The following is a 115,343-nucleotide window of genomic DNA, read 5'->3' as shown; positions in this document are numbered from 1 at the left end:
ACGGAGTTAAGTATCCAATCCCTCAATCACTTCATATCGCTCTTCCTGACTTCTCAGCAGGTGCCATGGAAAACTGGGGTCTCGTCACCTACCGTGAAGTTTACTTGGTTGTGGATGAGAACTCAACCTTTGCCAGCCGCCAACAAGTTGCCCTTGTTATTGCCCACGAGCTTGCTCACCAATGGTTTGGAAACCTCGTGACTATGAAATGGTGGGATGACCTTTGGCTCAATGAAAGCTTTGCTAACATGATGGAATATGTCTGTGTGGATGCCATCGAGCCAAGTTGGAATATCTTTGAAGACTTCCAAACAGGTGGTGTTCCAGCTGCGCTTAAACGCGATGCGACGGATGGTGTTCAGTCTGTCCATGTCGAAGTCAAACATCCAGATGAAATTAATACGCTCTTTGATGGCGCTATTGTCTACGCCAAAGGAAGCCGTCTCATGCACATGCTTCGCCGTTGGCTAGGTGATGCTGATTTTGCTAAAGGTTTGCATGCCTACTTTGAAAAACACCAGTACAGCAACACCATCGGTCGTGACCTTTGGAATGCTCTTGGTCAAGCATCAGGCCGTGATGTCGCAGCCTTCATGGATTCTTGGTTGGAACAGCCTGGCTATCCAGTTCTCACTGTCAAAGTTGAAAATGATGTCTTGAAGATTTCGCAAAAACAATTCTTTATCGGTGAGCACGAAGACAAGAACCGCCTCTGGGTAGTGCCACTCAACAGCAACTGGAAAGGTCTACCAGATACACTCGAAACTGAAAGTATCGAAATACCTGGCTACGCAGCTCTTCTTGCTGAAAATAAAGGAGCCCTTCGTCTCAATACTGAAAATACGGCCCACTACATTACCGACTATCAAGGAGACTTGCTAGAAGCTGTTCTTGCTGAGCTAGAGACACTTGATAATACAAGCAAACTACAAATTGTCCAAGAACGTCGTCTGCTTGCTGAAGCGGGTCACATTTCTTATGCAGACTTGCTCCCAGTCCTTGATAAACTTGCTAAGGAAGAGTCTTACCTTGTGGTTTCAGCTGTTTCTCAAGTGATTTCTGCCCTTGAGCGCTTTATCGATGAAGGAACAGATGCTGAAACAGCCTTCAAAGCACTGGTTGCTAAATTGGCTCGTCACAACTATGACCGTCTTGGCTTTGAAGCAAAAGACGGGGAGTCAGATGAGGATGAATTGGTTCGTCAGTTGACCATTTCCATGATGATTCGCTCCAATGATGCAGAAGCTAGTCAAGTTGCTAGCCAAATCTTTGCAACTCACAAGGAGAATCTTGCAGGCCTTCCAGCAGCAATTCGTGCTCAGGTGCTCATCAATGAAATGAAACACCATGAGACCAAGGATTTGGTCGCAACTTATCTGGACCTCTACACTCATGCGACGGATGCGGTCTTCAAACGCCAGTTGGCAGGAGCTCTTGCTTACAGTACAGATGCGGACAATATCCAAACCTTGATTGGCTCATGGAAAGATAAATTTGTGGTCAAACCACAGGACCTTTCTTCTTGGTATCTTCAATTCCTCGGACACAAGGCTACTCAAGAAACTGTTTGGATTTGGGCGCGTGAAAACTGGGATTGGATCAAGGCAGCCCTTGGTGGTGATATGAGCTTTGACAGCTTTGTCATCTTCCCATCGCACATTTTTAAAACAGATCAACGCTTAGCAGAGTACAAGGAATTCTTTGAGCCACAACTCTCTGACCTCGCTCTTAGCCGAAACATCCGTATGGGGATCAAGGATATTGCAGCGCGTGTTGACTTGATTAAGCGTGAAAAAGCGGCAGTAGAAGCTGTTGTAGCCCAATATGCTAAAGCTTAATTCGTTCGAAATGTAAATAAAAAAACTCAACTTTCTATCTGAAAACAAGATAGAGTTGAGTTTTTTTTAAGGCAATTTTGGTATAATAATCATAACAAGGAGGAGTTTCTGATGATAAAAATCTTATTAGTAGAAGATGACCTAGGTCTGTCAAACTCAGTATTTGACTTTTTAGATGATTTTGCAGATGTCATGCAGGTCTTTGATGGAGAAGAAGGTCTCTACGAAGCTGAAAGTGGCGTTTATGACTTGATTCTGCTTGACCTCATGTTGCCTGAAAAAAATGGTTTCCAAGTTTTGAAAGAATTACGTGAAAAAGGAATTACAACCCCTGTCCTTATCATGACTGCTAAGGAAAGTTTGGATGACAAGGGACATGGATTTGAGTTGGGAGCGGATGACTATCTAACAAAACCTTTCTATCTAGAAGAACTCAAAATGCGGATTCAAGCCCTGCTCAAACGTTCAGGCAAGTTTAACGAAAATACCTTGACCTATGGGGATGTTGTCGTCAACCTTTCAACGAATGAAGTAAAAGTGGAAGATACTCCTGTGGAACTGCTCGGGAAAGAGTTTGAGTTATTGGTTTACTTCCTTCAAAATCAAAATGTTATTCTTCCCAAGACACAAATTTTTGACCGTCTATGGGGATTTGATAGCGATACGACTATTTCCGTTGTAGAAGTATATGTCTCAAAAGTTCGTAAGAAATTGAAGGGGACAGCCTTTGCTGAAAACCTTCAAACCTTGCGTAGTGTCGGGTATATTTTAAAAGATGTTCAATAAACTAAGAAAAACATGGTATGCGGATGATTTCAGCTATTTCATTCGAAACTTTGGAGTGTTCACCCTGATCTTCTCTGCCATGACCTTGATTATCCTCCAGGTCATGCACTCGAGTCTCTACACTTCTGTAGATGAAAAACTCCAAGCCCTTAGTAGTAGTCCCCAAGCGGTTATCCAGTTAGCCCTGAATCGGGCAACTGAGGAAGTCAAAGATATTCAACCAGCAACAGCGGATGCCAGCAAGGCTGAAATCAAACCCAATGTCAGCTCCAATACGGAAGTCTTGCTCTTTGACAAGGATTTTAACCAACTCTTACTGGGCAATCGTTTTTTAGGCTTGGACAAGATCAAGCTGGACAAAAAAGAGTTGAATCACATTCGGCAAATCCAAGTTGTCAATAGCTACGGTCAGGAAGAAACCTACCGAATGATCTTGATGGAAACAAATTCGTCCACTGTTTCAAGCAATGTCAAATATGCGGCGGTTTTAATCAATACCAGCCAGCTCGAGCAAATCAGCCAAAACCACGAGCATTTAATTGTTGTAGTCATGGCTAGTTTCTGGCTCCTGTCTTTAATTGCCAGTGTTTACTTGGCACGTGTCAGTGTCAAACCCTTGCTGGAAAGTATGCAAAAGCAGAAGTCCTTTGTTGAAAATGCCAGTCATGAACTGAGAACGCCTTTGGCCGTTTTACAAAATCGTTTAGAAAATCTTTTTCGAAAACCAGAGGCAACGATTATGGAATCCAGCGAAAGCATCGCTTCGAGTCTTGAAGAAGTTCGCAACATGCGCTTCCTTACAACTAATCTTCTCAACCTTGCACGTCGAGATGATGGAATCAAGCCAGAAATAGCAGAAGTATCACCACAGTTCTTTAAGACGACCTTTGCTAACTATGAGTTGATTGCTTCTGAAAATGATCGTGTTTTTGAGTATGAAAATCGGATTTATCGCCCATTCATGACCGATCAGTTGCTCCTAAAACAGCTCATGACTATCTTATTTGATAATGCCATCAAGTATACCGAAGAAGATGGGAAAATTGAGTTTGTGGTTTATGCTACAGATCGCCACCTCTATCTAACAGTAACGGATAATGGAATTGGAATCTCAGCTCCTGACAAGAAGAAAATCTTTGACCGATTTTACCGTGTAGACAAGGCGAGAACTCGTCAGAAAGGCGGTTTCGGTCTGGGCCTATCTTTGGCCAAGCAGATTGTAGATGCCTTACGAGGAACGATTAGCGTCAAAGATAACAAGCCTAGAGGAACAATTTTTGAAGTTAAAATCGCAATTCAATCTCCTTCAAAACGTAAGAATAAATAAAAAAAAAGCAGTTTTAAAAACTGTCTTTTTTGATAACTAGAAAAAAGGTTGGTAGTAGTACCAACCTTTATTTTGAAAATTTTCTTTTAATCATCTTTCGTTGAAGTTGTAAAAGTGCGAAGCTTGTTGCCATAGCAGCGATAAAGGACAAAGCTGTGTTCAATTTTAAGGCTAAAAAGATAAAACTAAAAAGTGCCATAAAAATACAGAAACAAGCGATATTTACAAAAAATAAAATCTCTTTTAGGTTAGGGCCGACTGGGGCCTCAGGTGTATAATCTTGATAAAGCGGAGTTTGTTTCGATTCGGGAATTTGTTCAAACTCATAAGCTTCTAGTTTTCTTGCGGGCATGATTCTCTCCTTAACAGTACCTAACTATTTTATCATTTTTTATGCAGAGAATTGTTACAGAATGGTTACAAAACTACTAAAGTCTCTTATCATCTTCTAAGTCACTCTTCTTGACACCCACTAGAGAAAGTGATAGCATGGATGTTACACTTAAAACAGATGACCTGACCTTCTCTATTATAAATATACTGAGAAAGGAAAGGATAACTTATATAAATTGATAGCAAGCTGAGGCTTTCTCCTAAGATGATTTGTTAAGTTGCTACCTTGATTCATTTTAAAAGAATAGGTAGGAGTTGTTTTGAATGGATGGAAGGACAGAGATTCTGTCTATTGGATTGGGTGGCCTTCTTGCTACCTCTGGGAAAGTTAAAGGAGATAAGCATGTATCTTGCTATCAAAGAAATATTACGAAACAAACTTCGATATAGTTTGATTCTAACTACCATTTTTCTTATCGCTTTTATGGTCTTTTTTATGACCAGTCTAGCTCTTGGTCTTGTGCGAAACAATCGGGCAGCTATTGATAATTGGCAAGCGACGGGTGTGGTTTTATCTGACTACGCAAATGATAATTTGACGGCATCTTTTATTCCTGAAAAGGACTACAAGGATAAGAATTCTGAAGAGGCTGCTCCATTGGGCTATATGTTCGCTGTAACCAATCTAGTCGATGGTAGTGAAAAGATCAACGTTTCCATCTTTGCTCAAGACTGGGACTCTTTTATCTCTCCTAGTTTAACGGAGGGTCGTTACCCAGAAGGGGATGATGAGGTTGTCGTGGATCAGTCTTTTGAGAACTATGGGATGAATCTAGGTGATGCCATTCAGCTCAATGGAAGCGAGGCAAGTTACAAGATTGTAGGCCTGACTCAAGGAAATAAGTTTTTCACCGAGCCTGTTGTCTTTACGAGTCTGACAACTTATTGGACCTTACAAGGAACCTTGAAGGCCAATCGTTCCATCTCTGCCTTGGTATTGAAAAATGACATAGAAGTGACTGGCGACGGACTGAAACAGATTTCCATTCCAAAAATGATATCGAAAATTCCTGGTTACACTCCTCAGGTTAATGTATTTTCAGGAATGATTCTTGCTATGATTGTTATCACAGGCTTGATTGTGGGTATTTTTGTTTATATCATTACCATCCAAAAACTAGGACTTTATGGAATAATGCGAGCTCAGGGAATACAAATCAAAACCATTGTATGGTCTCTGTTCTGTCAAATCTTCCTTTTGTCTGGTATGGGAATTGCTTTAGCCTTGCTGGCTATTGGTGGAGTGATTTTAGTCTTACCAGCTACCTTCTTTTTCTACCCAAGTTGGATAGCCTACACTATCCTAAGTTTGGTAATTTGCTTGATGGCCCTTCTAGGTGGTGTCATTTCACTTCCACGCTTGCTAAAGGTGGACCCGATTACTGCGATTGCAGAGTGATAAGGAGAATAGTATGACAGCATTGATTGAAATGACTCAAGTGACAAAAACGTATGGGGAAGGAAAGATGAAAGTCGTTGCCCTGCATGAGACGAATTTTCAGCTAAATGCGGGAGAATTCGTAGCTATCGTTGGGCCTTCAGGTTCTGGAAAGACAACCTTTCTAACGACTCTAGGACAACTTCAGGAAGCATCGAGTGGAAAGATTCTAGTAAAGGGGAAGGAAACAGGTAGTTTGACGGAGAAGGAGAAAACAGACCTCCGTTTTAGAGAGTTTGGCTTTATTCTTCAGGCTTCGAACTTAATTCCTTTTCTAACGGTCAAGGAACAGCTGGATTTGATTGACAGACTAGATAAGGGGAAAAATAGTAAAAGTGACCGAAAAGAGCTCTTTAAGTTGTTGGATTTGGAAAAAGTACAAGATCATTATCCCAAGGCTCTATCGGGTGGCGAACGTCAACGTGCTGCGATAGCTAGAGCGCTCTATAACAATCCAAGCATTGTGCTTGCAGATGAGCCGACAGCCAGTCTAGACACCGAGCGTGCTTACCAAGTCACGGAGATGTTGGCTGCCATTGCCCATGAACAAGGAAGAGGAGTTGTCATGATTACACATGATACACGCCTTCTTGATAAGGTTGACCGTATTTATGTCATGAATGATGGCCACCTAGTTGAAGAAACACATGCATAATAAAGAGAGTGGACGGTGCTGGTTACTGTTCACTTTTTGATTGCAAAGTTTAAAAAAAGACTTTGACTTTTTATAAAACTCCTAGTATTCATAGCTGATTTTTGAGAAATGTGGTATAATTTTTCTTATGGAAAAGATTATTATTACAGCAACTGCTGAAAGTATTGAACAAGTTGAACAGTTACTCGAAGCTGGCGTAGACCGTATCTACGCCGGTGAGAAAGATTTTGGTCTTCGTCTGCCAACAACCTTTAGTCATGACCAATTGCGTGAGATTGCTAAGTTGGTTCATGAAGCAGGCAAGGAACTGATTGTCGCGGTTAACGCCCTCATGCACCAAGATATGATGGACCGTATCAAGCCCTTCCTAGACTTCTTGGAAGAAATCAAGACAGACTATATTACAGTAGGAGATGCAGGTGTCTTTTACGTGGTAAACCGTGATGGCTATTCCTTCAAGACTATTTACGATGCTTCAACTATGGTGACAAGCAGTCGTCAGATTAACTTCTGGGGTCAAAAGGCAGGAGCTTCTGAGGCGGTTTTGGCGCGTGAAATTCCATCTGCTGAACTCTTTAAGATGCCAGAGATTTTGGAAATTCCTGCTGAAGTATTGGTTTATGGGGCTAGTGTCATTCACCATTCTAAGCGTCCGCTCTTGCAAAACTACTATAATTTTACGCATATCGATGATGAAAAGACGCGTAAGCGTGACCTCTTCTTGGCAGAACCAAGTGACCCAGAGAGCCATTATTCTATCTTTGAAGATAATCATGGTACTCATATTTTTGCCAACAATGACCTTGATTTGATGACCAAATTGACAGAATTGGTGGAGCATGGTTTTACCCATTGGAAGCTAGAAGGACTCTACACACCAGGTCAAAACTTTGTTGAGATTGCTAAACTCTTTATCCAAGCGCGTAGCTTGATTCAAGAGGGGAATTTCAGCCATGACCAAGCCTTCTTGTTAGATGAGGAAGTGCGCAAGTTACACCCTAAAAACCGTTTCCTCGATACAGGATTCTATGATTACGATCCTGATATGGTTAAATAGGACACGAAAACCCGAAATAAAAATGTTCGGGTTTTTCAAGTGTATTCATGAAATAAAAACGGATACATGTTATAATAAAAGTAGCTCTTTAATGGAGGTGTTTAAGTGGAGAATCTGAAAAAGATGGCAGGTATCAAGGCTGCTGAGTTTGTCAAGGATGGCATGGTAGTCGGACTTGGAACTGGATCAACTGCCTACTATTTCGTAGAAGAAATCGGTCGTCGGATTAAGGAAGAAGGTTTGCAGATTACTGCTGTGACGACTTCCAGTGTTACTAGTAAACAGGCCGAAGGTCTTAACATCCCGCTCAAGTCGATTGATCAAGTGGACTTTGTCGATGTGACAGTCGATGGAGCGGATGAAGTAGATAGCCAGTTTAATGGGATCAAAGGTGGTGGTGGTGCCCTTCTCATGGAGAAGGTTGTAGCGACACCATCAAAAGAATACATTTGGGTGGTTGATGAAAGCAAACTAGTAGAGAAACTAGGTGCTTTTAAATTGCCAGTAGAAGTGGTTCAGTATGGATCAGAACAGGTCTTTCGTCGGTTTGAGCGAGCTGGCTACAAGCCAAGTTTCCGTGAAAAAGACGGCCAACGTTTTGTGACCGATATGCAGAACTTTATCATTGATCTAGCCTTGGATGTCATTGAAGATCCAATTGCCTTCGGGCAAGAGTTGGACCATGTCGTTGGTGTCGTAGAGCACGGTTTATTCAACCAAATGGTGGATAAGGTCATCGTAGCGGGACGAGATGGGGTTCAGATTTTAACTTCAACAAAAGGGAAATAAAAGGAGACACACTATGTCAAAATTTAATCGTATTCACTTGGTAGTACTGGATTCTGTAGGAATCGGTGCTGCACCAGATGCCAATAACTTTGTCAATGCAGGAGTTCCAGATGGAGCTTCTGACACACTGGGACACATTTCAAAAACAGTTGGTTTGAATGTGCCAAACATGGCTAAAATCGGTCTAGGAAATATTCCTCGTGAAACACCGTTGAAGACCGTTCCAGCAGAAAGCAACCCAACAGGATATGCAACAAAATTGGAAGAAGTATCTCTTGGTAAGGATACCATGACTGGACACTGGGAAATTATGGGCCTTAACATTACAGAACCTTTCGATACTTTCTGGAACGGATTCCCAGAAGAAATCTTGACAAAAATCGAAGAATTTTCCGGACGCAAGGTCATTCGTGAAGCCAACAAACCATACTCAGGAACAGCTGTTATCGATGATTTTGGACCACGTCAGATGGAAACTGGGGAGTTGATTATCTATACTTCAGCTGACCCTGTTTTGCAGATTGCTGCCCACGAAGATATCATTCCTTTGGATGAACTGTATCGTATTTGTGAATACGCTCGTTCGATTACCCTTGAGCGTCCTGCTCTTCTAGGTCGTATCATTGCCCGTCCATATGTAGGTGAGCCTGGTAACTTCACTCGTACAGCAAACCGTCGTGACTTGGCTGTATCCCCATTTTCACCAACTGTTTTGGATAAATTGAACGAAGCTGGCATCGATACTTATGCTGTTGGTAAAATCAACGATATCTTTAACGGCGCTGGTATCAATCATGACATGGGCCACAACAAGTCAAACAGCCACGGAATTGATACATTATTGAAGACCATGGGACTTGCTGAGTTTGAAAAAGGATTCTCCTTCACAAACTTAGTTGACTTTGATGCTCTTTACGGCCACCGCCGCAATGCTCATGGTTACCGTGATTGCTTGCATGAGTTTGATGAACGCTTGCCTGAAATTATCGCAGCCATGAGAGAGGACGACCTTCTCTTGATTACTGCGGACCATGGAAATGACCCAACCTATGCAGGAACAGACCACACTCGTGAATATATTCCACTTTTGGCTTACAGTCCTTCCTTTAAAGGAAATGGTGTCATTCCAGTTGGACATTTTGCAGATATCTCAGCGACTGTTGCCGATAACTTTGGTGTTGAAACTGCCATGATTGGGGAAAGTTTCTTAGATAAATTGGTATAAGATGACGCGACACGCTTTACTGGTAAGGGGCATTAATGTTGGAGGGAAAAATAAGGTTGTCATGGCGGAGCTTCGTCAAGAACTGACAGAGTTGGGACTGGAAAAGGTTGAAACCTACATCAACAGTGGCAATATTTTCTTTACTTCGACAGTTCCCAAAACCCAATTGGTTGAAAAGTTAGAGACTTTCTTTGAAGTCCATTATCCATTTATTCAGAGCTTTTCTTTATTGAGTCAGGAAGATTATGAAGAAGAGCTGAAGAATCTGCCAGAATGGTGGACCAAAGATTTGGCACGAAAGGATGTCCTCTTTTACACGGAGGGCTTGGATGTGGCTCAAGTCATTGAGAAAGTTGAAAGTTTAGAACTGAAAGATGAAGTGGTTCAGTTTGGAAGACTTGGGATTTTCTGGGGGAAATTCTCTGAAGAATCTTACTATGCAACTGCCTATCATAAGTACTTGCTCAAGATGCCTTTCTACCGCCAAATCACCATTCGTAATGCTAAAACTTTTAACAAAATCGGTCAAATGTTAAAAAATAATAAAGGAGACACACAATGATATTTTTAGATAAAATCAATGAAACAGCTGCCTTCCTGAAAGACAAGGGAATCCAAGCACCTGAGTTCGGTCTAATCCTTGGATCAGGTCTGGGAGAACTTGCAGAAGAAATCGAAAATCCTGTTGTAGTAGACTATGCAGACATTCCAAACTGGGGCCGTTCGACAGTAGTCGGTCACGCTGGGAAATTGGTATATGGAGAACTTGCAGGTCGCAAGGTCTTGGCTCTTCAAGGTCGTTTCCATTTCTACGAAGGCAATCCTCTTGAAGTCGTGACTTTCCCAGTTCGTGTGATGAAAGTTCTCGGATGTGAAGGTGTCATTGTGACCAATGCAGCTGGTGGTATTGGCTATGGTCCTGGTACTTTGATGGCTATCTCAGACCATATCAACATGACGGGGCAGAATCCATTGATGGGTGAAAACTTGGATGATTTTGGTCCACGTTTCCCAGATATGTCTAAAGCCTACACTCCAGAATATCGTGCTACTGCCCATGAAGTGGCTAAGAAACTTGGTATCAAGCTTGATGAAGGTGTCTATATTGGTGTAACAGGTCCGACTTATGAAACACCTGCAGAGATTCGTGCCTATAAGACACTTGGAGCAGATGCAGTCGGTATGTCTACTGTTCCTGAAGTTATTGTGGCAGCTCACTCAGGCTTGAAAGTTCTCGGTATTTCATGTATTACTAACCATGCTGCTGGTTTCCAAGAAGAACTTAACCATGAAGAAGTTGTAGAAGTGACAGAGCGTGTCAAAGGTAACTTCAAAGGCTTGCTTAAAGCGATTCTTGCAGAATTGTAATCATGTTAATAGAATTGAGGAAAATTTTTCTAAAAATCCCTTATAATTTTAGATTATTCATAGCAGTAATTCTGCAAGGAATAGTTTCGGGTTTATCTGGTATATTTCTCCATTATCTTTTAGAGATGGTGGAGGAGCTAGCTTTTGGTCAGTCAGAGCACCATAGTCGATTTTTGACAGATGGAGTTTCCTCCTCACGGATAGGACTAAGTTTAATAATCGTGGGTCTTAGCTCGTCCTTAGTCTGGTACTTCTTGCAAAAAGGGTCGAAGATTTATTCCATCAAAGCTCAGATGAAGGATGAGACTTCACAATACAAGCTTCATTTTTTAAGACAGCTATTTCATTCAATTTGGCAGATTATTGCAGTTGGAGGGGGAGCGCCTATTGGCAAAGAAGCTGCGCCACGAGAGATTGGAACTCTATTTGCAGGGCCAATTGGAAAAATATGTATACTGTCTATGAAGGATCGCATCTTTCTCCTTGCTTGTGGTGCTGGTGCTGGTTTAGCGGCTGTCTATCAGGTTCCATTAACAAGTGTTTTCTTCGTTTTTGAGACTCTAGGAATTACTTTATCTATCAAGCGATTTGTCTTAGTCGGTTTGACTACCTATGTGTCAACCTATACAGCAGGATTGGTTATTTCAGATCATGCTCTCTACCATATTCCAGCTATTGCATGGTCATTAAAGGAAGTGTGGATTGTCCCTTTATTACTTCTCTTCTTAACCCCCCTAGCTTGGCTTTTTGGTTGTTTAAGTAAAGAAGTGTCTTCAAACAGGATAAAAGATAAACGAATACTTCTCACATTGCCCTCAGCTTTTCTTTTTCTTGTTGGTCTAGCAAGGTACTTTCCGCATCTACTTGGAAATGGACGCATGATGGCTCAGGAAATTTTAAATGGTAGCAGTGGTCAAACAGTGCTTCTCATGTTTTTCCTAAAAGCAGTGGTCGTTCTTATTATCCTTTGGGCAGGGGCCTATGGTGGTACTCTTACGCCATCTTTTGCCTTGGGGATGGCTGGAGCTGCCCTCTTGGGCATGATTCTAGGTTTGGACAGTCAGCCAACCGTTTTACTTTTGGGATCTGTTTGCTTTTTATCTGTGACCTTGAGGGCGCCCTGGTCTGCAACTGGATTGGTAATAGGTTTCACTGGGTTAGGTTTAGATTCTCTTCCGTATCTTTTAGTAACTGCTTTCCTAGCTTATGGTTTTGCAAAAGTGTTAGATCGCTTTCCTTGGGCTAGCATACTGTGTAAGATGTCAAAGAATAAAGTAATTAGGTAGGAAATACCCGTTTCTTCTAATCAAGGATTTATCTTAAAAGATTAAAAACTATTGTCAGTTTATCAATAACTGTTTTAAATAAAAATGTAGTAGGCTTATCGGAGTTATGATTGAATACGATTTTGCCTAGCTATGAAATATAAAAATAAAAAAGAAAGGTAGAGTGAAGTGTTCTGATTTGAACACGAGCGGAAAACTTTTCTAAAAACATTGAAAGGTAGGGTAGTTTGGTTTTGAATTGAACCCGTGCTATTCTCCTATTTGTCATCAAAATTAAGAAAGAAAGGAATTGAACCCACCCTAAAAGCAGTGGGAAAAAGATAGTTGGTCTAGCGAGCATCGCTCACTGCGCCCAACTCCTATTTTCCCTTTGCTTTTTGACGGGTTTGGTATCTTTCTAAATATCAAATATAAATTAAAGAAAGGTTGGGCTCCCGTATTTGCTGAACTGAATACGGGCGGAGAACTGTGTAAAAAAGATAAACTGTCTAGCATCTGCGATGCGTCGTCAGTTTCCTATTTTTACTTTGTTCTCTGTCGCCCTTTATATCTTAACTATGTCTATCCATATTGCTGCTAAGCAGGGTGAAATTGCTGATAAAATTCTTCTTCCGGGGGATCCTCTTCGTGCGAAGTTTATTGCGGAGAACTTCCTTGAAGATGCTGTTTGTTTTAATGAAGTGCGTAACATGTTTGGCTACACTGGTACTTACAAGGGTCACCGTGTATCTGTCATGGGAACTGGGATGGGGATGCCATCCATTTCGATTTATGCGCGTGAGTTGATTGTGGACTACGGTGTGAAGAAATTGATCCGTGTGGGAACTGCTGGTTCTTTGAATGAAGATGTCCACGTACGTGAATTGGTCTTGGCGCAAGCAGCTGCAACCAACTCAAACATCATTCGCAATGACTGGCCACAGTATGATTTCCCACAAATCGCTAGCTTTGATTTGCTAGACAAGGCCTACCATATCGCCAAAAAACTTGGTATGACGACGCACGTTGGGAACGTTTTGTCTTCCGATGTCTTTTACTCAAACTACTTTGAGAAGAACATAGAGCTTGGTAAATGGGGAGTCAAGGCTGTGGAAATGGAAGCAGCAGCGCTTTACTATCTTGCTGCCCAACACCACGTTGATGCACTTGCTATCATGACCATTTCTGATAGTTTGGTCAATCCAGATGAAGACACCACTGCAGAAGAACGCCAAAACACCTTCACCGATATGATGAAGGTTGGTTTGGAAACCTTGATTGCAGAGTAAATTTTTAATAGAAAATCCTGATTTCAAGTGGAATCAGAATTTTTTCATAGATGCGATTTTTTCTGGATCTGGTGTAACGCGGAGGGTCTTTTGTCCTGTGTAGGTTACAAAACCGGGTTTGCCACCAGTTGGTTTGTTGAGTTTTTTGATTTCTATCATGTCTACTTGAACTAGATTAGACAGGCGCCCTTTGGAGAAGTAGGCAGCTAGCTCCGCTGCATCTGTCTTGACTTCGTCAGAAGGATTGAGATTTCCTGAGATGACGACATGACTTCCAGGAATGTCCTTGGCATGGAACCAAAGTTCCTCCTTTCGGGCCATTTTAAAGGTCAATTCCTCATTTTGCAGGTTGTTTCGTCCAACATAGATAATGGTCTTGCCATCGCTCGCCAGATACTGTTCTGGTTTTTTGCGTTTCTGGATTTTCTCGCGTTGGCGTCTTCTAATGAAGCCTGTTTGGATCAATTCTTCACGGATTTCAGCGATTTCCTCCAGCCCTGCTTGGTGGAGAACAGTCTCCACACTTTCCAGATAGAGAATGGTTGCCTTGGTTTCTTCAATCAACTCAGTCAAGTATTTGACAGCTTCTTTTAGCTTCTGGTAACGTTTAAAATAGCGTTGGGCATTCTGGCTGGGAGTTAGTGCCTTATCAAGCGCAATCGTGATAGGTTGATTGGTGTAGTAGTTGTCTAGGATAACCTGATCTTGGTCATTAGGCACTTGGTGGAGGAAGGTTGTCAACAATTCTCCTTTTTGGCGAAATTCCTCAGCGTTGTCTGTCGCTAGTAACTCTTTTTCTTGTTTTTTTAGCTTATGTCGATTTTTCTGAAGTTCATTTTCAACACGGCGAATGAGCTCACTGGCTTGCTGTTTGACGCGATCGCGCTCTGCCTTATCTTTGTAATAGGTATCCAGAAGATCAGAGAGACTGGCAAAAGGCTCTCCCACCTGATTTGCAAAAGGAACTGGGCTGAAAGAAGTCTCCGTTAGGAAAGGCTTGGTTTCTTGCCCGAAGAAGTTTCGGAAAGTAGACAGTTTATCACTGACAAGAATGTTTTCCAATTCATTTGCCGTATCACGTCCTAGACCTTGAAAGAGACTTTGAAGATTTTTTGCTGTTAGTTCCTGTGTTTGCAGGATTTCAAAGAGCTTTTCATCCTTGACGGTAAATGGATTGAGAGACTCGGTACTTGGCGGAGCGATATAGGTCGAACCTGGAAGTAAGGTACGGTAGCTATTTTGTGAAAAGCCGACGTGTTTGATGACTTCGAGGATTTTATGGCTACTTTTATCGACAAGGAGAATATTGCTGTGTTTGCCCATGATCTCGATAATCAAGGTAGCTTGGATATGATCTCCAATTTCGTTTTTATTGGAAACCGTGATTTCCACAATACGGTCATTTTCCACTTGCTCAATCGACTCAATCAGGGCACCCTGCAAATACTTCCTCAAAACCATGATAAAGGTAGAAGGTTGGGCTGGATTTTCAAAGGTCGTTTGGGTTAGCTGAATGCGTCCAAAAACGGGATGAGCAGAGAGGAGCAGGCGATGGCTTTGGCGATTGCTGCGGATTTGCAAGACCAATTCTTGTTCAAAAGGTTGATTGATTTTCTGGATGCGACCATTGACTAACTCTCTTCGCAATTCCTCAATCATGTGGTGTAAAAAAAATCCGTCAAATGACATCGTTCTCTCCTTGTGATTGTATTCCATAGTATTATATCAAAAAGGTAGGATAAAATCATGGAAATGTGGTATAATAAAGCCAAGTAAAGAGAATCGAGAAGTACATGTATATTGAAATGGTAGATGAAACTGGTCAAGTTTCACAAGAAATCTTGCAACAAACCCAAGAAATTTTGGAATTTGCAGCCCAAAAGATAGGAAAAGAAGACAAGGAGATGGCAGTCACTTTTGTGACCAACGAGCGTAGCCACGAACTCAACCTCGAGTACCGTGATACGGATCGTCCGACAGATGTCATCAGCCTTGAGTATAAGCCAGAGTTGGACATTGCCTTTGACGAAGAGGATTTGCTTGAAAATCCTGAATTGGCAGAGATGATGTCTGAGTTTGATGCCTATATTGGGGAACTGTTCATCTCTATCGATAAAGCGTATGAGCAGGCTGAGGAATACGGCCACAGCTTTGAGCGTGAGATGGGCTTCTTGGCAGTACACGGCTTTTTACATATCAACGGCTATGATCACTACACTCCGGAAGAAGAAGCGGAGATGTTCGGTTTACAAGAAGAAATTTTGACAGCCTATGGACTCACAAGACAATAAACGAAAATGGAAAAATCGTGACCTGGTATCTAGTTTAGAATTTGCTCTTACAGGAATTCTGACTGCTTTCAAGGAAGAACGCAATATGCGAAAACATGCAGTGACGGCTCTAGTAGTTATCCTTGCAGGTTTTGTTTTTCAGGTGTCACGAATTGAATGGCTCTTTCTCCTAATGAGCATTTTCTTGGTAGTAGCCTTTGAAATTATTAATTCTGCTATTGAAAATGTGGTGGATTTAGCCAGTCACTATCACTTTTCTATGTTGGCAAAGAAAGCCAAGGACATGGCAGCAGGTGCCGTGCTTGTGGTTTCTCTTCTTGCTGCAGTGATTGGTGCACTTATCTTTCTCCCACGCATTTGGGATATACTATTTTAAACAGTAAGAGGAAATTATGACATTTAAATCAGGCTTTGTAGCCATTTTAGGACGTCCCAATGTTGGGAAGTCAACCTTTTTGAATCACGTCATGGGGCAAAAGATTGCCATTATGAGTGACAAGGCGCAGACAACGCGCAATAAAATCATGGGGATTTACACAACGGATAAGGAGCAAATCGTCTTTATTGATACGCCAGGGATTCACAAGCCAAAAACAGCTCTTGGAGATTTCATGGTGGAATCAGCCTACAGCACCCTTCGTGAAGTGGATACTGTTCTCTTCATGGTGCCAGCTGATGAGCCACGTGGTAAGGGCGACGACATGATTATCGAGCGTCTGAAAGCAGCCAAGGTTCCTGTCATTTTGGTGGTGAATAAGATTGATAAGGTTCATCCTGATCAGCTCTTGGCTCAGATTGATGACTTCCGTAACCAGATGGACTTTAAGGAGATTGTTCCTATCTCAGCCCTTCAGGGAAATAACGTATCTCGTCTGGTGGATATTTTGAGTGAAAATCTGGAGGAAGGTTTCCAGTATTTCCCATCTGATCAAATCACAGATCACCCTGAGCGTTTCTTGGTTTCAGAAATGATTCGTGAGAAGGTTCTTCATTTAACGCGTGAAGAGATTCCTCACTCAGTTGCCGTAGTGGTCGACTCTATGAAGCGTGATGAAGAGACAGATAAGGTTCATATCCGTGCAACCATCATGGTTGAGCGCGATAGTCAAAAAGGGATTATCATCGGAAAAGGTGGCACCATGCTCAAGAAAATTGGGAGTCTGGCCCGTCGTGATATCGAACTCATGCTAGGGGACAAGGTCTTCCTAGAAACTTGGGTCAAGGTCAAGAAAAACTGGCGTGATAAAAAGCTAGATTTGGCTGACTTTGGCTATAATGAAAAAGAATACTAAGTAGAGGTGGGCTCATGCCTGCTTCTTGTTTTTACAGAAGGAGGAACTATGCCTGAATTACCTGAGGTTGAAACGGTTCGTCGTGGCTTAGAAAAATTGATTTTGGGAAAGAGGATTTCTAGCCTAGAGATTCGTTATCCCAAGATGATTAAGACAGATTTGGAAGAGTTTCAAAAGGAATTGCCTGGTCAGATTATAGAGTCAATGGGACGCCGTGGTAAGTATTTGCTTTTTTACTTAACAGATAAGGTCTTGATTTCCCATCTGCGGATGGAGGGCAAGTATTTTTACTATCCGGACCAGGTTCCTGAACGCAAGCATGCCCATGTTTTCTTCCAGTTTGAGGATGGCGGCACTCTTGTATATGAGGACGTACGCAAGTTTGGTACCATGGAACTCTTGGTGCCAGACCTTTTGGAAGCCTACTTTATTTCTAAGAAACTAGGCCCTGAGCCCAAAGATCAGGACTTTGATTTGCAGGTCTTTCAAGCTGCCCTAGCCAAATCTAAAAAACCTATCAAATCCCATCTCCTAGACCAAACCTTGGTAGCTGGCCTTGGCAATATCTATGTGGATGAGGTCCTCTGGCGAGCACAGGTCCATCCAGCTCGATCTTCTCAGAGTTTAACAGCAGAAGAAGCGTCAGCTATTCATGACCAGACCATTGCTGTTTTGAGACAGGCAGTTGAAAAGGGCGGTTCCACCATTCGAACCTATACCAATGCCTTTGGGGAAGACGGAACCATGCAGGATTTTCATCAAGTTTATGATAAGGCTGGTCAAGAGTGTTCACGCTGTGGCACCCTCATTGAGAAAATCCAGCTCGGTGGACGAGGAACTCATTTTTGTCCTCAGTGTCAAAGGAGGGGCTGATGGGAAAAATCATCGGAATCACAGGAGGAATTGCCTCTGGGAAGTCAACAGTGACAAATTTTCTAAGAGAAAAAGGCTTTCAAGTGGTGGATGCTGATGCAGTCGTCCACCAGTTACAAAGACCTGATGGTCGTCTTTATCAGCTCTTAGTTCAGCACTTTGGGCAGGAAATTATCTTAGAAAATGGAGAACTCAATCGCCCTCTCCTGGCTAGTCTCATCTTCTCAAACCCTGAAGAGCAAGAATGGTCTAAGCAAACCCAAGGAGAGATTATTCGTGAGGAATTGGCTGCACTGAGAGACCAGTTAGCCCAGACAGAAGCGATATTTTTCATGGATATTCCTCTGCTTTTTGAGCAGAACTACGCCAACTGGTTTGATGAAACATGGCTGGTCTATGTGAACCGTGATGTTCAGGTGGAACGTTTCATGAAACGGGATCAACTTTCTAAAGAAGTAGCGGAGTCGCGTCTGGCAGTCCAGTGGTCTTTAGAAGAAAAGAAAAAATTGGCGAGTCGTATACTAGATAATAATGGCAGTCGTGATCAGCTTGTGGGTCAAGTAGTGAAGTTACTTGAAGGAGGCGATAGCTGTGCAAGAGATTAGTTGGAAAGAGAATCTTCGTGTCGCCTGGTTCGGTAGTTTTTTAACGGGAGCCAGTATTTCCTTGGTCGTACCTTTTATGCCTATCTTTGTAGAGCAGTTGGGAATCGAGAGCGACCAAGTTGCTTTCTATGCTGGATTAGCCATCTCAGTTTCGGCTGTTTCAGCAGCTCTAGTTTCTCCTATCTGGGGTATTCTTGCTGACAAGTACGGTCGAAAGCCCATGATGATTCGAGCTGGCCTTGCCATGACCATCACCATGGGAGGCTTGGCCTTTGTTCCAAATATCTATTGGTTAATCTTTCTTAGATTACTAAATGGCGTATTTACAGGTTTCGTACCGAATGCGACAGCTTTAATAGCCAGTCAAGTCCCCAAGGATAAGTCTGGCTATGCTTTGGGGACTCTATCAACAGGTGTTGTTGCAGGAACCCTAACCGGCCCCTTTGTAGGTGGCTTGATTGCTGAAATTTTTGGGATTCGTAACGTCTTTTTATTGGTGGGTGCCTTCCTATTTTTAGCTGCAATCCTAACCATTTTCTTTATCAAGGAAGATTTTCAACCAGTAGCCAAGGAGAAGGCTATCCCAACAAAAGAGTTGTTTAGTTCTATTAAACACTCTCATCTTTTGATTAACTTGTTTTTAACCAGCTTTGTCATTCAATTTTCAGCTCAATCAATTGGTCCTATCCTGGCTCTCTATGTGCGGGACTTAGGGCAGACTGAAAATCTCCTCTTTGTATCGGGCTTGATCGTATCCAGTATGGGATTTTCTAGCATGATGAGTGCTGGAGTGATGGGAAAACTAGGAGATAAGGTGGGAAATCATAGACTTTTAGTTGCAGCGCAGATTTATTCAGTCATCATTTACCTTCTTTGTGCCCATGCAACCAGCCCCCTTCAACTTGGCTTGTATCGTTTTCTCTTTGGTTTGGGAACGGGTGCTCTGATACCAGGGGTCAATGCTCTTCTCAGCAAAATGACTCCAAAATCAGGTATTTCAAGAATTTTTGCCTTTAACCAAGTCTTTTTCTACCTTGGGGGTGTTGTTGGTCCCATGACTGGTTCAGCAGTAGCAGGGCAATTCGGCTACCACTCTGTTTTTTATGCGACAGCAGCCTGTGTGGCTCTTAGTTGTTTATACAACTTAGTTCAATTTAGATCATTATTAAAAGTAAAGGAAATCTCGTGCGAGTAAAAATTAATCTCAAATGCTCCTCTTGTGGCAGTATTAATTACCTAACCAGTAAAAACTCCAAAACCCATCCAGACAAGATTGAGGTTTTAAAGTATTGTCCCAAAGAAAGAAAAGTAACCCTACATCTTGAATCTAAGTAGAATTTATGGTAAAATAATAGGGATTTTAAGGAGTTTGATATGTACAACCTATTATTAACCATTTTATTAGTATTATCTGTTGTGATTGTGATTGCGATTTTCATGCAACCAACTAAGAACCAATCCAGCAATGTATTTGATGCCAGCTCAGGTGATTTGTTTGAACGTAGTAAAGCGCGTGGTTTTGAAGCTGTGATGCAACGTTTGACAGGTATTTTAGTCTTTTTCTGGCTAGCCATTGCCTTAGCATTGACGGTATTATCAAGTAGATAAGAAATGGGCGAGACTAGATCTTAGCCTATTTTTATTTTTAATGACACTTCTAAAGTTATCAATCAAAAGAAATTATAAAAATCTAGAAAGAAAACATGAAAGACAAAATTAAAGAATATTTGCAAGAGAAGGGGCGAGTGACGGTAAATGATCTAGCTCAGGCTCTCGGAAAGGATGGGTCCAAGGATTTCCGTGAGTTGATTAAAACCCTGTCTCTGATGGAAAGAAAGCACCAGATTCGCTTTGAAGATGATGGCAGTTTATGTCTGGACCAAAAGAAGAAACATGAAATTACCCTCAAAGGGATTTTTCATGCCCATAAAAATGGCTTTGGCTTTGTCAGTCTAGAAGGTGAGGAGGACGACCTTTTTGTAGGAAAAAATGATGTCAACTATGCCATTGATGGCGATACCGTTGAGGTGGTCATCAAGAAAGTCGCTGACCGTAATAAAGGAACAGCAGCCGAAGCCAAAATTATCGATATTCTAGAACACAGTTTGACAACCGTTGTCGGTCAAATCGTTCTAGATCAGGAAAAGCCCAAGTATGCGGGTTACATTCGTTCAAAAAATCAGAAAATCAACCAATCCATCTATGTTAAGAAACCAGCTATCAAGTTGGAAGGGACAGAAGTTCTCAAGGTCTTTATCGACAAATATCCAAGTAAGAAACACGATTTCTTTGTCGCTAGTGTACTGGATGTAGTAGGACACTCGACAGATGCTGGGATTGATGTCCTTGAAGTCTTGGAGTCCATGGATATTGTTTCAGAATTTCCAGAGGCTGTTTTAAAGGAAGCGGAAAGTGTGCCTGATGCTCCCACAGAAAAGGATATGGAAGGACGTCTTGATTTGAGAGGTGAGCTTACCTTTACCATTGACGGCGCGGATGCCAAGGACCTGGACGACGCAGTTCACATCAAGCCTTTGAAAAATGGCAATATCGAACTCGGAGTTCACATCGCGGATGTTTCCTACTATGTGACTGAGGGTTCTGCCCTTGACAAGGAAGCTCTTAACCGTGCGACTTCTGTCTATGTAACAGACCGAGTGGTTCCAATGCTTCCAGAGCGTTTGTCAAATGGCATCTGCTCTCTCAATCCTCAAGTTGACCGCCTGACCCAGTCTGCTATTATGGAAATTGATAAACATGGTCGTGTAGTCAACTACACTATCACACAAACGGTTATTAAGACTAGTTTCCGTATGACCTATAGTGCTGTTAATGATATTCTAGCTGGTGACGAGGAGAAGAGACAAGAGTTTAAGAAAATTGTTCCTAGTATCGAGCTCATGGCCAAGCTTCATGAAAGGCTAGAAAGCATGCGTGAGAAACGTGGAGCTCTCAATTTTGATACCAGCGAAGCTAAGATTTTGGTGGATAAAAAAGGCAAGCCTGTGGATATTGTTCTTCGTCAGCGTGGTGTTGCCGAGCGGATGATCGAGTCCTTCATGTTGATTGCCAATGAAACGGTTGCCGAGCACTTTAGCAAGCTGGATCTACCTTTTATCTATCGGATTCACGAGGAGCCTAAGGCTGAAAAAGTTCAGAAGTTTATTGATTACGCTTCTAGTTTTGGTTTGCGAATTTATGGAACTGCCAGTGAGATTAGCCAGGAGGCGCTTCAAGACATCATGCGTGCTGTTGAGGGGGAACCCTATGCGGATGTATTGTCCATGATGCTTCTTCGTTCCATGCAGCAAGCTCGCTATTCAGAGCACAATCACGGTCACTATGGTCTTGCTGCTGATTATTATACTCACTTTACCAGTCCGATTCGCCGTTATCCTGACCTCCTTGTTCACCGTATGATTCGGGACTATGGGCGTTCTAAGGAAGTAGCAGAGCATTTTGAGCAAGTGATTCCAGAGATTGCGACCCAGTCTTCCAACCGTGAACGTCGTGCCATCGAGGCTGAGCGTGAAGTCGAAGCCATGAAAAAGGCTGAGTATATGGAAGAATACGTGGGAGAAGAGTACGATGCAGTTGTATCCAGCATCGTCAAATTCGGTCTCTTTGTTGAATTGCCAAATACAGTCGAAGGCTTAATTCACATCACTAATTTGCCTGAATTTTATCATTTCAACGAGCGTGACTTGACACTCCGTGGGGAGAAATCGGGCATAACCTTCCGTGTAGGACAGCAGATTCGCATTCGAGTTGAAAGAGCCGATAAGATGACGGGCGAGATTGACTTTTCTTATATCCCAAGTGAGTTTGATGTGATTGAGAAGGGCTTGAAACAGTCTAGTCGTAGTGACAGAGGGCGTGGTTCAAATCGTCGTTCAGATAAGAAGGAAGATAAGAGAAAATCAGGACGCTCAAATGATAAGCGCAAGCATTCACAAAAAGACAAGAAACCTTTTTACAAGGAAGTAGCTAAGAAAGGAGCCAAGCATGGCAAAGGGCGAGGGAAAGGTCGTCGCACAAAATAAAAAAGCACACCACGACTATACAATCGTAGATACGCTAGAGGCAGGAATGGTCCTGACCGGAACTGAAATCAAGAGCGTTCGAGCTGCTCGAATCAATCTCAAGGACGGTTTTGCTCAGGTAAAAAATGGGGAAGTCTGGCTGAGCAATGTTCATATCGCCCCTTACGAAGAGGGTAATATCTGGAACCAGGAACCTGAACGCCGTCGTAAACTCCTGCTCCATAAGAAGCAAATTCAAAAATTGGAACAGGAAACTAAAGGGACAGGGATGACCCTTGTTCCCCTCAAAGTCTATATCAAAGATGGCTACGCCAAGCTTCTTTTAGGACTTGCCAAAGGGAAACATGACTATGACAAACGCGAATCCATCAAGCGACGTGAACAAAACCGCGACATCGCGCGTGTGATGAAAGCTGTCAACCAGCGTTAAGAAGAGGAAGTAAAATGGAAAAATTAATTGCCTATAAACGGATGCCCTTGTGGAATAAACAGACCATGCCAGAAATTGTCCAGCAGAAACACAATACCAAGGTCGGTACTTGGGGGAAAATTACTGTCTTGAAGGGGGCACTCAAGTTTATTGAGTTGACAGAAGATGGTGAGGTTCTAGCTGAGCACCTCTTTGAGGCAGGAGCTGACAACCCTATGGCGCAACCGCAAGCCTGGCACCGAGTAGAGGCTGCCACTGATGATGTAGAATGGTACTTGGAATTTTATTGTAAACCTGAGGATTATTTCACTAAGAAATACAATACCAATCTTGTTCATTCGGAAGTCTTAGAGGCTATGCAGACGGTGAAACCAGGGAAAGCCTTGGATTTGGGTTGTGGTCAGGGGCGTAACTCTCTCTTCTTAGCACAACAAGGTTTTGATGTGACAGCTGTGGATCAAAATGAATTGTCCCTTGAAATCTTGCAAAGCATTGTGGAGCAAGAGGATCTAGACATGCCTGTCGGTCTTTACGATATCAATTCAGCCAGCATTGGGCAAGCCTATGATTTTATCGTTTCAACAGTTGTTCTGATGTTTCTACAAGCGGACCGCATTCCAGCTATTATTAAAAATATGCAGGAGCACACCACGGTCGGTGGATATAACCTTATCGTCTGTGCTATGGATACGGAGGATTATCCTTGCTCAGTGAACTTCCCATTTACCTTTAAAGAAGGGGAGTTGGCGGACTACTACAAGGATTGGGAATTGGTCAAGTATAATGAAAATCCAGGATATCTGCACCGTCGTGATGAAAATGGCAATCGCATTCAACTACGCTTTGCGACCATGTTAGCCAAAAAAATCAAGTAAATCAAACATATACAAGCGAATAGTAACCTTTAAAAATAGTTTCTATTCGTTTTTATTTGCGTTGGTTGATTGGGGCGAGCAGGATTTTATGCTATACTAGAAGTAGGAAAAGCGAGCAGTAGAAGTGTGTTACTGCCTCTTTCAGCGCAAGAAGTTGTATATGATGGAGGTGATCCAATGACGAGTCTTTTGGTGGAGCTGTATGATCGGCATGTATTGGAAAAGAATGTCTACCAAGCTTTTGTCAGTGATTGTGACGAGATTCTTTTTCTATCTTTGACGAAAATAAGTAATAACGATAAACTTTCACTGCGCCATTTTATCCTGGATGAAGTCCCCCATATCCAACGAGTGACCTTTCGTCAACTATCCTTAGAACAGATGTATGATCAGTTAGATTATTGCCTAGCAGGTTACGACCAAGTCCTTCTCGATGTTTTTGGAGGAGATTCGCTACTAGCTTTATCTCTCTATCAATATGGCTTGGATCGCCACCTCCCCATCGTTGCCATGGATGTCGAGCGGGGCAAACAATACAAGTGGGTGGCTGGTCAGTTGGAAAAAGAAGACTTGGACATTCCAACCCTAAGCATCCAACAGCTGATAGCCTTGCGTGGTGGAAAAATGCTCAAATCAAAACGCCCTATCCACTCGGCTCAACAAATTGCTGCTATCAAAAAATTAGCCAGCTCAGCTATTGCCAATCCCGCACGCTGGTACCAAGTGACCCAATTTTTCTCGCTTGCTAAAACCAATGATCTATATGCTGAGACCGAAAAAATACTGGAAAATAATGGCAAGTATTACCACTATCCAGAATCCGTCATCCCCTTACTAGCGGATGCGGGGATGCTTCGTATTGAAAGTGAGGACAAGGAGCGAGTAAGCTACAGCTTTCCAAGTCAAGAAGCCCAAGTCTTTTGTCGCAACAAAGGGCATATTTTAGAATTGTATCTCTATCTCTTGGCGCTTGAATCTCAGCTGTTTGATGAGTGCATGATAGGCGGTGAAATTGATTGGAATGGCATCTTTCCAGAGGCGGATAATGTTCAAAATGAGATTGATGTCATTCTGAGAAAGGGGCGCTCGATTACCTTTATCTCTTGCAAGATGACGGATTTATCAGTTGAAGCCATCAACGAACTAGAAGTCTACGCCAATCATTTTGCTGGGGAGAGTTGCCTCAAGTTGATTGTTTGTACGGGGAAAATCAATCCTGTTTATGCCAATCGCTGTCAAGAATACGGCGTGCTGGTCATTAGAAGTGAGCAGATTTCCAATCTCATTCCCATGCTAAAAAAATATTCTAAGAGACAAAAAAGATAAGAAATAATATCATCAAAGGCTGGAATTCCAGCCTTTTTTACTTCTTTTTCGAATAAATGAGAAAAGGAGGTAGACCATGTTTGTAGCCAGAGATGCCAAGGGGAATTTGGTGAATGCCCTCGAAAAAGACGTGACTAGGCAAGCTTATACTTGTCCAGCCTGTGGGGGCGGACTACGATTACGCCAAGGACAGAGCATTCGAACGCACTTTGCCCATGAAAGGTTAAGAGATTGTATCGCTATTTTCGAGAATGAAAGTCCAGAACACTTGGGCAACAAAGAGGCCCTTTATCACTGGGCCAAGAAAGACAGTCAGGTCGCCTTAGAATATAGTCTGCCCGAGATTCAGCAGATAGCAGATGTTCTCGTAAATGAGAAATTAGCTCTGGAGGTCCAGTGTAGTCCCTTGTCTCAAAAGCTTTTACGCGATAGAAGTCAAGGATACCGCAGTCAGGGCTATCAGGTTATCTGGCTACTGGGAGAAAAACTCTGGTTAAAAGAGCGATTAACACAATTGCAAAGGGGATTTCTCTATTTTAGTCAAAATATGGGTTTCTATGTTTGGGAACTAGATTTTAAAAAGCAAGTTTTGAGACTCAAATATCTTTTGCATCAGGACCTACGGGGTAAGCTTCATTTTCAGGTCAAGGAATTTCCCTTTGGTCAAGGAAACCTCTTGGAAATTCTACGATTTCCTTATCAAAAACAAAAGCTAGCTAGTTTTTCAGTTTTTCAAGATTCAACTATCTGTCACTATATTCGCCAGCAGTTGTACTACCAAACGCCTTACTGGATGAAAAAACAGGAGGAGGCTTATCAACGAGGAGACAATCTATTAAACCGTCAACTGGACGACTGGTATCCTCAGGTCAGACCAATAGAGTCAGGAAATTTTTGTCAAATTGACCAAGATTTAAGTAGCTATTATAAAGAATTTTTCGCTTACTATCAAAAAAATATAAAAAATAATCGCCAAAAGCTCTATCCACCAGCCTTTTATCACTTATATTTTTCAGAAAATGTGATAAAATAGAAAGGATGGAGGAATCTTATGGTATTACAACGACATGAAATAAATGAAAAAGATACATGGGATCTTTCAACAATCTACCCAACAGACCAGGCTTGGGAAGAAGCCTTGAAAGACTTAACTGAAAAAGTACAAACAGCATCCCAGTATGAGGGACATCTCTTGGACAGCGCAGACAGTTTGCTTGAGATTACAGAATTCTCACTTGACTTGGAACGCCAAGTTGAAAAGCTCTATGTCTATGCACATATGAAAAACGACCAAGATACGCGTGAAGCCAAGTATCAGGAGTACTATGCCAAGGCTATGACCCTCTACAGTCAGTTAGAACAAGCCTTTTCATTCTATGAACCAGAGTTTATGGAGATTAGCCAAGAGCAGTATGTGACCTTCCTAGAAGCTCAACCAAAACTCCAAGTTTACAAACACTTTTTTGACAAGCTATTGCAAAAGAAAGACCATGTTCTTTCGCAACGTGAGGAAGAATTGCTAGCTGGCGCAGGAGAAATCTTTGGTTCTGCTAGTGAAACCTTTGCTATTTTGGACAATGCGGATATTAGCTTCCCATACGTCCTTGATGATGAAGGCAATGAAGTGCAGCTCTCACACGGTACTTATATTCGCTTGATGGAGTCTAAAAACCGAGAAGTCCGTCGTGGCGCCTATGAAGCCCTCTATGCGACTTATGAGCAATACCAGCATACTTACGCTAAGACTTTGCAGACAAATGTTAAGGTGCAAAACTACCGCGCAAAAGTTCGCAACTATAAGAGTGCTCGCCATGCAGCCCTCGCAGCAAACTTTGTTCCAGAAAGTGTCTATGACAATCTAGTAGCGGCAGTTCGCAATCATTTGCCACTCTTGCATCGTTACCTAGAACTTCGTTCTAAAATATTGGGGATTTCTGATCTCAAGATGTACGATGTCTACACACCGCTATCTTCAGTAGAATACAGTTTTGCCTACGAGGAAGCCTTGAAAAAAGCTGAAGAAGCCTTAGCAGTCTTGGGTGAGGATTACTTGAGCCGTGTCAAACGTGCCTTTAGCGAGCGTTGGATTGATGTCTATGAAAATCAAGGCAAGCGTTCTGGTGCCTACTCTGGTGGTTCTTACGATACTAATGCCTTCATGCTTCTCAACTGGCAGGACAATCTAGATAATCTTTTTACCCTTGTTCATGAAACAGGTCACAGTATGCATTCAAGCTATACTCGTGAAACTCAGCCTTATGTTTATGGAGACTATTCAATTTTCTTAGCAGAAATTGCTTCAACGACCAACGAAAATATCTTGACGGAGAAATTACTGGAAGAAGTGGAAGACGATGCAACTCGCTTTGCGATCCTTAATAACTTCCTAGATGGTTTCCGCGGAACAGTCTTCCGCCAAACTCAGTTCGCTGAGTTTGAACACGCTATTCACCAAGCGGATCAAAATGGAGAAGTTTTGACAAGCGATTTCCTAAATAAACTCTACGCAGACTTGAACCAAGAGTATTATGGTTTGAGTAAGGAAGACAATCCTGAAATTCAGTACGAATGGGCGCGCATTCCACACTTCTACTATAACTACTATGTATACCAGTATTCGACTGGTTTTGCAGCAGCCTCAGCCTTGGCTGAGAAGATTGTCCATGGAAGTCAAGAGGATCGTGACCGCTATATCGACTACCTCAAGGCAGGTAAGTCAGACTATCCACTCAATGTCATGAGAAAAGCGGGAGTGGATATGGAGAAGGAAGACTACCTCAACGACGCCTTTGCAGTCTTTGAACGCCGCTTGAATGAGTTTGAAGCCCTTGTTGAAAAATTGGGACTGGCTTAAGATGGTAGAGTCTTATAGTAAAAATGCCAATCACAATATGCGTCGTCCCGTCGTCAAGGAAGAAATCGTAGAGTTCATGCGCCAGCGTCAAAAGCAGGTGACAGGTTCCTTGAAAGAATTGGAGACCTTCGCTCGCAAGGAAAATATTCCCATCATTCCTCATGAAACAGTTGCTTATTTCCGTTTTCTCATGGAAACCATGCAGCCCAAGAACATTTTGGAGATTGGAACGGCAATTGGTTTTTCTGCCCTCCTGATGGCGGAACATGTTCCAAATGCTAAGATTACAACCATCGACCGTAATCCAGAGATGATCGGTTTTGCCAAGGAAAACTTTGCTCAGTTTGACAGGCGCCAGCAAATCACTCTTTTGGAAGGAGATGCTGTAGATGTCTTGTCAACCTTGACTGAAACTTATGACTTTGTCTTTATGGATTCGGCCAAGTCCAAGTACATCATCTTTCTACCAGAAATCCTCAAACACTTGGAAGTTGGTGGAGTAGTAGTTTTGGATGATATTTTCCAAGGAGGCGATGTTGCCAAGGATATCATGGAAGTCCGTCGGGGTCAACGAACCATTTACCGTGGTTTGCAAAGACTGTTCGACGCAACTTTAGATAATCCAGATTTAACAGCGACTCTAGTTCCACTTGGGGACGGCATTCTCATGCTACGAAAGAATGTGGAAAATGTAACTTTACCAGAAATGGAATAATATTAAAAATCGTATAATCCTTCTGTATCAAAAACAGGAGGATTTTTATGTCTCAAAACATCATCAATATTGGCTATGCACGCGTTTCAACCCACAAGCAAGATTTGGGCTTAGAAGTGCAAATCGATGCTCTCAAGCATTGTGACCAGCTTTTTATCGAGCGTGAATCTGGTTCCAACAATGTACGTCCAGAACTCGAAAAGGCCTTAAAATTGGCTCAAACGCTTTCGAAAAAAGGAACGCAAGTCACTTTCACCATCTACAAGCTTGATAGACTTACGCGCTCTATGTTTAAATTGCTAGAACTGATTGAACAATTTAATGATTCGGATATTCAGCTAGTCAGTTTGCATGAAAAGCTGGAAACCGATTCGCTCATTGGTAGGTTACTTTGTATGATTTTAGGATTTGTGTCAGAAAGTGAGCTGGAAAACTTACGATTTCGTACTCGTGAAGGACTTCGTAAAGCTAAGGAAAAAGGTGTCAAACTGGGTGCTAAGCGAATTTCGAAAGAGAAGGAGAAGAGAATTATTCAGCAGTATTTGGCAGGTGGATTAAGCATAAGAAAAATTGCAAAAGCAGAACAAATTTCGACCTCAACTATCTATAAAGTCTTGGAACGAAACAAGGTGGCCAACAATCGCAAAAAAGTTTCGCAAAATTCTTGCTAAAAACAAGACAAAATGCTACAATGAGAGTGTAAATTTGTTTCGATTAACGACCGTTTGGCGAAACATTCAAAATAACAATGTGAATATTTCAGAAAATACGAATTTAACAAGGTTTTGAGCCTGTGTTGGATTTGTATTTTTTTTGTTTTTTAAGTGTATCGTTTAACGGTCGTTATCCGATACACCAAAACCCTTGTCGCCCAAGTGGTTGAGGTGAATTTTACGAAATACTAAAATCAAAAAATTAGGCTTTTTATAGTATTTGCACACCTTAAAAAGTAATTCTACATTCCTAAGGAGGAAATGATGAAAACGAATAAAGTGACCAAACTTGGTATTTCTTTGCTTTCTGTTGCATCTCTTGGTGTTGTTGCGCCAGCTTTGACTGATGTGCCTGTTTTAGGGGCTGCTATTGTAAAGGCTGAAGAACGGCAAGGGCAAATCAAAATCCGCATTAGGTATTTAGATGAGCATAGTAGAGAAATAGCACCTATGTATACTGGGGTCCTAAACCCTGGTGAGTCTGTAAATATCTACAAGGATATTGAAGGGCACCAAGTGGTATCAAATTTTTCCTGGATGCCGGGCTATAACCTAACGTATAATATAGCAAGCAGATTCTTTTACGGTGCTAATGATGGGTATCTGGAAGGATACCTAAGATATAAGAAGTTAGATGCGGATGTCAAGCCTTCAGAAACTCCAAAACCAGAAACTAAACCTTCAGAGACTCCGAAACCAGAAGTAACACCTGAGTCTAAACCATCTGAAGCTCCAAAACCAGAAGTTAAGCCAGAGACCAACCCTTCAGAGACTCCGAAACCAGAAGTGACACCTGAGACTAAACCATCTGAAACTCCAAAACCAGAAGTGAAACCGGAAACTAAACCTTCTGATACGCCAAAACCAGAAGTAAAACCAGAGACTAAACCATCTGAAACTCCAAAACCAGAAGTAAAACCGGAAACTAAACCTTCAGAGGCTTCAAAACCAGAAGTAAAACCAGAAACTAAACCTTCAGAGACTTCAAAACCAGAAGTTAAACCGGAAACTAAACCTTCTGATACACCAAAACCAGGAGTTAAGCCGGAAACTAAGCCTTCAGAAACTCCAAAACCAGAAGTGAAACCGGCAACTAAACCTTCAGAAACTCCGAAACCAGAGGTGAAACCGGAAACTAAACCTTCAGAGGCTTCAAAACCAGAAGTAAAACCAGAAACTAAACCTTCAGAGACTTCAAAACCAGAAGTAAAACCGGAAACTAAACCACAAACTAATTCGAATACTGCTCCACAAGCTCCTGTAAAACCTGTTGGGCAAGATTCAAACACTAAAGCTGACAAACCTGTTTCGAAACCAGAAACTACAGCCCTACCAAACACTGGCGAACAAAATTCAATTCTTGGATTTGCAGGCTTTCTCCTTGCAAGTCTTGGTCTAGCAGGCTTGACCTACAAAGGACGTCACTAAAAAATAATATAAGATAAACAAAGAACTTGAACCGTTGTTCAGGTTCTTTTTGGAATGAAAAAAATTGAATCGTTAAAAATTTAAAAGCTACTATTTTTAGTCTTATTTAAGTTATCTGCTATAAAATATGGTATAATGATTGAGTTGGTCTAGAGAAATTTTTGACCGTTTTTAGAAAAAGGAGTAAACATGAAGAAAAAACTATTGGCAGGAGCCATTACCTTATTATCTGTAGCGACTTTGGCTGCTTGTTCAAAAAGTTCTGAAGGGGCTGACCTCATCAGCATGAAGGGTGATGTCGTCACTGAACACCAATTTTATGAACAAGTCAAAAACAATCCAACTGCGCAACAAGTCTTGCTTAATATGACCATCCAAAAAGTATTTGAAAAACAATATGGTTCAGAAGTGACTGACAAAGAGGTGGATGATGCCGTTGCTGAGGAACAAAAGAAATACGGCGATAGCTACAACAGCGTACTTCAACGTGCGGGTATGACTCCTGAGACTCGTAAAGCTCAAATTCGCACCAGCAAATTAGTTGAATTGGCAGTTAAGAAAGCAGCAGAAAATGAACTGACTGACGAAGCTTACCAAAAGGCTTTTGAAGCTTACACACCCGATGTGACAGCACAAATCATCCGTATGGATAATGAAGACAAGGCAAAAGAAGTGCTCGAAAAAGCAAAAGCTGAGGGAGCTGATTTTGCTCAGTTGGCAAAAGACAATTCAAATGATGACAAGACAAAAGAAAATGGTGGCGAAATCACTTTTGACTCAGCTTCTACAGAACTTCCAGAACAAGTCAAGAAGGCAGCCTTTGCCTTGGATGTGAATGGTATCTCTGATGTTATCACAGCGACTGGAACACAAGCCTACAGTACCCAATACTACATTATTAAGCTAACCAAGAAAACAGAAAAATCATCAAACCTAGATGATTACAAAGAAAAATTGAAAACAGTCATTTTGACGCAGAAACAAAACGATTCATCTTTCGTTCAGAGCGTTATCGGAAAAGAATTCCAAGCTGCAAATATTAAAGTGAAAGATCCTGTTTTCCAAAATATCTTTGCCCAATACGTTGGTGGTGCAGACTCAAACTCAAGCAGTAGCTCATCAGCAGAATAAAAAAGAAAATACAAACTTTGTCTTGAAGTTTGTATTTTTTAGTAATCAGTTTCGGCCAAATAGCAAAATTCGAAGGATTGGAGGATAAGAGTTTTTTTCTTTCTGAAAAAATGGTATAATAGCAATCAAAACTAGAAAATAAAACGGAATTAGGAACAGTTTTCTCTGTTTCTATTAGAGTGGTGACATATGAAAATTAGTAAAAGGCACCTATTGAACTATTCCATTTTGATTCCTTACCTCCTTTTATCGATTTTGGGTCTAATTGTTGTTTACTCAACTACGAGTGCTACCTTGATCCAAGAAGGGAAAAGTGCTCTTCAGTTAGCTCGGAACCAAGGAATGTTTTGGGTAGTTAGTTTGGTTTTGATTGCCTTAATTTATAAACTGAAACTTGGTTTTTTAAGAAATGAACGCTTGATTTTTATCGTTATGTTTGTAGAGATGATTCTCCTAGCTTTGGCTCGGCTAATTGGAACCCCAGTCAATGGTGCCTACGGTTGGATTTCTGTAGGACCTGTAACGATTCAGCCTGCTGAATATCTTAAGATTATCATTATTTGGTACCTAGCCCATCGATTCTCAAAACAGCAAGATGAGATAGCTGTTTACGATTTCCAAGTCTTGACTCAGAATCAGTGGTTACCTCGAGCTTTTAACGACTGGCGTTTCGTTTTACTGGTTTTGATTGGTAGTTTGGGAATTTTCCCTGACTTGGGAAATGCGACCATTCTGGTCTTGGTGTCACTGCTTATGTACACAGTTAGTGGAATTGCCTATCGTTGGTTCTCGACTATTCTAACTCTCTTAGCAGGAAGTTCCATTTTAGTCTTGTCTGTCATTCGTCTTGTTGGCGTTGAGAAGTTTTCTCAAATTCCTGTATTTGGTTACGTTGCTAAACGTTTTAGTGCCTTCTTTAATCCCTTTAATGACTTGGCGGGTGCAGGACACCAGCTCGCAAATTCCTACTATGCAATGGTAAATGGTGGCTGGTTTGGACTTGGATTAGGAAATTCCATCGAAAAGCGTGGTTATTTGCCAGAAGCCCACACAGATTTCGTCTTTTCAATTGTCATCGAGGAATTTGGATTTGTAGGAGCGGGTATGATTTTGGCACTCCTCTTCTTCTTGATTTTGAGAATCATCCTAGTCGGTATTCGAGCTAAGGATCCCTTTAACTCCATGGTTGCTATCGGTGTCGGGGGGATGATCCTTGTTCAGGTCTTTGTCAATATCGGTGGAATTTCCGGTTTGATTCCTTCTACAGGGGTAACCTTCCCCTTCCTTTCACAAGGGGGGAATAGTCTCCTAGTCTTATCTGTAGCCATTGCCTTTGTACTAAATATCGATGCCAGCGAAAAACGTGCCAAACTTATCAGAGAATATGAAGGTCAAACTTCTGTTGCTCTATAAGGATTGAATGGAAAGGAAAGTTTATGTCACTTCAAAAATTAGAAAACTATAGCAATAAAGCAGTCGTCCAAGAAGAAGTCTTGATTTTGACAGAGCTATTAGAAGACATCACAAAAAATATGCTTGCGCCTGAGACTTTTGATAAAATCATGCAGTTGAAGGATTTGTCTACAAGCGAAAACTATCAAGGACTCAATAAATTGGTGACCAGCCTTTCAAACGAGGAAATGATCTATATTTCTCGCTATTTCTCAATCCTTCCACTCTTGATCAATATTTCTGAAGATGTGGATTTGGCTTATGAGATCAATCATCAAAATAATGTGGACCAAGACTATCTAGGAAAACTGTCAACAACCATTAAGATGGTGGCTGAAAAAGAAAATGCGGCTGCAATTTTGGAGCAGCTGAATGTGGTTCCAGTTTTGACGGCCCATCCAACACAAGTACAACGTAAGAGTATGCTGGACTTGACCAACCATATCCACACTCTCTTACGTAAGTACCGTGATGTCAAACTCGGCTTGATTAATAAAGAAAAATGGCACATGGATCTCCGTCGTTACATTGAAATTATCATGCAAACCGACATGATTCGTGAGAAGAAATTGAAAGTAACCAACGAAATCACAAATGTGATGGAGTACTACCAAAGTTCTTTCCTGAATGCTGTGCCACGTTTGACAGCTGAGTATAAGAAACTAGCTAAGGAACAAGGTATCGAGCTTGAGCATCCAAAACCAATTACAATGGGGATGTGGATCGGAGGAGACCGTGATGGAAATCCTTTCGTAACAGCGGAAACCCTAAACAAATCAGCCTTGACTCAGTGCAAAGTCATCATGAACTACTACGATGAAAAGATTTACAATCTTTATCGTGAATTTTCACTTTCAACCAGCATCGTAAATGTCAGCGACAAGGTCCGTGAGATGGCGCTGAAGTCTCAGGACAACTCGATTTATCGTGAAAAAGAACTCTATCGTAGAGCACTCTTTGACATCCAAGCTAAGATGCAGGCAACCAAGGCTTATTTGATTGAAGATAAGGATATTCAACCTAGGTATGCTACTGCAGATGAATTCTATCAAGACTTATTGGCCATCCGAGATTCTCTCCTCGAGAACAAAGGTGAATACCTGATTTCAGGAGAATTTGTCGAGTTGATGCAGGCAGTTGAAATCTTTGGTTTTTACCTTGCTTCTATCGATATGCGCCAAGACTCTAGTGTTCATGAAGCCTGTGTGGCAGAATTGCTAGCATCTGCTGGCATTAACGACCATTATAGCGACCTTTCTGAAGACGAAAAATGTACCCTCCTCTTAAAAGAGTTGGAAGAAGATCCTCGTATCCTCTCAGCCACTCATGCTGAAAAGTCAGAACTGCTTGAGAAAGAACTATCTATCTTTAAAGCCGCTCGCAAGTTGAAGGATAAATTAGGTGAAAACGTCATCCGTCAAACCATCATCTCTCACGCAACAAGTGTATCCGATATGCTAGAACTTGCAATTATGCTTAAGGAAGTCGGCTTGGTAGATGCTCAAAAAGCCCGCGTTCAGATTGTTCCTCTCTTTGAAACGATCGAAGACTTGGATCACTCAGAAGAAACCATGAGAAGATATTTCTCTCTTCCTTTGGCTAAAAAATGGATTGCTTCAAAGGACAACTACCAAGAAATCATGCTAGGCTACTCTGATAGTAATAAGGACGGTGGTTACCTGTCATCATGTTGGACTCTATATAAAGCGCAACAGCAACTGACTGCTATCGGTGACGAATTTGGTGTTAAAGTTACCTTCTTCCATGGTCGTGGTGGTACTGTGGGTCGTGGTGGTGGACCAACTTATGAAGCTATCACATCCCAACCACTCAAGTCTATTAAGGACCGCATCCGTCTGACTGAGCAGGGAGAAGTGATTGGAAACAAATACGGTAACAAAGACGCTGCCTATTATAACCTTGAGATGTTGGTTTCTGCAGCTATTAACCGTATGATTACCAAGAAGAAGAGTGATACTAACACATCAAATCGTTATGAAGCTATCATGGATCAAGTAGTGGACCGCAGCTACGATATCTACCGTGATTTGGTCTTTGGAAATGAACATTTCTATGACTATTTCTTTGAATCAAGCCCAATCAAAGCTATTTCAAGCTTCAACATCGGTTCGCGTCCAGCAGCTCGTAAGACCATCACTGAAATCGGCGGTTTGCGTGCTATCCCTTGGGTCTTCTCATGGTCACAAAGTCGTGTCATGTTCCCTGGCTGGTACGGAGTGGGATCAAGCTTTAAAGAATTTATTGATCAAGATCCAAAGAATATTGAGATTCTCCGTGACATGTACCAAAACTGGCCTTTCTTCCAATCTTTGCTTTCCAATGTAGACATGGTCTTATCTAAGTCTAACATGAACATTGCCTTCGAATATGCCAAGCTTTGTGAAGATGAAGAAGTGCAAGCCATCTATTACACTATTTTAGATGAATGGCAATTGACCAAGAACGTTATTCTAGCTATTGAAGGCTATGACGAACTCTTGGCTGAAAACTCTTACCTAAAAGACAGTCTAAACTATCGTATGCCTTACTTTAATATCCTTAACTACATCCAGTTGGAGTTGATCAAACGCCAACGTCGTGGGGAATTGTCAGCAGACGAAGAAAAACTGATCCACACAACTATCAACGGAATTGCAACCGGTTTGCGTAATTCAGGCTGATATTTTCTAAACTTCCTCTTTTTCTAGGGGAAGTTTTTGAATAGTTTAAAAAATTCTAAAAATAGTCTTGACAAGTAATTGAAAAATGATATAATTTAAACATTCAGAAAGTAATCATGCTCATTTTTTAGAGAATCTGTGGTTGGTGGAAACAGATAAATGAAAGTGATGAAAATTGGGCTGAATGTACTTAAGAATTTGAAATCATAAAAATTCGGTGAGCACACCTTACAGTGCAACTCGTTATTGCGAGAAAGAGCGATAGGGATATTCCCTATAATTGAGGTGGCACCGCGCATCGACGTCCTCACACAAGTTTTTTGTGTGAGGCCTTTTTTGTTGGAGGAGACTTATGGAATTTAAACGATGGCGTCGCTTGTTTTGAGTGAAAAGAGTATAGTACAAGTGATTTAAAAGGAGAAAAAATATGAAAAATAAACGTTTAATTGGAATTATCGCTGGATTAGCAGTATTGGTAGTGGCTAGTTTGATCTATTCATCTATGAACAAGCCAGCAGCTAAGGAAGAGCAAAAGGTTGCTAAGGTTGGTGTCCTTCAATTTGTTAGCCACCCTTCCTTGGACTTGATTTACCAAGGGATTCAAGATGGACTAGCTGAAGAAGGTTATAAAGGTGACCAAGTAAAAATCGACTTTATGAACTCTGAAGGGGATCAGAGCAAGGTTGCAACCATGAGTAAACAATTGGTAGCAAATGGAAACGATGTTGTTGTTGGGATTGCGACACCAGCGGCTCAAGGACTCGCTAGTGCTACGAAAGACCTACCAGTTATCATGGCTGCTATTACAGACCCAATCGGTGCTAACTTGGTCAAAGACTTGAAAAAACCAGGTGGTAACATCACGGGGGTATCAGACCACAACCCAGCTGAGCAGCAAGTGGAATTGATTAAAACTTTGACACCAAATGTCAAAACAATCGGTGCCCTCTACTCAAGTAGCGAAGATAACTCAAAAACACAGGTAGAAGAATTCAAGGCTTATGCTGAAAAAGCAGGTTTGACAGTCGAAAACTTTGCAGTTCCATCAACAAATGAAATTGCTTCAACAGTCAATGTCATGACAAGCAAGGTAGATGCAATCTGGGTTCCAATTGACAACACCATTGCATCCGCATTCTCAACAGTTGTTTCAAGTAACCAAACAGCTAAAAAGCCAATCTATCCAAGTGCCACTGCTATGGTAGAAGCAGGAGGATTAGCATCTGTAGTAGTTGACCAACACGATCTTGGAGTGGCTACTGGTAAAATGATTGCCAAAGTTTTGAAAGGTGAAAAACCAGCTGATACCCCAGTTAATGTCTTTTCAACTGGTAAATCAGTCATCAACAAAAAACTAGCGCAGGAACTTGGTATCACCATTCCTGAGTCTGTTCTAAAAGAAGCAGGACAAGTGATTGAATAAAGATAAAGGAGGAGCTGGACACATCTCCTCCCATTTTTACTAAAGAAAGAAATGAGTGAAAGATTATGATAGTATCCATTATTTCTCAGGGGATGGTCTGGGCGATTTTAGGTTTGGGAATCTTTATGACTTTTCGAATTTTGAATTTCCCTGATATGACTACTGAAGGTTCTTTTCCTCTTGGGGGAGCAGTAGCTGTAACCTTGATAACACAGGGAGTCACCCCATTTTTAGCAACCCTAGCCGCAGTAGGAGCGGGCTGTCTAGCTGGAATGGCGACAGGTCTCTTATATACCAAAGGAAAAATCCCAACCCTTTTATCAGGAATTTTGGTGATGACTTCTTGCCATTCCATCATGCTCATGATTATGGGACGTGCCAATCTGGGGCTTCTTGGAACCAAGCAAATTCAGGATGTCTTGCCTTTTGATTCGGACCTTAACCAACTCCTGACTGGATTAATCTTTGTAGCTCTTGTTATTGGCCTTATGCTCTTTTTCCTTGATACCAAACTAGGTCAGGCCTACATCGCTACAGGTGACAATCCTGATATGGCTCGTAGCTTTGGTATCAATACGGGTCGTATGGAACTCATGGGTTTGGTTCTCTCAAATGGGATTATCGCGCTTGCAGGGGCCTTAATTGCTCAACAAGAAGGATACGCGGATGTTTCTCGAGGAATCGGGGTGATTGTCGTAGGGCTTGCTAGCTTGATTATTGGTGAGGTATTGTTCAAGAGTTTGACCTTGGCAGAGAGACTTATGACCATCGTTGTAGGCTCTATCGCTTATCAGTTCCTCGTCTGGGGAGTGATTGCTCTTGGGTTTAATACAAGTTATCTTCGTTTGTACAGCGCCTTGATTTTGGCAGTTTGCCTTATGATTCCAACCTTTAAAGACAAATACCTGAAAGGAGTCAAGTTCAGCAAATGACAGCAATTGTAGAATTAAAAAATGCTACCAAAGTCATCACGAATGGCTTTGATGAGGAAAAAATCATTCTGAATGATGTTTCTCTTGAAATTTTCGAGCATGATTTCATTACTATTCTAGGTGGAAATGGAGCAGGGAAGTCAACGCTTTTTAACACTATTGCAGGTACCTTACCTTTAACAAGTGGAAGTATTCGTATCATGGGCGAGGACGTGACGCATTTTTCACCTGAAAAGCGGGCTAAGTATTTGTCTCGTGTCTTTCAGGATCCTAAGATGGGTACGGCTCCCCGTATGACAGTGGCGGAAAATCTCTTAATTGCAAAGTTTCGTGGTGAGAAGAGAGGACTCCTTCCTAGGAGACTTTCAAGTCACCGGGAGGAGTTTCAGGCTACCATTGAAAAAGTGGGAAATGGTCTTGAAAAGCATCTAGATACTCCGATTGAGTTTCTATCAGGTGGACAACGTCAGGCCTTGAGTCTCTTGATGGCAACTTTGAAGCGACCAGAGTTGCTCTTGTTGGATGAACACACAGCAGCTCTTGACCCAAAAACAAGTGTGGCCTTGATGGAACTAACAGATGACTTTGTCAGCAAGGATCATCTGACAGCCTTGATGATTACCCACCATATGGAAGATGCACTGAAGTATGGCAATCGTCTGATTGTCATGAAGGAAGGTCGTATCATCCAAGACCTCAATAAAGAAGAAAAAGCTAAGATGAAAATCTCAGACTACTATCAATTATTTGAATAGATGAGTTAAATTATCATCAAAAATAGTGAAGAAAAACTTAGAATCCTGAAAGTGTTTCTGAGTTTTTTATCTCCTCTTTCTATATAGAAGAATAAGGCAAAGAGAATTACGGAAAGCGTATGAAATGGTTTACTTTTTTTCAGAAATAAGCTATACTAGTTTACGTGAAACTATGATAAGATGGAGGTATTGTGTATGGTTGACAAGCAAGTCATTGAAGAAATCAAAAACAATGCCAACATTGTGGAAGTCATAGGTGATGTGATTTCTTTACAGAAGGCTGGACGGAACTATTTAGGGCTCTGTCCTTTTCATGGTGAAAAGACCCCCTCTTTCAACGTTGTGGAAGACAAGCAGTTTTATCACTGTTTTGGATGTGGTCGTTCAGGAGATGTCTTTAAGTTCATCGAAGAATACCAAGGCGTGTCCTTCATGGAAGCCGTTCAGCTCTTAGGAGAGCGTGTCGGTATTCAACTAGCTATGCCTGTCCAGTCTCGTCCTCAACAAGCTTCCCCTCATCAAGCTCTATATGATATGCATGAAGAAGCTGCCCGTTTTTATCATGCAATCCTCATGACGACTAAGATGGGAGAAGAAGCAAGGGCTTATCTATACGAACGTGGATTGACAGACGATGTTTTGAAGCATTTCCAGATTGGACTGGCTCCAGCAGAGAGAACCTATCTCTATCAACGTTTAGCTGACAAGTTTGAGGAAAAGGATTTATTGGACTCGGGCTTGTTTTACCTGTCAGATGGCAATCAGTTTTATGATACTTTTTTTGGACGGATCATCTTTCCTTTGACCAATGACAAGGGACAGGTTATTGCCTTTTCAGGTCGTATTTGGCAAGAAGCAGATAATCAGACTGCCAAGTATAAAAATAGTCGTTCAACTGCAATTTTTAACAAGAGTTACGAATTGTATCATTTGGACAAGGCAAAAAAGGGAACAGGTAAGATTACAGAGCTCTATCTGATGGAAGGCTTCATGGATGTGATTGCAGCCTACCGTGCTGGTATAGAAAATGCTGTTGCTTCCATGGGAACAGCCTTGAGCAAGGAGCATGTTGACCACCTCAAACGCTTTACTAAAAAGATTGTTCTCAGCTATGATGGCGATAAGGCAGGACAGGCAGCAACAGCCAAGGCTCTAGAGGAGTTAAAAGACTTTTCAGTGGAGGTTGTTCGAGTACCTGATGCCATGGATCCAGATGAGTATCTGCAAAAGAATTCTGCTGAAGACCTGGCTTACCTTTTAACCAAGACTCGGATCAGTCCTATAGAGTTCTTTATTCACCAGCTCAAGCCAGAAAATAGTGATAACTTGCAGGCGCAAATCGAGTTCATTGAAAAGATTGCGCCCTTAATCGCCAAAGAAAAGTCGATCACTGCCCAGAATTCTTATATCCACATTCTGGCGGATAATCTACCTTCCTTTGATTACCAACAGGTGGAGCAGATTGTAAATGAAAGTCGCATTGTTCAGAGGCAGGAAAGAGTTAAAGAGGAGCAACCTCCAGCAGCGATTAGTTTACCTGTAACGCGACAACTGACAGCAGTCATGAGAGCAGAGGCTCATCTCCTCTATAGGATGGCTGAGAATCCAGTTGTGTTAAATGACTACCGATTAAGAGAAGATTTTTTCTTTGATACCCCAGAATTTCAGATTCTTTACGAATTATTAAGTGTAGAGGGAGAAATCGGCTCAGAGGAGCTTTCTCATCAGACGCCTGAGGTTGAAAATGCTTGGTACCACGTGCTTAGTCTGGATTTGCCAGCTGAGATGTCGCCTCAAGAGCTAGCGGAAGTCGAAGCGACTCGAAACCGTGCCCTCCTCAGCAAGGACAACTTAAGAATTAAAAAGAAAGTGCAGGAAGCTAGTCATGTAGGAGATACAGACACAGCCTTGGAAGAATTGCAACGATTGATTTCCCAAAAGAGAAGAATGGAGTAATAATGGCAACAAAACAAAAAGAAGTAACGACATTTGATGTGCAAGTAGCAGACTTTATCCGTAACCACAAAAAAACAGGAACAGCAACAGATGACGAAATCAATTCAAGTCTGGTTATTCCTTTCACCCTCGATGCAGACGGCATTGAAGACCTTTTGCAACGGATTCAGGATGCTGGAATTTCTATCACAGATAATGAAGGAAATCCAAGTGCGCGTGTGCTTAGTGCAGAAGAAGAACCAGAACTCAGTGATGAGGACTTGATTGGCTCAACTTCTGCCAAGGTTAATGACCCAGTCCGTATGTATTTGAAGGAAATCGGGGTCGTTCCTCTCTTGACCAACGAAGAGGAAAAAGAATTGGCCCTAGCAGTTGAGGCTGGTGATATTGAAGCCAAACAACGTCTTGCAGAAGCCAACCTTCGTTTGGTGGTTTCGATTGCTAAGCGCTACGTAGGGCGTGGCATGCAGTTTCTGGATTTGATCCAAGAAGGAAACATGGGCTTGATGAAGGCCGTTGACAAGTTTGACTATTCAAAAGGATTCAAGTTTTCAACTTACGCAACTTGGTGGATTCGTCAGGCAATCACTCGTGCCATCGCTGACCAGGCTCGTACCATTCGTATTCCTGTACACATGGTTGAAACCATTAACAAGCTTGTCCGTGAACAGCGTAATCTCCTTCAAGAATTGGGGCAAGATCCAACACCTGAACAAATCGCTGAGCGTATGGATATGACACCTGACAAGGTACGCGAAATCTTGAAAATCGCTCAAGAACCAGTATCACTTGAAACACCGATTGGTGAAGAGGACGATAGTCATCTTGGGGACTTTATCGAAGACGAAGTGATTGAAAATCCCGTAGACTACACAACTCGTATCGTTTTGCGTGAGCAGTTGGATGAAGTCTTGGATACTCTTACAGACCGTGAAGAAAACGTCTTGCGCTTGCGTTTCGGACTAGATGATGGGAAAATGCGTACTCTTGAAGATGTTGGGAAAGTCTTTAACGTGACTCGTGAGCGTATCCGTCAGATCGAGGCCAAGGCTTTGAGAAAATTGCGCCAACCAAGTCGCAGCAAACCGCTTCGTGATTTTATTGAAGACTAAGAGTGAGGAATAACATGGCTTATACAGAAGAGCAAATTGAGACTATCAAAACACGCATTTTAAATGCCTTGGAAGAAGTCATTGACCCTGAGTTGGGGATTGATATTGTTAATCTAGGTTTGATTTATGAAATTCGTTTTGATGGTGAAACTGGTCACACTGAAATTGATATGACCTTGACAACTATGGGGTGCCCACTGGCTGACCTTTTGACAGACCAGATACACGATGCGATGACAGATGTTCCTGAGGTGACCAATACCGAAGTTAAATTGGTATGGTATCCAGCTTGGACGGTTGAAAAAATGAGTCGCTATGCACGTATCGCCCTAGGAATTAAATAAACAGTAAAAAATATGAGAGACGATTGGAAAATAGGGTAAATTCCTCCTTTTTCCTCTGGTCTCTCTTTCTTTTGCTGATTTTCTAGAAATAAAATGGTATAATGAAAGGTATGGAAAACGAAAAATTGCGTATTAATATGCTAAGTTCAAGCGAAAAAGTGGCTGGTCAAGGAGTATCAGGCGCCTACCGTGAGTTGGTACGCCTCCTACATCGAGATGCCAAAGACCAGTTGATTGTTACAGAGAATCTTCCTGTAGAAGCAGATGTAACTCACTTTCATACCATTGATTTCCCCTATTATTTATCTACTTTCCAAAAGAAACGCTCTGGGAGAAAAATTGGCTATGTGCATTTCTTGCCTGATACGCTTGAGGGGAGTTTGAAGATTCCATTTTTCCTAAAAGGAATTGTCAAACGCTATGTTTTTTCCTTTTACAACCGAATGGAACACTTGGTGGTGGTCAATCCCATGTTTATCGAGGATTTGGTGGCTGCTGGTATACCGCGTGAAAAAGTAACTTACATCCCAAATTTTGTAAACAAAGAAAAATGGCATCCATTGCCAGCTGAACAAGTTGTACAACTTCGTAAAGAAATGAATCTAGCGGAAGATCAGTTTGTTGTAGTCGGTGCAGGTCAGGTTCAGAAACGAAAAGGAATTGATGACTTTATCCGTCTTGCTGAGGAATTGCCAGAAATTACCTTTATCTGGGCGGGTGGTTTTTCATTTGGTGGGATGACAGATGGTTATGAACGCTATAAGAAGATTATGGACAATCCACCAAAAAATCTTATTTTCCCAGGTATTGTTCCGCCAGAGCGGATGCGTGAGTTCTATGCTTTAGCAGATTTGTTCTTGCTACCAAGTTACAATGAATTATTCCCCATGACCATCTTAGAGGCCGCTAGTTGCGAGGCTCCGATTATGTTAAGGGATTTGGACCTGTATAAGGTTATTCTTGATGGGAATTATCGTGCTACAAGTGATGTTTCTGAGATGAGAGAAGCAATTCTAGAATACAAGAATGACCCTGAAGCCTTAAAGGACTTGAAAGAAAAAGCTCGCGAGATCTCCAAAGAGTACTCTGAGGAGCATTTGTTGGAAATCTGGTTAAAATTTTATCGAGAACAGGCTGCTTTGGGCAAGAAGTGAGGTAATTTATGCGAATTGGTTTATTTACAGATACCTATTTCCCTCAGGTTTCCGGGGTCTCGACTAGTATTCGGACTTTGAAGACTGAGCTTGAAAAGCAAGGGCATGCAGTTTTTATCTTTACAACGACCGATAAAGACGTGAATCGATACGAAGATTGGCAAATTATTCGAATTCCGAGTGTTCCTTTCTTTGCATTTAAGGATCGACGATTTGCCTACCGAGGTTTTACAAAGGCGCTTGAAATTGCCAAACAGTATCAGCTAGATATCATTCATACGCAAACAGAGTTTTCACTAGGTTTACTAGGGATTTGGATTGCAAGAGAATTGAAAATTCCTGTTATTCATACCTACCACACTCAGTACGAAGATTATGTGCATTATATTGCTAAGGGTATGCTGATTCGTCCAAGTATGGTAAAATATCTGGTAAGGGGCTTCCTTCACGATGTTGATGGAGTGATTTGTCCAAGTGAGATTGTTCGGGATCTTCTATCTAAGTACAAGGTTAAGGTTGAAAAGCGTGTTATCCCAACTGGGATTGAGCTAGCTAAATTTGAACGCCCTGAGATTAAGGAAGAAAATTTAGCTGCCCTTCGACTTAAACTTGGGATTAAAGAAGATGAGAAAATGCTGCTGAGTCTTTCTCGTATCTCCTTTGAGAAAAATATCCAAGCGGTCCTAGCCGCCTTCGCGCAGGTTTTGAAAGAAGAAAACAAGGTGAAGTTGGTTGTTGCTGGTGACGGTCCGTATCTGGACAGTCTGAAAGAACAAGCAGTCCAGTTGCAAATTCAAGATCAGGTGATTTTTACTGGTATGATCGCTCCAAGTGAAACAGCCTTGTACTATAAGGCGGCAGATTTCTTTATCTCTGCATCCACTAGTGAAACCCAAGGCCTGACTTATCTAGAGAGTCTAGCCAGTGGAACGCCTGTCATCGCTCATGGTAATCCTTATCTGGATAATCTGATCAGTGACAAAATGTTTGGAACCCTCTACTATGGAGAACAGGACCTTGCTGGTGCCATCTTGGAGGCCTTGATCGCCACTCCAGATATGGATGAGCAGAAGTTGGCTGACAAGTTGTATGAGATTTCTGCTGAGAATTTTGGGAAACGAGTCCATGAGTTTTATCTCGATGCCATTATTTCAAATAAATTTGAACAGGAACTACGTGGCGATGAACCCATGACACAGCGATTCTTAAAAACTATTTTGTACCTACCTCAGCAGGCTGTTTCAACCCCAGTTAAAGAGTCCAAACGAATATTAAAGGCTTCTAAAAAGCAGTTGTCTAGCATCCGGGATTACTGGAGAGATTAGTAAAAATATAGGAGAATAAAAGATGGCGAAAAAATTTATGAGAAGTGGAAGAGACCAAAAAATTGGTGGTGTTTGTGCAGGAGTAGCCCACTATTTTGATATTGATCCCACCATTGTTCGTGTGATTTGGGGTGTTCTTGCTTTTTGTTATGGGGCAGGGATACTTGCTTACTTGATTTTATGGGTAATTGCACCTGTTTCTAGCGAATATTAAAAGAAAATCGGAATAGAACAAAGAGAAATAAAAAGGAGTCCAAATGGCTTTTGGAGATAATGGAAAACGTAAAAAAACAATGTTTGAAAAAGTAACGCTTTTTGTCGTGCTAATTATGTTGTTTGTAACCCTTGCTGGTATCTTTGCGACAGCGCTTGGAGCTTTTAGCAGATTCTAAGCAAGTTGCTAAGATAGGAACAATAACTAATGACTGGATTTTCCAGTCCTTTTTAAAGTGAGAAGAAAATATGAGTATGTTTTTAGATACAGCTAAGATCAAAGTCAAGGCTGGTAATGGTGGCGATGGCATGGTCGCCTTTCGCCGTGAAAAGTATGTTCCGAATGGCGGTCCTTGGGGTGGTGATGGTGGACGTGGAGGTAACGTCGTTTTCGTTGTGGACGAAGGCTTGCGTACCTTGATGGATTTCCGCTATAACCGTCATTTCAAGGCCGAATCTGGTGAAAAAGGGATGACCAAAGGAATGCATGGACGTGGTGCAGAAGATCTTCGTGTTCGCGTACCACAAGGAACGACTGTACGTGATGCAGAAACAGGTAAAGTCATTACAGACTTGATTGAACATGGTCAAGAATTTATCGTGGCTCATGGTGGTCGAGGTGGTCGAGGAAACATCCGTTTTGCGACACCAAAAAATCCTGCACCTGAGATTTCTGAGAATGGGGAGCCAGGTCAAGAACGTGAGTTGCAACTAGAATTAAAAATCTTGGCGGATGTCGGCTTGGTCGGTTTCCCATCTGTTGGAAAGTCAACTTTGCTTAGTGTCATCACTTCAGCCAAACCTAAAATCGGTGCTTATCATTTTACAACGATTGTGCCAAATCTAGGTATGGTTCGTACGCAGTCAGGTGAATCTTTTGCAGTAGCGGATCTTCCCGGTTTGATTGAGGGAGCTAGCCAGGGTGTCGGCTTGGGGACTCAGTTCCTTCGTCATATTGAACGCACTCGAGTCATTCTTCATATCGTCGATATGTCGGCGAGCGAAGGTCGTGATCCTTACGAAGATTACCTTGCTATCAATAAAGAGTTGGAATCATACAACCTTCGTCTCATGGAGCGTCCTCAGATCATCGTAGCCAACAAGATGGACATGCCTGAGAGTCAGGAAAATCTTAAAACTTTCAAGGAAAAATTAGCTGCAAACTACGACGAGTTCGAGGAACTTCCAGCTATCTTCCCTATTTCTGGATTGACTAAGCAAGGTTTGGCTACTCTTTTGGATGCGACAGCTGAATTGTTGGATAAGACTCCAGAGTTCTTGCTCTATGACGAATCTGATATGGAAGAAGAAGCTTACTATGGCTTTGATGAGGAAGAAAAAGCCTTTGAAATTAGCCGCGATGATGATGCTACATGGGTACTTTCTGGTGAAAAACTCATGAAACTCTTTAACATGACCAACTTTGATCGTGATGAGTCTGTCATGAAGTTTGCTCGTCAGTTACGTGGTATGGGTGTTGACGAAGCCCTTCGTGCGCGTGGAGCCAAGGATGGAGACTTGGTACGAATCGGTAAATTTGAGTTTGAATTTGTAGACTAGGAGATTGATATGGGAGATAAACCGATATCATTCCGAGATGCAGATGGAAATTTTGTTTCTGCAGCAGATGTATGGAATGAAAAGAAACTAGAAGAATTGTTTAATCGTCTCAATCCCAAACGTGCTCTTAGATTAGCACGAGAAAAAAAAAGGCAATGAGAAGGCTGATAAAGAAGAAAAATAGCCTATCGACATTGATAAAACAGAACCCCGTGATTGTATTCATCACGGGGAATTTTTTAGTCATTGAAGAAAAATGGTGGCGCAAATTTTTTAAGAATTTCAAAGCAAGTCTGTGCTTCTTCAGCATTTTCACAGATAAGAAGGCAGACATCATCACCACATACGGTGGCAATGATTTGTTTAAAATTGAGAGCATCAAGAACAGCTCCAAACGATTGGGCAAGGCCTGGCAAGGTTTTGAGGACAACCTGATGCTGGACAGGACGTAGCATGACTAAGCCATCTTCCATATAGTTTTCCAAGCGTTTTTCCCATTTGGAGATGGAACCAGTATTTAAAACATAGTAAGAATGATCTGCTTCGCGAACCTTTGAAAGGTTCATAGTCTTGATATCGCGTGAGAGAGTAGCCTGTGTGACTTGGATGTCGTTTTCAGCTAGTAAAGCTTGCAACTCTGCCTGTGTATGAATCTTATTTTTAGCTACAAGTGCACGGATGAGTTGGTGTCTATGTTCAGATTTATTCATATGAGGCTGACTCCTTTTATGAGGGGATGGTGATGGAGGATTGTGTGAGATCGACTGTTAAGTGATAGTCTGTATTATCACGGACAGTGATTTCAAAGTCGGTAGTATAGAGAACAAGGCGAAGTGTGTCACCTTTTTTCAGCTTGTAAATAGTTGGTTGCAGCTCTAGCTTGAAGTCCATCCATTCATTTGGTTGGATATTTTCAATCTTTAAGAGGTCACTTCGGTTTTGTAAATTAAGGTAGCCTTTGGAGATGACACGTTGGGCGCTTGGAGTAAATGGCAGTTCGCAGAGATTTTCTAACATGTGGTAGCGACCGTTGTCAATGGTTCTAGCACTTAAAACAGCTGGATAAGGCTGTAGATATTTCTTTTGTCCAAGTTCTAGCAGTTGGGCTGATAATAAGGCCTTGTTTGTACTTGATTTGACACGAAGTTTCAGCTCCACTCGCCCATTTAAGTGAATGTCTTGACTTACTGGAAGGTCAATGGTGATCTGATTAGCTTTTCCTTGGTAAAGTTCTGTGTTGAAAGTCTGGTAAGTCTTACCATAACGATCAAAATCCTTTTGATCATACTGGTTTTGAATCACTTTTTCTTCAGTTCCAAGTGAGAAAGTATGCAGTTCATCTTGCTCGCCAAAGTCATCAAGACACTGCCATGTTTGAGGTACAGTATTGTCTTGCCAGATAACAGTAGGAAGTTGATAGTCTGTTGTAAGTTCTAACAATTTCTTGCTTAAGAGGGCATTCATGGACTCGCGGAAGTCAATTGACTGCCAGTTATTCATATAAACATGAGCCCCATGATGGAAAAATAGGTGCTTATTGATATGAGCTGGAAGAGCATGAAACATCTGGTAAACATGAAGAGGTTTGACATTCCAATCCTGGGAACCATGCGTAAAGACGACCTCAGCTTGAACCTTGTGAGCATTGAGCAGATAGTTGCGGTCATGCCAAAACTGATTGTAGTCACCAGTCTTGCGATCTAATTGTTCTTTTACCTTTTCTAAGTCTGCCTGATGAGCTTCATTACCACGGATATAGTCACCAGCTAGGAGATTGCGGGAGTAAGTCAATTCAGCAAGTGAGTCAAAATCCTCACCTGGATAACCACCTGGGCTAGTCACTAGGCCATTTTCCCGATAGTAGTTGTACCAAGAGGAAATACCTGCTTCTGCGATGATCACTTCTAAGCCATCAACACCAGTGGTGGCAAGACCATTGGACATGGTGCCTAGATAGGAAATTCCTGTTGTTGCTACTTTGCCGTTTGACCAGTCAGCCTTGACTTGGCGCTTGCGCGTGTGGTCCGTGAAAGCTCTACAACGGCCATTGAGCCAGTCAATGACATTTTTATAGGCCTCAATTTGCTGGTAGTCCCCATTGGTCATGAGACCTTGAGAGTCTTTGGTTCCAACGCCCGATACATAGAGATTGGCAAATCCACGTGGGAGGAAGTAGTCATTTAGGGTATATGAGCTATTGATATGAGATAGCTTTTCTTCAGCTTCTGTGACGACTTCTGCTTGACCATGAGGTTCGACGACATTCAGCTTAGGTTCCTCAAGTTCAATGGTGTGGGGCGGTTTGACCTCAAGCTCCCCTTCCATTTTGTAGAGAGCCTTGTCACTGGCTTTGTCGTTGGTTCCTTGGTGATAAGGGCTGGCAGTCATAAGAGCAGGTACTTGAGCATCGTAACTTGGGCGAATAATACTAACCTTGACTAAGTCAGGGAGACCGTCTTTATCAGTATCCACACAGCTCTCGACATAGACGACCTCACGAATGACATCGTGAGTAGAGAAGGTTGCCAAGCTCTTACCGTTAAAGTAGTGGTAGTGATTATCTTCTGCAATAAGCCCATCACTAACAAGCTGGTCGATGAGGGTATTTCCCTTTTTAGTTCGCGTATTTAGCAATTGATAAAGATTTTCAATGAGATCCTCATAAGCAATAGGAAACCCAGTTTCTTTACGGAATTGTTCGGCGTCCTCAAAGTCAACAAGATAGCTAAATCCTAAAAGTTGAAAAACTACAGTATAGAAAATATCAGCAGTCAACTCTTTATCAGACTGAAAGAAGCTCAAAAGGTCCGTTTCTTTATCCACAGCTAAAGTGGATAGAGCATAATCGGTGTTCGCATAAGTGAAAAAACTCCAGCGGACAAATTGTTCAAGTTGTTTTTTTGATGCTTGCCCTGGTACCAGCTTCAAACCAAGCTGAGATAACTCGCGTAAAACTTGCGAATGAGAAACAGGCAAGTAGCTGAATTGATTAAAACGCATGGCGCTCTCCTTTGAAAATATTCTAAATTTAGTATATCAAAAATAAGGTAAAAAAGATATTGTTGACCTGTGATGAAGTCACTTTAAAAGGAATGGTCTCTAGCTTTTCATTCTAGTTTTTAAAATGGTATAATAGTACTATATCTAAAGCAAGGAGGAGATGAAATGATTGCACAGCTCGACACCAAGACTGTTTACAGTTTTATGGAAAGTGTGGTTTCGATTGAAAAATATGTACAAACAGCTAAAGAGTATGGCTATTCTCACCTTGCTATCATGGATGTGGATAATCTCTATGGAGCCTATCACTTTTTAGAAGTGACTCGTAAGCAGGGCATCCAACCTTTAATTGGTCTTGAAATGACCTTGATTATAGACGAGAAGGCGCTTTCTTTCCGTTTTCTAGCTCTGTCTACTAAAGGTTACCAGGAGTTGATGAAGTTATCCACTCTAAAAATGACTGGTCGAAAGAATTGGTCTGACTTTACTAGCCACCTTGAGGATGTTGCCGTTATTGTTCCTTATTTTGAGGGAATCGAACAGCTAGATTTGGGACATGATTATTTTATCGGTATTAGTCCTGATACTCCTCAAGAAGTCTTTACCAGACCCATTCTTCCACTCTATCAAGTCAACTCTTTTGAAAAAGAAGATATTCAAGTTTTGCAAATCTTGTCGGCAATCAAGGACAATGTCAGTCTGAGAGAAGTGGATCTGCACTCACAACAAGGAATCTTTCTACCAGCCTCAGACTTAGAAGCTCGATTTAAAAATCATTTCCCTCAGGCACTTGCCAATCTTCAAGGTTTGATAGAGAATGTTGATTATCAACTTGATCCAAGTTTAAAACTTCCTCGCTTTAATCCTGAAAGACCAGCGGTCGAAGAACTTAGAGAGAGAGCTGAGCAAGGCTTGAGTGACAAGGGGCTAACCTCAGCTATTTATCATGAGCGACTGAATGAGGAATTAGCTGTGATTCATGATATGGGCTTTGACGACTATTTTCTTGTAGTTTGGGATTTGCTCCGTTTTGGACGTTCCCAAGGCTATTATATGGGGATGGGGCGTGGTTCTGCTGTGGGTAGCTTGGTGGCCTACTCACTTGACATCACAGGAATTGATCCGGTTGAAAAGAACCTGATTTTCGAGCGCTTTTTAAATCGTGAGCGCTACACTATGCCTGATATCGATATCGACATTCCTGACCTCTATAGACCAGAGTTCATTCGCTATGTTCGTGATCGCTATGGCAGTCAACACGTGGCGCAGATTGTCACCTATTCGACCTTTGGAGCAAAACAGGCAATTCGTGATGTTTTCAAACGTTATGGTGTTCCAGAGTACGAATTAACCAATATTACGAAAAAAATCAGTTTTCGAGATACGCTAACGACGGCTTATGAAAAGAATTTGCAATTTAGACAGCTCATCAATAGCAAGATTGAATACCAAAAAGCTTTTGAGATTGCTCGAAAGATTGAAGGGTATCCTCGTCAGACCTCTATCCATGCGGCAGGAGTGGTCATGAGTGACCAAGACTTGACGGACTATATTCCTCTAAAATACGGTGAGGATATGCTCATCACTCAGTATGATGCTCATGGTGTTGAAGCCAATGGACTTCTAAAAATGGATTTCCTAGGTCTGCGTAACTTAACTTTTGTCCAAAAAATGCAGGAATTACTGGCTGAGTCAGAGGGTGTTCATCTGAAAATCGAAGAGATTGATTTGGAAGACAAGGCGACTCTGGCCCTCTTTTCTGCTGGAAATACCAAGGGGATTTTCCAATTTGAACAACCTGGAGCCATTCGACTCTTGAAACGAGTTCAGCCGCAAGTCTTTGAAGAAGTTGTAGCAACGACATCCCTCAATAGACCAGGGGCTAGTGATTATATTGATAACTTTGTCGCTCGTAAGCATGGCAAAGAAAAGGTGACAGTGTTAGATCCTGCCTTAGAAGATATCCTTTCATCAACCTACGGTATCATGCTCTATCAAGAGCAAGTCATGCAGGTTGCTCAGCGTTTTGGAGGCTTCAGCCTTGGTAAAGCCGATATTCTCAGACGAGCCATGGGTAAGAAAAATGCTAAAGAGATGCATTTGATGAAGGAAGATTTTATCTCTGGAGCTATGAAATTGGGGCATTCTGAAGAAAAAGCCAACCAATTTTTTGCAGTGATGGAAAAGTTTGCGGGCTATGGATTTAACAGATCCCACGCCTATGCCTACTCAGCACTGGCATTCCAGCTTGCTTATTTCAAGACGCACTATCCTGCTATTTTCTTTCAAGTCATGTTGAATTATTCAAGCAGTGAGTATATTGTCGATGCTCTGCAGATGGGATTTCAAGTAGCGCCTTTAGCTATCAACAGTATTCCCTATCACGATAAGATTGCTCAGAAGAAAATCTATCTTGGTCTGAAAGCCATTAAGGGCATGCCAAGAGATTTTTCTTACTGGATTATCGAAAATCGTCCTTTTTCAAGTGTGGAAGATTTCGTCACTCGTCTTCCTAAAAATTACAAGAAACTATCGCTTTTGACGCCTTTGGTTGAACTAGGGCTTTTTGATGAATTTGACAAGAATCGTCAGAAAATCTTAGTGAACCTACCAAACTTATTTGTCTTTGTTGAGGAGTTGGGTGGACTCTTTGCGGATACAAATTATAGTTGGACTGAAGCTGATGATTTTACTGAGGCAGAGAAATTTTACAAAGAGCAGGAACTGATTGGGGTAGGTATCAGTCCCCATCCTCTCCAAACTCTTGCCAAACAAGCCCTATATCCGACCACTCCAATCACTAATCTTACTGAGGGAGCTCAAGCCACTCTTCTAGTAGAACTTCAAAAGATTAAAGTGATTCGAACCAAGAAAGGTGAGAGTATGGCCTTTCTACAGGTTCATGATAGTAAGTCTCGGATGGATGTAACTGTATTTTCAGACCAATATAGAAAATTTGCTTCCAATTTATCCGAAGGGAAATTTTACTACATCAATGGCAAAATTCAATCTCGAGATGGTCGTCTGCAAATGATTGCACAAGATTTGAAAGAAGCAGTCGCTGAACGATTCTGGATTCAAGTTAAAAATCACGACAACGATAAAGAGATTTCAAATATCCTAGAACAATACAAAGGCCCAATCCCTGTCATTATCAGGTATGTAGAGGAAGAAAAAACAATTGTTTCCTCCTGTCATTTTGTAAAAAAAGACCCTGCTTTACAGGAAAAATTAGAGGGAATTGCTATGAAAACGATTTATCGCTAAAAATACGAAAAATAGAAGAATTTTCAAATGAAATGTGGTATAATCAATAGGAATGTTAAAAGAAAAAGGAGCAAAACCAAATGAAACGTATTGCTGTTTTGACTAGCGGTGGAGACGCCCCTGGTATGAACGCTGCCATCCGTGCAGTAGTTCGTCAAGCAATCTCAGAAGGAATGGAAGTCTTTGGTATCTATGATGGATACGCAGGGATGGTTGCCGGTGAAATCTATCCACTTGATGCTGCTTCAGTTGGAGACATCATTTCACGTGGTGGTACTTTCCTTCACTCTGCTCGTTACCCTGAGTTTGCACAACTTGAAGGTCAACTTAAAGGGATTGAGCAGTTGAAAAAACACGGGATCGAAGGTGTCGTTGTTATCGGTGGTGACGGTTCTTATCACGGAGCTATGCGCTTGACTGAGCATGGATTCCCAGCTATCGGTCTGCCTGGCACAATTGATAATGACATCGTAGGTACTGATTTCACAATTGGATTTGATACTGCAGTTACTACTGCAATGGATGCGATTGATAAGATTCGTGATACATCATCAAGTCACCGTCGTACTTTCGTTGTAGAAGTAATGGGACGTAATGCTGGTGATATCGCACTTTGGGCAGGTATTGCTACTGGTGCCGATGAAATCATTATCCCTGAAGAAGGCTTCAACATGGAAGAAATCGTAGCTAGCATCAAAGCTGGTTATGAACACGGTAAGAAACACAACATCATTGTTTTGGCGGAAGGTGTTATGTCAGCAGCTGAATTTGGTCAAAAACTAAAAGAAGCTGGAGACACTAGTGACCTTCGTGTAACTGAACTTGGTCACATCCAACGTGGTGGTTCACCAACTGCGCGTGACCGCGTCTTGGCGTCACGCTTGGGAGCACATGCTGTTAAACTTCTCAAACAAGGAATCGGTGGTGTCGCTGTTGGTATCCGTAATGAAAAAATGGTTGAAAATCCAATTCTTGGTACAGCAGAAGAAGGAGCTTTGTTTAGCTTGACTGAAGATGGCAAGATTGTGGTGAACAACCCACACAAAGCTGATCTTGAACTCGCTAGCTTGAACAAGAGCTTGTCCTAATCAACTTTCATTAATTTGGTAACATGACCATAAAGGTCGAATTATATAAAGGAGTCACAAAATCATGAACAAACGTGTAAAAATCGTTGCAACTTTGGGTCCTGCGGTAGAAATCCGTGGTGGTAAAAAATTCGGTGAAGATGGATACTGGGGTGAAAAACTTGACGTTGAAGCTTCAGCTCAAAATATTGCGAAATTGATTGAAGCAGGAGCGAACACTTTCCGTTTCAACTTCTCACACGGTGACCACCAAGAACAAGGTGAGCGTATGGCAACTGTTAAACTTGCTGAAAAACTTGCAGGTAAGAAAGTTGGTTTCCTTCTTGATACAAAAGGACCAGAAATCCGTACTGAATTGTTTGAAGGTGACGCAAAAGAATACTCATACAAAACTGGTGAAAAAATCCGTGTTGCAACTAAACAAGGAATCAAATCAACTCGTGAAGTGATTGCTTTGAACGTTGCTGGTGCTCTTGACATCTACGATGATGTTGAGGTTGGTCGCCAAGTATTGGTTGACGATGGTAAACTTGGTCTTCGTGTTGTTGCAAAAGACGATGCAACTCGTGAATTTGAAGTTGAAGTTGAAAACGATGGAATTATCGCTAAACAAAAAGGTGTAAACATCCCTAACACTAAAATTCCTTTCCCAGCTCTTGCTGAACGTGACAACGATGATATCCGTTTCGGTTTGGAACAAGGTATCAACTTCATCGCGATCTCATTTGTACGTACTGCTAAAGACGTGAATGAAGTTCGTGCAATCTGTGAAGAAACTGGTAATGGTCACGTTCAATTGTTCGCTAAAATCGAAAACCAACAAGGTATCGACAACTTGGATGAAATCATTGAAGCTGCTGACGGTATCATGATTGCTCGTGGTGACATGGGTATCGAAGTACCATTCGAAATGGTTCCAGTTTACCAAAAAATGATCATCACTAAAGTGAACGCAGCTGGTAAAGTTGTTATCACAGCAACAAACATGCTTGAAACAATGACTGAAAAACCACGTGCCACTCGTTCAGAAGTATCAGACGTATTTAACGCTGTTATCGACGGTACTGACGCTACAATGCTTTCAGGTGAGTCTGCAAACGGTAAATACCCACTTGAGTCAGTAACAACAATGGCTACAATTGACAAGAACGCACAAACTCTTCTTAACGAATACGGACGTTTGAACTCAGATACATTCGAACGTAACTCTAAGACAGAAGTTATGGCTTCAGCTGTTAAAGATGCTACAAACTCAATGGATATCAAATTGGTTGTTACTTTGACTAAGACTGGTCACACTGCTCGTTTGATCTCTAAATACCGTCCAAATGCTGATATCTTGGCATTGACATTTGACGAATTGACAGAACGTGGATTGATGTTGAACTGGGGTGTTATCCCAATGTTGACAGAAGCACCTTCATCAACTGACGATATGTTCGAAATTGCTGAACGTAAAGCAGTTGAAGCTGGTCTTGTTGAGTCTGGTGACGATATCGTTATCGTTGCAGGTGTACCACTTGGAGAAGCTGTCCGTACAAACACAATGCGTATCCGTACAGTACGTTAATCTAAACTTTTAAAAGCCTATCATACCAAGCTTTTGTGCTTGTGTGATGGGTCTTTTTTCTATTTTAGAAGATAAAAAGAGAGTGATTTTTATTAAACAGAAATGGGAAAAATAGGAGAACTATGGTATAATAGAATGTAGAGACCTTTTTAGTAAATTTTGAAAGAGTATAACATGAGAAAAATTGTCATCAATGGTGGACATCCATTGCAAGGTGAGATCACCATTAGCGGTGCTAAGAATAGTGTTGTAGCATTAATCCCTGCTATTATACTGGCAGATGATGTTGTCACTTTGGATTGTGTCCCAGATATTTCAGACGTTGCTAGTCTTGTAGAAATTATGGAAATCATGGGAGCGAAAGTAAAACGCTACGATGATGTTTTGGAGATTGATCCGAGAGGTGTTCAAAACATTCCTATGCCTTATGGCAAGATCAATAGCCTTCGTGCTTCTTATTATTTCTATGGAAGTCTGTTAGGTCGCTTTGGTGAAGCTACAGTTGGACTTCCTGGTGGATGTGATCTGGGACCTCGTCCGATTGACCTTCACCTAAAAGCCTTTGAAGCCATGGGAGCCAAGGTAAGCTATGAGGGAGATAATATGAATTTATCTGCCCAAGGTAAGGGACTTCACGGCGCAAGTATTTACATGGATACCGTCAGTGTTGGTGCAACGATTAATACCATGATTGCGGCTGTTAAGGCTAAGGGACGGACTGTTATTGAAAATGCGGCTCGTGAACCAGAAATCATCGATGTGGCTACCCTTTTGAATAACATGGGGGCTCACATTCGTGGTGCTGGTACAGATCTTATCATTATTGATGGTGTCGAGAAACTTCATGGAACTCGTCACCAAGTAATACCAGATCGTATCGAAGCTGGAACCTATATATCACTTGCTGCAGCGGTTGGTAAAGGAATCCGTATTAACAACGTTCTCTATGAACACTTAGAAGGCTTTATCGCCAAACTAGAAGAAATGGGCGTTCGTATGACGGTCTCAGAAGACAGTATCTTCGTTGAAGAGCAGTCTGATTTGAAGGCCATCAATATCAAAACAGCTCCCTATCCAGGATTTGCAACCGATTTGCAACAACCAATCACACCACTTTTACTAACTGCTCAAGGTCGTGGTACTATTATTGATACCATTTACGAAAAACGTGTCAACCATGTCTTTGAGTTAGCAAAAATGGACGCGGATATTGCGACTACAAATGACCATATTTTCTACACTGGTGGGCGAATTCTACATGGTGCCAAGGTGAAAGCTACAGACTTGCGAGCTGGTGCTGCACTTGTGATTGCTGGACTGATGGCTCAAGGCCAGACTGAAATTACAAATATTGAGTTTATCCTTCGTGGCTACTCAGATATTATTGAAAAATTACGTAGTCTTGGAGCGGATATTACACTCGTTGAAGACTAAACCGTTGAGGTGATTATGAATATTTGGACCAAATTAGCAATGTTTTCTTTTTTTGAAACGGAGCGCTTGTATTTGCGTCCTTTCTTTTTTAGTGACAGTCAAGCGTTTTACGATATTGCTTCAAATCCGGAAAATCTGCAGTTTATTTTTCCCAGTCAAGCAAGTTTGGAAGAAAGTCAATACGCACTTGCTAACTATTTTATGAAGAATCCTCTAGGTGTTTGGGCAATTTGTCTCCAAGGAAATCAGGAAATGATTGGTTCCATCAAATTTGAAAAGATTGATGAAATCAAAAAAGAAGCAGAAATTGGTTATTTCTTAAAAAAGGATTCTTGGTCACAAGGTTTTATGACAGAAGTGGTTACCAAGCTATGTCAGCTTTCATTTGAAGAATTTGGTTTAAAACAATTATCCATCATCACTCATTTGGAGAATCAAGCTAGTCAAAAAGTAGCCTTAAAATCAGGCTTTAACCTAGTCCGACAGTTTAAGGGGAGCGATCGCTATACACGTAAAATGAGAGACTATCTTGAATTTCGATACATAAAAGGAGAATTCAATGAGTAAACACCAGGAAATTTTGTCCTATCTGGAAGAGTTACCAATTGGGAAGAGAGTTAGCGTTCGCAGTATTTCCAATCACCTAGGTGTTAGTGACGGAACAGCCTACCGAGCTATCAAAGAAGCTGAAAATCGTGGCATCGTTGAAACTCGGCCACGTAGTGGAACCATACGAGTCAAGTCCCAGAAAGTGACTATTGAGCGGCTAACTTATGCTGAAATTGCTGAAGTAACTTCCTCCGAAGTTTTGGCTGGTCAGGAAGGGCTTGAGAGAGAGTTTAGCAAATTCTCCATTGGGGCTATGACAGAGCAGAATATCTTGTCCTATCTGAATGATGGCGGTTTGTTAATCGTTGGAGACCGTACTCGTATTCAACTTTTGGCTTTGGAAAATGAAAACGCAGTTCTGGTGACGGGTGGTTTTCATGTGCATGAGGATGTACTGGAACTTGCTAATCAGAAAGGAATCCCTGTTTTACGAAGCAAGCATGATACCTTTACAGTTGCGACCATGATCAATAGAGCTTTGTCAAATGTGCAGATTAAGACAGACATTTTAACAGTTGAAAAGCTCTATCGTCCTAGCCATGAGTATGGTTTTTTGAGGGAAACGGACACAGTGAAAGACTATTTGGACTTGGTACGTAAGAACAGGAGTAGTCGTTTCCCAGTCATTAACCAACACCAAGTGGTTGTTGGGGTTGTTACCATGCGAGATGCGGGAGATAAATCACCCAGCACAACGATTGACAAGGTGATGACTCGTAGTATCTTTGTAACAGGCTTAGCGACCAATATTGCCAATGTCAGTCAACGAATGATTGCAGAAGACTTTGAGATGGTTCCTGTCGTCAGAAGTAATCAAACCTTACTCGGTGTCGTAACACGACGAGATGTCATGGAAAAGATGAGCCGTTCCCAAGTTTCTGCTTTGCCGACTTTCTCAGAGCAAATCGGGCAAAAACTCTCTTATCATCATGATGAAGTCGTTATTACTGTTGAGCCCTTCATGCTGGAGAAAAATGGGGTCCTTGCTAATGGAGTCTTGGCTGAAATCCTCAACCATATGACCCAAGACCTCGTTGTCAATAGCGGACGTAATCTCATCATTGAACAGATGTTGATTTATTTCTTGCAGGCTGTACAGATAGATGATACTCTGCGGATTCAGGCTCGTATTATTCACCACACGAGACGCTCAGCTATTATTGATTATGATATTTATCATGGTCATCAGATTGTTTCAAAAGCAAATGTTACGGTTAAAATTAATTAGAATCTAGGAGAAAAAATGATAACTTTAAAATCAGCACGTGAAATCGAAGCCATGGACAAGGCTGGTGATTTCCTAGCAAGTATCCATATCGGCTTACGTGATTTGATTAAGCCAGGCGTGGATATGTGGGAAGTTGAAGAGTACGTTCGTCGACGTTGTAAAGAGGAGAATTTCCTTCCTTTACAGATTGGTGTGGATGGTGCTGTCATGGATTACCCCTATGCCACTTGTTGCTCTCTCAATGACGAAGTAGCTCACGCTTTCCCACGTCATTACATCTTGAAAGATGGCGATTTGCTCAAGGTTGACATGGTATTGGGTGGTCCGATTGCCAAATCCGACCTCAATGTATCTAAACTCAACTTTAACAATGTTGAGCAAATGAAAAAATACACCCAAAGTTATACTGGTGGTTTAGCTGACTCATGTTGGGCTTATGCGGTTGGTACACCGTCTGAAGAAGTGAAAAACCTGATGGACGTAACCAAGGAAGCTATGTATATAGGGATTGAGCAAGCAGTTGTCGGCAATCGTATCGGTGATATCGGTGCAGCCATTCAAGAATACGCTGAAAGTCGCGGTTATGGGGTTGTACGTGATTTGGTTGGTCATGGTGTTGGTCCAACTATGCACGAAGAACCAATGGTTCCTAACTACGGTATTGCAGGTCGTGGACTCCGCCTCCGTGAAGGAATGGTACTAACCATTGAACCCATGATCAATACTGGTGACTGGGAAATTGATACAGATATGAAGACTGGCTGGGCTCATAAGACTATTGATGGCGGCCTATCTTGTCAATATGAACACCAGTTCGTGATTACCAAAGACGGTCCTGTTATCCTGACCAGTCAAGGTGAAGAAGGAACGTATTAAAATGTGCTCTTTGTCAACTGTAGTGGGTTGAAGTCAGCTAAGATCTAGAAAGGACAAATTTCGTCCTTTCTTTTTTGATGTTGAGAGCGATGAAAATCCGTTTTTTGAAGTTTTCAAAGTTCCGAAAACCAAAGGCATTTCGTTTGATAAGTTTGATGAGATTATTAGTCGCTTTTCATTATAGATCTTATGGGACTTTTTTGTACAAGGTTTCTAAATAAACTGATTAAATTCCTATTTTTCCCTATCATTGTCCCTGTTTTTTCTGGAATTTTGGGTCTATAATAGTCCTATCAAATCAAAGAATGGAGGAAGGCAGTGGATAATATAATCTTTTTTATCAGTGTTTTTCTTGCTGGAATTATTTCCTTCTTTTCTCCTTGTATTTTACCCTTGTTGCCAGTCTATGCGGGGGTTTTACTTGATGACAAAGATGGTTCTCAGACTTCCAGCGGAAAATTTTCAATCTCACTTGTTAGTTTATTGCGAACTCTGTCCTTTATAGCGGGGATTTCCTTTGTTTTTATCTTACTGGGTTATGGAGCTGGTTTTTTAGGCAATTTGCTGTATGCTTCTTGGTTTCAGTATGTGACGGGTGCGATTATCATTCTCTTGGGCTTGCACCAGATGGATGTTTTACATTTGCAGGGACTCTACAAGGAAAGAAGGCTACAATTAAAGAGACAGGGTCAAAATGCTAATGGCTATAGTCAGGCGTTTTTACTGGGGTTGACCTTTAGTTTTGCTTGGACACCGTGTGTAGGGCCGGTTTTGGGCTCTGTTTTGGCCTTGGCGGCTTCAGGTGGTTCAGGAGCTTGGCAGGGAGCTGGTCTCATGTTGGTTTACACGCTGGGTTTGGCGCTACCATTTTTAGTTCTAGCTCTCGCCTCCAGCTATGTTTTGAAACATTTCCGAAAACTCCATCCTTACCTCGGAATCCTCAAAAAAGTGGGTGGTTTTCTCATTATCGTGATGGGAATCTTGGTGCTTTTGGGAAAAGCTTCCATTTTGACTACATTATTTGAATAGAGAGGAAAAAGAAATGAAAAAATGGCAAACATGTCTCCTTGGAGTAGGCTCAATCTGTTGTTTGGCAGCCTGTTCGGCTAAAAACATGTCAGACGAGTCTACTATGAGGGAGCAATCCAAAACAGAACAAGTTAGTTCGAAAACTGCGACTAAAGGTCAGGAAGTCGCTGATTTTGAACTGACAGGTGTAGATGGCAAGACCTATCGTTTGTCTGATTACAAGGGCAAGAAAGTCTATCTCAAATTTTGGGCTTCTTGGTGTTCCATCTGTCTAGCCAGCCTTCCAGATACGGATGAAATTGCTAAAGAAGCTGGTGATGACTATGTGGTCTTGACAGTGGTGTCTCCTGGACACAAGGGGGAACAAGCAGAAGCGGACTTTAAGAATTGGTACAAGGGCTTGGATTATAAAAATTTTCCAGTTTTAATTGATCCATCAGGTAAACTCTTGGAAAGTTATGGTGTCCGTTCTTATCCGACTCAAGCCTTTATAGACAAGGAAGGCAAGCTGGTCAAAACGCAACCAGGTTTTATGGATAAGGATATGATTTTAAAAGAATTGAAAGAAATGGGGTAGAGAAAGGCTATGAATGATAAAGTAAAACTTTTTGTCTTGGCAGGGGTCATTCTCCTAGCCATAACCGGTTTCTATTTTCTATTGATGCGAAATGCAGGGCAGACAGACAGCTCGCAAATTGAGAAAGCGTCAGTTAGCCAAGGAGGAAAAACAGTGAAAAAAACAGAAGTGAGTAAAGACGCAGACTTGCACGAAATTTATCTAGCTGGAGGTTGTTTCTGGGGAGTGGAGGAATACTTCTCACGCGTGCCTGGAGTGACCGATGCCGTTTCAGGCTATGCAAACGGTAGAGGGGAAACAACCAAGTACGAATTGATTAATCAAACAGGCCATGCAGAGACTGTCCATGTCACCTATGACGCCAATCAAATTTCCCTCAAGGAAATCCTGCTTCATTACTTCCGCATCATTAATCCAACCAGCAAAAATAAACAAGGAAATGATGTGGGGACCCAGTACCGTACTGGTGTCTATTACACAGATGACAAGGATTTGGAAGTAATCAACCAAGTCTTTGATGAGGTGGCTAAGAAATACGACCAACCTCTGGCAGTTGAAAAGGAAAACTTGAAGAATTTTGTGGTGGCTGAGGACTATCACCAAGACTACCTCAAGAAAAATCCAAATGGCTACTGTCATATCAATGTCAATCAGGCTGCCTATCCCGTCATCGATGCCAGCAAATATCCTAAACCAAGTGATGAGGAATTGAAGAAGACCTTGTCACCTGAGGAGTACGCAGTTACCCAGAAAAATCAAACAGAACGAGCCTTTTCAAACCGTTACTGGGATAAATTTGAATCTGGTATCTATGTGGATGTGGCAACTGGCGAACCCCTCTTTTCATCAAAGGATAAGTTTGAGTCTGGTTGTGGTTGGCCTAGTTTCACCCAACCAATCAGTCCAGATGTTGCTACCTACAAGGAAGATAAGTCTTACAATATGACGCGCATGGAAGTGAGAAGTCGAGTTGGAGATTCTCACCTTGGCCATGTCTTTACAGATGGGCCTCAGGACAAGGGTGGCTTGCGCTACTGTATCAATAGTCTCTCTATCCGATTTATTCCCAAAGACCAAATGGAAGAAAAAGGCTATGCCTATTTACTAGATTATGTCGATTAAGAAGTCTTTCCTAAGCAGTTAGAGGAGAATTTTGCTATACTGATACTAGTAAGTGGTAAAGGAGCGGAGCATGACCTACACAATCTTAATCGTAGAAGATGAGTATCTGGTAAGACAAGGCTTGACCAAGTTGGTCAATGTAGCAGCATACGATATGGAAATCATCGGTCAGGCTGAAAATGGAAGACAGGCTTGGGATTTGATTCAAAAGCAGGTGCCAGATATCATTTTAACTGATATCAATATGCCTCAGCTAAATGGCATCCAGTTGGCCAGTCTGGTCCGAGAAACCTATCCTCAGGTGCATCTGGTATTTTTGACAGGTTACGATGATTTTGATTATGCCTTGTCTGCTGTCAAACTCGGTGTAGATGATTACCTGCTCAAACCCTTTTCTCGTCAGGATATTGAGGAAATGTTGGGGAAAATCAAGCAAAAACTAGACAAGGAAGAAAAAGAAGAGCAGTTACAAGATTTATTAACTGATAAGTTTGAGGGAAATATTGCTCAGAAAATCCAGTCCCATCTAGCTGACAGTCAGTTTAGTTTGAAGTCTTTGGCCAGTGACTTGGGTTTTAGTCCGACTTATCTGAGCTCCTTGATTAAGAAAGAGTTGGGCTTGCCCTTTCAGGATTATCTGGTGAGAGAGCGTGTCAAACAAGCCAAGCTCTTGCTTCTGACCACAGATTTAAAGATTTATGAGATAGCCGAAAAGGTTGGTTTTGAAGATATGAACTATTTTACTCAACGTTTTAAACAGATTGCAGGTGTGACACCTCGTCAGTTTAAGAAGGGAGAAGGTCGATGAAGCGTTCTTCTCTTTTAGTCAGAATGGTTATTTCCATCTTTCTGGTCTTTCTCATTCTACTAGCTCTGGTTGGGACTTTCTATTATCAATCTAGTTCAGCAGCCATTGAGGCTACTATCGAGGGTAATAGCCAAACGACAATTAGCCAGACTAGCCACTTTATTCAGTCTTATATCAAAAAATTAGAAACCACCTCTACCAGTTTGACCCAGCAGATGGATGTCCTAGCCTATGCTGAGAATCCTAACCAAGACCAAGTCAAGGGAATCCGAGATCTGTTTTTGACTATCTTAAAGGCAGACCAGGACTTGAAAACGGTGGTACTGGTCACCAAATCCGGTCAGGTTATTTCTACAGATGACAGTGTGCAAATGAAAACTTCCTCAGATATGATGGCTGAGGATTGGTACCAAAAGGCTATTCATCAGGGAGCTAAGCCAGTTTTAACCCCAGCTCGTAAATCAGATAGTCAATGGGTCATTTCTGTTACTCAGGAACTTGTTGATGCAAAGGGAGCCAATCTTGGTGTGCTTCGTTTGGATATTTCCTATGAAACTTTGGAAGCCTATCTCAACCAACTCCAGTTGGGCCAGCAGGGCTTTGCCTTTATCATCAATGAAAACCATGAATTTGTCTACCATCCTAAACGTACTGTCTATAGCTCAGCGAGTGAAATGGAGGCCATGAAACCCTACATTGAGACGGGGCAGGGCTATACGCTGGATCACCAATCCTACGTCAGTCAGGAAGAGATTGCAGTAACAGATTGGACGGTCATAGGCGTGTCTTCGTTGGAGAAGTTAGACCAGGTTCGGAGTCAACTCATGTGGACCTTGCTTGGTGCCAGTGCCTTATCTCTTCTTACCTGTCTCTGCTTGGTGTGGTTCAGTCTCAAACGCTGGATTGCCCCTTTGAAGGAGCTAAGAGATACCATGCTGGAAATTGCTTCTGGTACACAAAATCTGCGTGCTAAGGAAGCTGGTGCCTATGAACTGAGAGAAGTGACTCGCCAGTTTAATGCCATGTTGGATCAGATTGATCAGCTGATGGCAGCTATTCGCAGGCAGGAAGAAGCGACCCGGCAGTATGAGCTTCAAGCCTTGTCAAGTCAGATTAACCCCCATTTCCTCTATAACACCTTGGATACTATCATCTGGATGGCTGAATTTCAGGATAGTCAGCGAGTGGTTCAGGTGACCAAGTCCTTGGCAACCTATTTCCGCTTGGCGCTCAATCAAGGAAAGGATTTGATTTACCTGTCTGATGAGATTAATCATGTCCGCCAGTACCTCTTTATCCAGAAACAACGCTACGGAGATAAGCTGGAGTATGAGATTGATGAAGAACCTGCTTTTGATAACCTAGTCTTACCCAAGTTGGTGCTGCAACCTCTAGTAGAAAATGCTCTTTACCATGGCATCAAGGAAAAGGAAGGCCAGGGACATATTAAAGTTTCTGTTCAGAAAAAGGATACAGGGCTTGTTATCCGCATTGAGGATGATGGTGTTGGTTTCCAAGCTGCTGGCGATAGTAGTCAAAGTCAGCTCAAACGTGGGGGAGTTGGCCTTCAAAATGTCGACCAACGACTCAAACTTCATTTTGGAGACAATTACCAGATGAAGATTGATTCTGCACCTTCAAAAGGGACGACGGTTGAAATATACATCAATAAAATAGAAACAAGTTAGCTCCCAGTCAATTCTGGGAGTTTTACTTTGAAAAATTAGAATAATCAGTCCGTCTTGATAAAATCAGTAAAAAAAGATATGATAGATAGTGACAAAAGAGGTATCAAGTATGACGGGAAAAGACATTCAAAGAGAAACAAGCCAGATTGTAAAAGATGTATTAGAAAAGGCTAATTTGAAGCAAGGAGCTATTTTTGTTTTGGGCCTTTCTTCTAGTGAGGTGATAGGTGGCCAGATTGGCAAGGAATCCAGCCAAGAAATTGGGGAAATCATTGTGAAGACAATCCTGGATATCCTGGAAGCGAAAGGCATTCATTTAGCCGTTCAAGGTTGTGAACATGTCAATCGGGCTCTGGTCGTTGAACGTCAAGTGGCGGAGCAGTTTGGGCTAGAAATCGTCAGTGTCCTTCCTACTCTTCATGCAGGAGGTTCAGGTCAGCTAGCTGCCTTTAAGTTCATGAAAGACCCTGTTGAAGTGGAGTTTATCACGGCTCATGTTGGATTGGATATAGGAGATACCGCAATTGGCATGCATGTCAAGCATGTGCAGGTTCCGATTCGACCAGTTTTGCGTGAGATTGGCCATGCCCATGTAACGGCTTTAGCTAGCCGTCCAAAACTCATCGGTGGTGCGCGTGCACAGTATCCTGAAGACTTCATAAGAAAGTCATAAGTGGGCTGAAAGTTATCGTAAGTTAGAGATATTTCAAGTATGTAGAGGTAAAAGGTTGGAAAATTGTGTTTATATCGTTTCAGGTCCCCCAGGCGTTGGAAAGAGCACCGTCAGCAAAGAGTTGGCCTATTCTTTTGACAAAAGTGCAGTTATAGAGGGGGATATGATTTACTTAATGATAAAAAGTGGTCTCGTAGCTCCTTGGGAAGATGATGGATTTTACATGGATTTATTCTGGGATAATATCATCAGTCTGACCAGTAATTTCTTGGATCGTGGCATTACTGTTGTGATAGAATATGTCATATTTGAAGATCAACTGAAGAAAATTGCAGCCTTCTTAAAAGAAAAACGAATTAAGCTAAAATATTGTGTTCTAATGGCTCAAGAAGAAACCTTGAAAGATAGGGATTCTTCTCGAAAAGAAATTGAGAGAACAGGCGATTTATCAATCCAAGCAAGAAATGAGTTTCTAGCTAAAAATAGTGAGAAACATCATTTTCTATTCACAGATGATTTAGATGTCAAGGAAACGGTAAACATCATTAAAACTTCAAATCAATTTTTAATTTCTGAACAGTAAAAGACAGGGAGAGTAAGGGTACAGAAACCAAGACTCTCCCTGTTTTTTTGTTGAATTCTTGTGCAAAGTACTCCAAACAAGACCATCTTTTACAAGAAGAAGGGATGCTATCTGATGGAAAATTGCCAAAAGTAGAAAAAACCAATTTAGAGAAGATTTTTAGTTATAGAAATCAGTAAACAAAGCTGGATTTAGCTGTTCTAGGTCCGCCTTTTTGTGCTATACTTAAGATATGCATAGAAAAACAGTGATTGATTTTAGGGCTTTGGGCGAGAGATACACTTTTACCCAGCCGATCAAAGAGTTAAAAACGAGAGATTTATCAGAAGTGGCGGACTTGCTGGCACAAGTGGAAAGCTACCAAGAGCAAGTAACGGATACCGTAGAAACATTGGATGAGAGGGATTTTAACCAGCATAACGGGGTCTAAACTAGGACGACCTTTATCTTCAGAATAAGTATCTGCGACTAAGTCATAGATGAAGGAAAAATCGACCACTTGCTCAACCTGACGAAGAAAATGGGCTTGCGGAACGAGTTCATCTAGCGTGTAAAAACCAACTTGATTGCGGTTATATTCGAGATTTTCTTTGTGAAACATAGGGAACACCTCACAACTTTTCTTACCTCTATTATACGACTTTACACAAAGAAAAGCCCTTAGAAATTTGTAGTCTAAGGACTTTGTCTTCAATCTGAGGAGCTTAGCTCCTTTTTTTGTGTTAAGTTTAGATAAAATAGACAAGCGTAGCAAAGTTGTCACAAATTTTTTCTTTTGTAGTAAAATAAGATTAGAATTTTGTGAAAGTAGGTAATTCGTTGGAGTCGATTATATTTCTAGTATCCGTTTTTTTGGCAGGTATCCTGTCCTTCTTTTCACCCTGCATCTTCCCTTTGCTACCTGTCTATGCTGGTATTCTGCTAGATGATCAGGGAAATTCGAAAAGTTTTCGCTTTTTTGGAAGAGACGTTGCATGGTCAGGTTTAATTCGGACCCTGTGCTTTATTGCAGGAATCTCCCTCATTTTCTTTATTTTAGGATTTGGAGCTGGATTCCTAGGGCACATGCTCTATGCAGACTGGTTTCGTTATGCTATGGGGACAGTCATTATCCTTTTAGGCCTTCACCAGATGGAAATCTTGCATTTTAATAAACTGGAAGTTCAAAAGACAGTCACCTTCAAACAATCAAAGTCTAATCACTATCTGTCAGCCTTTTTACTTGGGATAACCTTTAGTTTTGGCTGGACTCCTTGTATCGGACCAGTTTTGAGTTCGGTCTTGGCTCTTGCAGCTTCTGGAGGGAATGGTGCTTGGCAAGGAGCCTTACTAACCTTAGTGTACACATTGGGAATGGCCCTTCCTTTCCTTGTTTTGGCCTTGGCTTCGGGCTGGATCATGCCCTATTTTAGTAAACTAAAACCCCATATGATCCTACTAAAGAAAATCGGGGGAGCTTTGATTGTTTTGATGGGATTATTATTAATGCTAGGGCAGTTAAATGCCTTGTCAGGAATTCTTGGATAAAAGGAGAAAAAGATGAAAAAAGTTATTTTTGCGGGATTTAGCCTCATGTCTTTATTTTTGTTGATTGCCTGTGGTGAAAAAGAAACCAAACAAACGGAAAGTCCCAAACAGTCTACTGTACAGCAAATCGCAGTCGGTAAGGATGCGCCAGACTTCACCTTGCAGTCTATGGATGGCAAAGAAGTCAAGTTATCAGACTATAAAGGGAAAAAGGTCTATTTGAAATTCTGGGCCTCTTGGTGTGGTCCTTGTCGAAAGAGTATGCCTGAGTTGATGGAATTAGCTGCAAAACAAGATCGAGATTTTGAAATCCTAAGTGTTGTCGCACCAGGGCTACAAGGTGAAAAAACAGTTCAAGACTTTCCAAAATGGTACCAAGAACAAGGATACAAGGATATACCAGTTTTATATGATACGAAAGCAACCACCTTCCAAGCCTACCAAATTCGTAGTATTCCAACAGAATACTTAATTGACAGCCAAGGAAAAATCGGAAAAATCCAATTTGGTGCTATTAGCAATGCAGATGCTGAAGCAGCTTTTAAAGAGATGAAATAGAAAAATCGCGAAAACTCGCGATTTTTTTATAGTTTTTCATTGATAAAGCGGATGAATTGATTCCACCAAACTTTTAAGAAGAAGGCTTTTTCTACTTTCTTTTCAGCGACCATTTCAAAAGAAGGTTTTTCAGAAGTGAGATAACCTTGACCGACCAAATCTTGGTCATCATAGGTTAGATGACCAACAACAGTTTCAGCTTCTAGTGGCGCTGTCTCGGCCTTGGTTTTTGGAGTAAATTGCAGGCTTGATGATGCTCGACTTCCCAATCGTTGTATGACAGTGACATCAGATTTAGCAACAGCAGTTACGGTATCTTCCTTCCCATCAAGTACAGAAACTTTGCTATCTTTGTAGGCTTCTCCCTTCTGGACAATCGTTTTGAGAGCATAATTAGATGTTATATAGTCCAAAAGAGAAGAAGTAGCAGTAAAGCGAGCGTAAGGATTGCTGTTTTGCTGGTCAGCGTTTAAGACAACTGTGATGATTCGCATACCTTTTTCGGTAGTTGTTCCAACGAAAGAAGCCCCCGCCTTGTCTGTTGTACCAGTTTTGAGCCCATCAACTCCACCTCTATATGCTGGCATCCCTTCCAACATATAGTTAGTAGAGTGAATTTCCATACCAGCAAATGTTGATGAAGATTTCTTGGTTATTTCTAAAACTTGAGGGTAATCTCTGATGAGATTTCGAGCGATGATTGCAACATCGTAAGCACTTAGTTTGTTTTCCTCATCCTTTTTGGAACCAGGATAGATATTATTTCCAAGTGTTTCGTTATTAAGTCCAGTAGTATTGACAATAGTAGCATCTTTGATACCCCATTCAAGAAGTTTCGCCCTCATCTTGTCAACGAAGTCTTTCTCTGAACCAGCAATTTTTTCAGCAAGAGCAATGGCTGCACTATTGGCACTTGATACTAGAGTTGCTTCCAATAATTGCTCCACTGTATACTTGCGCGCTTCCATAGGAACATTACTAGCCTCAGAATTGGTTGTGAGTTGGTATGGATAGTCAGAGATATCAACTGGAGTAGATAGGCTAATGGTCCCTTGTTCCAAGGCTTCATAGACTAGGTAGACAGTGAGAATCTTGGTGATAGAAGCAATTTCTACAGGCTGATTTGCATCTTTCTCGTAGAGGATTTTTCCAGTTGTAGCCTCGACAGCAATGGCATGTTTAGCAGCAACGTCAAAATCTTGCGCAGATACAGTGGGGATGGCTGTACCAAAAATGATAAGAGTTAGTAAGGTTAAAATTATTTTCTTCATAGTAGTTTTATTCTATCACAAAGCGAAAAAATATTCTTGTTTTTATAGTAAAGCCATCTTATCTTTTTGAAGAATTATGGTAAAATAGAAGGAAGGAGGCGCCTATGTTCCGTAGAAACAAGTTATTTTTTTGGACAGCTGAAATTTTACTATTAACTCTTATTTTCTATCTTTGGAGAGAGATGGGAGCGATTGTCACACCTTTTGTGATGGTAGCTAATACCATTATGATTCCATTTTTGCTCGGAGGATTCTTCTATTACCTGACAAATCCCATCGTAACATTTCTAGAAAAGAAATGTAAAGTCAATCGTTTGATAGGTGTGCTCATCACACTTTGTGCCTTGATTGGTACAATAGTAGTAGGGGTAGTCTACTTGCTACCGATTTTGATTAATCAGTTGACAAGCTTGATTGTTTCTAGCCAGAATATCTATAGCCGCTTGCAAGATTTGATATATGATTTATCAATGAATCCAATCTTTCAAAATATTGATATTCAAAAAACCATTCAACAGTTGAATTTATCTTACGTTGATATTTTACAAAATATTCTCAACAGTGTGAGCAATAGTTTGGGCAGCGTTCTTTCAGCCTTGTTTAGTACTGTTTTGATTCTCATTATGACACCAGTCTTTTTGATTTATTTCTTGCTTGATGGTCATAAATTCCTTCCGATGTTGGAACGAACAGTCCTAAAACATGATAAATTAAACTTCTCCAGTCTCTTGAAGAATCTGAACGCCACTATTGCACGTTATATCAGTGGGATTGCGATTGATGCTGTTATTATCGGATGTTTGGCCTATATTGGATACAGTACGATAGGGTTGAAATATGCTCTAGTCTTTGCTATTTTTTCTGGTTTGGCAAATCTGATTCCTTATGTTGGACCAAGTATCGGTCTGATTCCCATGATTATTGCCAATGTCTTTACTGATCCGCACAGAGTTCTCATTGCAGTAATTTATATGCTGATTATCCAACAGGTGGATGGGAATATCCTCTACCCTCGTATCGTCGGAGGGGTTATGAAGGTTCATCCAATCACCATTCTGGTCCTTCTCTTACTTTCTAGCAATATTTATGGTGTTATCGGAATGATTGTAGCAGTGCCAACATATTCTATCCTAAAAGAAATTACTAAGTTCTTGGCGAAATTATATGAAAATCATAAAGAAGCCAAAGAAAAAGAACTGGAAAAATCAGAATCAATCTAAAAATCAGGGAGACCTGATTTTTTTTGATAAAAAGACTTGAGGTTAGACTAGTCAAAAGTGTTTTAAATGATTCTGTTGGAAAAGAATGGGAAATTATGAGATTTAGAATAATTCACAAAATGTGTGTAAAACACTTGCAATTTAGCTGAAATTTGATAAAATAGTAAGGAAAGTTAGACTGTATTGCCTACTGTCTATCTATAAAATATATTTTATTGGAGGCTTTTACTCAAATGGCAAAAGAAAAATACGATCGTAGTAAACCACACGTTAACATTGGTACTATCGGACACGTTGACCACGGTAAAACTACCCTAACTGCAGCTATCACAACTGTTTTGGCACGTCGCTTGCCTTCAGCAGTTAACCAACCTAAAGACTATGCGTCTATCGATGCTGCTCCAGAAGAACGCGAACGCGGTATCACTATCAACACTGCGCACGTTGAGTACGAAACTGAAAAACGTCACTATGCCCACATCGACGCTCCAGGACACGCGGACTACGTTAAAAACATGATCACTGGTGCCGCTCAAATGGACGGAGCTATCCTTGTAGTAGCTTCAACTGACGGACCAATGCCACAAACTCGTGAGCACATCCTTCTTTCACGTCAGGTTGGTGTTAAACACCTTATCGTCTTCATGAACAAAATTGACTTGGTAGACGACGAAGAATTGCTTGAATTGGTTGAAATGGAAATCCGTGACCTCTTGTCAGAATACGACTTCCCAGGTGACGATCTTCCAGTTATCCAAGGTTCAGCTCTTAAAGCTCTTGAAGGTGACTCTAAATACGAAGACATCATCATGGAATTGATGAACACTGTTGATGAGTACATCCCAGAACCAGAACGTGACACAGACAAACCATTGCTTCTTCCAGTCGAAGACGTATTCTCAATCACTGGACGTGGTACAGTTGCTTCAGGACGTATCGACCGTGGTACTGTTCGTGTCAACGACGAAATCGAAATCGTTGGTATCAAAGAAGAAACTCAAAAAGCAGTTGTTACTGGTGTTGAAATGTTCCGTAAACAACTTGACGAAGGTCTTGCTGGAGATAACGTAGGTGTCCTTCTTCGTGGTGTTCAACGTGACGAAATCGAACGTGGACAAGTTATCGCTAAACCAGGTTCAATCAACCCACACACTAAATTCAAAGGTGAAGTTTACATCCTTACTAAAGAAGAAGGTGGACGTCACACTCCATTCTTCAACAACTACCGTCCACAATTCTACTTCCGTACTACTGACGTTACAGGTTCAATCGAACTTCCAGCAGGTACTGAAATGGTAATGCCTGGTGATAACGTGACTATCGACGTTGAGTTGATCCACCCAATCGCCGTAGAACAAGGTACTACATTCTCTATCCGTGAGGGTGGACGTACTGTTGGTTCAGGTATGGTTACAGAAATCGAAGCTTAATTCGATTTAGTTCCCAGAAGAACAATTATTTAAGTCAGACACTAAACGAATCTTGCTTTGCAAGGTTCTTTTTTTCTTCTTGCTCTATTTGAAGTGTCTCCACTCTAGCAGTATAATCGTTTTTTTGGTATAATAAAAGTTATGGAAATCGAAAAAACCAATCGTATGAACGCTCTTTTTGAATTTTATGCGGCGCTTTTGACAGACAAGCAGATGAACTATATTGAGCTTTATTATGCAGATGATTATAGTCTTGCTGAGATTGCTGAAGAGTTTGGTGTCAGTCGTCAGGCTGTCTATGATAATATCAAGCGGACAGAAAAGATTCTAGAAGATTATGAGATGAAATTACACATGTACTCGGACTACATTGTCCGCAGTCAGATTTTTGACCAGATCTTGGAGCGTTATCCCAAGGATGACTTTCTGCAGGAGCAGATAGAAGTTTTAACAAGTATTGACAATCGGGAGTAATCATGGGCAGTCTAGTTATTTATCAAGGATTACCTTGCAAACTATTAGCCGCAGAGGAACCATTTCCTACTCGACTACAGATTATCTCGCCCAATGATATCTCCAAAGCTATGCAAATAGGTTTTAGCTGTTGGGGATATCCAAATGAAATCATAAAAGAAATCACACCCGAAGAACTTGAGTGTTTGCAACATTTCGGACGATTTCCACTGAATTGAGTAAATAGGAGAAAAAAATGGCATTTGAAAGTTTAACAGAACGTTTACAGAACGTCTTTAAAAATCTACGTAAAAAAGGAAAAATTTCTGAGGCGGATGTCCAAGAAGCGACCAAAGAGATTCGTTTGGCCTTGCTTGAAGCCGACGTTGCCTTGCCTGTTGTAAAGGACTTTATCAAGAAGGTCCGTGAACGTGCTGTCGGGCATGAGGTCATTGATACTCTTAATCCTGCCCAACAGATTATCAAAATCGTTGATGAGGAACTGACAGCTGTTTTAGGTTCCGATACGGCAGAAATTATCAAGTCACCAAAAATTCCAACCATTATCATGATGGTCGGTTTGCAGGGGGCTGGTAAAACAACCTTTGCTGGTAAGCTGGCTAATAAACTTAAGAAGGAAGAAAATGCACGTCCTTTGATGATTGCGGCGGATATTTATCGTCCAGCTGCCATTGATCAGTTGAAAACACTTGGACAGCAAATTGATGTTCCTGTCTTTGCACTTGGAACAGAAGTGCCAGCTGTTGAGATTGTTCGTCAAGGTTTGGAGCAAGCACAAACCAATCACAACGACTATGTTTTGATCGATACGGCAGGGCGTTTGCAGATTGACGAACTCTTGATGAATGAGCTTCGTGACGTAAAAACCTTGGCTCAACCAAATGAAATTCTGCTCGTCGTTGATGCTATGATTGGTCAAGAAGCGGCCAATGTTGCCCGTGAGTTTAATGCTCAGTTGGAAGTGACTGGGGTCATCCTTACCAAGATTGATGGGGATACTCGTGGCGGTGCTGCTTTGTCCGTTCGCCATATCACTGGTAAACCAATCAAGTTCACTGGTACAGGTGAAAAGATTACAGATATTGAAACCTTCCACCCAGACCGTATGTCAAGCCGTATCCTCGGCATGGGGGATATGCTTACTCTTATTGAGAAAGCTTCTCAAGAATACGATGAGCAAAAAGCCCTTGAAATGGCTGAGAAGATGCGTGAAAACACCTTTGATTTCAATGATTTCATCGATCAGTTGGATCAAGTGCAAAACATGGGACCAATGGAAGATTTGCTTAAGATGATTCCAGGTATGGCCAACAATCCAGCCCTTCAAAACATGAAGGTGGATGAGCGCCAGATTGCGCGCAAACGTGCCATCGTGTCTTCGATGACACCTGAAGAACGTGAAAATCCTGATTTGTTAAATCCAAGTCGTCGTCGTCGTATTGCTGCTGGATCTGGAAATACTTTTATCGAAGTGAATAAATTCATCAAAGACTTTAACCAGGCCAAACAGCTCATGCAAGGTGTCATGTCTGGAGATATGAACAAGATGATGAAACAAATGGGAATCAATCCAAATAACCTCCCTAAGAATATGCCAAATATGGGCGGAATGGATATGTCTGCCCTTGAAGGCATGATGGGACAAGGTGGCATGCCAGATATGTCAGCTCTCGGAGGAGCAGGAATGCCAGATATGAGCCAGATGTTTGGTGGCGGACTCAAAGGTAAAATCGGTGAATTTGCCATGAAACAGTCTATGAAACGCATGGCGAATAAAATGAAAAAAGCTAAGAAAAAACGCAAATAAAAAGGAAAGCTGAAGTGCTTTCCTTTTTTATATAAAATATGTACTTTCTATGATTAGGCAATTTTCTTAATCGAAAAATTACGAAATAGAAAGAGTGATTTCAAATCCTTGCAGCCATTCGGATTTTACTGTGATTTCGATTTTTAAAGCATCTGCTAATTGTTTGACCAGATAGAGACCAATGCCTGTCGATTTCTTCCTTGTCTCACCTGAATCACCTGTAAATCCTTTTTCAAAGATATGAGGGAGGTCGCAAGCTTTAACTCCGCAGCCATTATCCCTAATAATCAGACTTGTGCGCTCCTTATCCTTTGACATAGAAATACTGAGTTCGGGCTTGTCAGAGCTGTATTTAAGGGCGTTGGCGAGGATTTGGGAGAGGATAAATTCAAAACTGCGTTGATCGGTGTAGCAGGTTCCTTGTATATTTTCTAGCTGAATCGTAAAATTCTTTTCTTTGAGTAAGGGATCAAAATTTTCCAATAGATCTTGGATACATTCTTCTAGATCAAGGTCTTCAAATAGAAAATCATTTTTCTCACTTTTCACCCTGTAGTAGAATAGGATCTGTGATACATTTTCTTGGATTTGCTTTTTCACATAGTTCAACTTAAAAGCTGTATCCTCAGGTAACTTGTCGCTTTGATTGTCCAAAAGGAGGGAAAGAAGCGATAGAGGGAGTTTAATCTCATGCGCCCATTTTTCAACATAGTCCTCGTACTCGGCTAGTAATGAGTTGAGTTTTCCTATTTCAGCCTGCTTTTGATAAAGTGTATCTGCCATTTGTTCAATGCTTTCTTTCTCTGAGGCACTTGATAAATGCAATAATTCAAGCTCAGTATCCGTCTTAGGATTGGATATGAAGGCTTTATAGGCAGCAGATTTTTTTCTTTCTTTTCTTATCAGTAGGAATGATAGGATGAAAAAGAGCAGGACGGTGGCTAAAATATAGAGTAAGATGAGGGCCTGAAACATTCTCACATCTGAAAGCCAAAGCAGGACAGCTGTAAATAGATCAAATGCTAAGAGAACAAGTAACCAAGGCAGATAAGTAGCTAGATATTTTAGATTAAATTTCATCTGGACTTACCTCTTCTAGCTTGTAACCAATACCTCTGACGGACTTGACTTGAAGGGCAATGCCAGCCTGTTTCATCACCTTTTTCAGCCTTGCAATGTTTACTTGTAGGGCATTTTCATCGATGAACTCAGTTGTATTCCACAGTTTCATGCTTAGTTCTTCTTTTGTGACGACAGAATCAGTTGCCACTAATAAGGTTTCTAACAATTTCCCTTGATTTTGAGGGAGTAAAATCGAATGTCCGTTGATATAAAGGGTATAGGTATTTCTATCCAGCAGGAAATTATCTTTTTCAAGCAAATTTTGTCTACCTTCATAGCGTTTCAAGATGTTTTCTATACGAGCCAAGAATCTTTCTTTCTTGAAAGGTTTTGTTAGATATTCATCTGCCCCTAATTTCAGAGCGTGGATTTCATCTTTTAATTGTTCACGAGAGGTGAGAACCAATATGGGCACAGAGCGTTTGGACTTGAGATTTTTACAAATTTGAAAACCTGTTTCTCCTGGCAAATTCAAATCCAGTATGATTAGATCCGTATCGTATTGCAGCACTTGCTGGCTTGTATCTTTGAAGTCAGTCAACTTATCAACTTGATAACCCGCTTTCTCTAACAAGATGACAATTTCATCTCGAATCAAGGCTTCATCTTCAATTACCAGAATATGCTTCATATCGGTTCCTCCTTTTCCTATTTTATTCTACCTTATTCATCTCTTTTGGGTTCCATTAAGGACAACAAGTACTTATTGCTATTTTTCTTTACAATTCTGATATAGATGACTTCAAAGCCTGCTAAGAGCAGTACTATCAGCATGGCTGTGATAAATTTCTGCCCCATGACCATTCTTGCACTGGCTGGTACTATTCCTGTGAGGAGGGAGCCCACTCCGAAGCTACTACTGATAAGTGCAAGGGCTATTGGCAGACCGAAATACCAATTGATTTGCTTTTCTGAAGATTTACAAAGAGTTTCGTAGTTGGCTCCGAGATGGATCAAGGTTTGGTATCGTCTGTAGGATTGTCTTTGTCCCATCAAAAACTGAACGCCAATGATTGTATTTGCCACAACAAGGAAGATGATAGCCAGATAGATAGTGATATAGCTGGCAGAGATAATGTAAAATAATTGTCTTCCCATATTTTGTATATAGCTTTCATAGCCAAGAGAGGTTTGATTTAGCTTTTCATTCGTATCTGAGATAGCTCTCATCAAGCCTTTTTCTTTGACCAGCTCAGGAGCCAAGATACCGCTGACATAGTTCGAGTAGCGACCGTCTGTATAGTTCATAAAGACTTCATCTGGGACTATGAGGGCAACAGAGAGGGTGATCTCACGATCCGTTACGATTGGCAAAGACTCCACCTCTCCAATCAATTTCACATCATTTCCCATGACTTTGATTTGAGGGTTTGTCTTTAGGACAGAGTTGACAAGACTCTCATCTGGGAGAAAATCTTTCCCCATATACAAGTAGGCTTCCTTGCTAGTTAATTCTAGAGGAGGGAGATTGGCAGCCTTTCTAAGTTCGTTGTATTCGGAAACTGGCATGAGGTGGGAAGTAGTAGACTGTTTAAATTTATGGAGCAAAATTTCCTTGTTCTTGCTGTCTTTTTGCTTTTTCAACTCCTTGATGACCTCTTCGAAGGACACGGACTTGTGTTCTTTAGGTGTGCCTACTTTGATTTGCAGAATCTTTGAAAACTGTGATACTAGTCCGGCATCTTCAAGCTCTTTTTTTACTGCATTTACATCAAGATTTTCATCTGTTTCCTGCTTGCTATCTCTAAATGTATAATCCAATACGTGGGTTTGATTGCCTGAATTGCCACTTGCAATAGCAACACCTGCTCCAAAGAGACACAAGGCAGAGAAGATTAAGAGGGAGCAGATGGCCAGTATAGTTGAGCGCTGGATAACTAATTCCTGAATCTGTCTAAAATTATAGGCATGAAGTTTTCGATTGTTTCCAAGCTTGACCAAAAAGTCTATAAATAAACGCATACCAAAGAAGAGGAGGATAGTTCCTAGAGTCCCCAAGAGAACAGTGATGCCCATGGTTATGACACTTTTCCAAGCTCGTCCACTCATACCCATGTAATAGGCTGTTCCTAGAAGCAAAATTCCGAGGAAGGAAGCAAGAAGGTACACACCCTTGGGGAGTAGTTTCTTCATTCCAGAAGGAGAATAGGATAGCAGATTTCCAATTTCCTTATTGGCCGTCTTTGCACTTAAAAGGACAAAAACAGCTAATTTTACGGCCAGGAAACCGATGACTGTATAGAGTAGAGCTGTAGTAGATAGAGAAAATTGATGCTCAATAATCCCTAGTCCCACAATTTTAGCGGTTATTAGGCTGATCAGTTCTGAAATCAAGATAGAAATAGGAAGGCCTATTCCAAGGGCAAGGACACTGTTTCTCAAATCCTCGAGCAGAAGTAGCAAGAACAGTTTGCTTTTTCGCATTCCCAGTGTGAGATAGACACCAAATTCATGTTTTCTCCTTTCCATCTGCATACTGCTTGCGAAGTAGACTAGAAAAAAGAGAATAAAGAGCGTTGCTACGTAAAGAATGGGAATCATGCTAAAGAGTTTATCTACAGCATGACTCTCTATTTGTTTTAGAAAGATCATCACATCTTGATGAGACAAAGAAAGGATGATATAAAAGGAAATAATAGAAAGAACCATGGAACTGAAGTACAAGCCATTATTCTTTCGATCTCTCTTGCTATTTCTTGAAACTAATTTAGAAAACATTGCCATCACCTCCAGCTAGCGCTGCCATGACCTTTAGTATTCTGTGATAGAAGTCTTCTTGACTTTCTCTTGGATAATCGCGTCGGATTTCATGGAATAGTTTTCCATCTTGGATGAACAAGATGCGGTTGCAAAAACTGGCAGCGACGGAGTCGTGGGTCACCATGAGAATGGTGGTTTCTTCCACTTGATTCATTTCGGATAATTTTTGCATCAAAATGGTCGCATTTTTAGAGTCCAAAGCCCCAGTGGGCTCATCTGCAAATACAATCTTAGGGTCTAAAATCAAGGCACGAGCAGCAGCTACCCTTTGCCGTTGACCACCTGATAATTGAGATGGGAACTTATCCAGAAGTTCAGAAATATCCAGATATTGGGAAAGCAATTCTAACCGAAGTTTGCTTTCGTTAGCATCGACCTTGTGCAAAGACAAGGGAAGTAAAATATTTTCTTTGGCTGTCAGATTGTCCAAAAGCTCAAAATTTTGAAAGAGGTAACCGATTTCCTTACCACGATAATCAGCTAACTGACTACCTTTTAATTGACTTAAATCCTTTTCTTGCATTTGAATGGAACCGTCAGTTGGCTTGATGATAGTGGCGAGACAGTTAAGAAGGGTTGTTTTTCCAGATCCACTGCTCCCCATAATCCCTAAGAACTCACCTTTGACAACTTGAAAAGATATGCCGTTCAAGGCCTTGGTGATATTCGGCTCTTTTCCATAATGCTTTGTTAATGATTCTACTCGTAAAATTGTTTCCATGTGAAACACCTCCATCTTTTGTTACTTTCATTATAATATGAATCAGAGTAGAATAACACTTACGGATGATGTAAGAAATCTTTATCGCTGGCATTTATAGTCAGGTTATTGGACTTATACTTACTATATTATAGCATGGTTTCAGGGATTTAAAAAGAGGAGTTGAGAGTCGAGAAATTTTCCTAATATTGAAATTATAAAAAATAATACCACTGTAGTCCATGCTCCAGCAGTATTATTTTTTATTTTATAGGAAACTCTACTCCCATTCAATTGAGACTGGTATATCCCTATCCCTTGTAAATCAAGGGTTTAGAAGGGTTATATACTTCAATGGGGGATTTTTCGGGGGGATTGATTTTTTCATATGTTGATTTCAATTAAATTTTACTCTTGTTTCTGATGCGGTTTGTATGGTAATTGCATTTGTAAGTAGTTGAGCTATCTCTTTATCAGCACCACTGTACAAGTACTAATGATAGTCAGCTATCAGGAACATATTCATACGAAAAAAGCGGTATTGATGGTTCTGAAATGGGATTCGAAGACGAAGAATTGACATTGCATTACGAACTAAAAGTAAGTGGTGATGAAAACATATTTAATATCAATCTCCTTTCAGAGAGAGGCAATAATGTGAAGTACCTCTATTCCGAGAAAGTAGCTATTGATACAGACAAACAGATTATCAGTGATAACAATGGTACTGAGCTGAAATATTCAGCTTCTGGAGATTCTGTAACAATGCCTGATTTAGCAGGAGATAGTGGTGAAACAGTAACATTAAGTAAATAGAATAAACCAAAAAATAGAGCTTGATATGTAATCTATCAGGCTCTATTCTTGTAAGTTTGTAAGTAATATTTTATATTAATCATCTAATTACAGTTTTTTTACATTTTTTATTAATATTTCTGTATTGTCAATTAAAAATTTCCCATCATTATTACTAATAAACTCATTGATATATTTAAGAATACAAACATAATGATTATAGTAAACGTTATATGTATTTACATCTAAACAGAAGTGAGTTAAAGCAAATTTAACATGGTCAGTTCGTTTAATATCGGTGAAATCTACGATTTTTGCTCTATTGGCATCAATTTTCTTTCCTAGAGCATATCTATTTGGAATTTCGTTATTATCACTATTATGAATGATACTATAGTCATTCATAATGGGTGTATTTTCTTTAAAATTTTCAAAAAAATGTTCTCTATTAATAAAAAGATTATGGGATTTTAATTCCTTAATTAATTTAATAATGGGTACATACAGGTTTGTGTTAAACATATTAATAGAGGTGATTCTATCTAACTCGTTTGTTAATATTTTAATTTGCTCGTCATAGCTTGTAAATAAGTTAAAACCCAGCAATTCATGCGAAAGTAGTCTATTTATTTCTGTAGGAGTCATATTTAAAACATTAGTAATTGCTTCAAAAGAGCAGACAGTTTCACTTCCATATAAAACCTTTATAATTCTTGATATGATATTAATAAAGCATGAATAGATTTTTATACTATAAAAGTCACTAACTTCTTGGACTTGTTCTAAAGTATAGTAATTCTTATCAATTATTTGTTTAAATATATCAGCTAACTTTTTCCTTGTTTCGGAAATATTGGATGTTTCATAAGTTAGAATTCGTCTATTACGTAAATCGAAAGGTAGTTCTGAAACATCGCCAAAATCAGAATTGAACACACAAATAACTCTATCCCACCCTAGACACTTTACTGCATATCCTAATTCAAATAATACGTTAGGGTTAGGAGTTCTTTTACCATTTAAACTACTGTTTATAATTGATATATCTGCTATAAATAGGCCACACTTATCAATTTTGGTTAATATTGAATCAACAATATCTGGACTACCTAGAACACCTTTTGTATCTCTGTCAATTTCAGTGATAAGAGAGTACGGAGAATCTTGGTTCATTTTTTTCAATGCTAATTTTATAGAATTCTCAATTAAATTTCTATTTGTTTTATTCGGTAAGTCAGATTGCCATGAAAAGAATATTGTAGTCATAAAAAGCTCCGATAGTTAATCAGTAGAATATTATTTGTGAATGAATTTGGTTAGCAATAACTACGATGATTGAGTTCCTCATTTATTTTGATAATATAGAAAATTAATATTAGCAGAATGAGATGATATTCATACTCATATTGCTGAATAGAATCATAAATAGGTACTCCATGCAAATACTTATTTCTGATTCCCCAGCTATTGTCATATGATTTGTTATTTAGGACAAAATTCAAATAATTAATTTCTTGAATTGAAAATAAGGTATCCGAAAATATTAACCATCCATTATCAAGCATCCTATCAGCACTGAGTTTTTCAGATTCAGATAAAGATATACTATTAACAGAGCCATATAAGAATATTTTTTCTAAAAGACTTATTTGGGACATATCTTTAAAAGATATAACACCTGTATCATTTTGGCAAATTCCAGCATCTATTAGTAGTTTTATGTAATCTATTTGATATTCATGAAAATTTGCATAACTCAAGCATTGTTGTGAAATTAATTCCTTAAAGTTGCTTCCTTTGTATTCCTCATTAATAAAATGAATAGGACTTTGGTCAGAGAATAATAAATTAACAATCTGTTGAATATTATTATCTGAATTATTCATTGAGAAGTATTTTCTTTTAGTAAAACTCTGCAAAGATTCAATTGAAGGAGTAGAAGTAATATTATACAAATTTACATCAATAAGCCCTTCTTCACTCAATAATTTGTATTGTTTTCTTAATGATTCTTCGATTCTAAAAAGTGTTGCTGTTTTATTTCCCGTTGTTTCTGAAATTGAAGGCACATCAAAATGTATCCAATCAATACCGTACTGATTAGTCAGGAAAATATCGAAAAACCAAGTAATGAAATCTTCAATTCTTAGACTGAATTTCTGTAGTATTTTTGATAAAGCAATCAGTTTCATCACGTATAGTTGATGCTTGACTGAGAAGTAAAAACCAAATTTATAGTGATTTCTAGTCGAAATGCCTAACGTTCTTTCAAGTACCCCCATCTCTAATTGAGGAAAGCTTGCTAATGCAAAAGTACCAACACTTGTGCTCAGTTCAAAGTCTTTACAAAAATAGTCTAATATATTTTGAAAATTATGTTTTTCAAAAAGTTTAGCACTATCTATAAAAGTTGATAATGTATATTCATATTGTTTTGGCCTAGCTCCACCTGTTGCGACTGCAATAGGATTATACAAACCTTTTTCAATTCCCTCAATATGAAGCTCCCTACTCTTTTTAATTGCGTAATAGTACGCTTCCTTCTTTGTATATACTCTAATATCAACTTGAATTCCAAAATCCTTATCATTAAAACTAGAATTAAATTCTTGAATTTTTTTGTCAATCAACAGTTTTTGTTTATCTGTAAGTTGAAAGTATCTATTCTTATCGAAACCTTTTATAGGGTTTCTTAAAATTTTTAAATAATTTATATTCACATCGGGGTCACAAATATATTTTTCAATTAAATCATTCCACTCTAAATTTGTGATATTACTTGGGATAACATTTTTACATGAATTTGAATCTACAAAATTATCGAGTAATATTTCAAGATGAGAGGGTGAACTCAGAAAAAATTGCTTAATGAAAGTAGGATACTTTTTTAGAAAATAGGTATTTTTTAAGAGATGACATAAATGTAGATTGGATTCTATAAAATATTGCACAAACTCTACTTCACTAATTTTTTGACCATAGTTAAATAATGTAAATATCTCAAAAAAGTCTTCACGATAGTTATATTCGCTTTGTAGAAGTTTTATGTTATTTAAAATCTCATCTTTCGGAGCAGAACCAAAATAATTATTTTGTAGTTGAATCATCGAAGGAAGAGATTTCTTTATTTCTTCAATATAGCTTAGCGACCAGTCAATTGAAAAACCCTCATTTTCTATGAATTTGATAATATTATAAAATTCAAGGGCTTCCAAAAAAGAATTTAGGCTATAAGAATTCGATAAATAAGCATCTAAAATTTCTTGAATTCTTGGAAAATAGAAACCGATAGATAAGTCATTTACATCATAAAATTTTACTCTAGAAATCATATATATTTTTTACATTTGAAAAATAAAATTACGTGCTATAAAAATACTTTGTACTTTTTATTATAAAAATCCCTCCAAAAATGTTGGTCAAAAAAATTTTTAACTAACTTTTCGGGGGGATTTAGGGGGGAATCAAACGAAGATACACCCTTTTTAGACTATTTTGTTCCTGCTAAACTGCTGTAGAATCGCTATTTTGAAGGTAAATCAAGCCTCTCCATTATTCCCACTCAACGGTTGCTGGTGGTTTACTTGTAATATCGTAGACGATACGGTTAACGTGGTCTACTTCGTTTACGATACGTACAGAGATTTTTTGAAGGACTTCCCAAGGGATCTTGGCAAAATCAGCTGTCATACCATCGATAGAAGTGATAGCGCGAATGGCAATGGTGTAGTCATATGTACGACCGTCACCCATAACACCTACTGAACGAACGCCTGTGTTGACAGTGAAATATTGCCAGATATCACGGTCAAGACCTGCTTTAGCAATTTCTTCACGAAGGATGGCATCCGACTCACGAACAGTTTCAAGTTTTTCCTCAGTGATTTCGCCCATGACACGGATAGCAAGCCCTGGTCCTGGGAATGGTTGGCGCCATACGATGTGGTCTGGCATACCAAGCTCTGTACCAAGGGCACGAACTTCGTCCTTGTAAAGAGTGTTGAGTGGTTCGATGAGTTCAAACTGCATGTCTTCTGGAAGACCACCAACATTGTGGTGTGATTTGATGGTTTGAGCAGTATCTGTACCAGACTCAATCACGTCAGTGTAAAGCGTTCCCTGAGCAAGGAATTTTACATCTTTGAGCTTGCTTGCTTCGTCATCAAAGACATAAACAAACTCGTTACCGATGATTTTACGTTTTTGTTCAGGGTCAGAAACGCCGGCAAGTTTATCAAGGAAGCGTTTTGAAGCATCAGCTTTGACAATATTCAAACCAAACTTACCACCAAGCATGTCCATAACTTGGTCAGCCTCTCCCTTACGAAGAAGACCGTGGTCTACAAAGATACAGATTAATTGATCACCGATTGCTTTTTGAAGAAGAACTCCAACAACAGAAGAGTCAACACCACCTGATAGGCCGAGAAGAACGCGCTTGTCACCTACAGTTTCACGGATTTTCTTGATCTGCATATCGATAAAGTTGTCCATTGACCAGTCACCTTTAGCTTTACAGATTTTAAGGGCAAAGTTGCGAAGGATATCATTCCCGTATACAGAATGGCGAACTTCTGGGTGGAATTGGATACCATAGATGTGCTTATCAGGGTTTTCAATAGCTGCATAAGGACAGTCAGCAGAAGTTCCAGTACGAACGAAATCAGCTGGAATCTCTGTAACAGCATCGCCATGGCTCATCAAAACAATCTGTTCTTCAGGAGTCCCTTCAAAGAGGGCAGAAGTGGTATGGGTAAGTGGTGATTGGCCATACTCACGGTTACCAGCATCACCCGCAGGGACAACTTTTCCTCCAAGTTTATGAGTTAAAAGTTGCATACCGTAGCAGATTCCCAAAATTGGAATACCAAGTTCAAAAATTTCTGGGTCAATATCAAATGAACCATCTTCATATACAGAGTTTGGTCCACCAGAGAGGATAATTCCTACAGGGTTTATCGCACGAACCTCTGCGGCTGAGATTTTGTGACTTTTTAGCTCTGAAAAAACACCGATCTCACGGATACGGCGTGAAATCAGCTGGTTGTATTGGCTACCATAGTCCAGCACGATGATTTTTTCGACATCTTGCAAATCAGTTGAAATGTTGCTCATCTTTTTCCTTTCTCAAAAGAAATATCTTTTTCAATATTCTATCACAAATAGGGGCGAATTACCAACTAAACAAGGCAAAGTTTGACTTTTTCTTAGCAAATACGGTACAATGGAGAAAATAAAGAAAAGAAGTGAGAATCATGTTACCAGCTTATATGAAAATCCACGATCAGATCAAGAAGGATATAGATGAGCATCATTGGAAAATCGGAGAGAGACTTCCAAGTGAGCGAGATTTAGCGGAACAGTTTCAGGTTAGTCGGATGACCTTGCGACAAGCTATCTCTCTCTTGGTTGAGGAAGGAGTTTTGGAGCGTCGTGTAGGAAGTGGAACCTTTGTTTCTAGTACTCGGGTCCAAGAAAAAATGCGGGGGACGACCAGTTTTACGGAGATTGTCAAATCTCAGGGGAAAGTTCCTTCCAGTCAACTCATTTCTTATAGAAGAACCATTCCCAACGAGCAGGAAGTGGCAAAGCTAGGCATTTCACCAACTGAAAATATCATCCGTATGGAACGGGTACGTTATGCTGATCAAGTTCCGTTAGTCTATGAAGTAGCATCTATACCTGAGAAATTTATTAAAAGTTTTAAGAAAGAAGAAGTAACCAGCCATTTCTTTCAAACCTTACAAGAACATGGTTACCGAATTGGCAAATCCCAACAGACTATTTATGCGAGATTGGCTAAGGAAAAGATAGCTCACTATCTGGAAGTTGAAAAAGGGCATGCCATTTTAGCCTTGACTCAGGTCTCTTATCTTGAAGATGGGACGGCTTTCGAGTATGTAAAGAGTCAATACGTGGGCGAACGCTTTGAATTTTATCTTGAAAATAACTAGTCTAGAAAGGCTAGTTTTTTGTTTTAGAAAAGATTAGAATTGTCAAAACAATCTGTCTAGGCTTGATTTTATCTATTATTTACTATAAAATGAGAAGGAAAAACGTCAAACTTTTATATTGCAAATAGGAGAAAAAATGACAAAAACATTAAAACGTCCTGAGGTTTTATCACCTGCAGGAACTTTAGAGAAGCTGAAAGTAGCTGTTCAATATGGTGCGGACGCAGTCTTCATCGGTGGACAGGCCTATGGTCTTCGTAGCCGTGCTGGAAACTTTACCTTTGAACAGATGGAAGAAGGAGTCCAGTTTGCTGCAAAGTACGGTGCCAAGGTCTATGTAGCTGCCAACATGGTTATGCACGAAGGAAACGAAGCTGGTGCTGGAGAATGGTTCCGTAAGTTGCGTGACATCGGGATTGCAGCAGTTATCGTGTCAGATCCGGCCTTGATCATGATTGCAGCAACTGAAGCACCAGGTCTCGAAATCCACCTTTCCACTCAAGCCAGTGCGACTAACTATGAAACTCTTGAGTTCTGGAAAGAACTTGGTCTAACTCGTGTGGTTTTGGCACGTGAAGTTTCAATGGAAGAATTGGCAGAGATTCGCAAACGCACTGATGTAGAAATTGAGGCCTTTGTCCATGGAGCCATGTGTATTTCTTACTCAGGTCGCTGTACGCTATCAAACCACATGAGTATGCGTGATGCCAACCGTGGTGGTTGTTCACAGTCTTGTCGTTGGAAATACGATCTTTACGACATGCCCTTTGGTCAAGAACGCAAGAGCCTTAAAGGTGAAATTCCAGAAGAATTTTCAATGTCAGCCGTTGACATGTCCATGATTGACCATATTCCAGATATGATCGAAAACGGTGTAGACAGTCTCAAGATTGAAGGTCGTATGAAGTCTATTCACTACGTTTCGACTGTAACCAACTGCTACAAGGCAGCTGTGGATGCTTATCTTGAAAGTCCTGAGAAATTTGAAGCCATCAAACAGGACTTGGTGGATGAGATGTGGAAGGTTGCCCAACGTGAATTGGCAACAGGATTCTACTATGGTACGCCGTCTGAGAATGAGCAGTTATTTGGTGCTCGTCGTAAGATTCCTGAGTACAAGTTTGTCGCTGAAGTCGTTTCTTATGATGATGCGACCCAAACAGCAACCATTCGTCAACGGAATGTAATCAACGAAGGTGACCAAGTTGAGTTTTACGGCCCAGGTTTCCGTCATTTTGAAACCTATATCGAAGATCTTCATGATTCTAAAGGCAATAAAATCGACCGTGCTCCAAATCCAATGGAACTCTTGACAATCAAGGTTCCACAACCTGTGCAAGCAGGTGACATGGTCCGCGCTCTCAAGGAAGGTCTTATCAATCTCTATAAGGAAGACGGGACAAGCGTTACAGTTCGTGCTTAGATAAGGCAAAGTGAATGATACAAGCACATGGTTTATTGGTAGATGATGAAAGCAGGTGCGTTCACTACCATAGTGTAAAGGATATCGTTTCCCTCCAGTGTTATGAATGCAAGAAATACTACGCTTGCTATCAGTGCCACAATTCTATGGAGACGCATGTATTTTCGCCCTATCCCTTGGCGCTTACCGAGGATCAACCGATTTTATGTGGGGCTTGTAAGAGGACAATGACATTTCAAGAATATCAAAAACAGATAGCTTGTCCTTACTGTAGTGCGCCATTTAATCCAGGTTGTAAACAACATCATTCATTTTATTTTAAATAGACAAAAATAGATCCAAGTTTTTAAGCTTGGGTCTTTTATTTTGCTTCAGAAACCTTAGTAAAAATACGGAGTTTCTTATGGAAACCGGTTAAAAATTTCTATACAATCGTACTAAAAATAGTAAAATTAGAAATAAATTATCTGAAACGCTTTCAATGTTAGTAAAAAGTTGACAAAAACAAATTTTAGGACTAAACTAAGTAAGTAAATTTAAATAAAAAGGAGAATTTATAATGAATTTAACATTTTTTGGTCTTTGTCTTGCCTGTATGGGTGTATCCCTTGCAGAAGGATTTTTGATGAACGGTTTGTTCAAATCAGCAGCTCGCCAACCAGACATCATTCCACAATTGCGTAGCTTGATGATCATGGGGATTGCCTTTATTGAAGGAACTTTCTTTGTAACTCTTGTCTTTTCATTTATCATCAAATAAAGAGAAGTATAAATTGGAAAAGGGAGGATTCTAGATGGAAGAAAGTATCAATCCAACCATCAATATTGGTCCTGTTACCTTTGATTTAACCTTGACAGCCTTGACCTTGCTGTCAGTGGTCGTTATTTTTGGCTTTATCTATTGGGCAAGTCGTAATATGACTGTAAAACCCAAAGGAAAGCAAAATGTACTAGAGTATCTCTATGACTTCGTAGTCGGATTTACAGAACCTAATGTAGGCTCACGGTACATGAAAAATTACTCACTCTTTTACTTGTGTTTATTTCTTTTTATGGTCATCGCAAACAATCTTGGTTTGATGGCTAAACTTCAAACTACAGATGGTACAAACCTTTGGACATCGCCAACTGCTAATCTTCAATTTGACTTGGCCTTGTCATTTGGAATTATCCTGATGACCCATATAGAAGGAATTCGTCGACGTGGTATTAAAAAGTATCTGAAAGGCTTTGTTACCCCAGGTTTTATGACACCGATGAATCTCCTTGAAGAAGTCACGAATTTCCTATCACTTGCTTTGCGGGTATTCGGAAATATCTTTGCCGGAGAAGTGATGGCTAGTTTGCTTATCACTCTTTCTCATCAGGCTCTTTATTGGTATCCAGTTGCATTTGTTACCAATCTAGTCTGGACGGCGTTTTCTGTGTTTATTTCCTGTGTTCAGGCTTATGTATTCACAGTCTTGTCTTCTATGTATCTAGGAAATAAAATTAATGATGAAGAGTAGAAAGGAGTAACAGATGCACGTAACAGTAGGTGAATTAATTGGTAACTTTATTTTAATCGCTGGCTCTTTTATCCTTTTGATTGTCTTAGTTAAGAAATATGCGTGGTCAAACTTGACAAGTGTCTTCGAAGAAAGAGCAAATAAAATTGCTGCTGATATTGATGGAGCTGAACAGGCTCGTCAAAAAGCAGAAACTCTTGCTCAAAAACGTGAAGATGAATTGGCTGGTAGTCGCAACGAAGCCAAAACAATCATTGAAAATGCTAAAGGGACTGCAGAGAAGAGTAAAGCAGATATTCTGGCAGATGCTAAATTAGAAGCAGGTCGCTTAAAAGAGAAGGCGAATCAAGAAATTGCTCAGAATAAAGCTGAGGCTTTGCAAAGTGTTAAGGGCGAGGTGGCAGATTTGACAATTAGTCTAGCTGCTAAAATCATCTCAAAAAACCTTGACAGTCATGCTCATAAGGAACTCATTGATCAGTATATCGATCAGCTAGGAGAAGCCTAATGGACAAGAAAACAGCAAAGGTAATTGAAAAATACAGCATGCCTTTTGTCCAATTAGTGATCGAAAAAGGAGAAGAAGATCAAATCTTTTCGGACTTGTCTCAAATCAAGCAAGTTGCAGAAGAAACAGACTTGCCTTCTTTTTTGGCTCAAGTGGCAGTAGATGAGTCAGATAAGGAAAAAACAGTGCGTTTTTTCCAAGACTCTGTGTCACCATTAATGCAAAACTTTATTCAAGTTCTGATTTACAATCACAGAGCAAATCTTTTTTATGATATTATTGTAGATTGTTTGAATCGACTTGAAAAAGAAACGAATCGATTTGAAGTAACGATTTCTTCAGCTCATCCTTTAACAAATGAACAGAAGGAACGCTTGATTCCGTTGATAGAGAAAAAAATGGCTCTGAAAGTTCGGAGTATCAAGGAACAATTCGATGAAAGTCTCATTGGAGGTTTTGTCATTTTTGCTAATCACAAGACAATTGATGTGAGTATTAAACAGCAACTTCGTGTTGTTAAAGAAAATTTGAAATAGAAAGTGGTGTTCTTTTGGCAATTAACGCACAAGAAATCAGCGCTTTAATTAAGCAACAAATTGAAAATTTCAAACCCAATTTTGATGTGACTGAAACTGGTGTTGTAACCTATATCGGGGACGGAATCGCGCGTGCCCACGGTCTTGAAAATGCCATGAGTGGAGAGCTCTTGATTTTTGAAAATGGCTCTTATGGTATGGCGCAAAACTTGGAGTCAACAGATGTTGGGATTATCATCCTCGGTGACTTTACGGATATCCGTGAAGGGGATACAATCCGTCGTACAGGTAAAATCATGGAAGTCCCAGTTGGTGATAACTTGATTGGACGTGTTGTGGATCCACTTGGTCGTCCAGTTGATGGTCTTGGAGAAATCCATACTGACAAGACTCGTCCAGTAGAAGCACCAGCTCCTGGTGTTATGGAGCGTAAGTCTGTTTCAGAACCATTGCAAACAGGTTTGAAAGCTATTGACGCCCTTGTACCGATTGGTCGTGGTCAACGTGAGTTGATCATCGGTGACCGTCAGACAGGGAAAACAACCATTGCGATTGATACAATCTTGAACCAAAAAGGTCAAGATATGATCTGTATCTATGTTGCAATTGGACAAAAAGAATCAACCGTTCGTACACAAGTAGAAACACTTCGTCAGTACGGTGCCTTGGACTACACAATCGTTGTGACTGCCTCTGCTTCACAGCCATCTCCATTGCTCTTCCTAGCTCCTTATGCTGGAGTTGCTATGGCTGAAGAGTTTATGTACCAAGGGAAGCATGTTTTGATCGTTTATGATGATCTTTCAAAACAAGCGGTAGCTTATCGTGAACTTTCCCTCTTGCTTCGTCGTCCACCAGGTCGTGAAGCCTTCCCAGGGGATGTTTTCTACCTCCACAGTCGTTTGCTTGAGCGCTCAGCTAAAGTTTCTGATGAACTTGGTGGTGGTTCAATCACAGCCCTACCATTTATCGAAACGCAAGCAGGAGATATCTCTGCATATATCGCAACCAACGTAATTTCAATTACAGATGGGCAAATCTTCCTTGGAGATGGTCTCTTTAATGCAGGGATTCGTCCAGCTATTGATGCGGGTTCATCTGTATCTCGTGTAGGTGGTTCCGCTCAAATCAAAGCCATGAAGAAAGTAGCTGGTACGCTTCGTATCGACCTTGCTTCTTACCGTGAACTAGAGGCCTTCACTAAGTTCGGTTCTGATTTGGATGCAGCAACACAGGCTAAGTTGAACCGCGGACGTCGTACGGTAGAAGTATTGAAACAACCAGTTCACAAGCCTTTGCCTGTTGAGAAACAAGTTACCATCCTGTATGCTTTGACACACGGATTCTTGGATACAGTTCCAGTGAATGACATTGTTCGTTTTGAGGAAGAGTTCCATGATTTCTTTGATGCGCAACATCCAGAGATTTTGGAAACCATTCGTGAAACAAAAGACTTGCCAGAAGAAGCAGTCTTGGATGCTGCGATTACAGAGTTTCTCAATCAATCCAGCTTCCAATAAGAATAGAGGTGTCAGATGGCAGTATCTCTAAATGATATTAAAACAAAAATCGCCTCAACAAAAAATACTAGTCAAATCACTAATGCCATGCAAATGGTATCGGCTGCCAAGTTAGGTCGCTCTGAAGAAGCAGCACGCAATTTTCAAGTTTATGCTCAGAAGGTTCGTAAGCTTTTGACGGATATTCTGCATGGTAACGGATCTGGTGGTTCTACCAATCCGATGCTCATTAGTCGTCCAGTCAAAAAGACAGGCTATATTGTCATCACTTCAGACCGTGGCTTGGTTGGAGGTTATAATGCTTCCATCCTTAAAGCCGTTATGGAGTTGAAAGAAGAATACCATCCAGATGGTAAAGATTTTGAGATAATCTGTATCGGTGGTATGGGAGCTGATTTCTTTAAGGCTCGTGGCATTCAACCAATCTATGAATTACGAGGCTTGGCCGACCAACCTAGTTTTGATGAAGTTCGTAAAATTATTTCAAAAACGATTGAGATGTATCAAAATGAACTTTTTGACGAACTCTATGTCTGCTATAATCACCACGTCAATACACTTACCAGTCAAATGCGTGTGGAGCAAATGCTTCCGATTGTTGACCTTGATCCAAACGAAGCAGATGAGGAGTATAGCTTGACATTTGAGTTGGAAACAAGCCGAGAAGAAATTTTGGAGCAATTGTTGCCACAGTATGCTGAAAGTATGATTTATGGTGCCATTATCGATGCCAAGACAGCTGAAAATGCCGCTGGTATGACAGCTATGCAGACAGCGACTGATAATGCCAAGAAAGTCATCAATGATTTGACCATACAGTATAACCGTGCCAGACAGGCGGCGATTACACAAGAAATTACAGAAATTGTAGCAGGTGCTAGTGCCTTAGAATAAGGCTTTACCCTGTACATATCAAAATGAACTTAGGGCCTAGGTAAACTAGGAACCGACAGTATCTTATATAGAATAGGAGAAGGAGATGAGTTCAGGTAAAATTGCTCAGGTTATTGGACCCGTTGTAGACGTTTTGTTTGCGGCAGGGGAAACACTTCCTGAGATTAACAATGCACTTGTCGTCTACAAAAATGACGAAAGAAAAACAAAAATCGTCCTTGAAGTAGCCTTGGAGTTGGGTGATGGTATGGTCCGTACTATCGCCATGGAATCAACAGATGGTTTGACTCGTGGAATGGAAGTTTTGGACACAGGTCGTCCAATCTCTGTGCCAGTAGGTAAAGAAACTTTGGGACGTGTCTTCAATGTTTTGGGAGATACCATTGACTTGGATGCTCCTTTTGCTGAAGACGCTGAGCGTCAGCCAATTCATAAAAAAGCTCCAACTTTTGATGAGTTGTCTACGTCTTCTGAAATTCTCGAAACTGGGATTAAGGTTATCGACCTTCTTGCCCCTTACCTTAAAGGTGGGAAAGTTGGACTCTTTGGTGGTGCCGGAGTTGGTAAAACTGTCTTGATCCAAGAATTGATTCACAACATTGCCCAAGAACACGGTGGTATTTCAGTATTTACCGGTGTTGGGGAACGTACTCGTGAAGGGAATGACCTTTACTGGGAAATGAAAGAATCAGGCGTTATCGAGAAAACAGCCATGGTATTTGGTCAGATGAATGAGCCACCAGGAGCCCGTATGCGTGTTGCTCTTACTGGTTTAACAATCGCCGAATACTTCCGTGATGTAGAAGGCCAAGATGTGCTTCTCTTTATCGATAATATCTTCCGTTTCACTCAAGCTGGTTCAGAAGTATCTGCCCTTTTGGGTCGTATGCCTTCAGCCGTTGGTTACCAACCAACACTTGCTACGGAAATGGGTCAATTACAAGAACGTATCACATCAACTAAGAAGGGTTCTGTAACCTCTATTCAGGCTATCTATGTGCCAGCGGATGACTATACTGACCCTGCACCAGCAACAGCTTTTGCTCACTTGGATTCAACAACAAACTTGGAACGTAAGTTGGTACAGTTGGGTATCTATCCAGCCGTTGATCCGTTGGCTTCAAGCTCTCGTGCCTTGGCACCTGAAATTGTCGGAGAAGAGCACTATGCAGTTGCTGCTGAAGTCAAGCGTGTCCTTCAACGTTACCATGAATTGCAAGATATCATTGCCATCCTTGGTATGGATGAGCTTTCTGATGAAGAAAAGACCTTGGTTGCCCGTGCCCGTCGTATCCAGTTCTTCTTGTCACAAAACTTCAACGTTGCGGAGCAATTTACTGGCCAACCTGGTTCTTATGTACCAGTAGCAGAAACAGTTCGTGGTTTCAAGGAAATCCTTGATGGTAAACATGACCACTTGCCAGAAGATGCCTTCCGTGGTGTCGGTTCAATCGAAGACGTCATTGCTAAGGCAGAGAAAATGGGATTTTAAGAGGTGATCTATGGCTCAGTTAACTGTCCAGATCGTGACACCAGATGGCCTCGTCTATGATCACCATGCCAGCTTTGTATCGGTACGAACTCTGGATGGTGAGATGGGGATCTTGCCACGACATGAAAATATGATTGCGGTTTTAGCGGTTGATGAAGTAAAGGTAAAACGAATCGATGATGATACTCATGTGAACTGGATTGCAGTGAACGGAGGGATTATCGAGATTGCCAATGACATCATTACCATCGTAGCAGACTCAGCAGAACGTGCTCGTGATATCGATATCAGTCGTGCAGAACGTGCGAAACTTCGCGCTGAACGTGAAATCGAAGAAGCTCAAGACAAGCACTTAATCGACCAAGAACGACGCGCTAAGATTGCTCTTCAACGTGCCATTAACCGTATCAATGTCGGAAATAAACTATAATCAAAAAATGAACTTGAAACTCAAGTTCATTTTTTTTAATGTGGGAAGTTGATGCAAACTGCTTCAGGAACATGGAAGTCGTTAGAAAGCTCCGCAAGACGGCCAGTTTCAGGATTACGCTTAAAGACGGTTGCGTTATCAGAATCTTGGTGAACAGCAATAAGAAACTCTTGATCAGGAGTTAGGTCGAAATCACGTGGATTTTGTCCATGTGTTGGTACGATTTCTAATAATTCCAGACTGCCATCAGCGAGGATTGTATAGACGGCAATGGAATCATGGCCTCGATTGGATGCATAGAGGTATTTACCATCTTTTGAGAGACGAATGGCAGCAGTAGCATTGAAATCCTCGTATCTATCTGGTAAGGTTGAAATAACTTGCATGCGTTCAAATTCACCAACACCATCGTAAATCAAGACTTCAATGGTACTATTTAGTTCGCAAATGAGGTAGGCAATCTTATAATGATGATGGAAAACGATGTGGCGAGCACCTGCTCCAGGCTGGCTGTGATAAGTGTGGAGCTTACTTAGTTTTCCTTCTGGGCTAACATCGTAGGTCGTCACCTCGTCCGTACCTAGGTCACATGTGACGAGATACTGATCAGGTGTTAGATCAGTAAAGTGTACATGTGGAGAAGTTTGGTTTTCATGAGGACCTTGTCCGCTATGCTGATCCAGATCCGTTTGGATGAGACTACCATCCGTTTGACGCTGATAAACCAGAATTTGACCTTTATGATAATTGGCTCCGTAAACGAGACTACGTTTTTCATCCACTGCCACATAACAATGGGGAGCGCCTTCTTCAACCACATGATTTAACAAAGTACCATCGGTTTTGTAAGCAGCGATTCCACCCAAGCCATCCTGACTCCCTACGGTGTATAAGTGTTGTTGTTGGTCAAAGGCAAGGTAGGTCGGACTTGGTTCAGCAGCAAAGAGTTCAAGATTCGCAAGCTGGCCTGTTTCTGTATCAAAATCTGCCTTGTATATCCCTTTAGATGAGCGACGAGTATAAGTTCCAAAATAAACAGTTTCTTTCATGTCCATACCTCTTAATAATGATAAATTCATTATACCACAAAATGACAGTTTGGAAGTGTTCATTTAATCTATGTAAGCACTTTAATAAGAGTTATTTTAAATTAAAAATGGTATAATGAGAGAATGACAGAAAGGATGTATTTATGGAACATAAAGAGAAACATTTTAGCCTATCTTGGTTTTTTAAGTGGTTTTTAGATAATAAAGCTATCACTGTATTTTTAGTAACCTTGTTACTGGGGCTTAACATTTTTATTCTAAGTAAGATTAGTTTTATCTTTTTACCTGTTTTGGATTTTTTAGGGGTTGTCATGTTGCCAGTTATTTTATCTGGTTTACTTTATTACCTCCTCAATCCGATTGTTGACTGGATGGAGAAACACAAGATCAATCGCGTTCTTGCTATCAGTATAGTTTTTGTCATTATTGGACTTTTTATCATTTGGGGTCTGGCAGTCGCTATTCCAAATCTGCAACGCCAAGTCTTAAATTTTGCGAAGAATGTGCCGACTTATCTTAAGGATGCTGATATGGTTATCAATGACCTTGTAACCAAACGCTTGCCAGATGATTTTAGACCTCAGTTGGAGCAGGTTCTTGCAAATGTTTCTACAGAAGCAACGATATGGGCCAGCAAAATTTCTTCTCAAGCCGTCAACTGGGTCAGCGCCTTTATCAGTAGTGTTTCTCAGGTGATTGTAGCGGTCATTATCGTACCCTTTATGCTCTTCTATCTCTTGCGCGATGGAAAAGGCTTGCGAGATTATTTGACTAAGTTTATTCCAACGAAGTTAAAAGAACCTGCGGGTGAAGTCCTATCGGATGTCAATAAACAGCTGTCAAACTACGTTAGAGGACAGGTTACAGTTGCTATTATCGTGGCAATTATGTTTATTATCTTCTTTAAGATTATTGGTCTCAGATATGCTGTAACTCTTGGTATTACGGCTGGTATCCTCAATCTAGTACCTTACCTGGGTAGTTTCCTTGCCATGCTTCCAGCTTTAGTTCTTGGCTTGATTGCAGGACCAGTCATGCTTTTAAAAGTCGTCATTGTCTTTATCGTGGAACAAACGATTGAAGGTCGCTTCGTATCTCCGCTTATTTTGGGTAGTCAACTGAACATCCATCCGATCAATGTCCTCTTTGTTCTCCTAACTTCAGGTTCTATGTTTGGTATTTGGGGAGTCTTGCTGGGAATTCCTGTCTATGCTTCTGCCAAGGTCGTTATCTCAGCTATCTTTAACTGGTATAAAAAAGTCAGCGGTTTGTATGAAGAAGGGGAGGAAATCAAGAGTGAACAATAGTCAACGCATGCTCCAGGCTTTGGATGAACAGGATTTAACCAAGGCGGATCAGTATTTTCACAAGGCCCTCGAAACAGATTCAAGTGAAGTTCTTTACGAACTAGCAAGCTATCTAGAGGGAATTGGCTTTTATCCTCAAGCAAAAGAGATTTACCAAGATATCGTTACAGAATTTCCAGAAGTGAATCTGAACTTAGCAAGTATTGCTAGCGAGGATGGCAATGTTGAGGAAGCATTTGCTTACCTTGAGGAAATCACACCTGAAAGTGACTGGTATGTATCGGCTTTGGCCTTGAAGGCAGACCTCTATCAGTTGGAGGGATTGACAGATGTAGCGCGTGAAAAGTTACTGGAAGCCCTAAACTACTCAGACGATCCCTTATTAGTTTTTGGTTTGGCTGAGTTAGATAGTGAGTTAGGAAATTATCAGGAAGCTATTCAGGGCTATACTCAATTAGACAATCGCTCCATCTATGAGCAAACGGGTGTCTCAACCTACCAACGAATTGGCTACGCTTATGCCCAGTTAGGCAAGTTTGAAGCTGCTACAGAATTCTTAGAAAAAGCTTTAGAACTAGAATACGATGACCAAACTGCCTTTGAACTGGCTAGTCTTTACTTTGACCAAGAAGAGTATCAAAAATCAGCTCTCTACTTTAAGCAGATTGATACCATTTCGCCAGATTTTGAGGGATATGAGTATGGTTATAGTCAATCCTTGCACAAGGAACATCAGATAGAAGAAGCTCTCCGTATCGTTAAACAGGGTTTGGAGAAAAATCCATTTGAAACTCGTCTCTTACTAGCTGCTTCTCAGTTCTCGTATGAATTACATGATCCTAGCGGTGCGGAGGACTTTCTCCTTACTGCAAAAGAAGATGCAGAGGATACAGAAGAAATATTCCTTCGCCTTGCAACCATCTATATGGAACAAGAGCGGTTTGAGGACATTATCGCTCTCCAAAGTCAAGAACCTGAAAACGTCTTGACCAAGTGGATGATTGCCCGTTCTTATCAGGAAATCGAGGATTTAGATAGGGCCTATGAGCTCTATCAAGAACTGTCGTCTGACCTCAAGGACAATCCAGAGTTTCTGGAACAATATACTTATCTCTTGCGTGAATTGGGGTATTTTGAAGAAGCTAAGACTCAAGCAGAGGTATATTTAAAACTGATTCCAGATGATGTTCAGATGCAAGAACTGCTAGAAACACTTTAAAAATATCCTATAAAGCAAAACTGTATCTAGTCATTTTGATGGATGCGGTTTTTTATTTTCAAAAGGAAACAGAATTTTTTTACAATAACCCTTGCTAAATTGTTTATTTATGCTATAATAGGAATAATTATTTTCAGGAGGTGCAGTATGTCTTATTTGTTTGAGATATTACCGAGTTTATTGAGCGGTGCAAGCATGACCTTACAGGTTTTTGTACTGGTCTTGATTTTTTCTATTCCCTTGGGCGTTTTGATTGCCTTTGCCTTGCAAGTCCATTGGAAGCTCCTCCATTATCTGATCAATATTTATATCTGGATCATGCGGGGAACACCCTTGCTCTTGCAATTGATCTTTATCTATTATGTGCTCCCAAATATTGGGATTCGTTTGGATCGCCTTCCTGCGGCTATTATTGCCTTTGTTTTAAATTATGCAGCTTACTTTGCTGAAATCTTCCGTGGGGGGATTGATACCATTCCTAAGGGTCAATATGAGGCTGCTAAGGTCTTGAAGTTTAGCCCTTTTGCCACAGTGCGCTATATTATCTTACCACAGGTGACCAAAATTGTTCTTCCTAGTGTATTTAATGAGGTCATGAGTTTGGTCAAGGATACTTCTTTGGTCTATGCTTTGGGGATTTCAGATTTAATTTTGGCTAGTCGGACAGCAGCCAACCGTGATGCTAGTCTGGTTCCTATGTTCTTGGCAGGAGCAATTTACTTGATTTTGATTGGTATTGTGACTATCCTTGCCAAAAAAGTTGAGAAGAAGTACAGTTATTACAGATAGGAGATTGCCATGTTAGAATTACGAAACATCAACAAGGCCTTTGGTGGCAAACAAATCTTAACTAATTTCAGCCTATCAATTCCTGAAAAGCAAATCCTGGCAATCGTAGGTCCATCAGGAGGCGGAAAAACAACCTTATTACGTATGTTAGCTGGACTGGAAACTATTGATTCTGGAGAAATCTACTATAACGGTGAATCTCTAGCTTTAGACGAACTAGAAAAACGCAACCTACTAGGATTTGTCTTCCAAGATTTTCAACTTTTCCCTCATTTATCAGTTCTGGACAATTTGACCCTATCGCCTGTGAAAACTATGGGAATGAAGCAGGAAGAGGCTGAGAAGAAGGCGCGTGGACTCTTGGAACAGTTAGGACTAGCAGGGCACGCAGATGCTTATCCCTTCTCACTATCAGGTGGGCAAAAGCAGCGGGTGGCTTTGGCGCGTGCTATGATGATTGACCCAGAAATCATTGGTTACGATGAACCAACTTCTGCCTTGGATCCAGAATTACGCTTGGAAGTGGAAAAACTGATTTTGCAAAATAGGGAACTTGGGATGACGCAAATTGTGGTTACCCACGATTTACAATTCGCTGAAAATATTGCAGATGTATTATTAAAAGTAGAGCCTAAATAGGAGGAAAAATGATGAAAAAATTGATGCTTGTATTAGTCAGTCTAATGGCTGCTTTGTTCTTAGTAGCTTGTGGGAAAAATTCTAGTGAAACTAGTGGAGATAATTGGTCTAAGTACGAGTCTAACAAGTCTATTACTATTGGATTTGATAGTACTTTTGTTCCAATGGGATTTGCTCAGAAAGATGGTTCCTATGCAGGATTTGATATTGATTTAGCTACAGCTGTTTTTGAAAAATACGGAATTACGGTAAATTGGCAACCGATTGATTGGGATTTGAAAGAAGCTGAATTGACAAAAGGAACGATTGATCTGATTTGGAATGGCTATTCCGCTACAGACGAACGTCGTGAAAAGGTAGCATTCAGTAACTCATATATGAAGAATGAGCAGGTATTGGTTACTAAGAAATCGTCAGGTATCACGACTGCAAAAGATATGACTGGAAAGACTTTGGGAGCTCAAGCTGGTTCATCTGGTTATGCGGACTTTGAAGGAAATCCAGCGATTTTGAAGGATATTGTCGCTAATAATGAAGCGAATCAGTACCAAACTTTTAATGAAGCCTTGATTGATTTGAAAAACGATCGAATTGACGGCCTATTGATTGATCGTGTCTATGCAAACTATTATTTAGAAGCAGAAGGCATTTTAAATGATTATAATGTCTTTACAGTTGGACTAGAAACAGAAGCTTTTGCAGTTGGAGCACGTAAGGAAGATACAACTCTGGTTAATAAGATAAATGAAGGATTTTCTAGTCTTTACAAGAATGGTAAGTTCCAAGAAATTAGTCAAAAATGGTTTGGAGAAGATGTAGCCACCAGTCAAGTTAAAAATCAAGAATAAGAAAAAGAGATTGAGTTAACCTCAGTCTCTTTTAGTCTTAAAAATCCTCTGGAAAGTACCAGAGGATAAGAGTTTATTTCATTGTTGGGAAGAGCAATACGTCACGGATAGTGGTTGTATCAGTGAGGAGCATGCAGAGACGGTCGATACCGATACCCAAACCACCTGTTGGTGGCATACCGTATTCAAGAGCCTCAATGTAGTCGTAGTCGATACCTGTTGCTTCATCGTCCCCAAGCTCTTTAGCTTTAGCTTGAGCTTCAAAACGGCTAAGTTGGTCGATTGGGTCGTTCAACTCGGTAAAGGCATTACCATATTCCTTGGTCATAATGAAGAGCTCGAAACGGTCAGTAAAGCGTTCGTCTTCAGGATTTTTCTTAGCGAGCGGTGAGACAGCTACTGGATGTCCATAGACAAAGGTTGGTTGGATTAAAGTTTCTTCGACAAATTCTTCAAAGAAAGCGTTGATGATGTGACCAACTTCAGTATAGTGTTTCTCAACTGGAACTTTCTTCTCAGCAGCGATAGCTTTTGCTTCTTCGAAAGTCATATCTTGCCAGAAGTCAACACCAGTAATTTCCTTAATAGCATCCACCATATGAACACGTTTAAACGGTTCATTGATCTTAATTTCAGTTCCTTGATAGTTTACTGGGCCATCACCTTTGACTGATTTAGCAGCATGTTGGATAATACCTTCCGTCAAGTCCATGATATCTTGGAAGTCTGCATAAGCTTGATAAACTTCGATAGAAGTGAATTCAGGGTTGTGAGTGGCGTCCATTCCTTCGTTACGGAAGATACGGCCAATTTCATAGACACGTTCCATACCACCAACGATAAGACGTTTTAAGTGAAGCTCAGTTGCGATACGAAGTACCATGTCAATGTTTTGGGCATTGTGGTGAGTGATAAATGGACGGGCAGCAGCACCACCGGCTTCATTATGAAGGACAGGTGTTTCCACTTCAAGGAATCCTTTTTGATCAAGGTAACGACGGATTTCAGAGATGATTTTTGAACGAGTGACAAAGCGCTCAAAGCTTTCACGATTCGAAATCAAGTCAAGGTAACGTTTACGGTAAATTGTTTCAACATCAGTCAAACCGTGGAATTTCTCTGGAAGCGGGCGAAGTGCTTTAGACAAGTGAGTGATGTGAGTTGCCTTGATAGAAAGTTCTCCCATATCGGTGCGCATAACCTCACCTTCGACACCGAGGAAGTCACCAAGATCAGCTTTTTTGAAGATTTCATAGTTTTCTTCACCAACTTCGTCTTTACGAACGTAGATTTGGATTTGACCTTCACGGTCTTGGAGATGGGCGAAGCCGACTTTCCCTTTACCACGTTTAGTAACTAAACGTCCAGCAATTGTAGCAGTCTCGTTTAATTCGTGTAGTTGTTCTTTATCAAGTTCTGCAAATTTGTCTTTAAGTTCTTGAGAGTTAGCAGTACGTTCAAAACGTTTTCCGAAGGGATCGATTCCTTGTTCACGGAGCGCAGCCATTTTTTCACGGCGAACGATCTGCTGGTCATTTAGTTCTTCCATATGTTCTGTAGACATGGGTTCCTCCTAGTTTTACTCAAAATTTGATACGATGAGTCTTTTTTGCGATACTCCCATTTTATCATAAATAGTCAAGAAATTCACGGATATTCTTTGAAAACTAAAAAGAACTTGACCATTGGGATCAAGTTCCATTATTTTTCTTGATAGGAAGTGTCATTCCATCTTTCCAGAGTGAAGGTTTCAAAATCCTCAGTCTCCAAAATTGTAAGACTGGCATTGGCCAAGCCTCCATCTTTGCGAAGATGAGCCTCTTTATAGCCTAGAAGAGTACGTAGGCTAGCAGTGAGATTTGCACCATGACCGACGATTAGAATGTTTTCAGCCGGACTTCCTTTCAGAGATTTGATAAATTGAATAGTACGCTGAGTCGTAGAGTAGAGGGATTCCGCTTCAAACATCTTCGTATCAAACTGAGCGAGATTAGAGCGAAAGGCCTTGATTTGTCGTGGATAGATGGCATTGAGCGTAGCGATTTTTAAACCTTCAAGTTTTCCAAGTTGCCATTCGCGCAGGTCAGGAATGCTCTTTAAAGTACAAGGAGCCTGGAGTTGACTTTGGATAATTTCAGCAGACTTAATCGCTCTAGGTAAATCACTTGAATAAATCTTATCAAAAGGAATATCCTTAAGATACTGGCCAAGTTGTTTTAGGATATCAATAGACTCTGGAAGAAGGGGAGAGTCACCACTAGCACCTTGAAAACGTCCTTCAAGATTCCATAGAGTGCGGCCATGACGAACAAAATAGAGTTTCATTACTTACTTTCCTCCAAGATATCAGCAAAATCCGCTTTTACAAAGCTGGCCAAGTCTTGTGGCGCTACGATAATGCTGTGGCCAATTTCCCCAGCAGAGACAATCATTTGATCCAAGTCCAAAGCAGTCTGATCAATAAAAATTGGATAATTGTGTTTCTGACGAATACCGACAGGGTTGTTAGCTCCATGAACATAGCCTGTCGTTTTTTCCAAGTCCTTCTGTGGAATCATGCTCACCTTTTTATTGCCAGAAACCTTTGCTAGTTTTTTCTCGGCGAGGTGTTCCGTTATGGGAACAATTCCGATGATTGGTCCTGTCTTGTCACCCAGCAGAGCCAAGGTTTTAAAAATCTGTTTTCGGTCGTATTCAGGAGGAAGTTCTCCTTCAAGCGCATTGATTTGAATCCCTGTGTGCTCAATCCCTGCCTTGGTCAAGATCTGCTCGACCAAGGTTTTTTTAATCTTAACTTTCTTTGCCATTATTTATACTTATCCTCCAGCTGGCTCATCCAGATACCAAGCCAAATGCCAAGCGCAAAGAAGAAGGCGATGAGAACATAGCTCACAATAGAAAGTCCAGTGTATTGGATACTTTCAGCATTTCCAGCATTTGGAATCAAAATTAAGAGAGTGCTTGAAAGCACAATTCCGATAATAAAGTGATAGACACGAGAGTGGTAGTTGTTCAAGGCATGGTCCATCAATTTTGAAAAGATAATGAGAGTTGCTCCTGCACCAATGCCGATAGGAAGGAAGGTCCCGAATAAATCAAAGGTCTTAAAACCAGTCAGCATTGGAGCGTACAGTCCCAAAATCAAAAGTAGATTTGACGGACTTAAACCAGGCACCAAGACACCAAGAGCTAAAAGAACACCTGCCAAGATGAAGTTTGCAAAACTAGCACTGAGTGAACCTACAACAAAATTTAAAGCGTAGAGGCCAAATCCTGAAATGATAAAGGTAGTCCAGAACCAAACTAGGTCAATCTTATCACGATCAGATTCTCGAGTAGATTCTTTAAGGAGGCTAGGAACTGTACCGATGATAGCTCCAGCAAAGCTCCACAAAACATAGACTTGGTAATTTTCTAGCAAATACTCGATCGGATAGGAAAACAAACCAATCCCAAGCAACATCCCGATAGCTACTGGGATAAAGTAAAGGACATTCTCTTTAAAATCCTTAAAAGGATGAGCCAGAAAGCCAATCATTCTCTCGTAAATACCCAAAATAGCTGCTAAAACACCGCCAGAAATTCCCGGTAGGATAAATCCTAATGCGATGACGATTCCTTTAATAACTCGTGCAATCCATGAAAACATAATAAAATCCTCAATTTCATAAAATTCTTTCTCTATGCTATCAATTATAACACAGACAGGGAGAAAATGAAAAAACAAGTGAAAAAGTTTGTTATTTTCACTTGTCTTATGGTCTTAAAAATAGTTTTCTGAAGGTTTCTTCCTTCTCTTTAGCAGTAGAAATCAAATTGATGTCCAAATGATGTTCAAATCCTGCAATTCTTCCTTTAGATGTGTACTGGTGGAGATCGTAGTCCAGATCAGTATTTGGCTTCGTTTCAAAATAACCAGAGTCCGTTCCATAGGAAGGGATCCAAATAGCAGTGAACTTTTCTGTATTGATACTATGCTCTTGCATGAAGTAAACCCCAACGTAGATGCCGATGTTTTTAGCGCCGAGAGCTGCCAGTTTGGCGCGAAAGGCCTCAACACCTTCATTCATATCAGACATTGTTTTTTCTTCAACATCTAACCAGTAGTAGCTAGGATTGTAGGGAGAAGCAGCATTATAGAAAACTTCAGCAGCCTTCTCCATATCTTCTTTACTTTTTCCAGCTACATAGGCATAAACCCCCACAGGGACATTCCGTTTTTGGAATTCTGATATGTGATTTTTATAAGCTTTATCGACACCATTGATAAAGGCAGCATCATTTGCTTCAGTATGTTGAGCCCCATTGTGAACGCGAACAATAACACCAGAAATATTTTGAGATAAGGTGTCGTAGTTAATCTCCTCAGGTCTTTGCCAACCAGAGACGTCGATAATGGGTTTGTCAAGATTATGCAAGGCTTGTGTTTCAACTTGAAGAGCATTTGGCTTAGTTTTGATAGGATGATCCTCAAAACTTGGTTTGTTGAGGAGTAAAATCGCTATGAAAATTCCAAATAAACTAAAAATAATAGCTGGATGAATTTTTTTTCTCATACTTATTTAGTTTATCGTAAAATCTAAAAAAAATCAAAGGAAACAGTTTAGAAATGTAGACAAGTAGGGGAGATTTTCAGGAAAGCACCTGTTTGTTTGTTCTTTAAAAGTAAAATTATGGTATAATATAAGGGAATTTTTACAGAAAAGAGAATAGTATGTCAAATTATGCCATTATTTTAGCAGCGGGTAAGGGTACTCGCATGAAATCAGATCTTCCCAAAGTACTTCATAAAGTAGCAGGAATTTCGATGTTGGAACATGTTTTTCGCAGTGTTGGAGCTATTCAACCTGAAAAGACAGTTACCGTAGTGGGACACAAGGCTGAGTTAGTTGAGCAAGTCTTGGCTGGGCAGACAGACTTTGTTACCCAATCAGAACAACTAGGAACAGGGCATGCTGTCATGATGGCAGAGCCCATTCTCCAAAATCGTTCTGGACATACCTTAGTCATCGCTGGGGATACTCCTCTGATTACAGGTGAAAGCTTGAAAAATCTCTTGGATTTCCATATCAATCACAAAAATGTTGCGACGATTTTAACAGCTGAAGCAGCTGATCCTTTTGGATATGGTCGTATCGTCCGCAACGATAACGCTGAAGTTCTTCGGATTGTGGAGCAGAAAGATGCCACAGACTTTGAAAAGCAGATTAAGGAAATCAATACGGGAACTTATGTATTTGACAATGAACGTCTTTTTGAGGCTCTTAAAAACATCAACACCAACAATGCCCAAGGTGAGTACTATATTACTGACGTGATTGGTATTTTCCGTAATGCGGGTGAGAAGGTTGGCGCTTATACTCTCAAGGATTTTGATGAAAGTCTTGGGGTAAATGACCGTGTAGCTCTTGCGACTGCGGAAGCAGTGATGCGCCGCCGTATCAATCAAAAACATATGGTCAATGGTGTCAGCTTTGTTAATCCAGAAGCAACTTACATTGACATTGATGTTGAGATTGCTCCTGAAGTCCAAATTGAAGCCAACGTTACCTTGAAAGGTCAAACGAAGATTGGGGCGGAGACTATTTTAACAAATGGAACTTATATCGTGGATAGCACCATTGGATCTGGAGCCGTGATTACGAATTCCATGATTGAGGAAAGTTTGGTAGCAGACGGTGTAACTGTTGGTCCTTATGCCCATATCCGTCCGGGTTCAAGTCTTGGTACTCAAGTTCACATTGGAAACTTTGTTGAAGTAAAAGGATCTTCAATCGGTGAAAATACCAAGGCGGGTCATTTGACCTATATTGGAAACTGCGAAGTGGGTAGCCATGTTAACTTCGGTGCAGGAACTATTACAGTCAACTACGATGGCAAAAATAAATACAAAACTGTCATTGGCAACAATGTCTTTGTTGGCTCAAACTCAACTATTATTGCTCCTGTAGAACTTGGGGATAATTCTCTGGTTGGAGCGGGTTCAACCATTACCAAGAATGTTCCTGCTGATGCTATTGCTATCGGCCGTGGACGTCAGGTCAACAAAGATGAATATGCGACTCGCCTCCCTCATCATCCCAAGAATCAGTAGGAGTTTGTCATGGAATTTGAAGAAAAAACGATTAGTCGTAAGGAAATCTATCAAGGTCCTATTTTCAAACTAGTACAAGACCAGGTGGAACTACCAGAAGGAAAGGGGACTGCCCAACGTGACTTAATTTTTCACAATGGAGCTGTTTGTGTACTAGCTGTGACAGCTGAAGACGAAATCGTTCTTGTTAAGCAATACCGAAAGGCAATCGAGGCGGTTTCTTATGAGATTCCTGCTGGTAAACTAGAACTTGGTGAAAATGCTGATCCAATGGCAGCGGCACTTCGTGAATTGGAAGAAGAGGTTGCCTACACTGGTAAGTTAGAACTGTTGTACGATTTCTATTCTGCGATTGGATTTTGTAATGAAAAACTAAAACTCTACCTCGCTAGTGATTTGGTCAAGGTGGAAAATTCTCGCCCACAAGATGATGATGAAACTTTGGAAGTTTTAGAAGTAAGCCTAGAGGAAGCCAAGAACCTGATCCAGTCAGGTCATATCTGTGATGCCAAGACCATTATGGCGATCCAGTACTGGGAACTACAAAAGAAATAGAGGAGAAACCCATGGGAAAACCTTTATTAACAGATGAAATGATTGAACGTGCCAATCGTGGAGAGAAAATCTCAGGACCACCCCTTCAAGATGATGAGGAAACAAAAATCCTACCAACATCTTCACAACATTTTGGTTATTCACGTTCTAGAGACCACGGTTTTAGTCAAGATACACTTACAATCGAAGTAGAACCAACGATTCATAAGAGCCGTCGTATTGAGAACACCAAGAGAAATGTTTTTAATTCGAAACTCAATCGAATTCTATTTGCGGTAATTTTACTTTTGATTTTGCTAGTTTTGGCGATGAAACTCTTGTAATTGGAAAGGACATCAAATGAAAATTGGAATCATTGCAGCAATGCCAGAGGAACTCCTACACTTGACTCAGAATTTGGAAAAACCTAAAGAAGTCCAAGTCTTAGGAAATACTTACTACACTGGCTCTGTTGGCAACACAGAAGTCGTTCTAGTTCAGAGTGGGATTGGAAAGGTCATGTCGGCTATGAGTGTAGCAGTGTTAGCTGACCATTTTCAGGTAGAAGCTATCATCAATACAGGATCAGCAGGTGCTCTTGCTGAAGGGATTGCTGTTGGTGATGTCGTGATTGCGGATAAACTTGTCTATCATGATGTGGATGTGACTGCTTTTGGTTATGCTTATGGCCAAATGGCTGGTCAATCTCTTTACTTTGAATCTGACAAGAAGTTCATCGCTAGGATTCAAGAAAGTTTATCTCAAGTAGAACAGACCTGGCACCTAGGCTTGATTGCTACAGGGGACAGTTTTATAGCTGGAGAAGATAAGATTGCTAGTATCAAATCCCACTTTCCAGATGTTTTAGCAGTTGAAATGGAAGGGGCGGCCATTGCTCAAGCGGCTCAGGCTCTTGACCTACCTTTCCTCGTCATTCGTGCTATGAGTGACAATGCCAATCACGAAGCCTCTATCTCTTTTGATGAGTTTATTATCGAAGCTGGGCGTCGTTCGGCCCAAGTCTTACTAGCCTTTTTAAAGGCCTTGAATTAAGCGGAAATTTGACAGTTTATCTAGCTTATGATAAGATTTAAATAAAGAAAAGCTAGAAAACGTTTCAGAGGATATTATGAGTATTGAAATGACCGTCAGCGAGATTGCAGAGGTCTTAGGACTATCTCGTCAGGCAATCAACAATCGTGTCAAAGAACTTCCAGAAGAGGACACGAAAAAAAATGACAAAGGTGTAACAGTAGTTACTCGAAGTGGCTTGATTAAGCTAGAAGAAATCTACAAAAAAACGATTTTTGAAGATGAACCAGTCAGTGATGATGTCAAACAACGTGAACTGATGGAAATCTTGGTTGATGAGAAAAACGCTGAAATTCTTCGATTGTATGAGCAACTCAAGGCCAAAGACCAGCAGTTAGCAGAAAAAGATGAGCAGATGCGCATCAAAGATCGCCAGATTGCTGAAAAGGACAAACAGTTGGACCAACAGCAACAGTTGACTCTTCAAGCAATGAAGGATCAAGAAAGCTTGAAACTAGAGTTGGACCAAGCAAAAGAAGAAGTCCAAGCAACCAAAAAAGGCTTTTTTGCTCGCCTATTTGGAGGAAAATAAAGAAGCTGTTTGGGTTATTCACTAACCTGATGGCTTCTTTTATTATTTATAGTTTAAATTGAGGTAAATGATGGAAAAATTAAGAGACTATATCGCCTTTGACTTAGAATTCAATCAACACGAAGGGGTTACCCATTTAATTCAAGTATCAGCAGTTCGCTTTCAAGATGGACAAGAAAGCGCTGCTTTTGATTCTTATGTTCATACCAGCGTGCCTTTAAAGAGTTTTATCAATGGTTTGACAGGAATTACAGCTGAAACCTTGAAAGATGCGCCAAAAGTAGAAAAAGTTTTAAAAGACTTTCAGGCATTTGTTGGCGACTTACCTATCGTTGGTTACAATGCAGCTAAGAGTGATTTACCTATTCTCTTGGAGCATGGTATTGATTATCGTGACCAGTATAAGGTTGATTTATATGATGAGGCTTTTGAACGCCGTAGTTCCGACCTACACGGCATAGCAAATCTTAAATTACAAACTGTAGCTAATTTCTTAGGCTTTCATGGTAAGTCACATAATAGTTTAGAAGATGCCCGCATGACGGCGCGTGTTTATGAAGCCTTTTTGGAATCGGATGAAGGAAAACTACTGTTAGAAGAACAGAGTAATCTATCTATGAATCCCTTTGGCGGGTTAGACTTATCTCAATTTCTAGACTAGGAGTGCCTATGAAACCTGAAAAACCTAAAAAGCTAGGTTTTAGGAAAATTTACCTCAACCTAGATAAAGTTCTCTTCCTCTTTTTCTTAATTTTCATGATGGTGGAATATCTGTGGTTACCTCTCAATTCTTTTCTTGCTGGTCTTTTACTCAGCCAGACGGGCTATTTGTTTATTTCTTACAATAATATTTTTGCCATTATCACGAGTTCTCCTTTAATCAGTCTGGCCTTTCTCTTTTTGATAGCAATCAATCTTTTGGTAGCTTATTTTCAAATTTGCCTCCTCTTTATTGGGGCGCGTCACCTTCTCTACCACGAAAAGAGAACCTTAATTGAGTACAGTCGCAAAGTTTTCCAGCAAAGTTTTCTGTTCATGAAACGCTTGAGCTTCTGTAAGATGGCCTTTGTATTCTTCTACGTAGCCATGCTCTTTCCTTTCATCAGGAAAATTTTAAAAATTTATTACTTAAATAAAATCGTTATTCCAGACTTTATCGTGACTTACCTGGAAGACAAGCACTGGCTAGTAGGCTTGATGATTTTTGCATCTGCTTGGATTTTGCTCTATGTGTCTGTCCGACTCATGTTTGCCCTTCCGAAGATTCTCTTTGAAAAGAGGACTGTGAGAGAAGGAGTAAAATATAGCCTACAAAAGACAAAAAAACAAGTTCTCTTTTATGCTTGGAACTTGCTACTCATTATTATTAAAACCTATCTCTTTTTCTTCCTTCTCTTGACTCCCTTGCTAATAGGACAGATTGTAATTGACAATTTAACACAGAAAGAATCACTGATTCTTGGAGTTATCAACTTTGTCTTGATAAAAAACATCCACTATATGGCGTTGACCTATTTCCTTGTTAAGTTTGTCTCCTTTTTGACCGGTGAGGAACTGGAGATTATGCCAAGAAGAAAAAAAGACCATTTGATGAGATGGGGAGTTATGGGCTGCGCTAGTATCTTTTTTGCGCTGGAAGGTTATATCTATCTGGAAGCTCCTGTGACAAATACCCCTTTAGTCATTTCACATAGGGGTGTTTCAAATAAAAATGGTGTACAAAACACTGTTCAGTCTTTGGAAAAAACAGCGCAACTAAAACCAGATTTGATTGAAATGGATGTACAGGAGACCAAAGATGGTCAGTTTGTGATGATGCATGACGCCAATCTTAAGAACTTAGCAGGTATCAATGCCAGACCTCAAGACTTGACTTTGGAGGAGTTGACAGGGTTAGATATTTTTGAAAATGGCTATCGAACCAAAATATCTAGTTTTGATGACTATCTCAATCGCGCGAATGAACTTCATCAAAGATTGTTGATTGAAATCAAAACCAGTAAAAAAGACAGTCCACAAATGATGGAACGTTTTCTAGAGAAGTATGGACCGATTATTAAGCAGTATGGTCATCAGATGCAATCACTAGACTATCATGTGATTGACCAAGTTTTGAAATATGATTCGACTATTCCAGCTTATTTCATCTTGCCTTATAATAGTATTTTCCCAAAAACCAAGGCAACGGGCTATACTATGGAGTATTCAACATTGGATGAATATTTTGTTACTAAACTTTGGTATACAGAACAAAAGCTTTACGTATGGACCATCAATAGCTCTGACGCACTTGATAAATCGTTGCAGTTGTCAGTGGATGGGATGATTACAGATGACATGGAGATGCTACAGGAGACTTTAGCAGCAGCTCAGGAAGATCCAGAATACACCGATCTCCTTTTGAAAAAAGCTACGGAGTTCTTTAATTTCTAACAGAGAAAAAAAGGAGAAGTGAACCTTCCTCCTTTTTCTGTAGGTGATTAGAATGGTAATTTTCCAGCGAAAGCACCTAATTTTTTCTTAGTCGTTTCGTCGATTTGTTCTAGAGCAGCGTTGATGGCTTGAACGGTCATATCAGACAAGGTTTCTAGATCTTCTGGATCTACAACTGCTGGGTTAAAGTCAATGCTGACCACCTTTTTGGCTCCTGTTAAAGTTGCTTGGACAAGGTCTTGAGCAGATTTTCCAACAAATTGCATAGCAGCGAGTTCTGCTTGACTTTGTTCCATTTGTTTTTGAAGTTTTTGTGCTTGGCGCATCATGTTTTGCATGTTCATCATAGTGATTTACAGTTCCCTTTTTCTATTATTTTCTTTTTTATTTTATCAATTTTAGGAGTAAAAGTCTATTATTAGTTTAAAGCTAAATTTCAAATTCAAGTTAGTCAGCAAGCAGTCTTCTCTGGGAGACTTGTAGTCCAAGCATTTTTTAGGATAGTTATTAATCCAATTTTCAATGAAGGCGACTTCTTTAGGAGTCGTTTTCTTGGTTCCTTTAGGCAACCATCTACGAATGACCCTGTTGTGATTCTTATTAGTTCCCCTATAGGGGTGTGCATAGTAGATATGTTCCTTAGAAAACACATCAGACAAGCGGTTGAATTCGGCTCCATTATCTGCCGTGATGGAAAGAATTTGATGCTGTTTTAAGATGAGTTTTAGAGCCTGATTGACCGACTCAGCGCTTTTATTTGGAATTAATCGAATGATTTGATGTTTGCTCCTTCGATCCGTCAAGACAAGCAAGCAGTGATTTTTCGCTCTTGTAAGTAGGACTGTATTAATCTCATAGTGCCCATCCTCTAAGCGAAGACTGATAGCTTCAGGACGCTGTTCAATGGATTGACCAGCAGGTTTAAAGTTGAGACTAGCTTGTTTCTTGACAGTTTTTCCTTTTCTAGGATAAAGAAGGTTCTGTTTGGTTAGTCCTAATTTTCCATGATGAATCCAGCAGTAGATGGTAGAAATTCCTACGTTAACTCCCTTAGCTTTGAACATCATTTCAGGAGACAACTTTTGGTTATGATAGTGGAGAATCTTTACTGAAAAAGACCTACTATCCAGCAGCCACTCCTACTGTACTGGACCTTTTTAAACTTATCTATGGTATAATAGAAGATAGATTTATCAATTGGAGTATGAAGGATTTTATGATTAAACTTGTAGCAACCGATATGGATGGAACCTTTCTAGATGGAGAAGGTCGGTTTGATATGGAACGCCTCAAAAACGTACTTGTTTCCTACAAGGAAAAGGGGATTTATTTTGCTGTGGCTTCGGGTCGTGGGATCTTGTCCCTGAAAAAGTTGTTTGCGGATGTGCGTGATGAATTGATTTTTATAGCTGAAAATGGGAGCTATGTTGAGTTTCATGGTGAGGATATGTACGAGGCTACTATGTCTCGGGATTTTTACTTGAGCACTTTTGAAGCTTTGAAGAAATCGCCTTATTTTGATGAAAGAAAAATGCTCCTGACTGGGAAAAAAGCTTGTTATGTTTTGGATACAGTGGATGAGACCTATCTCATGTTTAGCCGTCACTACAATGAAAACATTCAAAAAGTAGCTAGTTTGGAATATATCACGGATGAGATTTTTAAATTTACTACGAACTTTACTGAAGAAACGATAGAAGCTGGAGAGGCCTGGGTCAACGAAAACGTTTCTGGTGTGAAAGCCATGACAACAGGTTTTGAATCCATCGATATTGTCTTGGACTATGTTGATAAGGGTGTGGCTATTGTTGAGTTGGCTAAAAAGCTGGGTCTAACTATGGATCAGGTCATGGCGTTTGGAGATAATCTCAATGACCTTCACATGATGCAGGTCGTCGGGCACCCAATCGCTCCTGAAAATGCGCGACCAGAGATTTTAGAATTAGCAGAAGCAGTGATTGGCCACCATAAGGACCAATCAGTGATGGCTTATATGGAGGGCTTGTAATGGCAGATATTAAATTGATTGCATTGGACTTGGATGGCACCTTGCTGACAACGGATAAAAAGCTGACAGATCGTACCAAGGCGGTCCTCAAAGCTGCGCGTGATCGTGGCATCAAGGTCGTACTGACAACGGGTCGTCCTCTAAAGGCTATGGATTTCTTTCTCCATGAGCTAGGGACTGACGGTCAGGAGGACGAGTACACTATCACCTTTAATGGTGGTCTGGTTCAGAAAAATACAGGAGAGATTCTCGATAAAACAGTCTTTTCAATCGACGATGTGGCGCGATTGTACGAGGAAACTGAAAAACTCGGACTTCCGTTAGATGCCATTTCAGAAGGAACAGTCTATCAAATCCAGTCGGATCAAGAAAGTCTCTATGCTAAGTTCAACCCAGCCCTGACTTTCGTGCCTATCGCTTTTGAAGATCTATCTAGTCAGATGACGTATAATAAATGTGTAACTGCCTTTGCCAAAGAACCTTTGGATGCAGCTATTCAACAGATTTCTCCTGAATTGTTTGACCAATACGAAATCTTCAAATCGCGTGAACTCTTATTGGAATGGTCGCCGAAAAACGTCCACAAGGCAACAGGTTTAGCGAAATTAGTTAAACACTTGGGAATTGACCAAAGTCAAGTGATGGCTTGTGGGGACGAGGCCAATGACCTTTCCATGATTGAGTGGGCAGGTCTGGGAGTTGCCATGCAAAACGCAGTTCCAGCGGTTAAGGAAGTTGCCAATGTGATTACCCCAATGACCAACGACGAGGAAGCCGTTGCCTGGGCTATCGAAGAATACGTGCTAAAGGAGAACTAGAATATGGGATTATTTGACCGTCTATTCGGGAAAAAAGAAGAGCCGAAAATCGAAGATATAGTAAAAGAAGCACTGGAAAATCTTGATTTGTCAGAAGAGGTTGAAGAAAACCAAACGGCTGTCAAGGAAACAAGCCAAGAAGAGACAGAAACGGACAAAGTGGAAGAAACTCCTGCTCAAGGAGAAATTTCACAGGTCTCGACAGAAGAAGTCATTGAACCAGAAGCAGTCGAGAAAACTGCTCAGGAAGAGCTTGAGCTAGAATCTGATGAATTGGAACAACTCCAAGAGCCGGAAGAAATTCTAGAAGAAGAGAGCCAAGAAACTGTAGAAACTGAAGAAGAGCTCGCTTCTGAAGTAGTAGAAGAAGAATATCCTCAAGTTGAAGAGACCGTTCAGGAAAAATATGACCGCAGTCTCAAGAAAACCCGTACAGGATTCGGAGCTCGTTTGAATGCCTTCTTTGCCAACTTTCGTTCTGTCGATGAAGAATTCTTCGAGGAATTGGAAGAACTGCTCATCATGAGCGACGTCGGTGTGCAAGTCGCTTCAAACTTAACAGAAGAACTACGCTATGAAGCCAAATTAGAAAACGCTAAGAAGCCAGACGCACTCCGCCGTGTCATTATCGAGAAATTGGTTGAACTCTATGAGAAGGATGGCAACTACGATGAACAAATCCATTTCCAAGATGGTTTGACAGTCATGCTCTTTGTTGGTGTTAACGGTGTTGGGAAAACAACTTCTATCGGGAAATTGGCTCATCGCTACAAACAAGCTGGCAAGAAAGTCATGTTGGTTGCGGCAGATACCTTCCGTGCTGGAGCTGTTGCCCAGCTAGCAGAATGGGGCCGTCGTGTTGATGTTCCTGTTGTGACGGGACCTGAAAAGGCTGATCCAGCTAGTGTGGTCTTTGATGGGATGGAACGTGCTGTAGCAGAAGGAATTGATATTCTCATGATTGATACAGCAGGGCGTCTGCAAAATAAGGACAACCTTATGGCCGAGTTGGAAAAGATTGGTCGTATTATCAAGCGTGTCGTTCCAGAGGCACCCCATGAAACATTCCTGGCACTCGATGCTTCGACTGGACAGAACGCCTTGGTACAAGCTAAGGAATTTTCTAAGATAACACCATTGACAGGAATTGTTTTGACAAAAATTGACGGAACTGCCCGAGGTGGTGTTGTACTAGCCATCCGCGAAGAACTTAATATCCCTGTAAAATTGATTGGTTTCGGTGAAAAAATCGATGATATCGGGGAATTTAACTCAGAAAACTTTATGAAAGGTCTCTTAGAAGGCTTGATTTAATATAAAATAAATATCCTGCAAGTCAATCTTGCAGGATATTTTTGCTATTCTAAACGGCCATCTTCACGATAGGCGATATCTGGTTGCCAGGTCCATTTGGCTCCATACTTCTCAAGTAAGTCAAAGCTAGCTTGTGGCCCCATGCTTCCAGCTTTATAATCGTAGAGTGGAACACCATTTTCAGCCCAGAGATCTTCGATACGGTCAATCAATTTCCATGAAGCACTTACCTCATCCCAGTGGCTGAAATTGGTTGAGTTGTTGTTCAAGACA

The 115,343-nt window shown here is 40.7% G+C and carries 112 protein-coding genes, 3 pseudogenes and 1 other annotated feature (2 of these 116 cut by a window edge); of the genes and pseudogenes, 92 read left to right on the top strand and 23 right to left on the bottom strand.

The features are described from left to right. The 3 genes from HMPREF0850_RS09720 to HMPREF0850_RS09710 all read left to right on the top strand — a co-directional run. A protein-coding gene (locus HMPREF0850_RS09720; RefSeq protein WP_001149138.1) for a M1 family metallopeptidase crosses the window boundary here: on the top strand, positions 1-1,838 show its 3' portion. 709 nt of this gene lie to the left of the window's left edge; the window shows 1,838 of its 2,547 coding nt (coding positions 710-2,547); the start codon falls outside the window, past its left edge; the stop codon is at positions 1,836-1,838. A gap of 111 nt (positions 1,839-1,949) precedes the next feature. Then, complete coding sequence (gene ciaR, locus HMPREF0850_RS09715; RefSeq protein WP_000590635.1) at positions 1,950-2,624, top strand: two-component system response regulator CiaR; 675 nt, start codon at positions 1,950-1,952, stop codon at positions 2,622-2,624. Then, the gene (locus tag HMPREF0850_RS09710) at positions 2,614-3,951 is read left to right on the top strand and encodes a sensor histidine kinase (RefSeq protein ID WP_009014020.1); all 1,338 of its coding nucleotides are present in this window, start codon (positions 2,614-2,616) and stop codon (positions 3,949-3,951) included. Before ciaR ends, HMPREF0850_RS09710 begins: the two co-directional genes overlap by 11 nt. A 67-nt stretch (positions 3,952-4,018) precedes the next feature. Here HMPREF0850_RS09710 and HMPREF0850_RS09705 read toward each other — a convergent pair whose 3' ends face one another. Continuing rightward, on the bottom strand, positions 4,019-4,303 hold the full coding sequence (locus HMPREF0850_RS09705) for a DUF3270 domain-containing protein (RefSeq protein WP_001111510.1): 285 nt from the start codon (positions 4,301-4,303) through the stop codon (positions 4,019-4,021). Between the two features lie 384 nt (positions 4,304-4,687). Here HMPREF0850_RS09705 and HMPREF0850_RS09700 point away from each other — a divergent pair, with 384 nt between their 5' ends. The 9 genes from HMPREF0850_RS09700 (at position 4,688) to deoD (ending at position 13,430) form a co-directional block, all read left to right on the top strand. Continuing rightward, positions 4,688-5,743, top strand: a complete 1,056-nt coding sequence (locus HMPREF0850_RS09700) for an ABC transporter permease (RefSeq protein WP_000280273.1) — start codon at positions 4,688-4,690, stop codon at positions 5,741-5,743. 13 nt (positions 5,744-5,756) lie between these two features. Next, entirely contained in the window at positions 5,757-6,437 is a 681-nt protein-coding gene (locus HMPREF0850_RS09695; protein ID WP_000125742.1) for an ABC transporter ATP-binding protein, read from the top strand. Between the two features lie 127 nt (positions 6,438-6,564). After that, complete coding sequence (locus HMPREF0850_RS09690) at positions 6,565-7,494, top strand: peptidase U32 family protein (protein ID WP_000411165.1); 930 nt, start codon at positions 6,565-6,567, stop codon at positions 7,492-7,494. 105 nt (positions 7,495-7,599) lie between these two features. Further along, positions 7,600-8,283 carry a ribose-5-phosphate isomerase RpiA gene (gene rpiA, locus HMPREF0850_RS09685; RefSeq protein ID WP_000429275.1) on the top strand — a complete coding sequence of 228 codons (684 nt, stop codon included), beginning with the start codon at positions 7,600-7,602 and terminating at the stop codon, positions 8,281-8,283. Between the two features lie 13 nt (positions 8,284-8,296). Further along, on the top strand, positions 8,297-9,508 hold the full coding sequence (locus HMPREF0850_RS09680; protein ID WP_000033122.1) for a phosphopentomutase: 1,212 nt from the start codon (positions 8,297-8,299) through the stop codon (positions 9,506-9,508). A 1-nt stretch (position 9,509) separates the two neighbouring features. Then, positions 9,510-10,070 carry a DUF1697 domain-containing protein gene (locus tag HMPREF0850_RS09675; protein WP_009014018.1) on the top strand — a complete coding sequence of 187 codons (561 nt, stop codon included), beginning with the start codon at positions 9,510-9,512 and terminating at the stop codon, positions 10,068-10,070. Further along, positions 10,067-10,876 (top strand): purine-nucleoside phosphorylase, encoded by an 810-nt coding sequence (locus HMPREF0850_RS09670; protein ID WP_000576456.1) that lies wholly within the window; start codon positions 10,067-10,069, stop codon positions 10,874-10,876. The genes HMPREF0850_RS09675 and HMPREF0850_RS09670 overlap by 4 nt, the downstream gene beginning before the upstream one ends. 2 nt (positions 10,877-10,878) lie before the next feature. Continuing rightward, positions 10,879-12,162, top strand: coding sequence for a chloride channel protein (locus HMPREF0850_RS09665; protein ID WP_000904382.1), 1,284 nt, complete (start codon positions 10,879-10,881; stop codon positions 12,160-12,162). 557 nt (positions 12,163-12,719) lie between these two features. After that, entirely contained in the window at positions 12,720-13,430 is a 711-nt protein-coding gene (gene deoD, locus HMPREF0850_RS09660) for a purine-nucleoside phosphorylase (protein ID WP_025168396.1), read from the top strand. 33 nt (positions 13,431-13,463) lie between these two features. On the opposite strand, the gene pavA is transcribed toward deoD, so the two are convergent. Continuing rightward, positions 13,464-15,119 (bottom strand): Rqc2 family fibronectin-binding protein PavA, encoded by a 1,656-nt coding sequence (gene pavA, locus HMPREF0850_RS09655; protein ID WP_000006736.1) that lies wholly within the window; start codon positions 15,117-15,119, stop codon positions 13,464-13,466. A 104-nt stretch (positions 15,120-15,223) separates the two neighbouring features. Between pavA and ybeY the strand changes: the two genes are divergently transcribed. The 32 genes from ybeY (at position 15,224) to HMPREF0850_RS09500 (ending at position 47,072) form a co-directional block, all read left to right on the top strand. Next, complete coding sequence (gene ybeY / locus HMPREF0850_RS09650; RefSeq protein WP_000275171.1) at positions 15,224-15,721, top strand: rRNA maturation RNase YbeY; 498 nt, start codon at positions 15,224-15,226, stop codon at positions 15,719-15,721. Further along, positions 15,702-16,097 (top strand): diacylglycerol kinase family protein, encoded by a 396-nt coding sequence (locus HMPREF0850_RS09645; protein ID WP_000378182.1) that lies wholly within the window; start codon positions 15,702-15,704, stop codon positions 16,095-16,097. Before ybeY ends, HMPREF0850_RS09645 begins: the two co-directional genes overlap by 20 nt. 16 nt (positions 16,098-16,113) lie before the next feature. Then, positions 16,114-17,013 carry a GTPase Era gene (gene era, locus HMPREF0850_RS09640; protein ID WP_000143279.1) on the top strand — a complete coding sequence of 300 codons (900 nt, stop codon included), beginning with the start codon at positions 16,114-16,116 and terminating at the stop codon, positions 17,011-17,013. A gap of 48 nt (positions 17,014-17,061) precedes the next feature. Further along, positions 17,062-17,886, top strand: a complete 825-nt coding sequence (mutM, locus tag HMPREF0850_RS09635) for a DNA-formamidopyrimidine glycosylase (RefSeq protein ID WP_001114635.1) — start codon at positions 17,062-17,064, stop codon at positions 17,884-17,886. Beyond that, complete coding sequence (gene coaE, locus HMPREF0850_RS09630; RefSeq protein WP_000516166.1) at positions 17,886-18,491, top strand: dephospho-CoA kinase; 606 nt, start codon at positions 17,886-17,888, stop codon at positions 18,489-18,491. The genes mutM and coaE overlap by 1 nt, the downstream gene beginning before the upstream one ends. Further along, positions 18,478-19,686, top strand: a complete 1,209-nt coding sequence (locus tag HMPREF0850_RS09625) for a multidrug efflux MFS transporter (protein ID WP_001156308.1) — start codon at positions 18,478-18,480, stop codon at positions 19,684-19,686. The genes coaE and HMPREF0850_RS09625 overlap by 14 nt, the downstream gene beginning before the upstream one ends. After that, the gene (gene rpmG / locus HMPREF0850_RS09620) at positions 19,677-19,826 is read left to right on the top strand and encodes a 50S ribosomal protein L33 (RefSeq protein ID WP_001809104.1); all 150 of its coding nucleotides are present in this window, start codon (positions 19,677-19,679) and stop codon (positions 19,824-19,826) included. Before HMPREF0850_RS09625 ends, rpmG begins: the two co-directional genes overlap by 10 nt. Positions 19,827-19,865: 39 nt before the next feature. Further along, the gene (gene secG / locus HMPREF0850_RS09615; RefSeq protein WP_000282517.1) at positions 19,866-20,099 is read left to right on the top strand and encodes a preprotein translocase subunit SecG; all 234 of its coding nucleotides are present in this window, start codon (positions 19,866-19,868) and stop codon (positions 20,097-20,099) included. Positions 20,100-20,194: 95 nt separating this feature from the next. Next, on the top strand, positions 20,195-22,534 hold the full coding sequence (gene rnr, locus HMPREF0850_RS09610) for a ribonuclease R (protein ID WP_000653275.1): 2,340 nt from the start codon (positions 20,195-20,197) through the stop codon (positions 22,532-22,534). After that, positions 22,497-22,964 carry an SsrA-binding protein SmpB gene (gene smpB, locus HMPREF0850_RS09605; RefSeq protein WP_001051742.1) on the top strand — a complete coding sequence of 156 codons (468 nt, stop codon included), beginning with the start codon at positions 22,497-22,499 and terminating at the stop codon, positions 22,962-22,964. The genes rnr and smpB overlap by 38 nt, the downstream gene beginning before the upstream one ends. A gap of 14 nt (positions 22,965-22,978) precedes the next feature. Then, positions 22,979-23,839, top strand: a complete 861-nt coding sequence (gene tehB / locus HMPREF0850_RS09600; RefSeq protein WP_000413070.1) for an SAM-dependent methyltransferase TehB — start codon at positions 22,979-22,981, stop codon at positions 23,837-23,839. A gap of 177 nt (positions 23,840-24,016) precedes the next feature. Beyond that, on the top strand, positions 24,017-25,165 hold the full coding sequence (locus tag HMPREF0850_RS09595; protein WP_000202645.1) for a DUF1887 family protein: 1,149 nt from the start codon (positions 24,017-24,019) through the stop codon (positions 25,163-25,165). 76 nt (positions 25,166-25,241) lie between these two features. Beyond that, positions 25,242-26,198, top strand: a complete 957-nt coding sequence (locus tag HMPREF0850_RS09590) for a competence protein CoiA (RefSeq protein WP_000495883.1) — start codon at positions 25,242-25,244, stop codon at positions 26,196-26,198. Positions 26,199-26,216: 18 nt separating this feature from the next. Continuing rightward, entirely contained in the window at positions 26,217-28,019 is a 1,803-nt protein-coding gene (gene pepF, locus HMPREF0850_RS09585) for an oligoendopeptidase F (RefSeq protein ID WP_000244102.1), read from the top strand. A gap of 1 nt (position 28,020) precedes the next feature. After that, positions 28,021-28,734 carry an O-methyltransferase gene (locus HMPREF0850_RS09580; RefSeq protein ID WP_009014014.1) on the top strand — a complete coding sequence of 238 codons (714 nt, stop codon included), beginning with the start codon at positions 28,021-28,023 and terminating at the stop codon, positions 28,732-28,734. 47 nt (positions 28,735-28,781) lie between these two features. Then, positions 28,782-29,405: a recombinase family protein gene (locus HMPREF0850_RS09575; RefSeq protein WP_000081179.1), complete on the top strand. Its 624-nt coding sequence runs from the start codon at positions 28,782-28,784 to the stop codon at positions 29,403-29,405. 306 nt (positions 29,406-29,711) lie between these two features. Further along, complete coding sequence (locus HMPREF0850_RS12605; RefSeq protein WP_000856209.1) at positions 29,712-30,875, top strand: LPXTG cell wall anchor domain-containing protein; 1,164 nt, start codon at positions 29,712-29,714, stop codon at positions 30,873-30,875. 189 nt (positions 30,876-31,064) lie between these two features. Further along, positions 31,065-32,006 (top strand): peptidylprolyl isomerase PrsA, encoded by a 942-nt coding sequence (gene prsA, locus HMPREF0850_RS09570; RefSeq protein ID WP_000727956.1) that lies wholly within the window; start codon positions 31,065-31,067, stop codon positions 32,004-32,006. 189 nt (positions 32,007-32,195) lie between these two features. Continuing rightward, positions 32,196-33,419, top strand: coding sequence for a cell division peptidoglycan polymerase FtsW (gene ftsW, locus HMPREF0850_RS09565; protein WP_000703365.1), 1,224 nt, complete (start codon positions 32,196-32,198; stop codon positions 33,417-33,419). Positions 33,420-33,442: 23 nt separating this feature from the next. Next, positions 33,443-36,139: a phosphoenolpyruvate carboxylase gene (gene ppc, locus HMPREF0850_RS09560; RefSeq protein WP_000058157.1), complete on the top strand. Its 2,697-nt coding sequence runs from the start codon at positions 33,443-33,445 to the stop codon at positions 36,137-36,139. 95 nt (positions 36,140-36,234) lie between these two features. After that, positions 36,235-36,451, top strand: a binding site (T-box leader). 115 nt (positions 36,452-36,566) lie between these two features. Further along, positions 36,567-37,562 (top strand): tryptophan ABC transporter substrate-binding protein, encoded by a 996-nt coding sequence (gene trpX, locus HMPREF0850_RS09555; protein ID WP_000792174.1) that lies wholly within the window; start codon positions 36,567-36,569, stop codon positions 37,560-37,562. 65 nt (positions 37,563-37,627) lie between these two features. Then, a complete protein-coding gene (locus tag HMPREF0850_RS09550) occupies positions 37,628-38,494 on the top strand; it encodes an ABC transporter permease (protein ID WP_000637260.1) in 867 nt (288 codons plus the stop codon). Further along, positions 38,491-39,249, top strand: a complete 759-nt coding sequence (locus HMPREF0850_RS09545) for an ABC transporter ATP-binding protein (RefSeq protein ID WP_000125419.1) — start codon at positions 38,491-38,493, stop codon at positions 39,247-39,249. Before HMPREF0850_RS09550 ends, HMPREF0850_RS09545 begins: the two co-directional genes overlap by 4 nt. A 195-nt stretch (positions 39,250-39,444) precedes the next feature. After that, the gene (dnaG, locus tag HMPREF0850_RS09540) at positions 39,445-41,205 is read left to right on the top strand and encodes a DNA primase (protein ID WP_000227882.1); all 1,761 of its coding nucleotides are present in this window, start codon (positions 39,445-39,447) and stop codon (positions 41,203-41,205) included. A 2-nt stretch (positions 41,206-41,207) separates the two neighbouring features. After that, positions 41,208-42,317: an RNA polymerase sigma factor RpoD gene (gene rpoD / locus HMPREF0850_RS09535; RefSeq protein WP_000201892.1), complete on the top strand. Its 1,110-nt coding sequence runs from the start codon at positions 41,208-41,210 to the stop codon at positions 42,315-42,317. Between the two features lie 14 nt (positions 42,318-42,331). Further along, positions 42,332-42,661 carry a metal-sulfur cluster assembly factor gene (locus tag HMPREF0850_RS09530; RefSeq protein ID WP_000331930.1) on the top strand — a complete coding sequence of 110 codons (330 nt, stop codon included), beginning with the start codon at positions 42,332-42,334 and terminating at the stop codon, positions 42,659-42,661. Between the two features lie 101 nt (positions 42,662-42,762). Beyond that, on the top strand, positions 42,763-43,815 hold the full coding sequence (locus tag HMPREF0850_RS09525) for a glycosyltransferase family 4 protein (RefSeq protein ID WP_000677633.1): 1,053 nt from the start codon (positions 42,763-42,765) through the stop codon (positions 43,813-43,815). Between the two features lie 8 nt (positions 43,816-43,823). Next, a complete protein-coding gene (locus HMPREF0850_RS09520) occupies positions 43,824-45,140 on the top strand; it encodes a glycosyltransferase family 4 protein (protein WP_001219478.1) in 1,317 nt (438 codons plus the stop codon). A 22-nt stretch (positions 45,141-45,162) separates the two neighbouring features. Then, positions 45,163-45,354, top strand: coding sequence for a PspC domain-containing protein (locus HMPREF0850_RS09515; RefSeq protein WP_001074502.1), 192 nt, complete (start codon positions 45,163-45,165; stop codon positions 45,352-45,354). Between the two features lie 43 nt (positions 45,355-45,397). Beyond that, the gene (locus HMPREF0850_RS09510) at positions 45,398-45,532 is read left to right on the top strand and encodes a DUF4044 domain-containing protein (RefSeq protein WP_000863854.1); all 135 of its coding nucleotides are present in this window, start codon (positions 45,398-45,400) and stop codon (positions 45,530-45,532) included. A 70-nt stretch (positions 45,533-45,602) separates the two neighbouring features. After that, positions 45,603-46,913 (top strand): GTPase ObgE, encoded by a 1,311-nt coding sequence (gene obgE / locus HMPREF0850_RS09505; protein ID WP_000061652.1) that lies wholly within the window; start codon positions 45,603-45,605, stop codon positions 46,911-46,913. 9 nt (positions 46,914-46,922) lie between these two features. Next, a complete protein-coding gene (locus HMPREF0850_RS09500) occupies positions 46,923-47,072 on the top strand; it encodes a hypothetical protein (RefSeq protein WP_000502574.1) in 150 nt (49 codons plus the stop codon). An 80-nt stretch (positions 47,073-47,152) separates the two neighbouring features. Here HMPREF0850_RS09500 and HMPREF0850_RS09495 read toward each other — a convergent pair whose 3' ends face one another. Both HMPREF0850_RS09495 and HMPREF0850_RS09490 read right to left on the bottom strand, forming a co-directional pair. Beyond that, positions 47,153-47,623: an arginine repressor gene (locus tag HMPREF0850_RS09495; RefSeq protein WP_001043006.1), complete on the bottom strand. Its 471-nt coding sequence runs from the start codon at positions 47,621-47,623 to the stop codon at positions 47,153-47,155. Positions 47,624-47,639: 16 nt separating this feature from the next. Then, entirely contained in the window at positions 47,640-49,913 is a 2,274-nt protein-coding gene (locus HMPREF0850_RS09490) for a Xaa-Pro dipeptidyl-peptidase (protein WP_001212006.1), read from the bottom strand. 165 nt (positions 49,914-50,078) lie between these two features. On the opposite strand from HMPREF0850_RS09490, the gene HMPREF0850_RS09485 reads away from it, so the two are divergent. The 7 genes from HMPREF0850_RS09485 (at position 50,079) to HMPREF0850_RS09455 (ending at position 59,985) form a co-directional block, all read left to right on the top strand. Continuing rightward, positions 50,079-53,180, top strand: a complete 3,102-nt coding sequence (locus tag HMPREF0850_RS09485) for a DNA polymerase III subunit alpha (protein ID WP_000561564.1) — start codon at positions 50,079-50,081, stop codon at positions 53,178-53,180. An 80-nt stretch (positions 53,181-53,260) separates the two neighbouring features. Then, positions 53,261-54,268: a 6-phosphofructokinase gene (gene pfkA, locus HMPREF0850_RS09480; RefSeq protein WP_000820884.1), complete on the top strand. Its 1,008-nt coding sequence runs from the start codon at positions 53,261-53,263 to the stop codon at positions 54,266-54,268. A 64-nt stretch (positions 54,269-54,332) separates the two neighbouring features. Further along, entirely contained in the window at positions 54,333-55,838 is a 1,506-nt protein-coding gene (gene pyk / locus HMPREF0850_RS09475) for a pyruvate kinase (protein WP_001042830.1), read from the top strand. A 174-nt stretch (positions 55,839-56,012) separates the two neighbouring features. After that, positions 56,013-57,272 (top strand): UDP-N-acetylglucosamine 1-carboxyvinyltransferase, encoded by a 1,260-nt coding sequence (locus HMPREF0850_RS09470; RefSeq protein ID WP_001227076.1) that lies wholly within the window; start codon positions 56,013-56,015, stop codon positions 57,270-57,272. Positions 57,273-57,287: 15 nt separating this feature from the next. Then, positions 57,288-57,839, top strand: a complete 552-nt coding sequence (locus tag HMPREF0850_RS09465) for a GNAT family N-acetyltransferase (RefSeq protein ID WP_001028750.1) — start codon at positions 57,288-57,290, stop codon at positions 57,837-57,839. Then, positions 57,832-59,109, top strand: a complete 1,278-nt coding sequence (spxR, locus tag HMPREF0850_RS09460; protein ID WP_000033813.1) for a CBS-HotDog domain-containing transcription factor SpxR — start codon at positions 57,832-57,834, stop codon at positions 59,107-59,109. The genes HMPREF0850_RS09465 and spxR overlap by 8 nt, the downstream gene beginning before the upstream one ends. 15 nt (positions 59,110-59,124) lie before the next feature. After that, entirely contained in the window at positions 59,125-59,985 is an 861-nt protein-coding gene (locus HMPREF0850_RS09455) for a methionyl aminopeptidase (protein WP_000631557.1), read from the top strand. A gap of 37 nt (positions 59,986-60,022) precedes the next feature. On the opposite strand, the pseudogene HMPREF0850_RS12975 reads toward HMPREF0850_RS09455, so the two are convergent. Beyond that, a pseudogene (locus HMPREF0850_RS12975) lies at positions 60,023-60,160 on the bottom strand (transposase); the annotation flags it as partial. 143 nt (positions 60,161-60,303) lie between these two features. Here HMPREF0850_RS12975 and ccdA2 (HMPREF0850_RS09450) point away from each other — a divergent pair. From ccdA2 (HMPREF0850_RS09450) to HMPREF0850_RS09420, 7 genes are all read left to right on the top strand, one after another. Next, positions 60,304-61,014, top strand: coding sequence for a thiol-disulfide oxidoreductase-associated membrane protein CcdA2 (ccdA2, locus tag HMPREF0850_RS09450; protein WP_000368746.1), 711 nt, complete (start codon positions 60,304-60,306; stop codon positions 61,012-61,014). A gap of 13 nt (positions 61,015-61,027) precedes the next feature. Continuing rightward, positions 61,028-61,591: a redoxin family protein gene (locus HMPREF0850_RS09445; RefSeq protein WP_000759266.1), complete on the top strand. Its 564-nt coding sequence runs from the start codon at positions 61,028-61,030 to the stop codon at positions 61,589-61,591. A 9-nt stretch (positions 61,592-61,600) separates the two neighbouring features. Further along, positions 61,601-62,713, top strand: coding sequence for a peptide-methionine (R)-S-oxide reductase MsrB (gene msrB, locus HMPREF0850_RS09440; RefSeq protein WP_000998583.1), 1,113 nt, complete (start codon positions 61,601-61,603; stop codon positions 62,711-62,713). Between the two features lie 70 nt (positions 62,714-62,783). After that, positions 62,784-63,521 (top strand): response regulator transcription factor, encoded by a 738-nt coding sequence (locus HMPREF0850_RS09435; RefSeq protein ID WP_000222604.1) that lies wholly within the window; start codon positions 62,784-62,786, stop codon positions 63,519-63,521. After that, positions 63,518-65,209 (top strand): cache domain-containing sensor histidine kinase, encoded by a 1,692-nt coding sequence (locus tag HMPREF0850_RS09430; RefSeq protein ID WP_000831064.1) that lies wholly within the window; start codon positions 63,518-63,520, stop codon positions 65,207-65,209. The genes HMPREF0850_RS09435 and HMPREF0850_RS09430 overlap by 4 nt, the downstream gene beginning before the upstream one ends. A gap of 109 nt (positions 65,210-65,318) precedes the next feature. Next, positions 65,319-65,882, top strand: a complete 564-nt coding sequence (locus HMPREF0850_RS09425) for a TIGR01440 family protein (protein WP_000145893.1) — start codon at positions 65,319-65,321, stop codon at positions 65,880-65,882. Between the two features lie 55 nt (positions 65,883-65,937). Further along, positions 65,938-66,465 carry an AAA family ATPase gene (locus tag HMPREF0850_RS09420; protein ID WP_000426565.1) on the top strand — a complete coding sequence of 176 codons (528 nt, stop codon included), beginning with the start codon at positions 65,938-65,940 and terminating at the stop codon, positions 66,463-66,465. Between the two features lie 373 nt (positions 66,466-66,838). Here HMPREF0850_RS09420 and HMPREF0850_RS0103360 read toward each other — a convergent pair. After that, positions 66,839-67,066 (bottom strand): annotated as a pseudogene (locus HMPREF0850_RS0103360) (IS5/IS1182 family transposase); the annotation flags it as partial. Positions 67,067-67,284: 218 nt separating this feature from the next. Between HMPREF0850_RS0103360 and ccdA2 (HMPREF0850_RS09415) the strand changes: the two are divergent. Further along, complete coding sequence (gene ccdA2, locus HMPREF0850_RS09415) at positions 67,285-67,992, top strand: thiol-disulfide oxidoreductase-associated membrane protein CcdA2 (RefSeq protein ID WP_009014005.1); 708 nt, start codon at positions 67,285-67,287, stop codon at positions 67,990-67,992. A 12-nt stretch (positions 67,993-68,004) separates the two neighbouring features. Next, positions 68,005-68,550: a thiol-disulfide oxidoreductase-associated lipoprotein SdbB gene (sdbB, locus tag HMPREF0850_RS09410; protein WP_000755584.1), complete on the top strand. Its 546-nt coding sequence runs from the start codon at positions 68,005-68,007 to the stop codon at positions 68,548-68,550. A 26-nt stretch (positions 68,551-68,576) separates the two neighbouring features. On the opposite strand, the gene pbp3 is transcribed toward sdbB, so the two are convergent. Next, positions 68,577-69,821 (bottom strand): D-alanyl-D-alanine carboxypeptidase PBP3, encoded by a 1,245-nt coding sequence (gene pbp3, locus HMPREF0850_RS09405; RefSeq protein WP_000720662.1) that lies wholly within the window; start codon positions 69,819-69,821, stop codon positions 68,577-68,579. Between the two features lie 104 nt (positions 69,822-69,925). Between pbp3 and HMPREF0850_RS09400 the strand changes: the two genes are divergently transcribed. The 5 genes from HMPREF0850_RS09400 (at position 69,926) to ffh (ending at position 74,752) form a co-directional block, all read left to right on the top strand. After that, positions 69,926-71,041: an AI-2E family transporter gene (locus tag HMPREF0850_RS09400; RefSeq protein WP_000489833.1), complete on the top strand. Its 1,116-nt coding sequence runs from the start codon at positions 69,926-69,928 to the stop codon at positions 71,039-71,041. Between the two features lie 233 nt (positions 71,042-71,274). Next, complete coding sequence (gene tuf, locus HMPREF0850_RS09395; RefSeq protein WP_001040719.1) at positions 71,275-72,471, top strand: elongation factor Tu; 1,197 nt, start codon at positions 71,275-71,277, stop codon at positions 72,469-72,471. Positions 72,472-72,612: 141 nt separating this feature from the next. Further along, a complete protein-coding gene (locus tag HMPREF0850_RS09390; RefSeq protein WP_000402068.1) occupies positions 72,613-72,945 on the top strand; it encodes a putative DNA-binding protein in 333 nt (110 codons plus the stop codon). 2 nt (positions 72,946-72,947) lie between these two features. Then, complete coding sequence (locus tag HMPREF0850_RS13155; protein WP_000535218.1) at positions 72,948-73,163, top strand: hypothetical protein; 216 nt, start codon at positions 72,948-72,950, stop codon at positions 73,161-73,163. 17 nt (positions 73,164-73,180) lie between these two features. Next, positions 73,181-74,752 (top strand): signal recognition particle protein, encoded by a 1,572-nt coding sequence (gene ffh, locus HMPREF0850_RS09380; protein WP_000863613.1) that lies wholly within the window; start codon positions 73,181-73,183, stop codon positions 74,750-74,752. A gap of 78 nt (positions 74,753-74,830) precedes the next feature. Here ffh and HMPREF0850_RS09375 read toward each other — a convergent pair whose 3' ends face one another. From HMPREF0850_RS09375 to HMPREF0850_RS09360, 4 genes are read right to left on the bottom strand one after another with little or no spacing between them, the layout of a single operon-like run. Next, a complete protein-coding gene (locus tag HMPREF0850_RS09375; RefSeq protein WP_000671277.1) occupies positions 74,831-75,832 on the bottom strand; it encodes a sensor histidine kinase in 1,002 nt (333 codons plus the stop codon). Beyond that, the gene (locus tag HMPREF0850_RS09370; RefSeq protein WP_000680568.1) at positions 75,822-76,505 is read right to left on the bottom strand and encodes a response regulator transcription factor; all 684 of its coding nucleotides are present in this window, start codon (positions 76,503-76,505) and stop codon (positions 75,822-75,824) included. The genes HMPREF0850_RS09375 and HMPREF0850_RS09370 overlap by 11 nt, the downstream gene beginning before the upstream one ends. A gap of 32 nt (positions 76,506-76,537) precedes the next feature. Beyond that, positions 76,538-78,592, bottom strand: coding sequence for an FtsX-like permease family protein (locus HMPREF0850_RS09365; RefSeq protein ID WP_000491812.1), 2,055 nt, complete (start codon positions 78,590-78,592; stop codon positions 76,538-76,540). Then, entirely contained in the window at positions 78,582-79,355 is a 774-nt protein-coding gene (locus HMPREF0850_RS09360) for an ABC transporter ATP-binding protein (RefSeq protein WP_000447873.1), read from the bottom strand. The genes HMPREF0850_RS09365 and HMPREF0850_RS09360 overlap by 11 nt, the downstream gene beginning before the upstream one ends. Positions 79,356-79,889: 534 nt before the next feature. Between HMPREF0850_RS09360 and HMPREF0850_RS09355 the strand changes: the two genes are divergently transcribed. Further along, a complete protein-coding gene (locus tag HMPREF0850_RS09355; protein ID WP_000505232.1) occupies positions 79,890-80,150 on the top strand; it encodes a hypothetical protein in 261 nt (86 codons plus the stop codon). An 87-nt stretch (positions 80,151-80,237) separates the two neighbouring features. Here the strand turns inward: HMPREF0850_RS09355 and HMPREF0850_RS09350 are convergent, their stop codons facing one another. The 3 genes from HMPREF0850_RS09350 to guaA all read right to left on the bottom strand — a co-directional run bounded on the left by HMPREF0850_RS09350 (position 80,238) and on the right by guaA (position 85,244). Next, the gene (locus HMPREF0850_RS09350; RefSeq protein ID WP_009014003.1) at positions 80,238-81,395 is read right to left on the bottom strand and encodes a hypothetical protein; all 1,158 of its coding nucleotides are present in this window, start codon (positions 81,393-81,395) and stop codon (positions 80,238-80,240) included. A 50-nt stretch (positions 81,396-81,445) separates the two neighbouring features. Continuing rightward, positions 81,446-83,461, bottom strand: a complete 2,016-nt coding sequence (locus HMPREF0850_RS09345) for a hypothetical protein (protein ID WP_000625645.1) — start codon at positions 83,459-83,461, stop codon at positions 81,446-81,448. Positions 83,462-83,681: 220 nt separating this feature from the next. Continuing rightward, entirely contained in the window at positions 83,682-85,244 is a 1,563-nt protein-coding gene (guaA, locus tag HMPREF0850_RS09340; protein ID WP_000065696.1) for a glutamine-hydrolyzing GMP synthase, read from the bottom strand. Between the two features lie 140 nt (positions 85,245-85,384). Here guaA and HMPREF0850_RS09335 point away from each other — a divergent pair, with 140 nt between their 5' ends. From HMPREF0850_RS09335 to HMPREF0850_RS09290, 11 genes are all read left to right on the top strand, one after another. Further along, positions 85,385-86,083, top strand: a complete 699-nt coding sequence (locus tag HMPREF0850_RS09335) for a GntR family transcriptional regulator (RefSeq protein ID WP_000936176.1) — start codon at positions 85,385-85,387, stop codon at positions 86,081-86,083. A gap of 136 nt (positions 86,084-86,219) precedes the next feature. Further along, positions 86,220-87,506: a peptidase U32 family protein gene (locus HMPREF0850_RS09330; protein ID WP_000169099.1), complete on the top strand. Its 1,287-nt coding sequence runs from the start codon at positions 86,220-86,222 to the stop codon at positions 87,504-87,506. A 14-nt stretch (positions 87,507-87,520) separates the two neighbouring features. Continuing rightward, the gene (locus HMPREF0850_RS12830) at positions 87,521-87,832 is read left to right on the top strand and encodes a CHY zinc finger protein (protein WP_009014001.1); all 312 of its coding nucleotides are present in this window, start codon (positions 87,521-87,523) and stop codon (positions 87,830-87,832) included. Between the two features lie 233 nt (positions 87,833-88,065). Next, positions 88,066-88,266: a F0F1 ATP synthase subunit C gene (locus HMPREF0850_RS09325; protein ID WP_001054552.1), complete on the top strand. Its 201-nt coding sequence runs from the start codon at positions 88,066-88,068 to the stop codon at positions 88,264-88,266. Positions 88,267-88,300: 34 nt separating this feature from the next. Beyond that, positions 88,301-89,014, top strand: a complete 714-nt coding sequence (atpB, locus tag HMPREF0850_RS09320) for a F0F1 ATP synthase subunit A (RefSeq protein WP_000392864.1) — start codon at positions 88,301-88,303, stop codon at positions 89,012-89,014. Positions 89,015-89,027: 13 nt separating this feature from the next. Further along, entirely contained in the window at positions 89,028-89,522 is a 495-nt protein-coding gene (gene atpF, locus HMPREF0850_RS09315) for a F0F1 ATP synthase subunit B (protein ID WP_000558545.1), read from the top strand. Continuing rightward, positions 89,522-90,058 carry a F0F1 ATP synthase subunit delta gene (locus tag HMPREF0850_RS09310; RefSeq protein WP_000358980.1) on the top strand — a complete coding sequence of 179 codons (537 nt, stop codon included), beginning with the start codon at positions 89,522-89,524 and terminating at the stop codon, positions 90,056-90,058. Before atpF ends, HMPREF0850_RS09310 begins: the two co-directional genes overlap by 1 nt. 14 nt (positions 90,059-90,072) lie before the next feature. Then, positions 90,073-91,578: a F0F1 ATP synthase subunit alpha gene (atpA, locus tag HMPREF0850_RS09305; RefSeq protein WP_000996626.1), complete on the top strand. Its 1,506-nt coding sequence runs from the start codon at positions 90,073-90,075 to the stop codon at positions 91,576-91,578. A 15-nt stretch (positions 91,579-91,593) separates the two neighbouring features. Then, complete coding sequence (locus HMPREF0850_RS09300; protein ID WP_000301229.1) at positions 91,594-92,472, top strand: F0F1 ATP synthase subunit gamma; 879 nt, start codon at positions 91,594-91,596, stop codon at positions 92,470-92,472. 85 nt (positions 92,473-92,557) lie between these two features. Beyond that, a complete protein-coding gene (gene atpD, locus HMPREF0850_RS09295) occupies positions 92,558-93,964 on the top strand; it encodes a F0F1 ATP synthase subunit beta (protein WP_000094370.1) in 1,407 nt (468 codons plus the stop codon). Between the two features lie 10 nt (positions 93,965-93,974). After that, positions 93,975-94,394, top strand: a complete 420-nt coding sequence (locus HMPREF0850_RS09290) for a F0F1 ATP synthase subunit epsilon (RefSeq protein WP_000068036.1) — start codon at positions 93,975-93,977, stop codon at positions 94,392-94,394. A gap of 35 nt (positions 94,395-94,429) precedes the next feature. Here HMPREF0850_RS09290 and HMPREF0850_RS09285 read toward each other — a convergent pair whose 3' ends face one another. Then, positions 94,430-95,443 carry a lactonase family protein gene (locus HMPREF0850_RS09285; protein ID WP_000665611.1) on the bottom strand — a complete coding sequence of 338 codons (1,014 nt, stop codon included), beginning with the start codon at positions 95,441-95,443 and terminating at the stop codon, positions 94,430-94,432. Positions 95,444-95,586: 143 nt separating this feature from the next. Here HMPREF0850_RS09285 and HMPREF0850_RS09280 point away from each other — a divergent pair, with 143 nt between their 5' ends. The 5 genes from HMPREF0850_RS09280 to HMPREF0850_RS09260 all read left to right on the top strand — a co-directional run bounded on the left by HMPREF0850_RS09280 (position 95,587) and on the right by HMPREF0850_RS09260 (position 100,245). Further along, positions 95,587-96,750, top strand: a complete 1,164-nt coding sequence (locus tag HMPREF0850_RS09280) for an AI-2E family transporter (protein ID WP_000400295.1) — start codon at positions 95,587-95,589, stop codon at positions 96,748-96,750. Then, positions 96,740-97,969, top strand: coding sequence for a tetratricopeptide repeat protein (locus tag HMPREF0850_RS09275; protein ID WP_001065977.1), 1,230 nt, complete (start codon positions 96,740-96,742; stop codon positions 97,967-97,969). Before HMPREF0850_RS09280 ends, HMPREF0850_RS09275 begins: the two co-directional genes overlap by 11 nt. Before the next feature lie 147 nt (positions 97,970-98,116). Continuing rightward, positions 98,117-98,758: an amino acid ABC transporter permease gene (locus HMPREF0850_RS09270; protein WP_000120845.1), complete on the top strand. Its 642-nt coding sequence runs from the start codon at positions 98,117-98,119 to the stop codon at positions 98,756-98,758. A 9-nt stretch (positions 98,759-98,767) separates the two neighbouring features. Next, positions 98,768-99,397: an amino acid ABC transporter ATP-binding protein gene (locus HMPREF0850_RS09265; protein ID WP_000891749.1), complete on the top strand. Its 630-nt coding sequence runs from the start codon at positions 98,768-98,770 to the stop codon at positions 99,395-99,397. A gap of 11 nt (positions 99,398-99,408) precedes the next feature. Further along, positions 99,409-100,245: an amino acid ABC transporter substrate-binding protein gene (locus HMPREF0850_RS09260; RefSeq protein ID WP_009013999.1), complete on the top strand. Its 837-nt coding sequence runs from the start codon at positions 99,409-99,411 to the stop codon at positions 100,243-100,245. 73 nt (positions 100,246-100,318) lie between these two features. On the opposite strand, the gene lysS is transcribed toward HMPREF0850_RS09260, so the two are convergent. From lysS to HMPREF0850_RS09235, 5 genes are all read right to left on the bottom strand, one after another. After that, on the bottom strand, positions 100,319-101,809 hold the full coding sequence (lysS, locus tag HMPREF0850_RS09255) for a lysine--tRNA ligase (RefSeq protein WP_000102442.1): 1,491 nt from the start codon (positions 101,807-101,809) through the stop codon (positions 100,319-100,321). 137 nt (positions 101,810-101,946) lie between these two features. Next, positions 101,947-102,570, bottom strand: coding sequence for a histidine phosphatase family protein (locus tag HMPREF0850_RS09250; RefSeq protein ID WP_000780800.1), 624 nt, complete (start codon positions 102,568-102,570; stop codon positions 101,947-101,949). Next, a complete protein-coding gene (locus HMPREF0850_RS09245; protein WP_001085911.1) occupies positions 102,570-103,052 on the bottom strand; it encodes an aminoacyl-tRNA deacylase in 483 nt (160 codons plus the stop codon). The genes HMPREF0850_RS09250 and HMPREF0850_RS09245 overlap by 1 nt, the downstream gene beginning before the upstream one ends. Then, positions 103,052-103,894, bottom strand: a complete 843-nt coding sequence (locus HMPREF0850_RS09240; protein WP_000493297.1) for a DUF368 domain-containing protein — start codon at positions 103,892-103,894, stop codon at positions 103,052-103,054. Before HMPREF0850_RS09240 ends, HMPREF0850_RS09245 begins: the two co-directional genes overlap by 1 nt. Before the next feature lie 106 nt (positions 103,895-104,000). After that, complete coding sequence (locus tag HMPREF0850_RS09235; protein ID WP_001227568.1) at positions 104,001-104,801, bottom strand: glycoside hydrolase family 25 protein; 801 nt, start codon at positions 104,799-104,801, stop codon at positions 104,001-104,003. A 158-nt stretch (positions 104,802-104,959) separates the two neighbouring features. Here HMPREF0850_RS09235 and glmU point away from each other — a divergent pair, with 158 nt between their 5' ends. The 7 genes from glmU (at position 104,960) to HMPREF0850_RS09200 (ending at position 110,930) form a co-directional block, all read left to right on the top strand. After that, complete coding sequence (gene glmU, locus HMPREF0850_RS09230) at positions 104,960-106,339, top strand: bifunctional UDP-N-acetylglucosamine diphosphorylase/glucosamine-1-phosphate N-acetyltransferase GlmU (protein WP_000073752.1); 1,380 nt, start codon at positions 104,960-104,962, stop codon at positions 106,337-106,339. A 9-nt stretch (positions 106,340-106,348) separates the two neighbouring features. Then, positions 106,349-106,894: an NUDIX hydrolase gene (locus HMPREF0850_RS09225; RefSeq protein ID WP_000393791.1), complete on the top strand. Its 546-nt coding sequence runs from the start codon at positions 106,349-106,351 to the stop codon at positions 106,892-106,894. An 11-nt stretch (positions 106,895-106,905) separates the two neighbouring features. Beyond that, positions 106,906-107,217 carry a cell wall synthase accessory phosphoprotein MacP gene (macP, locus tag HMPREF0850_RS09220; RefSeq protein WP_000517873.1) on the top strand — a complete coding sequence of 104 codons (312 nt, stop codon included), beginning with the start codon at positions 106,906-106,908 and terminating at the stop codon, positions 107,215-107,217. Between the two features lie 16 nt (positions 107,218-107,233). Beyond that, positions 107,234-107,926 carry a 5'-methylthioadenosine/adenosylhomocysteine nucleosidase gene (locus tag HMPREF0850_RS09215; RefSeq protein ID WP_000689801.1) on the top strand — a complete coding sequence of 231 codons (693 nt, stop codon included), beginning with the start codon at positions 107,234-107,236 and terminating at the stop codon, positions 107,924-107,926. A 76-nt stretch (positions 107,927-108,002) separates the two neighbouring features. Next, positions 108,003-108,497, top strand: coding sequence for a chromosome segregation protein RocS (gene rocS, locus HMPREF0850_RS09210; RefSeq protein ID WP_000021247.1), 495 nt, complete (start codon positions 108,003-108,005; stop codon positions 108,495-108,497). 70 nt (positions 108,498-108,567) lie between these two features. Then, complete coding sequence (locus tag HMPREF0850_RS09205; protein WP_000413627.1) at positions 108,568-109,158, top strand: 3'-5' exonuclease; 591 nt, start codon at positions 108,568-108,570, stop codon at positions 109,156-109,158. A gap of 8 nt (positions 109,159-109,166) precedes the next feature. Continuing rightward, positions 109,167-110,930, top strand: a complete 1,764-nt coding sequence (locus HMPREF0850_RS09200; RefSeq protein ID WP_000801697.1) for a glycerophosphoryl diester phosphodiesterase membrane domain-containing protein — start codon at positions 109,167-109,169, stop codon at positions 110,928-110,930. A 47-nt stretch (positions 110,931-110,977) separates the two neighbouring features. Here the strand turns inward: HMPREF0850_RS09200 and HMPREF0850_RS09195 are convergent, their stop codons facing one another. Together HMPREF0850_RS09195 and HMPREF0850_RS12825 are read right to left on the bottom strand one after the other, a co-directional pair. Continuing rightward, positions 110,978-111,277, bottom strand: coding sequence for a YbaB/EbfC family nucleoid-associated protein (locus HMPREF0850_RS09195; RefSeq protein ID WP_009013996.1), 300 nt, complete (start codon positions 111,275-111,277; stop codon positions 110,978-110,980). A 51-nt stretch (positions 111,278-111,328) separates the two neighbouring features. Further along, a pseudogene (locus HMPREF0850_RS12825) lies at positions 111,329-112,039 on the bottom strand (IS30 family transposase); the annotation flags it as partial. A 107-nt stretch (positions 112,040-112,146) separates the two neighbouring features. On the opposite strand from HMPREF0850_RS12825, the gene HMPREF0850_RS09185 reads away from it, so the two are divergent. The 3 genes from HMPREF0850_RS09185 to ftsY are packed head-to-tail and all read left to right on the top strand — an operon-like array spanning position 112,147 to position 115,070. Beyond that, positions 112,147-112,938 (top strand): Cof-type HAD-IIB family hydrolase, encoded by a 792-nt coding sequence (locus tag HMPREF0850_RS09185; protein WP_000594108.1) that lies wholly within the window; start codon positions 112,147-112,149, stop codon positions 112,936-112,938. Continuing rightward, the gene (locus tag HMPREF0850_RS09180; RefSeq protein WP_000763415.1) at positions 112,938-113,756 is read left to right on the top strand and encodes a Cof-type HAD-IIB family hydrolase; all 819 of its coding nucleotides are present in this window, start codon (positions 112,938-112,940) and stop codon (positions 113,754-113,756) included. Before HMPREF0850_RS09185 ends, HMPREF0850_RS09180 begins: the two co-directional genes overlap by 1 nt. Before the next feature lie 3 nt (positions 113,757-113,759). Further along, positions 113,760-115,070 carry a signal recognition particle-docking protein FtsY gene (gene ftsY / locus HMPREF0850_RS09175; RefSeq protein ID WP_000522287.1) on the top strand — a complete coding sequence of 437 codons (1,311 nt, stop codon included), beginning with the start codon at positions 113,760-113,762 and terminating at the stop codon, positions 115,068-115,070. Between the two features lie 44 nt (positions 115,071-115,114). Here the strand turns inward: ftsY and zwf are convergent, their stop codons facing one another. Continuing rightward, on the bottom strand, positions 115,115-115,343 hold the end of the coding sequence (zwf, locus tag HMPREF0850_RS09170) for a glucose-6-phosphate dehydrogenase (protein WP_000096099.1). The gene runs 1,259 nt beyond the window's last position; only the last 229 of its 1,488 coding nucleotides appear in the window; the start codon falls outside the window, past its right edge; its stop codon occupies positions 115,115-115,117.

The organism is Streptococcus sp. M143 (genome assembly GCF_000162495.1).
Taxonomy (GTDB): domain Bacteria; phylum Bacillota; class Bacilli; order Lactobacillales; family Streptococcaceae; genus Streptococcus; species Streptococcus dentisani.
The sequence above is the reverse complement of the archived record's forward strand: the minus strand, read 5'-3'. Positions and strand labels throughout refer to the sequence as shown.

Excerpts from the sequence above, each read along its gene's own strand:
- HMPREF0850_RS09530 (WP_000331930.1), top strand. The coding sequence starts at position 42,332 with ATGGCTTATACAGAAGAGCAAATTGAGACTATCAAAACACGCATTTTA.
- HMPREF0850_RS09290 (WP_000068036.1), top strand. The coding sequence starts at position 93,975 with ATGGCTCAGTTAACTGTCCAGATCGTGACACCAGATGGCCTCGTCTAT.
- prsA (WP_000727956.1), top strand. The coding sequence starts at position 31,065 with ATGAAGAAAAAACTATTGGCAGGAGCCATTACCTTATTATCTGTAGCG.
- HMPREF0850_RS09455 (WP_000631557.1), top strand. The coding sequence starts at position 59,125 with ATGATAACTTTAAAATCAGCACGTGAAATCGAAGCCATGGACAAGGCT.
- deoD (WP_025168396.1), top strand. The coding sequence starts at position 12,720 with ATGTCTATCCATATTGCTGCTAAGCAGGGTGAAATTGCTGATAAAATT.
- ffh (WP_000863613.1), top strand. The coding sequence starts at position 73,181 with ATGGCATTTGAAAGTTTAACAGAACGTTTACAGAACGTCTTTAAAAAT.
- HMPREF0850_RS09575 (WP_000081179.1), top strand. The coding sequence starts at position 28,782 with ATGTCTCAAAACATCATCAATATTGGCTATGCACGCGTTTCAACCCAC.
- glmU (WP_000073752.1), top strand. The coding sequence starts at position 104,960 with ATGTCAAATTATGCCATTATTTTAGCAGCGGGTAAGGGTACTCGCATG.
- HMPREF0850_RS09430 (WP_000831064.1), top strand. The coding sequence starts at position 63,518 with ATGAAGCGTTCTTCTCTTTTAGTCAGAATGGTTATTTCCATCTTTCTG.
- HMPREF0850_RS09390 (WP_000402068.1), top strand. The coding sequence starts at position 72,613 with ATGGAAATCGAAAAAACCAATCGTATGAACGCTCTTTTTGAATTTTAT.
- pbp3 (WP_000720662.1), bottom strand. The coding sequence starts at position 69,821 with ATGAAGAAAATAATTTTAACCTTACTAACTCTTATCATTTTTGGTACA.
- dnaG (WP_000227882.1), top strand. The coding sequence starts at position 39,445 with ATGGTTGACAAGCAAGTCATTGAAGAAATCAAAAACAATGCCAACATT.
- HMPREF0850_RS09425 (WP_000145893.1), top strand. The coding sequence starts at position 65,319 with ATGACGGGAAAAGACATTCAAAGAGAAACAAGCCAGATTGTAAAAGAT.
- sdbB (WP_000755584.1), top strand. The coding sequence starts at position 68,005 with ATGAAAAAAGTTATTTTTGCGGGATTTAGCCTCATGTCTTTATTTTTG.
- coaE (WP_000516166.1), top strand. The coding sequence starts at position 17,886 with ATGGGAAAAATCATCGGAATCACAGGAGGAATTGCCTCTGGGAAGTCA.
- spxR (WP_000033813.1), top strand. The coding sequence starts at position 57,832 with ATGAGTAAACACCAGGAAATTTTGTCCTATCTGGAAGAGTTACCAATT.
- HMPREF0850_RS09545 (WP_000125419.1), top strand. The coding sequence starts at position 38,491 with ATGACAGCAATTGTAGAATTAAAAAATGCTACCAAAGTCATCACGAAT.
- trpX (WP_000792174.1), top strand. The coding sequence starts at position 36,567 with ATGAAAAATAAACGTTTAATTGGAATTATCGCTGGATTAGCAGTATTG.
- rpoD (WP_000201892.1), top strand. The coding sequence starts at position 41,208 with ATGGCAACAAAACAAAAAGAAGTAACGACATTTGATGTGCAAGTAGCA.
- HMPREF0850_RS09485 (WP_000561564.1), top strand. The coding sequence starts at position 50,079 with ATGATTGCACAGCTCGACACCAAGACTGTTTACAGTTTTATGGAAAGT.
- HMPREF0850_RS09520 (WP_001219478.1), top strand. The coding sequence starts at position 43,824 with ATGCGAATTGGTTTATTTACAGATACCTATTTCCCTCAGGTTTCCGGG.
- HMPREF0850_RS09325 (WP_001054552.1), top strand. The coding sequence starts at position 88,066 with ATGAATTTAACATTTTTTGGTCTTTGTCTTGCCTGTATGGGTGTATCC.
- HMPREF0850_RS09645 (WP_000378182.1), top strand. The coding sequence starts at position 15,702 with ATGGACTCACAAGACAATAAACGAAAATGGAAAAATCGTGACCTGGTA.
- HMPREF0850_RS09185 (WP_000594108.1), top strand. The coding sequence starts at position 112,147 with ATGATTAAACTTGTAGCAACCGATATGGATGGAACCTTTCTAGATGGA.
- HMPREF0850_RS09225 (WP_000393791.1), top strand. The coding sequence starts at position 106,349 with ATGGAATTTGAAGAAAAAACGATTAGTCGTAAGGAAATCTATCAAGGT.
- HMPREF0850_RS09710 (WP_009014020.1), top strand. The coding sequence starts at position 2,614 with ATGTTCAATAAACTAAGAAAAACATGGTATGCGGATGATTTCAGCTAT.
- HMPREF0850_RS09445 (WP_000759266.1), top strand. The coding sequence starts at position 61,028 with ATGAAAAAATGGCAAACATGTCTCCTTGGAGTAGGCTCAATCTGTTGT.
- guaA (WP_000065696.1), bottom strand. The coding sequence starts at position 85,244 with ATGAGCAACATTTCAACTGATTTGCAAGATGTCGAAAAAATCATCGTG.
- HMPREF0850_RS09300 (WP_000301229.1), top strand. The coding sequence starts at position 91,594 with ATGGCAGTATCTCTAAATGATATTAAAACAAAAATCGCCTCAACAAAA.
- HMPREF0850_RS09675 (WP_009014018.1), top strand. The coding sequence starts at position 9,510 with ATGACGCGACACGCTTTACTGGTAAGGGGCATTAATGTTGGAGGGAAA.
- msrB (WP_000998583.1), top strand. The coding sequence starts at position 61,601 with ATGAATGATAAAGTAAAACTTTTTGTCTTGGCAGGGGTCATTCTCCTA.
- atpD (WP_000094370.1), top strand. The coding sequence starts at position 92,558 with ATGAGTTCAGGTAAAATTGCTCAGGTTATTGGACCCGTTGTAGACGTT.
- HMPREF0850_RS09580 (WP_009014014.1), top strand. The coding sequence starts at position 28,021 with ATGGTAGAGTCTTATAGTAAAAATGCCAATCACAATATGCGTCGTCCC.
- HMPREF0850_RS09595 (WP_000202645.1), top strand. The coding sequence starts at position 24,017 with ATGACGAGTCTTTTGGTGGAGCTGTATGATCGGCATGTATTGGAAAAG.
- ftsW (WP_000703365.1), top strand. The coding sequence starts at position 32,196 with ATGAAAATTAGTAAAAGGCACCTATTGAACTATTCCATTTTGATTCCT.
- HMPREF0850_RS09310 (WP_000358980.1), top strand. The coding sequence starts at position 89,522 with ATGGACAAGAAAACAGCAAAGGTAATTGAAAAATACAGCATGCCTTTT.
- smpB (WP_001051742.1), top strand. The coding sequence starts at position 22,497 with ATGGCAAAGGGCGAGGGAAAGGTCGTCGCACAAAATAAAAAAGCACAC.
- HMPREF0850_RS09365 (WP_000491812.1), bottom strand. The coding sequence starts at position 78,592 with ATGTTTTCTAAATTAGTTTCAAGAAATAGCAAGAGAGATCGAAAGAAT.
- HMPREF0850_RS09680 (WP_000033122.1), top strand. The coding sequence starts at position 8,297 with ATGTCAAAATTTAATCGTATTCACTTGGTAGTACTGGATTCTGTAGGA.
- HMPREF0850_RS09180 (WP_000763415.1), top strand. The coding sequence starts at position 112,938 with ATGGCAGATATTAAATTGATTGCATTGGACTTGGATGGCACCTTGCTG.
- pfkA (WP_000820884.1), top strand. The coding sequence starts at position 53,261 with ATGAAACGTATTGCTGTTTTGACTAGCGGTGGAGACGCCCCTGGTATG.
- rocS (WP_000021247.1), top strand. The coding sequence starts at position 108,003 with ATGAGTATTGAAATGACCGTCAGCGAGATTGCAGAGGTCTTAGGACTA.
- HMPREF0850_RS09525 (WP_000677633.1), top strand. The coding sequence starts at position 42,763 with ATGAAAGGTATGGAAAACGAAAAATTGCGTATTAATATGCTAAGTTCA.
- HMPREF0850_RS09355 (WP_000505232.1), top strand. The coding sequence starts at position 79,890 with ATGGGATTCGAAGACGAAGAATTGACATTGCATTACGAACTAAAAGTA.
- HMPREF0850_RS09285 (WP_000665611.1), bottom strand. The coding sequence starts at position 95,443 with ATGAAAGAAACTGTTTATTTTGGAACTTATACTCGTCGCTCATCTAAA.
- HMPREF0850_RS09215 (WP_000689801.1), top strand. The coding sequence starts at position 107,234 with ATGAAAATTGGAATCATTGCAGCAATGCCAGAGGAACTCCTACACTTG.
- tuf (WP_001040719.1), top strand. The coding sequence starts at position 71,275 with ATGGCAAAAGAAAAATACGATCGTAGTAAACCACACGTTAACATTGGT.
- HMPREF0850_RS09345 (WP_000625645.1), bottom strand. The coding sequence starts at position 83,461 with ATGATTTCTAGAGTAAAATTTTATGATGTAAATGACTTATCTATCGGT.
- tehB (WP_000413070.1), top strand. The coding sequence starts at position 22,979 with ATGGAAAAATTAATTGCCTATAAACGGATGCCCTTGTGGAATAAACAG.
- HMPREF0850_RS09335 (WP_000936176.1), top strand. The coding sequence starts at position 85,385 with ATGTTACCAGCTTATATGAAAATCCACGATCAGATCAAGAAGGATATA.
- HMPREF0850_RS09195 (WP_009013996.1), bottom strand. The coding sequence starts at position 111,277 with ATGATGAACATGCAAAACATGATGCGCCAAGCACAAAAACTTCAAAAA.
- lysS (WP_000102442.1), bottom strand. The coding sequence starts at position 101,809 with ATGTCTACAGAACATATGGAAGAACTAAATGACCAGCAGATCGTTCGC.
- HMPREF0850_RS09700 (WP_000280273.1), top strand. The coding sequence starts at position 4,688 with ATGTATCTTGCTATCAAAGAAATATTACGAAACAAACTTCGATATAGT.
- HMPREF0850_RS09490 (WP_001212006.1), bottom strand. The coding sequence starts at position 49,913 with ATGCGTTTTAATCAATTCAGCTACTTGCCTGTTTCTCATTCGCAAGTT.
- HMPREF0850_RS09500 (WP_000502574.1), top strand. The coding sequence starts at position 46,923 with ATGGGAGATAAACCGATATCATTCCGAGATGCAGATGGAAATTTTGTT.
- rnr (WP_000653275.1), top strand. The coding sequence starts at position 20,195 with ATGAAAGACAAAATTAAAGAATATTTGCAAGAGAAGGGGCGAGTGACG.
- HMPREF0850_RS09260 (WP_009013999.1), top strand. The coding sequence starts at position 99,409 with ATGAAAAAATTGATGCTTGTATTAGTCAGTCTAATGGCTGCTTTGTTC.
- HMPREF0850_RS12830 (WP_009014001.1), top strand. The coding sequence starts at position 87,521 with ATGATACAAGCACATGGTTTATTGGTAGATGATGAAAGCAGGTGCGTT.
- HMPREF0850_RS09330 (WP_000169099.1), top strand. The coding sequence starts at position 86,220 with ATGACAAAAACATTAAAACGTCCTGAGGTTTTATCACCTGCAGGAACT.
- HMPREF0850_RS09250 (WP_000780800.1), bottom strand. The coding sequence starts at position 102,570 with ATGAAACTCTATTTTGTTCGTCATGGCCGCACTCTATGGAATCTTGAA.
- HMPREF0850_RS09465 (WP_001028750.1), top strand. The coding sequence starts at position 57,288 with ATGAATATTTGGACCAAATTAGCAATGTTTTCTTTTTTTGAAACGGAG.
- HMPREF0850_RS09435 (WP_000222604.1), top strand. The coding sequence starts at position 62,784 with ATGACCTACACAATCTTAATCGTAGAAGATGAGTATCTGGTAAGACAA.
- HMPREF0850_RS09510 (WP_000863854.1), top strand. The coding sequence starts at position 45,398 with ATGGCTTTTGGAGATAATGGAAAACGTAAAAAAACAATGTTTGAAAAA.
- HMPREF0850_RS09350 (WP_009014003.1), bottom strand. The coding sequence starts at position 81,395 with ATGACTACAATATTCTTTTCATGGCAATCTGACTTACCGAATAAAACA.
- pavA (WP_000006736.1), bottom strand. The coding sequence starts at position 15,119 with ATGTCATTTGACGGATTTTTTTTACACCACATGATTGAGGAATTGCGA.
- ybeY (WP_000275171.1), top strand. The coding sequence starts at position 15,224 with ATGTATATTGAAATGGTAGATGAAACTGGTCAAGTTTCACAAGAAATC.
- HMPREF0850_RS09245 (WP_001085911.1), bottom strand. The coding sequence starts at position 103,052 with ATGGCAAAGAAAGTTAAGATTAAAAAAACCTTGGTCGAGCAGATCTTG.
- HMPREF0850_RS13155 (WP_000535218.1), top strand. The coding sequence starts at position 72,948 with ATGGGCAGTCTAGTTATTTATCAAGGATTACCTTGCAAACTATTAGCC.
- HMPREF0850_RS09280 (WP_000400295.1), top strand. The coding sequence starts at position 95,587 with ATGGAACATAAAGAGAAACATTTTAGCCTATCTTGGTTTTTTAAGTGG.
- HMPREF0850_RS09705 (WP_001111510.1), bottom strand. The coding sequence starts at position 4,303 with ATGCCCGCAAGAAAACTAGAAGCTTATGAGTTTGAACAAATTCCCGAA.
- HMPREF0850_RS09375 (WP_000671277.1), bottom strand. The coding sequence starts at position 75,832 with ATGAAATTTAATCTAAAATATCTAGCTACTTATCTGCCTTGGTTACTT.
- HMPREF0850_RS09370 (WP_000680568.1), bottom strand. The coding sequence starts at position 76,505 with ATGAAGCATATTCTGGTAATTGAAGATGAAGCCTTGATTCGAGATGAA.
- ciaR (WP_000590635.1), top strand. The coding sequence starts at position 1,950 with ATGATAAAAATCTTATTAGTAGAAGATGACCTAGGTCTGTCAAACTCA.
- HMPREF0850_RS09240 (WP_000493297.1), bottom strand. The coding sequence starts at position 103,894 with ATGTTTTCATGGATTGCACGAGTTATTAAAGGAATCGTCATCGCATTA.
- pepF (WP_000244102.1), top strand. The coding sequence starts at position 26,217 with ATGGTATTACAACGACATGAAATAAATGAAAAAGATACATGGGATCTT.
- atpB (WP_000392864.1), top strand. The coding sequence starts at position 88,301 with ATGGAAGAAAGTATCAATCCAACCATCAATATTGGTCCTGTTACCTTT.
- HMPREF0850_RS09270 (WP_000120845.1), top strand. The coding sequence starts at position 98,117 with ATGTCTTATTTGTTTGAGATATTACCGAGTTTATTGAGCGGTGCAAGC.
- era (WP_000143279.1), top strand. The coding sequence starts at position 16,114 with ATGACATTTAAATCAGGCTTTGTAGCCATTTTAGGACGTCCCAATGTT.
- ppc (WP_000058157.1), top strand. The coding sequence starts at position 33,443 with ATGTCACTTCAAAAATTAGAAAACTATAGCAATAAAGCAGTCGTCCAA.
- HMPREF0850_RS09690 (WP_000411165.1), top strand. The coding sequence starts at position 6,565 with ATGGAAAAGATTATTATTACAGCAACTGCTGAAAGTATTGAACAAGTT.
- HMPREF0850_RS09665 (WP_000904382.1), top strand. The coding sequence starts at position 10,879 with ATGTTAATAGAATTGAGGAAAATTTTTCTAAAAATCCCTTATAATTTT.
- mutM (WP_001114635.1), top strand. The coding sequence starts at position 17,062 with ATGCCTGAATTACCTGAGGTTGAAACGGTTCGTCGTGGCTTAGAAAAA.
- pyk (WP_001042830.1), top strand. The coding sequence starts at position 54,333 with ATGAACAAACGTGTAAAAATCGTTGCAACTTTGGGTCCTGCGGTAGAA.
- HMPREF0850_RS09695 (WP_000125742.1), top strand. The coding sequence starts at position 5,757 with ATGACAGCATTGATTGAAATGACTCAAGTGACAAAAACGTATGGGGAA.
- obgE (WP_000061652.1), top strand. The coding sequence starts at position 45,603 with ATGAGTATGTTTTTAGATACAGCTAAGATCAAAGTCAAGGCTGGTAAT.
- HMPREF0850_RS12605 (WP_000856209.1), top strand. The coding sequence starts at position 29,712 with ATGAAAACGAATAAAGTGACCAAACTTGGTATTTCTTTGCTTTCTGTT.
- HMPREF0850_RS09470 (WP_001227076.1), top strand. The coding sequence starts at position 56,013 with ATGAGAAAAATTGTCATCAATGGTGGACATCCATTGCAAGGTGAGATC.
- HMPREF0850_RS09200 (WP_000801697.1), top strand. The coding sequence starts at position 109,167 with ATGAAACCTGAAAAACCTAAAAAGCTAGGTTTTAGGAAAATTTACCTC.
- atpF (WP_000558545.1), top strand. The coding sequence starts at position 89,028 with ATGCACGTAACAGTAGGTGAATTAATTGGTAACTTTATTTTAATCGCT.
- HMPREF0850_RS09360 (WP_000447873.1), bottom strand. The coding sequence starts at position 79,355 with ATGGAAACAATTTTACGAGTAGAATCATTAACAAAGCATTATGGAAAA.
- HMPREF0850_RS09495 (WP_001043006.1), bottom strand. The coding sequence starts at position 47,623 with ATGAATAAATCTGAACATAGACACCAACTCATCCGTGCACTTGTAGCT.
- HMPREF0850_RS09550 (WP_000637260.1), top strand. The coding sequence starts at position 37,628 with ATGATAGTATCCATTATTTCTCAGGGGATGGTCTGGGCGATTTTAGGT.
- HMPREF0850_RS09400 (WP_000489833.1), top strand. The coding sequence starts at position 69,926 with ATGTTCCGTAGAAACAAGTTATTTTTTTGGACAGCTGAAATTTTACTA.
- macP (WP_000517873.1), top strand. The coding sequence starts at position 106,906 with ATGGGAAAACCTTTATTAACAGATGAAATGATTGAACGTGCCAATCGT.
- HMPREF0850_RS09590 (WP_000495883.1), top strand. The coding sequence starts at position 25,242 with ATGTTTGTAGCCAGAGATGCCAAGGGGAATTTGGTGAATGCCCTCGAA.
- secG (WP_000282517.1), top strand. The coding sequence starts at position 19,866 with ATGTACAACCTATTATTAACCATTTTATTAGTATTATCTGTTGTGATT.
- HMPREF0850_RS09515 (WP_001074502.1), top strand. The coding sequence starts at position 45,163 with ATGGCGAAAAAATTTATGAGAAGTGGAAGAGACCAAAAAATTGGTGGT.
- HMPREF0850_RS09205 (WP_000413627.1), top strand. The coding sequence starts at position 108,568 with ATGGAAAAATTAAGAGACTATATCGCCTTTGACTTAGAATTCAATCAA.
- ftsY (WP_000522287.1), top strand. The coding sequence starts at position 113,760 with ATGGGATTATTTGACCGTCTATTCGGGAAAAAAGAAGAGCCGAAAATC.
- HMPREF0850_RS09670 (WP_000576456.1), top strand. The coding sequence starts at position 10,067 with ATGATATTTTTAGATAAAATCAATGAAACAGCTGCCTTCCTGAAAGAC.
- HMPREF0850_RS09265 (WP_000891749.1), top strand. The coding sequence starts at position 98,768 with ATGTTAGAATTACGAAACATCAACAAGGCCTTTGGTGGCAAACAAATC.
- HMPREF0850_RS09235 (WP_001227568.1), bottom strand. The coding sequence starts at position 104,801 with ATGAGAAAAAAAATTCATCCAGCTATTATTTTTAGTTTATTTGGAATT.